Genomic DNA, 110,233 nt, shown 5'->3' with positions numbered 1-110,233 from the left:
GTGGCGGCGGAACCGATCTGGGAGCAGGCGATCGTCCTGATCGTCGTCGCCTTCCTGATCACCGCCGGCGTCTATGGCGTCGTCGGCTTCATCGTGAAGATGGACGATATCGGCCTGCATCTGGCGGAACGGCGTTCGGCCGGCGCACGGGTGCTGGGCCGGGCGATGGTGAAGGCCATGCCGGTGCTGATGCGGATATTGGGCGTCGTCGGCACGGCGGCCATGCTCTGGGTCGGCGGGGGCCTGATCGTCCACGGGCTGCACGAATTTCACTGGGATCTCATCCCCGGCGCCATCCATCATGTCGCGGAAGCGGCGGGCCGGGGGCTGCCCGCCATCGCGCCGGCGGTGGAATGGGTCGTGAACGCGGCGGGCGCGGCTATCGTCGGGCTGGTCGTCGGCGGCATCGTCGTGGCGGTGCTGCACCTCTTTAAAAAGCACTGATCGATGCGTTCACCCTGGCGTCTGGAGGCCGGGGCGCTGACCGCGCTCGCGCTGCCGATGATCGCGGGCAATATCGCCTGGGCCGGCATCGCGGCGACCGACCTGCTGCTGCTGGGCCGGCTCGGCGCGGGCGCGGTGGCTTCGGGGGCGCTGGCGATCAACCTGTTCAACGCGCTGCTGATCTTCGGCATGGGGCTTGTCACTGCCGCCGCGCCGCTGATCGCCACGGAACGGGGGCGTCGGCGGCATTCGGTGCGCGACGTCAGGCGGACGGTGCACCAGACGCTGCGCGCGGCGACCCTGTTCGTACTGCCCGCCTGGGCGCTGCTCTGGGAAAGCGAATCCATCCTGCTGCTTATGGAGCAGGAGGCGGACCTGGCGGCGCAGGCGGGCGAACTGATGCGCGGCCTGCAATGGGCGCTGCTGCCCTTTCTGGGCTTCACCACGCTGCGCAACTTCATTTCCGCGCTGGAACGGCCGGTCTGGGGCCTGATCATCATGGTCTGCGCCATCCCGTTCAACCTGCTGGCGGGCTGGACCCTGATCTTCGGGCATCTGGGTTTTCCCGCGCTGGGGATTTTCGGCGCGGGCATCGCCAGCACGCTGTCCTCCTCCTTCCTGTTCCTCGGGCTGCTGTCGGTCATCCTGATCGACCGGCGGTTCCGTCGCTATCGCCTGCTGGGGCGATTCTGGACCCATGATCGCGAACGGCACCGGGCCGTCTGGGCGCTGGGCCTGCCGATCGCGATCACCCTGGGGCTGGAAACCACCGTGTTCAACGCCTCCGCCTTCCTGATGGGGCTGATCGACCGCGACTCGCTGGCGGCGCACGCCGTCGCGATTCAGATCGCCGCGCTCGTCTTCATGGTGCCGATGGGCATCGGCCAGGCGGCGACCGTGCGCGTGGGTCTCGCCTATGGAAAGGGCGATCTGGCAGCGGTCGGCCGTGCGGGCTGGCTGGCGCTGGCGATCGGGACCGGATTCGCGCTGATCGCCGCGACGATGCTCATCGCCTTTCCGCGCATGCTGATCTCCGCTTTCCTGAACCTTGCCGATCCCGCCAATGCGCGGACCGCGATGCTGGCGGTCGGTTTCCTGGGCGTCGCGGCGCTGTTCCAGTTGGTGGACGCCGCGCAGGCGGTGGGGGCAGGGGTATTGAGGGGCATACAGGATACCCGCGTGCCGATGATCTTCGCCCTGATCGGCTATTGGGTGATCGGCATCGGAATCGGCATCGTCCTGGCCTTTCCGCTGGGGTTGCAGGGCCTTGGCATCTGGCTGGGACTCGCGAGCGGGCTGGGCGTCGTCGCGCTGCTGCTGGTGGCGCGCTGGGCCTTGCGTGAGCGGCTGCATCTTCTATCGCGCAGGCGAAACGCCTGAATCCATTTGTCGCGGGCATGGGCCGGGTTGCGTCGCCGTGCGATGGTGCGACGCACAAAGCAATTGAACCGGCGCGTCAAATCGGTAATGAAAAACGCATTATGAACGCTCCTACCATGTTCTTCGAGGCGATAGCGCTTCAGAAATGTCTGATGGCGACCTACAACAAGATGGTCGTGAAGCTCGCGCCGCACATCCTCTACACGCGCCATGACGAAATGTTCATCGACGCGGTGACGATAGAGCGCGACGGCCGCCCGCCGCGGGAGCTGAAGCTCGGCACCTTCAAGCTGGCGGGACTGAACGACGTCAGCCTGGTCGATGAAAAGTTCGAGGCGATGCACGGCCTCTATGATCAGGGCGACAGCAAATATAAGGGCGTGACCCTGTTCGCGGTCGAGCCGGAGAGCGCGGCAGCCTGAAACCGCATTGACGGTTGAAGAGGAAAAAGGGGCGGTCCTGCGGGGCCGCCCTTTTTCGTTCACGGTGACGCCGTGGAGGTTGCAGCGCCATCTGCTCCTGCAAGGACAGGAACTCGCGTCAACCTGCGCCGTGGAAGCTTCATCGCAAAGGGGCTCTCACCGCCGATGCTTGCCCCGCTTCGATCCGATGTGGCGGATATTGGTCGGCCGCCCGCGCCTGACGCTGCCGGGCCGCACGCGGTCCTTCTTGAAGCTCGGCCGCTGGGGCAGGGCGTCGGGCAGTTCGAAGCGCAACGAGCCGTTGATCGGGTCCGCTTCGGCCAGCCGCAATTGCAGCCGCTGCCCGACCGTATAGCGGTCCCCGCTCTCCACGCCTTCCAGCGCCCGCCCGGCTTCGTCGAAGAAGAAACGCTCGTCGCCCAGCGTCGACACCGGCACCAGCCCGTCGCCGCCCAGCCCCTCGACCGTGGCGAAGAAGCCGAAGCTCTGCACCCCGGTGATCCGCGCCTCCACCAGATCGCCCACATGCGCCGCCAGGAACGCCGCGACATAGCGGTCGATGGTCTCCCGCTCCGCCTCCATGGCGCGGCGCTCATGCTGGCTGATCATCTCGCCCACGCGGCCCATATTCTCCATATCCTCGCCGCTCAGCGATGATCGGTCGGGAATATCCCCCTTGGGCGCCGGCAGTTCCAGCCCATAGGCGCCCACCAGCGCCCGATGCACCAGCAGGTCCGCATAGCGCCGGATCGGCGACGTGAAATGCGCATAGGACCCCAGCGCCAGCCCGAAATGCCCCATATTGGACGGCGCATAATAGGCCTGTGTCTGGCTGCGCAGGATCTGCTCCATGATCTGGGGCTTCTCCTCCGCTTCCCCGATCCGCGCGATCAGCCGGTTGAAGGTGGCGGGCTTCACCACCTGCCCCAGGGCGAATTCGATGTCGAAGGTCGCCAGATAATCCTTCAGCGCCACCAGCTTGTCCCGACTCGGCGGCTCATGGACACGGTACATGACCGGCGCCTTCTTGGCCTCCAGCGCCTTTGCCGCCGCGACATTGGCGGCGATCATATAATCCTCGATCAGCATATGCGCGTCCAGCCGCTCGCGCACCGCCACGCTGACGATCTTGCCATATTCGTCCAGCACCACCCGCCGCTCCGGCAGGTCCAGCGCCAGCGGCTCCCGCTTGTCCCGCGCCTTGCGCAGCAGCGCCCAGCAGGCCCAGAGGGGCTTTAATGCCGGTTCCAACAGGTCGAGGGGCTTTTCGCCGTCGATTGCCGCCTGCGCATCCTCATAGGCCAGCACCGCCGCCACCCGGATCACCGCGCGGGAAAAGCGCCAGCTCTTCACCTTGCCCGCCGCATCCAGCACGAGGTGACAGGCCATGGCCGCACGATCCTCGCCCGCCCGCAGCGAACACATGTCGGAAGAAAGCTGGTGGGGCAGCATCGGCACGACCAGATCGGGGAAATAGACGCTGTTCCCGCGCTTCCTCGCCTCGCGGTCCAGCGCGCTGCCCGGACGCACATAATAGCTGACGTCCGCGATCGCGACGATCGCCTTGTAGCCGCCCTCATTGGCCGGATCATCATCCGGCGCGGCCCAGACCGCATCGTCATGGTCCCGCGCATCGACCGGATCGATGGCGACGATGGGCAGGTGCCGCAAATCCTCCCGCTTCTCCTCATGCAAGGCGAGGCTGGAAGCCGTCACCGCCTCCTCCTCGACCCGCTCGGAAAAGACGTGGGGAATGCCATGCTTGTGGATGGCGATCAGGCTGAAACTGCGCGGCGCGAAGGGATCGCCCAATATGTCCGTCACCCGCGCCGTGATCCGGGGCGGGCGCCCCACCGGCTCGGCCAGCACCAGATCGCCCTTCTTCGCCGTGCCGGCGTCCGAAATCGGGGTGTCCCGCCGGATGCGCTTGTCGACCGGGCGCAGCCACAACTTGCCGCCATCCGCTTCCTCGACCACGCCCAGCAATTCCTCGCTCGCCTTGGCAAGCTTCTTCATCGGATGCGCGACCCAGCCGCGCCCCGCTTCCTCCGTCCGCGCCAATATGCGGTCGCCGATCGTCAGCGCGCCGCGCTTGCCCCGCTCCATGACGCGCAGCCGGGGCGCGGGCTGTCCCTCCGCCTCCCAGCGTTCCGGCGTGGCGATCAGGGTGGTGTCGTCGACATCCACGATCCGCAGCACCGTGACCTTGGGCACGCCGCCCATCTTGTGGAAGGCCCGCGCCGGGCCGATGTCGATCAGCCCTTCGTCCGCCATGTCCTTGAGCAGCGCCTTGAGCGCGATCTTCTCCTGCCCCTTGAGACCGAAGGCCTTCGCGATCTCCCGCTTTCCGGCCGGCTGGTCGGACGTGGCGATGAAATCCATCACCTGCTCGCGCGTCGGGAAACCTGCGGGCCGCACCTTGGTCCGGGCGGAGTCGGATTTCTTCTTCTTTTCGGTGGATGCCATGGACCAGCTATAGGGAGAGGGGCTCCCCCGCGCCAGTGTTCCATGGCGGAGGGTCGATGCGAAAAGATAGCGGCTGCAGGGAAGGGCCTTTGTGGCGTCTGGGCTGGGTGAATAAGCGGACACCCATTTTATCCCTCTCCCTCGAGGGAGAGGGCTGCGCAGACTTGGCAGCTTGCTGCCTAGTCGTAGCTGGGTGAGGGGGTTGCGATCCAACGGATCGCGCGGGCCGCAGGCCCGCCCCTTCCTCATCCAACCCCGCCCACGCTCCTTCGCCGCCAGGGCTTCCCATCCCCCTCCCTCAAGGAAGAAAGGAATGTCCTGCACTGCCCATCAATCCCCATGCCACATCAAGCAGCACCGCACATCACCGCCACAGCCCAAGCAGCAGCGCCACCATCCCCCGGTCATCCGCCGCCGTCGCCACCCGCGGCGCGCCATAGCCCCGGCACTCCAGGCAATCGGCCCGCACGCCCGCGCCGCTCACCAGCGCGCGCACATCGGCGACGGCCTGCAAAGCCCAGTTCCGCTGCACGATCGCCTGCCGCCCGAGCAGGTCGCGCCCGACCATGGCTGACGGGGCCCCGGCATCGTCCTCATCCTCCCGATCCATGACCGACTGGACGAATTCGGCGAACTTGTCCGGTTCCTTGGCAATGCGATAGGGCCTGGCCTTGGCCGGATCGATCTTCGCCAGCCTCGCCGCTTCGGCAATCGCCTCTTCCAGCCCGCCGAAGCGATCCACCAGGCCGATCTGCCGCGCCGTGCCGCCGTCCCAGACGCGGCCCTGCGCAATGGCATCGATCTGCTGGGGGGTCTTGCGGCGCGATTGCGCGACCAGCCCGACGAATCGGCCGTAAATATCCTCGACCCCCATCTGCATGATCCGGTCGAACTCCGGCGTGGTGCCCCCGGCAATGTCCGGCTGGCCCGACAGCGGCGTCGTCTTCACGCCGTCGGTGGTGACGCCCATCTTCGCCAGAGTGCCCTCGAAGCTGGGTATGATGCCGAACACGCCGATCGAACCGGTGATCGTATCCGGCTCCGCGAAGATCACATCGGCCGGCGTCGACACCCAATAGCCGCCGCTGGCCGCCACATTGCCCATGGACACCACCACCGGCAGACCTTCGGACTTCGCTTCCATGATGGCGCTGCGGATCTTCTCCGACGCCATCACCGATCCGCCCGGCGAATCGACCCGGACCACCAGCGCCTTCAGGTCCTTGTCCGCCAACGCCTTGCGCAGCAGCGCCGAAATCGTGTCGCCCGCCGCCGTGCCCGGCCCGGCCTCGCCATCGACGATGTCGCCCGCAATGGTCAGCACGCCGATCTCGCCGTCATTGGCGGGCTTGTGCGCCCTCATATAGTTTTTAAGATCGATGGCGGCGAAATTCCCGGCCCTGTCGTCCGGCGCATCGCCCGCAACCTCTGCCACCCGCGCGCCGAAGGCGGCTTCGTCGCCCACCCGGTCGACCAGCCCGGCGCCCAAGGCCGCCTTCGCCAGATTGCCGCCAGCCGCCTCCGCCAGAGCCGCCGGATTGCCGACATAGGCCGCCAGCCGCGCCCTGGGCCGCGCCTTGGCCACTTCCTGCCGCCAATCCTCCCACAGCGCATCGGCGAGCGCCTGATTGGCCTGCTTCGCTTCCGGCGACTGGCCGGTCCGCGTGAAGGGCTCGACGAAGCTCTTGTAGGTGCCGACGCGATAGACATGGGTGTTGACCCCCAGCTTGTCGATCAGCCCCTTGTAATAAAGCCCCGATCCGCCGCGCCCGGTGATCGCCACGCCGCCCAGCGGGTCCACCCAGCTTTCGCTCGCATGCGCGGCCAGTTGATAGCTGTCGTCGCTATAGATGGCCGCATAGGCGAAGACCGGCTTCTTCGCCGCGCGCACTGCGTCCAGCGCCTTGCCCACCCGCGCCAGCGCCACCTGACCGCCGCCCATGAAACCGTCCAGGTTCAGCACGACGGCCTTCACCTTCCTGTCGTCCCTGGCGGCATCCAGCGCGGCAACGATGTCGGCCAGCCCATATTCCTTCGCCCGGTCGCTCCCGCCCGACAGCAGCGCCATCGGATCGATTTCCGACGGCTGTTCGACGATGGTCCCGTTCAGTTTCAGCAGCAGCGCGCCGCTGCCGACGCTCTGCGCTGGCTTGGGCGACCAGGACAGGGCGGCATAGAGCGCCCCGAAGAACATCAGCAGGAACAACAGCACCAGCCCGTCCTTGATGGCCACCAATATGCGCCACACGCCCTTCACAAATGCCAAGTTGCCGGTTCCTTCCTTCAGCTTCTGCGTGGGCTATCCCATCGACGGACCGACTGCAATGTGGGGGCAGGCCGGGGCCGCGCAAGCTTGCGTCGGATATTTCCCGCGCTATGGGAGGGCGCAATTCTTGGTTTCTCGTGCAGGAGACACGCTTCATGCCCACGCTCGTCCTCATCCGCCACGGCCAGTCGGCCTGGAACCTCGAAAACCGCTTCACCGGCTGGTGGGACGTCGACGTGACCGAAAAGGGCGCGGAGGAAGCCCGCGCCGCCGGCCGCCTGCTCAGGGAAAAGGGGCTGGACTTCGACCAGTGCTACACCTCCGTCCAGACCCGCGCGATCAAGACGCTGAACCTGGTGCTGGAGGAAATGGGCCGCCTGTGGCTGCCGGTCGAAAAGGACTGGCGCCTGAACGAACGCCATTATGGCGGCCTTACCGGCCTCAACAAGGCGGAGACGGCGGCGAAGCATGGCGACGCGCAGGTGAAGATCTGGCGCCGCAGCTTCGATACGCCCCCGCCGCCGCTGGAGGCGGGCAGCGAGTTCGACCTGTCGAAGGACCGCCGCTATGCCGGCATTCCGATCCCCTCGACGGAATCGCTGAAGGACACGATCGCCCGCGTGCTGCCCTATTGGGAAGAGCGGATCGCCCCCGACCTCAAGGCCGGCAAGCGCGTCGTCATCTCCGCCCACGGCAATTCCCTCCGCGCGCTGGTGAAGCATCTCTCGAACATTCCCGACGACGAGATCACCGAACTGGAAATCCCGACCGGTCAGCCCATCGTCTATGAACTCGCCGACGACCTGACCGCCAGGGACCGCTACTACCTGTCGGAACGCTAGAAAGTTCCCTTCCCGCAGGGGGAAGAAAGAAGCATTGCCCCTCCGCGAACCTCCCGCTAAGGGGCTTTGCTTTCCGCATATCAGGGAAAGTGCGAAGCGAAATGACCGGGGCACTCGAAGCCGTGCAAGTCGGCATCATCATGGGCAGCCGATCCGACTGGGAAACGATGCGCCACGCGGCGGACACGCTGGAGGCCCTCGGCGTCGCCCATGAATGCAAGGTCGTCTCCGCCCACCGCACTCCTCAGCGCCTCTACGACTATGCCACCGGCGCGGTCGGCCGGGGCCTGAAAGTCATCATCGCCGGAGCCGGTGGCGCCGCGCACCTTCCCGGCATGGCCGCCTCCATGACGCGCCTGCCAGTGCTGGGCGTGCCTGTGGAGTCCAAGGCGCTGAAGGGCATGGACAGCCTGCTTTCCATCGTCCAGATGCCCGGCGGCGTTCCGGTCGGCACGCTTGCCATCGGCAAGCCCGGCGCGATCAACGCCGCGCTCTTCGCCGCCTCGATCCTCGCCACCACCGACGAAGCGCTGGCGCAGCGCCTCGACGCCTGGCGGGAAAAGCAGACCAACGACGTAGCGGACACCCCCGAATAAGATGACCATCATCCCGCCCGGCTCCACCATCGGCATATTAGGCGGCGGCCAGTTGGGCCGGATGATCGCCATCGCCGCCGCGCAGCTTGGCTATCGCACGCACATCTACGCCCCGGAATCGAGCGGCCCCGCCGCCGACGTCTCTCCCCGCTGGACGCAGGGCGCCTATGAGGATGCCGACGCACTGGCGGCCTTCGCAGACAGCGTCGACGTCGTCACCTATGAGTTCGAGAATATCGACCCCTCGGCGGTCGAAGTCCTCGCCACCCACGGTCTCGTCCGCCCCGGCGCGGAGGCGCTCCGCGTGGCGCAGGACCGCCTCGCGGAAAAGCGCTTCGTCTGCGACCTGGGCGGCCTCACCGCGCCCTTCGCCCCGGTCGAAAGCCTGGACGATCTCGAAGAGGCGCTGGACCAGATCGGCAGCAGGGCGATCCTCAAGACCAACCGCATGGGCTATGACGGAAAGGGGCAGGCGCGCCTCTCCGATCCCGGCGATGCGGTCGGCGCGTGGAACGCCATTGGCCGCCAGAGCGCCATCCTCGAAGGCTTCGTCACCTTTGCGGAGGAATTCTCCGTCATCCTCGTGCGCGGCGCCCATGGCGACATCCGCTTCTGGGACAGCGCCGCCAACGTCCACAGGGACGGCATTCTCGACAGTTCGACGGTTCCCGCCGGCGCGCGGATCGAAGGCCAGCTTGCCGAAGCCCGCGCCCTGGCGTCGAAAGTCGCAGACGCGCTCGACTATGTCGGCGTCCTGACGCTGGAATATTTCGCCAGCGCCGATGGCCCGGTCTTCAACGAAATGGCCCCGCGCGTCCACAATAGCGGCCACTGGACCATCGAAGGAGCGGTGACGAGCCAGTTCGAAAATCATGTCCGCGCGATCTGCGGCCTGCCGCTGGGCGACACCGGCCTCGCCGCGACGAAGGTGGAGATGCGCAACCTGATCGGCGTCGAGGCCAATGACTGGCTGCAGATCCTGTCCGATCCGGCCAATCACCTGCACCTCTACGGCAAGCATGAAGCCCGCCCCGGGCGCAAGATGGGTCATGTCACCCGCCTGACCCTCTAACCTCTCATCGTTCGCCCTGAGCTTGTCGAAGGGCTTCACTTCTCTTTAAAGGGGAGGCGATGGGGGCTTCGAAAGGCTCCGACCGAACGCAGGATGGGTGTCGTGATCGATCAAATATTGGCCCGAACCGCATGACCAGTCCCACCGCCGAAATCCTCCTCATCCTGGCCCGCGCCGACAATGGCGTGATCGGCCGGGACGGCGACCTGCCCTGGCGCCTGCCCGCCGACCTCCGGCATTTCAAGGCGCTTACCCTCGGCCACCCGATGATCATGGGCCGCAAGACCTTCGACAGCCTTCCCGGCCTGCTGCCCGGCCGCCGCCATATCGTCCTGACCCGCGACAGCGCATGGAGGGGGGAGGGCGCCGAAACCGCCCACAGCCCGCGGGACGCCATAGCCACGGCCGCATCGCCCACCGTCACCGTCATCGGCGGCGCGGAAATCTACAGCCTCTTCCTGCCTTTCGCCCATCGCATCGAACTCACAGAGGTCCATGTGGATGCGGAAGGCGACACCCGTATCGCCTATCCCGATCCCGCCGACTGGCGGGAAGTCGCCCGGCAGGACCATCCCGCCGAAAATGGCCGCCCCGCCTACAGCTTCGTCACTTTCCTCCGCGCCGCCGCGCATTGCCAGCGGCCGGACGCATCCCTATAGCGCCCCTCATGGAGCGGCTGCACAGCGGCGCCCCGATGCCCGCGCATCTGCGCGGCAGCATCATGGCGCTGGGGAATTTCGACGGATTTCATGCCGGGCATCAGGCCGTGGCCCGCCGGGCCATAGAGCTTGCCCGCGCGCAGGGCAGGCCCGCTGTCATCGCCACATTCGACCCGCATCCGATGCGGCTCTTTCGCCCGGAAACCCCCTGGTTCCGCCTGACCACCCTCGACCAGCGGGAACGCCTCTTCGCCCGCGCGGGCGCCGACGCGATGCTGGTGTTCGATTTCACCCGCGAACTGGCCGCGCTGGACCCGCTCTCCTTCGTTCGCCTGCTGGTCGACTGGGGCGTAGCCGGAGTCGTGACGGGGGAGGATTTCACCTTCGGCAAGGACCGCGCGGGCTCCACGCGGAGCCTTGCGCAACTGGGCGCGCCGCTCGGCCTTGCCGCCGAAGCCGTACCCCCGGTCACCGGCGCGGATGGGGAGATCATCTCCTCCACCCGCATCCGCAAGGCGCTCCAGTCCGGCGACTGCGCGACCGCCACCCGCCTGCTGACCCGCCCCTTCGCCATTGAAGGCGTGGTCCAGCATGGCGACAAGCTCGGCCGCACCATCGGCTTTCCAACGGCCAATATCGATCTTGGCCATTATCTGCGCCCGGCCTATGGGATCTACGCCGTGCGCGGGCTGCTGGCCGACGGGCGCGTGCTGGACGGTGCGGCCAATCTCGGCATCCGTCCCAGCTTCGATCCGCCCAAGGAATTGTTGGAGCCACATTTCCTCGACTTCGCCGAAAATCTCTACGACCAGCGGATCGAGGTTCAACTGATCCACTATCTTCGTCCTGAAGCGAAATATGACGGCCTCGACGCGTTGATGGCCGCCATCGCGAAGGATTGCGACGATGCGCGGCAAATCCTTGCGGGAACGCCGCACCTCGCCTAATGCACCGGGCATATTTCTCACCCGTTCGGGCTGAGCCTGTCGAAGCCCTTTTCTTTCCTTGAGGAAGAGCGCGATCGTTCGGCAGGCCGGAACGAACGGATTATTTCACCGCCGGACCCAAAATGACCGATCAGCCTCGCCAAGAAACCCAGGATTACAAGAGCACCGTCTTCCTGCCCGTCACCGACTTCCCGATGAAGGCGGGCCTCGCGCAGAAGGAACCGGCGATCCTGGCCCGCTGGGAGGAAATGGACCTCTACGGCAAGCTGCGGGAACGGCGGAAGGGCCGCCGGCGCTTCATCCTCCACGACGGCCCGCCCTATGCCAATGGCGACATTCATATGGGCCATGCGATGAACAAGGTGCTGAAGGACATCATCGTCCGCAGCCAGTCGCTGCTGGGCTATGACGCGCCCTATATCCCCGGCTGGGACTGCCACGGCCTTCCCATCGAATGGAAGATCGAGGAGGAATATCGCAAGAAGAAGCAGAACAAGGACGAGGTTCCGGCCCAGGAATTCCGCGCCGAATGCCGCGCCTATGCCGACAAGTGGGTCGGCGTGCAGAAGGAACAGTTCAAGCGCCTTGGCGTCATGGGCGACTGGGACGATCCCTATCTCACCATGAAGTTCGACGCGGAGGCGACCATCGCCGGCGAACTGCTGAAATTCGCGGAAAGCGGCCAACTCTATCGCGGCGCGAAGCCCGTCATGTGGTCCCCGGTCGAAAAGACCGCGCTGGCCGAGGCGGAAGTGGAATATGAGGACATCGTATCGACCCAGATCGACGTGGCGTTCGAGATCGTCGAAGCGCCGAATGCGCCGGAAATCCAGACCTTAATTGATAACGCCTTCAAGGTTAGTGCTGTTATCTGGACTACCACGCCATGGACCATTCCAGTGAACCAGGCGCTGGCATATGGTGAGGCCATTGAATATGTCTTGGTGCCGGAGGGCGGGAGCAAAAACGTCTATCTGGTAGCAAAGGAACTTGCTGCCATATTCTTAACTCGGTGTGGCGATCAGGGTAACGTTCCTGGCGTTCTCGCTTATCCCGAAGAAGATTGGGCGAGCCTGCGTGGCACCGACCTCGCCGGAGCCATCGCCCGCCACCCGATGCACCATCTCGGTGGCTTTTTCGCCAAGCCCCGCCCGTTCCTCGCGGGCGATTTCGTTACCACCGACGCGGGCACCGGCCTCGTCCACATGGCCCCCGACCATGGCGAGGACGACTTCGCGCTCTGCAAGGCGAACGGCATCAACCCGGTCTTCGCCGTCGAAAATGACGGCAAATATCGCGAAGACTGGCTCTGGCTGGGCGGCCAGGGCAGCGTCATCAACCCGAAATTCGTCGGCAGGGAAGGGCCCATCTGCACCGACCTGCGCGAAGCAGGCGGGCTTCTGGCTGCGTCCGATGACTTCAAACACAGCTATCCCCATAGCTGGCGCTCCAAGGCGAAGATCATCTTCCGCTGCACCCCGCAATGGTTCATCCCCATGGACCAGAATCCCTCTCCCCTTGCGGGAGAGGGAAGGGCCCCCCTCACGCAAGCGAGTGGGAAGGGTGAGGGCGACAACGCCGCTACCCTGCGCGAACTCGCCCTCAACTCCATCGAACACACCCGCTGGGTGCCGGAACGCTCGATCAACCGCATCCGCTCGATGGTGGAGGGCCGCCCGGATTGGGTGATCAGCCGCCAGCGCGCATGGGGCGTCCCGATCGCCCTCTACGTCCATCGCAAGACCGGCGACTATCTGGTTGATAAATCAGTTAATTCCCGCATCCTCAAAGCGTTCAGGGGTGCGGGAGCCGATGCGTGGTTCGGCGCCGACCACCAGGCGCTGCTCGGCCCCGATTACGACCTCAACGACTATGAGGTGGTGAACGACATTCTCGACGTCTGGTTCGACAGCGGCTCGACCCACAGCTTCGTGGTGGAGGGCCGTTACGGCGAAGGCGTCCGCGCCGACCTCTATCTGGAAGGCTCCGACCAGCATCGCGGCTGGTTCCAGTCCTCGCTGCTGGAAAGCAGCGGCACGCGCGGCCGCGCGCCCTATGACGCCGTCCTCACCCACGGCTTCGCGCTGGACGGGCAGGGCCGCAAAATGTCGAAGAGCCTCGGCAATGTCGTCGATCCGCTGAAGGTCATTGCCGAAAGCGGCTCCGACATCCTGCGCGTCTGGGTCGCCAGCACCGACTATTTCGACGACGTCCGCATCGGCAAGGAAGTGCTGGCCGGTTCGTCCGACGCCTATCGCAAACTCCGTAACACTTTCCGTTACTTGCTGGGCGCGCTTTCCGACTTTTCCGAAGAGGAAAGGCTGCCCGTCGCTGAAATGCCGGAACTGGAGCGCTACATGCTCCATCTGCTGGCAAGGCTGGACGCCGATCTCCGCAGCGTGGTCGACAAGGCGGCCGGCAGTGAGAACTGGCTGGAATTCAGCCGCTACACCCGCGCACTGATGGATTTCGCGAACAGCGACCTTTCGGCCTTCTTCTTCGACATCCGCAAGGACTGCCTCTATTGCGATGCGAAGTCGGACCCGAAGCGCCGCGCCTACCGCACCGTGCTCGACACGCTGTTCCACGCGCTGGTCCGCTACGCCGCGCCGATCATCCCCTTCACCGCTGAGGAAGTGTGGCAAAGCCGCTATCCAAATGCCGAAGAAAGCGTGCATTTCCTGGAATGGCCGACCGTCGATGCGGCCTGGCTCGACCAGAGCCTGGACGACAAATGGGCGGAGATCCGCAACCGGCGCGATCAGGTCAACGAAGCCATCGAACCGCTCCGCCGCGAAAAGGTCATCCGCTCCAGCCTGGAAGCCGATGTCACCATGGGTGAACTGGTCCCCAGTGACGGTGTGAACTTCGCTGAAATCGCCATCGTCGCCCGCATCGAAATGGGCAAGGGCGACGGCATCGTCGTCAAGCCCAGCGACTGGCACAAATGCGGCCGCTGCTGGCGCCTGCTGCCGGAGGTCGAGGAAGACGGCGCGCTCTGCAACCGCTGCGACGAGGTTTTGTCGGCATGAGCATGAAGCGCTTGCCAGTGCACGGGGGGACCAAGTTATGCAGGTTGAGCACTAATTGATGCCAAATCCCGTCAACCACCATCGCCCTCTGGGCCTGATTGTCGCGACCGTCACGCTCGTGCTGGATCAGCTCGTCAAATATACCGTCACCTATCCCCTCGCGCTGAAAAGCCGGATGGACGACGGCATTGAAATCCTGCCGATCTTCCGCCTGCGCTGGCTGGAAAATCGCGGCGTTTCCATGGGCTTCTTCCACGCTGACACGAACATGATGCGCTGGATACTGGTCGGCATGACCATGCTGATCGCGGGTTTCGTGGCCGTGTGGATGTGGCGCGAAAAGGCGCGTCAGGACGTCGCGGCGCTCGGCCTCGTCCTGGGTGGCGCCATCGGCAACATCATCGACCGCATGCGCCTGGGCTATGTGGTCGACTATGCCGACCTGCATTTCGGGGAGTGGCGGCCTTTCCTGATTTTCAACCTGGCCGATGCAGCCATCACTTTCGGCGTGCTGATCCTGCTTGCGCGGGCGCTTCTGCTGCGCGAGAAGGGCGCAAAGACGGAGTCAATGAACTGATGCGTAAACTGATCCTCGCCGCTGGCCTGATTTCCATGCTGTCCGCTTGCGGCGGTGGCGGCGGCCTTTTCAACCGGTCGCGTCCCGACGAATTTGCCGTTTCGCGCCAGGCTCCGCTCGTGATCCCGCCTGATTTCGCGCTGGTTCCGCCCGCGCCCGGCACGCCTGCCGCCGCGTCGGTCGATTCGAGCAAGGCTGCAATGGACGCCATGTTCGGCGGCCCCGCTGCCCGCAGCCCGGGCGAAAGCGCCACTCTGAACGCGGCCGGCCGCGCCAATGCCGCCGCGGGCATTCGTTCCTCCGCCGGCGATCCGGCGACCGAAGTGGTCGAAAAGGGCGCAACCACCCGCGACATCATCGCCGCCCCCGAAGGCGACGGTCAGGACGCCCGCGCGGCCACTCCGCAATAATCGGAAAAACCGGAATTCAGGGCTGGCTTTCGACGAAATCCTTGAGCCGGCCCAAAGTCCCATCCCATTGACTGCCGACCTTGGCGAGCCAGTCCCTGGCCTCTGCGACACCCTCGGGCCGCAGGCTGAACAGCGCCTCGCGCCCGGCCCTGGTCCGCGTGACGAGTCCGGCGCCAAGCAGCACATCCAGATGCTTGGCCACCGCCTGGCGGCTGATCGGCAACCCATGGCCCAACTGACCGATCGAACGCTCTCCGCCATCGGCAAGCCGCCCGATCATGCCCAGCCGCGTCGCATCTCCCAAGGCCGCGAAAAGTCGGGCTGGGGCAGCGTCAATGCTCGGCATAGTCGCGAATATTCTTCACCTGCTCCGCCCAGCCGCCTTCATTATCCCGCATGACATTGCTTCGCCGGGGTTCGGGAACCTTGTCGAAGCCGCTTTCCGTGACCGTCAGCCGGGTGCCCAGGGCGGTCGGCTCCAGCATGAATTCGACCAGCGTCCATTCGGATACGGCCACACCGCTTTCCATCAATTCCTTGTCGCCGCCGGTCGCCGGCCATTCATAGGCGAAGCGCGTCATCGGCTCGATCGCCACGACCCGCGCTTCCCAGCGATAATCCTCATATCCCGGATAGGTCATATATCCGGTCGAAGCCGCCCCCACGGCAAAGGGGTGATCGAGAGCGACCCGGAACCAGCTTCCGAACTTCTCATGATCGATCAGCGCGTCCCACACCCTTTCGACAGGGGCGGCGATCTCGATGGTCTTGGCGATGGAATCAGGCATATAGGCAACCTCCGGATTGCCCATATGCACTCATAACTTCCATCATGCAACCTTTTGGTTGCTTATTATGCCCGGACTTCGGTTCCGATCCCGGCGCTGTTATGACGCAGGGCCGTCAGCACCGTGTCGACTATGGCGCTCGCGTCCAGGCGGGCGTCGGCATATTGCTTTTCCGGCTTGTCCTGATCCTGGAAGATGTCGGGCAGGCGCATGGTGCGCAGCTTGAGACCGTTGTCGATCAACCCCTGATCGCTTGCCAATGTCAGCACATGCGCGCCCAGCCCGCCGACCGAGCCTTCCTCTATGGTGACGGCAACCTCATGCGTGGTCAGCAACCTGCGGATCAGCGCTTCGTCCAGCGGCTTGGCGAAGCGCAGGTCGGCCACGGTCGTGGACAGTCCCTTGGCCTCCAGCGTTTCCGCCGCCTTCAGCGCCTCCTCCAGCCGGGTTCCGAGAGACAGGATCGCGACCTGCCGTCCTTCCCGCACGATCCTGCCCTTGCCGATTTCCAGCCTTTCCGGCGTGGCGGGCAGGGCGACGCCCGTGCCGTTGCCGCGCGGGTAGCGCACCGCAATCGGCCCATCGTCGTGCAGGGCGCAGGTGTGGACCATATGGACCAGTTCCGCCTCGTCCGCTGCCGCCATGACGACGAAATTGGGCAGGCTGGCAAGATAGGTCACATCGAAACTGCCCGCATGGGTCGATCCGTCGGCACCGACGAGCCCGGCCCGGTCTATGGCGAAGCGCACCGGCAGATTCTGGATCGCCACGTCATGGACGACCTGATCATAGGCGCGTTGCAGGAAGGTCGAATAGATGGCGCAGAAGGGGCGCATGCCCTGCGCGGCAAGCCCCGCGGCAAAGGTCACGGCATGCTGTTCCGCAATGCCGACGTCGAACGTCCGGTCGGGAAAGGCGGCGCCGAACTTGTCCAGCCCCGTTCCCGACGGCATGGCGGCGGTGATCGCGCATACCGCCGGGTCGCGTTCCGCCTCCGCGATCAGCGCCTGGGCGAAGACGCCGGTATAGCTGGGCGGACCGGGAGGCGCCTTGGCCTGCGCGCCGGTGATGACGTCGAACTTCTGCACGCCATGATATTTGTCCGCCGCCGCCTCCGCCGGGGCATAGCCCTTGCCCTTCTGCGTCACGACATGGACGAGGCATGGCCCCTCCGCCGCATCGCGGACATTCTCCAGCACCGGGATCAACTGGTCGAGATTATGCCCATCGATGGGGCCGACATAATAGAAGCCCAGTTCCTCGAACAGCGTGCCGCCCATCGCCATGCCGCGCGCGAACTCGTCGGTCTTGCGCGCCGCATTGTGAAGGGGGCGGGGCAGCCGCCGGGCCAGCCGCTTGGCAAGGTCGCGCAGGCCAAGGAACTCCCGGCTCGACACCAGCCGCGCCAGATAGGCCGACAGCCCGCCGACCGGCGGCGCGATCGACATGTCGTTGTCGTTCAGGATCACGATCAGCCGGTTTCCGGCCTCCCGCGCATTGTTCATCGCCTCATAGGCCATGCCCGCCGACATGGAGCCGTCGCCAATGACGGCGATCGCCTTGCCGGGCTGACCCTTCATCCTGTTCGCCACGGCAAAGCCGAGAGCCGCGCTGATCGAGGTCGAGCTATGCGCCGCGCCAAAGGGATCGAACTCGCTCTCCGCCCGCTTGGTGAAGCCGCTGAGGCCGCCGCCCTGACGCAGCGTGCGGATGCGGTCGCGCCGTCCGGTCAGGATCTTGTGCGGATAGCATTGATGGCCGACGTCCCAGACCAGCCTGTCGTTCGGCGTATCGAACACATAATGGATGGCGGTCGTCAGTTCCACCACGCCCAGGCCGGAACCCAGATGACCGCCGGTCACGCCGACGGCGGAAATCACCTCCTGCCGCAGCTCGTCGGCCAGTTGCCGAAGCTGGCCCGGTTGCAGCTTGCGCAGGTCCGCCGGCCAGACGACCTGGTCGAGCAGCGGGGTGGAAGGACGATCGTTCATGAAAGACATAGACTCCCGAACGCAGGAAGTTCCCTGCTTGCCGCATTTTCCGAGTCAGCAGATCGCATCCGCTTCGAAAATGCTCTGGGCCGTTCCGGGCGAAAGCGCAACGCCATCACGCGGCGCATTTGGCGCAGATGCCCAATATCTCAATGACGGGGCGATCCGGCTGAAAACCCTCGCCCCGGGCCACTGCGCGGACCTTGTCGGTCACCTTGTCGTCGTCGACATGCGTCGCCTGCCTGCAGCGGGTGCATACCAGGAAGATGCAGTCGTGATGGCAGCCCGGATGCACATTGGCGATATAGGCATTGGCGCTTTCCACCCGCATCGCGATGTTGTTGTTCACGAACAGGTCGAGGATGCGATAGACGCTGTTGGGCGCCACCCGCTTGCCCCGCGCTTTGGATACGCTGTCGGCTATGTCATAGGCGGATGCGGGGGTTTCCTCCGCCGCCAGCGCATCGAAAATGGCCGCGCGCATCGGCGTCCATTGTTCCTGGCTCGCCTCCAGCGTGGCGCGGGCGGCATCCGCGAGACTGTCGCTCGACGGTTCGTGATGGTCGTGATGATGATGGTCGGCCATGGGTTCAATCTAAGCCTGGGTTAATGCGGGGGCAAGTGGCGGGCGCGGTCCGTCAGCCGCGCCAGTAGATCCACGCCGCCCATATCCAGCCGGCGATCATCAGCGTCCCTCCGACGGGCGTGACCGCGCCCAGCCATTTGGGAGCGCCCAGGGCCATGGCGTAGAGGGTGAAGGCGAAGATCGCCGCTCCGCCAAGATGCAGCGCCGCCGGACCCCGCGCCACCCCCATGATGGCGAGCGCGCCCACCGCATGGACGAGCTGATAGAGCCCGCCGGTGCGCAGCCACTCCGCCGCCTGCGGGCTGGCCGCGCCATGCGCGCCGAAGGCACCCGCCGCTATCGCCACGGCCGCCGATAATGCAGCCAGAACCGCGATCATGCCTCTTCCTCCCCATCGCCGCGCGCCAGCAGGCGCATTTGCCTGCCGGGCCGATACATCAGCTCCTTCGCCGCCATCAGATTGCCATGCTCCATCTGGAGCGCCATGCGCTGTTCGTCATTGCGGCGATATTGACGCTCCACTTCCTCGACCTCTTCCGGCGGAACGCCAAGCGCCTGCATCGCCAGAACGCCCATGCAGATGGCGGATTCGAACACTTCGCGCACGACGCCGGCCAGATCCATGTCCTTGAGCGCCAGCAACTGCCGCCGGTCGAAGGCGCGTACCACCAGCGCCGCCTGCGGAAAAGCCTCGGCTATCGGTTCCAGCACCCGCCCGTCGAGCGAAGGATCGTCGATGCAGAAGGCGATCAGCCGCGCCTCTTCCGCGCCAGAACGGCGCAGCAGGTCGATGCGCGTGCCGTCGCCATAATAGACCTTCATGTCGAAGCGGCTGGACACTTCGATCTGCGACGGCTTCTTGTCGATCAGCACGACGCCGAAGCCATGGCCCATCAGCATCTGCGCGACGGTCTGCCCGAAACGGCCATAGCCGACGATGATCGCCGTGCCGCGCGGCGCCTCCTCGGGCGTGGGCAGGTCCGGCTTCGCCTTGGGCCTGGCGAATTCCAGCTTGCGCGCGAACAGCATCAGGAAGGGCGTCGTCGCCATGGAGAAGGTGACGATGGCGCTGAACAGGCTGGCGGCCTGGGGAGCGATCAGCAGGGCGCTCTGCGCCTGCGCGAACAGCACGAAGCCGAATTCGCCCCCCTGGCTCAGCAGCAGGCCGGAGCCGATGGCCTGGTTCCATTCCATACCGAACAATCGGGCAAGGCCGGTGATCAGCGCCGCCTTGGTCAGCACCAATATCGCCGCCATGCCGATGACGAACAGCGGATTGGCGGCCACCGCATGCAGGTCCAGCACCATGCCGACCGCCAGGAAGAACAGGCCGAGCAGGATCGAGCGAAAGGGTTCGACATCCGCCTCTATCTCATGGCGATAGGGCGAATCGGCCAGCATCACGCCCGCCACGAAGGCGCCGAGGGCGGTCGAAAGATGCAGCGCGTGCATCAGCGCGGCCGCCGCCAGCACGGTGAACAGGCCGACGACGACGAACAGCTCCCGCTCCCCCAGCCGCCCGACCAGATGGAGCAGGGGGCGCAGGATGAAGCGGCCCGTCAGGACCAGCCCGGCGATGGCGGCCACCGTATAGCCCGCCATCAGCCATCCCGGCGGACCGGCCGCATCGGCCGGGTTGCGGGACAGCGCGGCGACGATGGTGATCAGCGGGACGATGGAAAGATCCTGGAACAGCAGGATCGAGAACACCCTTTCACCAAAGGGCGAATTGATCCGGCCGCTGCTCTTGAGGCCGGGCAGCACCTGCGCCGTGGAGGAAAGCGCCAGCGGCAGCCCCAGCGCAATGGCCGCCCCCCAGGTGAAGCCGGTCGTGTAGAAGATGATCGCCGTCAGCGCGCATCCGCACAGCACCACCTGCGCCATGCCGAGCGCGAAGATGTCGCGCTTCAGCCGCCAGAGCCGGGCCGGATGCAGTTCGAGGCCCACCAGGAACAGCAGCAGCACGATGCCGATCTCGGCTATGGCGAGCTTCGATTCCGCTCCGCCAACAAGCCTCAGGCCCTGCGGACCCACAAGAGCGCCCGCAACCAGATAGCCCAGCACGGCGCCCAGCCCAAGGCGACGGAACAGCATGACGAACAGCACTGCCGCGCCCAGCAGGATCACGCCTTCCGACAACAATATATCGGTGGCGGAAACAGGTACCGCAGCAGTTGGCCCAGTCTGCCCCTGCATCAGGCGTCGGCCATGCGCGCGGCTTCGGCAATGGCTTCGAAGCCCAGCCGGATGGAGGCGTGGCGGGCCGGATAATCGCGGGCGGGCGCGAGCACGGCCAGCCCCGGCCAGAAATCCAGCTCATCGCTTTCCCCCGCCAGATAGGCGGTCAGCCGGTCCCGCGCCTCCGCCAGTTCGCCGGCGGTGAGGCCGATCGCCTGCGCGGCCATCAGCGCCGCGGAGGCCTGCCCCAGCGCGCAGGCCTTCACGTCCAGCCCCATATCGGCCAGCCGGCCATCTTCCATCCTGACGTCGGCGGTCACGCGCGACCCGCAAGTGGGCGAGCGCTTCTCGACGCTGGCCTGCGCGTCGGGCAGCCGCTTGTGATGGGGTATGTTCGCGGCCAGCCGCAAAATGTCCTTGTTGTAGAGGGGGGCGCTCATTCCGATCCATGTAGGGCAGGATGCGTTCAGGAGAAAGGGCGGAAGGGGTCGTGCATGGCGCTGCCGGGAAAATATTGCATGTGGCGGCGCAGGCAGGCGCGCATCCATTCCGCCGCCATCAGGGCTGTTGATCGGTGGTCCCGGGACCGGCCGGAACGATCACGCGCGGCGGCGGCGCGCCCGGCTGCGGTGCGCCCGGCTGCGGTCCGGGCACGCCGGGCGGCGGCCCCTGCGGCTGGTCGATGGGCAGGCGAAGCTGGCCGCCGCCGATATTCACCGTCACCCCCTCCGTATCCAGGCCCACGCTCATATTGCCGAGCCCGGCCTCCGTCGCGACATTGGCTATGGCGTTGACCAGATCGCTGTCCCTGCTTTCCTCCGGCGCATCCTCGACCGGCTCGTTGATCGCGCCCGCCATGAAGGTCCGCCAGATGCGGGCGGGCACGCCGCCGCCCGCCGCGCCGCCGGGCAGGGGCGTATTATCGTCATTGCCGATCCACACCGCCGTCACCAGCCCGCCCGCATAGCCGACGAAGATCGCGTCGCGGCTGTCCTGCGTCGTCCCCGTCTTGCCGAAGGTGCTGGTGCGAAGCGCGGCCGCGCTGCCGGTGCCGCGATTGGCGGCGGAGGACAGGAGGTCGCGGATCATCTCCAACTGGTCGTCGCTGAAATGCTTCTGGCGGCTCATCAGCCGGTCGAACCAGCCCTGCTCCTCCGGCGGCAGGCCGTGCGCCAGCACCGGATAGGCGCCCGCCGCCACCGCCGCATAAGCCTCCGTCAGTTCGACGAGCGGTATTTCCGACGTGCCGAGCGCCAGGCTCAAATCCTCCGTCAAGGGGGCCGTCACGCCCAGATCGCGCGCCACCTTGATGACATTGTCGACGCCCACCTTCTGCGTCAGCCGTACCGCGGCAACATTGCTGGACGCGGCGAAGGCCTGCCGCAATGTGATCCGCCCGCGATATTTGCCGCCATGATTGGCCGGGCGATAGCTGCCCGTGGTGATCGGCGTGTCCTCGATGAAGTCGTCGGGCGTCATGCCGGCCCGGAAGGCGGCGAGATAGACGAACAGCTTGAAGGTGGAACCCGGTTGCCGCTTCGCCTGGACGGCGCGGTTGAAGGCGCTTTCGCCGTAATTCCTGCCGCCGACCATCGCGACCACGCTGCCATCGGGCTTCATCGCGACCAGGGCGGCCTGCGCCTTGCCCAGCGGGGCGCGGCGGATCGCGGCCTCCGCCAGCCGCTGGATGCGCCAGTCGAGCGTGGTGGCCACATTCTGCGCGCCATAGACCGCGCCGGCCCTGTCCCGCGCCTGCGGCAGCACCCAGTCCGCAAAATAGGTGCCGCTGGTCGGATCGGGCGCTTCATGCACGTTGAGCCGCGCCGGGGGCAGGGCGTCGCGTTCCGCCTTGGTGATGTAGCCTGCCTCGACCATCGCCTGCGTCACCAGGGCGGCGCGGTCGCGCGCGCCCTTCAAATTGGTGGTCGGCGCAAGGCGGGATGGCGCCTTCAGCAACCCCGCCAGCATCGCCGCCTGGGGGATGGTCAACCGTTCCGGCTGGCGGTTGAAATAGTGCAGGGACGCGGCCCTCAGGCCATAGACATTGTCCCCGAAATAGACGTTGGACAGATAGCGCTCCAATATCTGGTCCTTGGTCAGCCATGCCTCCAGCCAGAAGGCGATCAGCGCCTCCCGCGCCTTGCGCCCGAAGGTCCGGTCGCTGGAGAGGAACACGCCCTTGGCAAGCTGCTGCGTGATCGTGCTGCCGCCCTGGGAGGAGCCGCTGGACCAGAGATTGTGCCAGGCCGCCCGCGCTATGCCTCGTGGATCGACGCCCCAATGGTCATAGAATCGCCGGTCCTCGATCGCCATGAAGGCCTGCGGCACATGCTTGGGCAGGGCCGCGACGGTGACGGGCTTGTCGATGATCGCGCCGCGCCGCGCGATCAGATGGCCGTCCGCCGACATCAGGCTGATGCTGGGGGGCGCGATGGGCTTCAGGGATCGGGACATGGGCGCCGTCACCGCGAGCCAGGCGATGAGGATCATCAACAGCGCCAGCAGCGCCGCGACCACCCATCCGGCTATCTGCACCCGGCGCTTCCATGGCCGCGGCGGCGCGAAGGCGCTGGGCGGTCCGGCGCCGAAGGCGCGGGGCAGGGCGTCAGGGTCGGAAAGGGGCAGGGGATCTTTCATCGCTTCGGTCATGCTGTGTTATTTGCCTGACACGGTCAAGCGTGTCCCGTCGCGGGACAATCGGGGGTTAACTTTAAATCGCGATATTCCAAAAGGTAAAGAATCTCTTAACCTGTGCGTCATGAGAAGCAGACCTCTAGTCCTGACGAGCGAGTCGGCGCGCCATCCGTTCCGCCAGCGGTTGCCGCGCCATGTCCTGCGCGTCGTCGAACCGGCCCCCGCCGCGCGCGAACGCCCGCCGGTTTCCGACGACAATGACTGGAAACTGTTTGTGCTGAGCTTCGGTGCCTTCTTCACGGCCTTCTACAGCTTTATCTTTTAATCGCTTCTTATCAGCCACGCACCGTCAATCGCATGCCTTGTGCAGCGTCCAGGCGATCCATGCGCAGGGCAGGCACAGCGCCGCCACCAGCAGCAACTGGTTCACCACGGAAAGGCCCGCGATGCTGAGGCTGATGGTCAGCAGCGATCCCAGCACCATCGCCCCTGAATTGACGATATTGTTCGCCGCGACGGTTCGCGCCGCCTCGCATTTTTCGACCGTCGTGGTGAGGAAGGCGTAGAGCGGCACCACGAACATCCCGCCGAAGGTCGCCACGCAGAGCAGGCAGAGCGACAGCGGGATCGCCAGCGGGTGATAGAGGAATCCCGCCAGCGAGAGCATCTTCCCATCCGATCCCGCCATCCAGAGGTCGCAAACGATGTGGAAGGCGACGATGCTGATCCCCATGCCGATGACGGAGGCGGGCGCATATCGGGCCGACACATGGCCGCTCAGCAACCGGTTGATCGCCACCGACCCGATGGCGATGCCGATGGAAAAAATGCCCAGGAACAGGCTGGCGACGGATTTGTCGGCGCTCAGCACATTCTTGACCAGCGGCGGGAACTGGATGAACAGCACCGTGCCGACCGCCCAGAAAAAGCTGATCGCCATGATGGCGAGGTAGAGCCGCCGGATGTGCATCGTTCCCCGCACCAGCGCGATCGAGGATCGGATGATGTGGAAATCGATCGGTTGCCGCTCCAGCAGCGACGGCGCGGGGGGCACGTTGCGCCCCGCCAGCCAGCCTATCACCGCCGTCAGGATGATGCAGACCGCCGCCGCCTGCACGGGGATAATCCCGGCCAATATGGTCCCGGCAAGGATGGCGATATAGGTTCCGGCCTCGACCAGGCCGGTTCCGCCCAGCACTTCCTCGTCATGCAGGTGCTGGGGTAGGATCGCATATTTGATCGGCCCGAAGAAGGTCGAATGCACCCCCATGGCGAACAGCGCGACCAGCAGCAGCGGAATGGCGAGCAGGTGGACCGCGATCCCGCTCCAGATCAGCGCCAGCCCGGCCGCGCCGACCGCCATGATGACGATTTCGGCGGCCTTGACGATGCGGATGATCGCCGCCTTGTCCCGCTGGTCGGCCAGCTGGCCCGACAGGGCGGACATCAGGAAGAAGGGCAGGATGAAGACGCCGGTCGCCAGCGCGCTGAACCAGGTTTCCGACTTCTCGTCATTATAGACGGTATAGACGACGAACAGCACCATCGCGTTCTTGAACAGGTTGTCGTTGAAGGCGCCAAGGAGCTGAGTGATGAAAAGCGGCAGAAAACGTCGCTTGTTGAGGAGCCTTAGAGAGGCTTGCATGGGCGAGGGGGTCTTCTTCGCTGTGGATGAGCGTGGCGGGGTCTAGCGATAGAAGACGGGTCAGCACAACCCCTCTGCGCGAAACCTTGCCGTCCGTCCTCTCCCATGTTGCGCATCCGCTTGTGCGCCGGCCCCGACTGTGGCAGTCCGCCGCCATGCTGACGCTGCCCAATCTGCTGACGCTTTCGCGCATCCTGACCGTGCCGCTGCTGGTCGCCCTGTTGTGGCCGGCGGAGATCGGCGCGCGCTGGACGACCGGCTATATGCTGGCCTTCGCGCTATATTGCCTGATGGGGATCACCGATTATTTCGACGGCTACCTCGCCCGCGCTCAGGGCGCCGTATCGAAACTGGGCATCTTCCTCGATCCCATAGCGGACAAGATCATGGTGGGGGCGGTGATCCTGATGCTGTCGGCCACGCGCGACATTTCGGGCATCCATATCGCCGCCGCGATGATCATCCTGCTGCGCGAGATCGCGGTTTCGGGCCTGCGCGAATTCCTGGCCGGGCTCCAGGTTTCCGTGCCGGTGTCGCGCCTCGCCAAATGGAAGACGACCTTCCAGCTCATCGCGCTGGGCGCGCTGATTCTCGCCGGCGCCGTACCGCAATTTCCGTTCGTGCAACTGGTCGGCATCGCCACGCTCTGGGCGGCGGCGATACTGACGCTGGTCACGGGCTGGGACTATCTGCGCGTCGGCATCAAGCATATGGATTGAACCATGGCCGACCTCACGCTCGTCTATTTCGCCTGGGTCCGGGAGGCCATCGGCCGGGATGAGGAGCGGGTGGAGCGGCCTGCCGCCGATGCCACCGTCGCCACGTTGATCGCCGCGCTGGCCGCGCGGGGCGGCGGTTATGCCGAGGCGTTCGCCCGGCCGGACAGGCTGCGCGCGGCGCTGGACCAGCATTTCGTGCCGATGGACAGCCCGATCGGGGACGCGAAGGAACTGGCGATCTTCCCGCCGGTCACGGGCGGATGAACCGCGTCTCCATCCAGGCCGAGGATTTCGATCCGGCGGTGGAACTGGCCGCATTGGAGGCCAGCGGCGGCGGCGGCGTAGCCAGCTTCACCGGCATCGTTCGGGGGGAAGGCGGGTTGGTCGCGCTCGAACTGGAACATTATCCGGCGATGACGATGGCGCAGGTCGAACGCATCGTCGCGGAGGCGAGCGACCGCTGGCCCCTGCTGGGGGTTCGGGTGATCCATCGCTTCGGTCGGCTGGAACCGGGCGAGCGCATCGTGTTCGTCGGCACGGCGTCGCGCCACCGCACCGCCGCGCTGGAGGCTTGCGCCTTCCTCATCGACTGGCTGAAATCCCGGGCGCCCTTCTGGAAGAAGGAACATTTCGCGGACCGGACGGAATGGGTCGAAGCCCGCGTCGAGGATGATGCGAAGGCCGAGAGCTGGAAGCGTTGAGCAAAAATCTGCCCTGTTCCCGCTTTTGCGGGAACAGCATGTTTCTCTCCAGCCATCGCCCGCCAATGGGTCCTGAGCCTAGGCCGCCGCGCTGACCTCCGGCAAGTCCGCCGCGTCGCGCAGCAATTCCGCCAGCAGCCGGAATTCCTTGTCGCGCGGGCTGTTCTTGCGCCACACCAGGGCGATGTCGCGATGGGCCCGTTCCGACCGGAGCGGCCGGGCGGTGATCTGCGTATGGTCGAGCAGGCCGCTCGCAATCGCCATTTCCGGCATGATCGTCATGCCCAGGCCATTGTCCACCATCTGCACCAGCGTATGCAACGACGTGCCCATCATCATGGCGCTCGCCCGGATTTCCGGCCGGTTGCACGCGGCCAGCGCGTGATCCTTCAGGCAGTGCCCATCCTCCAGCAGCAGCAGCTTGGTTTCATCGATCATTTCCGGCGCGATCCATTCGGGCGGATCGCGCGGATCGTCCCGGGGAAAGGCGACATAAAGCCGGTCCTGGAACAGAAATTCGCTGTCCAGCTCGCCGGTGGGAAAGGGCAGGGCGAGCAGCACGCAATCCACATTGCCGTGCCGCAGCGATTCGATGGCGGCCTGCGTCGTTTCCTCCCGCAGGTACAGCTTCAGTTCCGGCCGTTCGCCCCGCAACCTGGGCAGCAGGCGAGGGAGCAGGAAGGGCGCGATGGTGGGAATGACGCTCATCCGCAGTTCGCCGGTCAGCGGCTTTCCCGACGCTTCGGCAATGGCGGCCAGTTCTTCGGCTTCGCGCAGCACCCGGTGCGCCTTTTCCACGATGCGGTCGCCCAGGGCGGTGAACCGCACCACCCGGCGCGTCCGCTCGACCAGCGTGATGCCGATCAGCGATTCCAGCTCGCGAATGCCGGCCGACAGCGTCGACTGGGTGACGAAGCAGCTATCCGCCGCCTTGCCGAAATGGCCATGCTCCTTCAGCGCCACCAGATATTGCAGCTGCTTGAGCGTCGGCATGTAACTCGACATTGATCGCCTTCCTCGATTGGAAAGCCCAATATAATTGTCTTAGCCGATATATCCAAGCCATTTGGCCACGCCGAACAAGGATGTGAGGGTCAGGATCGATCCCACGGCGATGAACAGCGTCCGGGGCGAGACGTGCCGGGCCAGCATCGCGCCGAACGGGGCCGCGATCACGCCGCCGATCAGCAGGCCGACCGTGTAGGTGGTGAAGGTTTCCCACCCCAGATGCAGCAGGAATGTGATGCTGATGGAGGTGGTCAGGATGAATTCGACGCTGTTGACCGTGCCGATGGTGTGCCGGGGGCTAGACCCCTGGATCAGCAGGTTCGACGTCACCACGGGCCCCCAGCCGCCGCCGCCGGTGGCGTCCATGAAGCCGCCGACCAGGCCCAGGGGCCCCACCCATTTGGGGTTGCGCGCCTGGGGCGGATAATGAAAGCCCCGCCACACCAGATAGATGCCGATGGCCGTCAGATAGGCCTGGACGAACGGCTTGATCATCGCCCCGTCCACATTGGACAGGAGATAGGCGCCCGCCACCCCGCCGATCACGCCCGGAATGATGAGGCGCGCGAACAGGCGCCAGTCGACATTGCGATGGATGATGTGGCTGATGGCCGACACCCCGGTGGTGAAGGTTTCCGCCGCATGGACGCTGGCCGATGCCCTGCTGGGCGGCACGCCGAGCGCCAGAAGCAGCGTGCTGGAAATGACGCCATAGGCCATGCCCAAAGCGCCGTCGATCATCTGGGCGCCGAAACCGATGAGAATGAAAGGCAGGATTTCGCCGAAATGGGCGATAAAGATGTCGATCATTCATTGGTTCCTGTTATGATTGTCTACCGCCTTGATTGGTATATCACGGGCCGCCAAGAAACTTTCTGTTTTATCGGGCGAAGCCGAAATAGCCCGCCATCTGGAAAATTCATCCTTTTGCGCTTATGTACCGTCTGGTCGGTTTCATCAGGGGCGCTTCATGCTGCGCAATCTTATTGCTTATCTGGACTCGGTCAAATCACGCGACCCTGCCCCGCGCTCGCGCGCTGAAATCCTGCTCTATCCGGGCGTCTGGTCGCTGGCTTTCCACCGCGTGGCGCACCGCCTCTACCGCGCGCGGCTCTATTTCCTGGCCCGTGCGGTGAATCATTTTTCGCGATTCCTGACCGGCAACGACATTCATCCCGGCGCCCGCATCGGCAAGCGCTTCTTCATCGACCATGGCTTCACCGTGATCGGGGAGACGGCGGAGATCGGGAACGACGTCACCCTCTATCAGAACGTGACGCTGGGCGGGACCGATCCCGCCAACGGCATCGCGGGCAAGCGCCATCCGACACTGGAAGACGGCGTGATCGTCGGTTCCGGCGCTCAGGTTCTGGGCCCCGTCCGCGTCGGCGCCCGCGCCCGCATCGGCGCCAATGCCGTGGTGACCAAGGATGTGAAGGAAGGCGCGACCATGGTCGGCATTCCCGCGCGGCCCATGCTGGTCGACGTGACGGCCTATCAGCGCGAATTCCTGCCCTATGGCACGCCATGCTCCGACTGCGTCGATCCGGAAAAGCAGAAGCTGGAACTGCTCCAGCTTGAAATCGACCAGTTGCAGAAGCGCGTGGCCGAACTGCTTGCCGAACGGGGCGGTGCGCCCGTGGATGACGTTCGCCTGGTCAAGGAGCGTGGCCGCGCCTGATGAGCAACGTGACGCCGTTCCCGTCGCAAGCGGCCCAGGGTGCAAGGGGGGCGGCCAGTCAGACCGGTTTCGATCGTCTCGAACTCCAGCGGATCATGGATCTTTACGGCCGCATGGTCGCGGCGGGCCATTGGCGCGACTATGCCATCGACCTGGGGCGCGAAGCCGCGATCTTCTCCGCCTTCCGCCGCTCCGCCGAGCGGCCGGAATTCCGCATCGAAAAACGCCCCTCCCTGCGCAACCGCCAGGGCATGTGGGCGCTGATCGGGGAGGCCGGGCACGTGTTGAAGCGCGGCGCGGAACTGCAGGGGATACTCGCGCCGGTGGAACGGCGGCTGCTCAAGATCGTGGGGGATTGACGCCCCCGCGCCCCGCCAGGGCATGGCGGGTAGGGGGCGGACGTTGGCGGTCCCGCCATGGCTCCTGCCTTCGCGGGAGCATCATGTGCCTGACGTCCCTTATTGATCCTTCCCGCCAAACCCTGCGATTTCCGGTTCGGCAGGACCGTAATCATCAGAAGAGCGATCATCCTTGACCCTACGGCATTGCGGAAGATGCCGCTCTCCCGCCAACCGCGCCAAGATTCCGCCTTTTTAGCCGCCCGTGTAAATGATAGCGCCGTCCTGGAAATCATGAAGGAGAGGCTTCGCCCATGAGCTTGCCGGCATTTTTGGAAGGCCGTTTGTCCCTGCCGTTGATCGGTTCGCCGATGTTCATCATCTCCCAGCCTGCGCTGGTGATCGCCCAGTGCCGTGCCGGGATCGTGGGTTCCTTTCCCTCGCTCAATGCCCGTCCGTCCGGGGTATTCGAACAATGGCTCCAGCAATTGAACGAGGCGCTGACGGACAGGGACGCCCCCTTCGCGGTCAACCTGATCGTGCACAGGACCAACAGCCGGCTGGAGGAGGATCTCGCCCTCTGCGTCAAATATCGCGTGCCCATCGTGATCACGTCGCTGGGCGCGCGGGAGGATGTGAACCGGGCGGTGCACAGCTATGGGGGCATCGTGCTGCACGACGTCATCAACAATGTCTTCGCGCGCAAGGCGATCGAGAAAGGCGCGGATGGCCTGATCGCCGTCGCGGCGGGGGCGGGCGGGCATGCCGGCACCCTGTCGCCCTTCGCGCTGGTGGAGGAAATCCGGGCCTGGTTCGACGGGCCGCTGGCCTTGTCGGGCGCGATCGCCACGGGCCGGTCGATCGCGGCCGCGCGGATGATGGGGGCTGACTTCGCCTATATGGGTTCCCCCTTCATCGCGACGGAGGAGGCCAATGCCGAACCGGCCTATAAGCAGATGATCGTCGACAGCGGCGCGGCGGACATCGTCTATTCGGATTATTTCACCGGCGTGCTCGGCAATTATCTGCGCCCCAGCATCGCCGCGGCAGGTCTGGACGCCGACAAGCTGCCCAAGGCGTCGGAAATGGATTTCTCCAGCGACGCGGGCGGCGACAAGAAGGCGTGGCGCGATGTCTGGGGCGCGGGTCAGGGGATCGGCGCGATCCGCAAGGTTCAGTCCGCCACGACCTTCATCGCGCAACTGAAATCGGAATATCAGGCAGCCGTCGCCGCCTTCGGAGCCTAGGCAGTAGTGACGATTTAATCATTTGAGCCATAGCATGATGCTGGCGAGTTTGACGAAGCCGAGGAAGTTTGCGGCGAGTTTGTCATAGCGTGTTGCGATACGGCGCCACTGCTTGAGCTTGGCGAAGAAGCCCTCGATGCCCCAACGCTGTTTGTAGGCGATGCGATCATAGTGGTGCTGATATTTGCGATGGCGGCGAGGTGGGATGACCGGCTCGCCGCCTTGCTCGTAGATGAGATCGTGCAAACTGTCGGCGTCATAGGCCCGATCAGCCAGAACCTTGCCAGCCGGGATGCCGCGGATCAGATCGCAGGCGGGCGCCATGTCGTTTTGCTGTCCGGGGCCGAGGATGAAGCGGATCGGCAAGCCCAAGGCATCGACTACGGCATGGATCTTGGTGCCGAACCCGCCTCTCGATCGTCCGAGAGCCTGGGCTTGAGCGCCCCCCTTTTTACCCGTGCCCCAGCCGCCTGGGCCTGGGCGCGGATCACCGTCGCATCGATCGCCAGCCATTCGATGTCGGGATCATCCGACACAGCCTCGAAGATCCGGTCGATCACGCCTTGCTCGACCCAGCGATAATAACGCCGCTTGGCGGTCTGATAGGGACCGAACTTCTCCGGTAGATCGCGCCAGCGTCCCCCTGAACGCGCCAGCCAGAGCAAGGCGTCAAGAAACAACCGTCCGTCACTGCGAGGACCGCGCTTGCCCTTGCGCCCGCCCGGAACGAACTCCCGCAGCCGCTCCCACTGATCATCCCGCAGCACTTCGCCTTCCACGCCAGCCTCCAAAAGCCAGCCTTGAATCACAAATCCAAACCGTCGTGAATCCCTAAAATGTCACTACGGCCTAGAGCGTTTTCCAAGCAGATGGAATCATCTGCTGACTCGGAAAACGCGACAAAACAAAAACTTAGAGCAGTCGAGCCGATGCAATCGGATCGGAATCTGCTCTAGAGCCAATCGACATTCAGCCCTGACGGCCTGCAAATGACGCTTTTCCGAGCTTCCAGTGCTCACCTACTTTGAGTAGGCTGCGCTCCGGGTCACGGAAAACCACCATTTTACCTTCGGTGGCCTTCGGCTCGGCTCGTCATCTTCTGAATGTCGATTGGCTCCAGGCGGCGCCCTTCATACCCTCATCCCGGCTTTCGCCGGGGTGAGGGTTGAAATTCCGAATGGCCGGGTCACAGGAAGGCGCGCAGTTCCGCGATGAAGCGGTCGAACTGGTCATGGTGCAGCCAATGACCGGCATCCGCGAATTCGACCAGCCGGGCATCCCGGAAATGCGCGGCGCGCCCATCCTTCACCGGATTGGACGCCCAGCTATCCAGCCCAAGGCACAGCAGCGTCGGGCATGTGATCCGCTTCCAGAATTGCGGCAGGTCCATGTCCGACCAGGCCTGGGGCGCCGCATCGTGAAGATAGGGATCGAATTTCCAGCGATAGCTGCCATCCTCGTTGCGATTGACGCCGTGGATGGTGAGGTGCATCGCCTGTTCGACCGACAGATGGTCGTTGCGTTCCCGCATGCGCGCGACGGCTGCCTCCAGGGTCGGATAATGCCGCCGTGCCTGACGCGCCCGGTTCCGCCGCTTCTCGATCCATTGCAGCCATAGGTCGGGCTCGGCCTTTTGCGACTGTTCCTCGATCCGGCCCGGCGACAGGCCCAGTCCCTCTATGGCGACGATCCTGGCGACCTTTTCCGGGAACAGCCCGGCATAGCGCAGCGCGATCGATCCGCCCAGCGAATGGCCGACCAATATCACCGGCTCCCGGCCCAGTTGCTCGATCAACTGCGCCAGGTCGTAGACATAGTTCGCCATCATGTAGGAACCCTCGGCCGACCAGGCGCTGTCGCCATGGCCGCGCAGGTCGGGCGCGACGACGTGATAATCCTTCGCCAGCGCCCGTGCCGTCCAGTCCCAGCTCCGCGAATGGTCGAAGCCGCCATGCACCAGAACCAGCGTCGGCGCGGCGCTGTTGCCCCAGTCCAGATAGTGCAGGCGCATCCGCAGCGACGTGTAGAAATGGGAAGTCGGCGCGGCTTGCGTGTTCATGCGATCCTGCGAGCGGGTGGACAGGGGAGGGACAAGGTTCATGTCTCTTTGGCGAACTCCCCGGCGCATGCAAGGGGCGAGAACAGGAAAATCCCTGTTTTACGCCTGTTTCGTCAAGCTTTGGTAAAGATCGCCGCTCTACAGATCGTCCGGATGGGCGGCCAGCCTGACGAGCTTCTGGTGGTCCTGCGCCACTGCGGTCACGATGCGCGCCAGTTCCGCCTGCTTGAACGGCTTGTCCAGTCGGGGCCGTTGCGTCATGTTCGGCGGCAGTTCGGCAAAACCCGTGATGATGACCACCGGCAGGCCGGGCAGCCTTTGCTCGATCTCGTCGGCCAGCTGCGTGCCGGTCATGCCCGGCATGGCATAGTCGCTGATCACCAGGTCGACGCTGCCCTGTTCCAATATGCGCAGCGCATCCGGTCCCGACGTCGCCTGGAATACCGTGTGCCCCAGTTCCTCCAGCATGCCCGCGGTGTTGGTCAGCACCAGATCGTCATCGTCGACGGCCAGGATCACCAGCGGCTCCGTCAGCGCCAGGGCAAGGGCATCGGGAATGTCGGCCACGGCCACCTCCGCCGGTTCGGCGGGCGCCATCGGCAGCCACAGCGACACCGTGGTTCCCTGGCCCGGTTCGCTGACGATGGTCAGGGAACCGCCGCATTGTTCGGCAAAGCCGTGCACCATCGACAGGCCAAGGCCCGTGCCCTTGCCGACGCCCTTTGTCGTGAAGAAGGGTTCGCGCGCCCGCTCCAGCGTCGCTGCGTCCATGCCCTCGCCCTCATCGATGACGGACAGGCGCACATAGGGGCCGCCCTCCAGTCCGGGGCGTTGCGCCTTGGGCAGAGTGGCCTCCACCCCTTCTATGATGATCCGTCCGTCGCCGGCCATGGCGTCCCTGGCGTTCACCGCCAGATTGAGCAGCGCCAGTTCAAGCTGGGCCGGATCGGCATGGGCGGCGCTCAGATGCAGGGGAAAGCGGGTTTCGATGGCGATCCCGCTGCCCAGCGTCGTCTTCAGGAGGTCGGCCATGTCCCGCACCAGCGCCACGCAATCGACGCTCCGCAACTTCAGTTCCTGCTTGCGCGCAAAGGCCAGCATGCGCTGCGTCAGCGTCGCCCCGCGTTCCGCCGCCGTCATCGCGTTGTCGATATAGCGGGACACGTCCGCCCCGGTCGCCAGCCGCTGCCGCGCCAGGTCCAGACTACCGACGATCACGGCCAGCAGATTGTTGAAATCATGGGCGACACCGCCCGTCAGCTTGCCGATGGCCTCCATCTTCTGCGCCTGGAACACCGCCTCCCGCGCTTCTTCGAGCGCCAGTTGCGTCTCCCGCCGTTCGGTGAGGTCGCGCGTTATCTTGGCGAAGCCGATCAATTCGCCGGCGGCGCTGCGGATCGTATCGATGATGACATGCGCCCAGAAGCGGGAGCCGTCCTTGCGGATGCGCCATCCCTCCGCCTCGAACCGGCCTTCGCGCGCTGCCGTGTCCAGCGCCCGGGATGGCAGGCCGGCCATGCGGTCCTCTTCCGAATAGAAGCGCGCGAAATTCTGGCCCAATATCTCTTCGGTCGTATAGCCCTTGAAGCGTTCGGCCCCCGGATTCCAGCTCGTGATCGTCCCAATGGGGTCCAGCATGTAGATGGCATAGTCGGTCACGCCCTGCACCAGCAGGCGGAACCGTTCCTCGCTGCGGCGCAATTCCTCCTCCGCCGCGCGGCGTTCGGTCAGGTCGCGGGTGACCTTGGCGAAGCCGATAAGCTGGCCGCCGGGTTCGCGGATGGGATCGATGACCACATGCGCCCAGAAGCGGGAGCCGTCCTTGCGCACGCGCCATCCCTCCGCCTCGAACCGGCCGGCATTTTCGGCGGTGTCCAGCGCAAGCGCGGGCAGGCCGGCCGCCTGATCCTCCGGCGTGTAGAAGCGGGAGAAATGCTCACCGATGATCTCATCGGCCTCATAGCCCTTGAAGCGCCGCGCGCCGGCATTCCAACTGACGACGATGCCGTTGGCGGAGAGCATGTAGATGGCATAGTCGGTGACGTTCTGGACCAGCAGCTCGAAGCGGTTTCCAGATCCTTCCGGTGCCGCCGTGCTCATGAGGGGTTCCCGTCGAATTGACATGTTCGTCGTCCACAACGCGCATGCGTTCCGGACGTTCCGCTTGCGAAAGCGATTGTCCGGCGTGCCGGGCCGGGCGCGGCATTGACTTCGCCGTGCCCTCCGCGCCAAGGAGGCGCCTTCGGCAAGGATGGCCAGGAAGACGGAACGCATATGGGCAAGACAGCAGGAATCACCGTCGTGGGCGAAGCGATGCTGGAACTGAGCCGCGCGTCGGACGGGTTCGGTTCGGGCCAGGTTGGATCGGGCCAGGTTGGATCGGGTGGGGGCTGGAACCTGCGCTATGGCGGCGACGTCATCAACACGGCGATCCATCTCGCCCGTTGTGGCGACCATGTGCGCTTTGCGAGCGCGATCGGCGCCGATCCGATGAGCGCTGAACTGCGCGCAGCCTGGGAAGCAGAGGGCGTCGACACGTCGCTGCTGCTCTCCGCCGAGGGAAAGCTGCCGGGCCTTTACGCGATAGAGACCGATGCGCAGGGCGAACGCAGCTTCCACTATTGGCGGGGAGAGGCGGCCGCCAGGCGCATGTTCGACCTGCCGGAAAGCGCCGCCATGGTGGAAGAAGCGGCTGGATCGGAACTGCTCTATTTTTCCCTGATCACGCTTGCGATATTGTCCGAGGAAGCGCGCGAAAAGCTGTTCGCCCTGTGCGCGGCGGTTCGCGCAAAGGGGGGCAAGGTGGCGTTCGACGGCAATTACCGCGCCCGGCTCTGGCCCGATGCCGCGACCGCGCGCCACTGGCGCGACCGTGCCATCGCGCTCAGCGACATGGGTCTGCCCACTTTGGCCGATGAGGTCGAAATGGGCGAGGCGGACGATGTCGAGGATGCGGCCCGCCGCTGGGGCGCTGGCGAAGGCCGCGAGATCGTGGTGAAACTGGGCGCCGACGGCTGTCTGGTGGATGGGCAGATCGTCGCGCCGCCCGCCAGGCTCTCCGTCGTCGATTCGAGCGGCGCTGGCGATGCGTTCAACGGCGGCTATCTCCATGCCCGCCTCGCCGGTCGTTCGGCGCGCGAGGCGGCGCTTGCGGGTCATCGCCTGGCCGGCTGGAATATCGGCCGCCGGGGCGCGATACCGGCCCGCGATGGCGATGCGCCCTATGCCGACCTCTGAAATTCTCCGCTGCGACCTCGTTGACGGCATTGGGATCAAAGGCTAAGCCGCGTTTCACCCCGGCGGGTGTAGCTCAATGGCAGAGCAGAAGCTTCCCAAGCTTACGACGAGGGTTCGATTCCCTTCACCCGCTCCAGATTCCTGACATCATGACGGCTATGTCGAGTTCGCCCCGGGCGCGTTCCTGATGGGCCAGCCGCGAACCGGCCAGTGGCGACCGGCGAATCGCGAACCGGTCAATGGCGGGCATCAACTCCTGTCGCCAACGGCCGCGCCGACCGCCATCCACCCCATATCCTCTTCAACCCACCTGCCGCTTCGCCAGCTTCCTTGCCAGCGTGCGCCGGTGCATGCCCAATCGCCGTGCCGCTTCGGAGATATTGAAGTCGCTGTCCTTCAGCACTTCATGGATATGTTCCCATTCCAGCGTCTTGATCGACGTCGGGCGGGGCGCGAGGGGGGTGGAAGGGTCGCCGGCGGAACGCGCGAAGGCCGCCTCTATGTCGTCGGTGTTGGACGGCTTGGCGAGATAGTTGGACGCGCCGAGCTTGATCGCCTCCACCGCCGTCGCGATGCTGGCGAAGCCGGTCAGGACGACGATCACCATCGCCGGATCATGGGCATGCAATGTCTGCACGCAGACGAGGCCGGATTCCGCGCCCAGCTTCAGGTCGACCACGGCGAAGCCGGGCCTGCTGCCCGCCAGCACCGTTTCCAGCGCCGCATGGCTGTCGGCCGCCAGCACCGTATAGCCGCGCCGTTCGAAGGAGCGCTTGAGCGTTCTGGCGAACGCCTCGTCATCCTCGACAATCACCAGCAGGCGCTCAGTCATCGGGCCGTCTCCTCTTCCAGCGCCACCGTGCCCAGCGGCAGCCGCAGCAGGATCAGCGCCCCGCCGTCCGCGCCGTTGCTCGCGCTGACGCTGCCGCCCAGCTTGCGCACCACATTGACCACAAGGAACAGGCCCAGGCCATGGCCTTCCTTGCCCTTGCTCGATCGATAGGGCTTGCCGAAATCCTCCAGCATCGCCTCCGAAAAGCCGCTGCCATTGTCGCGCACCGCGATGTTGAGCGAACTGCTGTCGCGCCCCGCCAGCAGGTCGATATAGGTCGCGCCCGCCTCCCGCGCATTGTCGAGCAGATTGCCGATCGCCTGCCGGATCACCGGATCGGCCACGATGCGGGGATAGTCATGCGGCCCGAAATCGCAGCGCAGCGGCATGCCGGGATTCGCCCTGCGCCACTCCATGGCGATGCCCTCTATGAAATCGCGCACATTGGTCACTTCCGGCGCCTCGCCCCGCGCCTCGCCGGAGGACAGGAGGATGCCGGTGACGATCTCCTTGCAGCGCTGGACCGCCGCCTGCATCTCCGCCACTTCCTCGACCAGCGGGGGGTGGGCCGTGATCTCCGGCATGTGCCGCCAGTCGCCCAGCACCACCGCAAGCTGGGAGAGGGGGGTGCCCAGTTCATGCGCCGCGCCCGACGCCAACAGGCCCATGCGGACGATATGCTCCTCCTCCGCCGCCTGCTGACGCAACCGGGCGAGATAGGCGTCCCGCGCCTGGAGGTTGCGCGTCACCGGCAGCACGAACAGCACCAGCAGCACGGCGATCATGGTAAGGCATATCCATGTGCCGACGATATGCAGGTCGAACAAATGGCCTTCCAGCGCGCCGTTCAGGTCCAGCGGCCGGTAATGCAGCGCCAGCAGCCCCGCACAGAGCGCAGAGACGAAGACGATGCCCCAGATGCTCCACCGGTCGAGCAGCACCGCCCCCAGCGCCACCTGCACCAGATAGAGCGAGATGAAGGGATTGGTCGCCCCCCCTGAAAGATAGAGCTGCGCCGTCAGCAGCAGCACGTCGAACAGCAGCGACAGGAACAGTTCGGCATGGGACACGTCGGTCCGCTTGCGCAGCGCGCCGAAGCTGAGGCCGTTCATCAATATCGCCATGCCCGCGATCAGCAGCATCGGGGCGATGGGCAGGCGGATGCCCATGATGAAATGCACGGCGAGGATAGTGATGAGCTGCCCCGCGATCGCCAGCCAGCGCAACTGCACCAGCAGCGCCAGATTCTTGCGGCCCGCGGCGTCGGCAGGCCACTGGCTGGGTTGCCAGAGGGTGCTGATCGGCAGGTTCCGGTTCATCCCCGGCGGTCTTTCCGCTCCTGGCGCATCACGAATATGTACGCGCCCGCGACCATTGCCGCCAGTGCGAACCATGTGATCGCATATTGCAGATGATTGTTCGGAAAGGCGACGATGGTGAGGCCGCCGACAGGCAAGGCGCCGGGATCGGCCGCCGCATCGGCGTCGATGAAATAATCGGCCACCGGCCGCCCGATCCCGCGCGCTGCTGCGATGGCGGCCACATCGCGGGAGAACCAGCGGTCGCCTGCCGGATCGTTGGAGCGCAGGAACCCGCCGCCCGGTTCGCTGAGCCGCAGCAGTCCCGAAATCCGCGCTTCGCCCGGAGGACGCATATAGTCCCGTCGCCTGTTGGGCGGCACGAAGCCGCGATTGACGATGACCGTGAAGCCCCGATCGGTGACGAGCGGCGTCAGCACCCAGAAACCGGCGCCGCGCACCGTGACGGCCTGCACCAGCGCGGCCTTGTCATGGAGGAAACGCCCCGAAATCCTGACGCGCCGATATTCGTCGGCCTTTGCGGCCATGCGGGGAGCGGGGACGGGGGCGGCATGGATTCGCGCATCGACGCGGGCGATCAGGTCGCGCTTCCAGGCGAGGCGCTGGACCTGCCAGGCGCCCAGTGCGCAAAATCCGGCAAAAAAGAAGAGGGCGATCAGCGTCAGGCCGATCGGAAAGGCCGGGGAGCGCCGGGAGCGCTCCCCGTCTTGGCCCGTTGTCACGGCATCTCGCTCATATTGTGCATGACGCGCATTTCCTGGGTCGGACCCATGTCCATCTCCATCTGCGCGTGCGGCATCATATTCGCGTTCAGATGATACATGACCCACAGGGAACCGGACAGGACGATGACGACCAGCACCACCGTCAACATCATCGCCATGAACGACCAGCCGCCTTCGACGCGGGTGTTCATGTGCAGGAAGTAGATCATGTGGACGACGACCTGGACCGCGGCGAAGCCCATGATGACGATGCCCGTCAGTTGCGGGTCGTTCAGCGCGCCGCTCATCACCAGCCAGAAGGGAATGGCCGTCAGGATCACCGACAGGCCGAAACCGATCATGTAGCTGCCGAAGCTGCCGTGCGAATGGGCGTCATGATGATCGTCATGATGGTGGTCGTGGCCACCGTGCGGATGGACGGCATCGCTCACCGGAGCACTCCCATCAGATAGACAAAGGTGAAGACGCCGATCCAGATGACGTCCAGGAAGTGCCAGAACATCGACAGGCACATCAGCCGCCGCTTGTTGGCAGGGATCAGGCCCTTCTTCGCGACCTGCACCATCAGCGTGACCAGCCAGATCGAACCGAAGGTGACGTGCAGCCCGTGCGTTCCGACCAGCGTGAAGAAGGAGGACAGGAACGCCGAACGCCACGGACCCGCGCCCTCATGGATGAGGTGCGCGAATTCGTAGAGTTCGATGAACAGGAACGCCCCGCCGAACAGCAGCGTGACGACCAGCCAGCCCTGCGTGGCGCTGACCCTGTTCTTCTCCATCGCCAGCATGGCGAAGCCATAGGTGATCGAGGAGAAGAGCAGCATCGCGGTGTTGAGCGCGACGAGGGGCAGGTCGAACAGGTCCTTTGGCCCCGGCCCGCCGGCATAGCTGCCGCCCAGCACCGCATAGGTGGCGAAGAGGATGGCGAAGATGAGGCAGTCGCTCATCAGATACATCCAGAAGCCCAGCATGGTGCTGTGGCCTTCGTGGAGGTGCGGCTCCTCGGGCAGGTGATAGGCCCGGGGTTCCCTATGTGCAGTTGCGCTGCTCATGCGTGTCAGACTCCCGCCGCGAGGATTTGCGTGCGCTCTTCCTCGGTGCGCGTCACATCCTCCGCAGGGATGTAGAAGTCGCGCTTGTAGTTGAAGGTGTGGCCGATGGCGACGGCGACGATGCCGATGAAGCTCAGCCCCGCAAGCCACCAGATGTACCAGATGAGCGCAAAGCCGCACAGCGTCGCCAGCCCGGCCAGGATCACGCCCGCGCCCGTGCTGCTCGGCATGTGGATCGGCCTGTAGCCGCTCAGCGGACGCTGATAGCCGTTCTTCTTCATGTCCGCCCAGGTGTCGCCATCGTACACCACGGGGGTGAAGGCGAAATTATACTCCGGCGGGGGCGAGCTGGTCGCCCATTCCAGGGTACGGCCGTCCCAGGGGTCGCCGGTCGGATCGCGAAGCTCGTCGCGCTTCCAGATGGACACCGCGAACTGGATCAGCATGGCGCCGATGCCGATGGCGATGATGGCGGCGCCGATCGCCGCGATGACGAACCAGGGTTGCAGCGACGGATCGTCCAGCACCCGCAGGCGGCGCGTGACGCCCATCAGGCCGAGCACGTAGAGCGGACCGAAAGCCAGCCAGAAGCCGATGTTCCAGCACCAGAAGCTGACCTTGCCCCAAAAGACGTTCAGCCTGAAGCCGAAGGCCTTGGGCCACCAGTAGTTGATCGCCGCGAACAGGCCGAACAGCACGCCGCCGATGATCACATTATGGAAATGGGCGATCAGGAACAGCGAGTTGTGCAGCACGAAGTCCGCGGGCGGAACCGCCAGCAGCACGCCGGTCATGCCTCCCACCGTGAAGGTCAGCATGAAGGCGACGGCCCACATCATCGGCAGCTCGAAACGGATCTTGCCGCGATACATGGTGAACAGCCAGTTGAACAGCTTGGCGCCCGTCGGGATCGAGATGATCATCGTCGTGATGCCGAAGAAGCTGTTGACGCTGGCGCCCGAACCCATGGTGAAGAAGTGGTGCAGCCACACCAGGTAGGACAGCACCATGATGGTGCAGGTCGCATAGACCATGGAGGTGTAGCCGAACAGGCGCTTGCCGCAGAAGGTGGAGACCACTTCGGAGAAGACGCCGAACAGCGGCAGGATGAGGATATAGACCTCCGGATGGCCCCAGATCCAGATGAGGTTGACGTACATCATCGGATTGCCGCCGAAATCATTGGTGAAGAAGGCGGTGCCGGCATAGCGGTCGAGCGACAGCAGGACGAGCGTGGCGGTCAGGATCGGGAAGGAGGCGACGATCAGGACGTTCGCGCAGAGCGAGGTCCAGGTGAACACCGGCATCTTCATGAGCGACATGCCCGGCGCGCGCATCTTCACGATGGTCGCGATCAGGTTGATGCCGGACAATGTCGTGCCGACGCCCGCCACCTGCAACGCCCAGATATAATAATCGACGCCTGTCGCGGGACTGTAGGCAAGCCCTGACAGCGGCGGATAGGCAAGCCAGCCGGTCTGCGCGAACTCGCCCAGGAACAGCGACATCATGACCAGCACGGCGCCGCCTGTCGTCATCCAGAAGGAGAAATTGTTGAGGAAGGGAAAGCTGACGTCGCGCGCCCCGATCTGGAGCGGCACGATGTAGTTCATCAGGCCGGTGATGAACGGCATCGCCACGAAGAAGATCATGATGACCCCGTGCGCGGTGAACACCTGGTCATAATGATGGGCGTTCAGATAGCCTTCGGAACCGTTGAAGGCCCAGGCCTGCTGGATGCGCATCATGATCGCGTCGGCAAATCCGCGCAGGAACATGATGAGGCCCAGCACCATGTACATGATGCCGATCTTCTTGTGATCGACGCTGGTGAACCATTCCTTCCAGAGATAGCCCCAGAGCCGGAACCAGGTGAGCGCCGCGACAAGGGCGGCGCCGCCCAGCACCACCGCGACGAAGGTCGCGACGACGATGGGCTCATGCCATGGGAAGCTGTCCCATGTCAGACGACCGAAGATCATCTGTGCGGTTGTCATTGTGCCAGTCATGGGCCTTACCGATGCTGCGCGTGCGCGTCAGCGCCGCTGTGGGAAGAGTGATCGCCCGGCGCCTGCGCGGCGCCCTTCGCGCCGTCCGCGGCCGGTGCGTCGGGAGCAGTCTCCTGCCCCCTGTTCCGGTCCGACTGTTCGATCACATGGCTGTCGGGGAAGTCGTAGCGCAGACCTTTGGTGTCGCGCGCCGATTCCTTGCCCGCGCCGCCCATCATGTTGACGTGCATCAGCTCGCCCATGCAGCGCTGGCCGGGCCGGGGGCACAGATTGACCACGGCATCGAACAGCTTGGGATCGACGGCGGAGAAATAGGCGACCGGCGCCTTTTCGCTGGGCTTGGCCAGGGTCAGATAGACGTCGCGATCGAGATGGGCGCGGCTGGCCTTCACCCCGGCTGCCCAGGCATCGAACCCGGCCCTGTCCAGCGCCCGGTAGGCGAAGCGCATGTGGGTGAAGCCCGCGCCCGAATAGTTGGCGGAAATGCCGGTGCCCGCCACCGGCCGGTTGGCGACGGCGTGCAACTGGGTCTTCATGCCGGGCATGGCATAGATCTGGCCGGCGAGTTCAGGCACGTAGAAGCTGTTCATCACGGTAGAGGCGGTGATGTCGAACCGCACCGGCACATTGACCGGTAGCGCCAGCTCGTTGACCGTCGCGATGCCCAGTTCGGGATAGATGAACAGCCATTTCCAGTCGAGCGCCACGACCTCGACCGTCAGCGGCTTCACCCTGGGATCGATCGCCGTCCTGGCGTCGATGCGGTCGAGCGGCCGATAGGGATCGAGCTTGTGCGTGCTGACCCAGGTCAGCGCGCCAAGGCAGATGATGATCAGCAGCGGCGCGGACCAGATCAGCAGTTCCAGCTTGGTGGAATGGTCCCAGTCCGGGTCATAATCCTTGTCCGCGGCCTTGTTCGCCGCGCGGTAGCGCCAGGCGAAGAAGACGACGAGCGCCATGACGGGAACGACGATGAGGAGCATCAGCGCGGTCGAGATCAGGATCAGGTCGCGCTGCTGCACCGCAATATCGCCCGACGGGTTCATCACGACCCAGTCGCAGGCCGTCAGCGGCAGCGCCAGAATCGGAGCGGACCAGCGGAAAATCCGGGTCCGGTCGAGGGGGATGGGGTGTGGCATGGGGGCCGCCTACCGCTTCCGCAGGGAGTCGAACAGTGGGCAATTTGTCCCATTGTGCGCAGATGCAAAAAATGCTTCAGCGGTGGGATACTGCTTAGACTCTGCGGGTTTTCTGCTATGTTGCCTATCCGTGGCCGCCGGCAGAACAGAAGAGGGTTCCGGTGGCTTAGCCAAGGAGCGGATGCCTATGAGTTCACAGGCCATGACCTTCACCTCCCGATCGCTGGAGGATGATGCGCGCCTGATCAATGCGCGGGACCACAAGATCGCGCCGGGTGATATTTCCATTGGTGTGATCATTGGTCGCACCTCCGAATTCTTCGATTTCTTCGTTTACGCCATCGCCTCGGTCATCGTGTTCCCGAGCCTTGTGTTCCCCTATGTGGATGCCCTGACCGGCACGCTCTATTCCTTCGCGGTCTTCGCCGTCGCCTTCATCACGCGGCCCATCGGTTCGCTGATCTTCATGGCCATCGATCGCCGCTACGGGCGCGGAACGAAGCTGACCGTCGCGCTGTTCCTGCTCGGCGGCTCGACCGCGTCCATCGCCTTCATGCCCGGTTATGCGACGATTGGCCATTATGCTGCGTTAGTCCTGATCATCTTGCGCGCGGCGCAGGGCATGGCGCTGGGCGGCACATGGGACGGGCTGGCGTCGCTGCTGTCGCTCAACGCGCCGCAGCATCAGCGCGGCTGGTACGCCATGGTGCCGCAACTCGGCGCGCCGCTGGCCCTGCTGGTGGCGAGCGGGCTGTTCGCCTTCTTCCTGCTGACGCTGTCGCGTGCGGACTTCCTCGACTGGGGCTGGCGCTATCCCTTCTTCGTGGCCTTCGCGATCAACGTCGTCGCGCTGTTCGCCCGGCTGCGCATCGTGGTGACGCATGAATTCGAACGCCTGTTCGAGCAGAAGGACCTTCAGCCGTCCGAAATCCTGCCGACGGTCAAGGCGGAAGGGCGCAACATCATCATCGGCGCCTTCGCTCCGCTGGCGAGCTTCGCGCTGTTCCACATGGTCACCGTGTTCCCGCTGAGCTGGGTCGCGCTGTTCACCAACCAGCCGCTGGAACGCTTCCTGATCATCGAGATGATCGGCGCGTCCGTGGGCCTGCTGGCCATCGTCGTTTCCGGCTTCATCGCGGACCAGATCGGCCGCCGCTCCCTGTTGGCATGGTCGGCGCTCGGCATCGCGATCTTCAGCATCATGGCGCCGCTGCTGCTGAACGGCGGCGATCTGGGAGAGGTCGCCTTCATGATCCTGGGCTTCATGCTGCTGGGGCTGGCTTTCGGCCAGTCGTCCGGCGTCGTCGCGTCGAATTTCGCGACCGAGGCGCGCTATACCGGGTCGGCCCTGACGTCGGACCTGGCCTGGCTGGTCGGCGCCGGCTTCGCGCCGCTGGTGGCCCTGTTGCTGTCCGTGAAATTCGGCCTGGCCGCCTCGGGCATCTACCTGCTGTCGGGTGCGGTGGCGACGATGGTGGCGCTCTACATCAACAAGGAACTGGCGGCCCGCGACCGTTAAGGGGGCATCCGCCATCTTCGAAAAGGGGCCGGAGGGGGGTGTCCTCTCCGGCCCTTTTCTGTCCCCGACGTGCCCACAGGAGCACGTTAAGCCAAGCTCGGAGCGACGCTCTACTTCCCCCGCGCAAAATCCCGCATGCGCGCCAACGCCTTCCGGTCGAACCATCCCACGGGCAGCGCGCGCGGCGCAAAGCGCGGCAACCATTCCCCATAAACCGCATCCATCCGCACCGGCAGCCCGTCCACGCCATCCCGGCCCATGATGTCGGAAATGATCCGGTTCTGGAAAAAGCGCACCGAATAATTGATCATCCGCCGATATTGCATGCGCAGGGTGGTGGGCCGCAACAGGCTGACCGCCTCACAGCGAAAGCCGGCATCCTCGCAGGCCAGGACCCGCTCCCGCCGCCAGTCGGCATCGCGCCCCAGGTCGGTATGCGCCCATGCCGCCACCAAACCGTCGTCTCCGATCAGGTCCTCGGGCAGCCGCAAGCCCCTGAGCCGGATATCTCCCACGAAGCGCCCCGACAGGGCGTAGAGATCGCCGAACAATCCCCGTTCCTCCCGCAGGGTCCGGCGATAGGGGTCCGCGGACCGCCCGTTCATCGGCATCCCCGCCGCCGCGTTCGCCTCCGGCCGCGCCGCGAGGTCCGATACCAGCGCATCGATCGACCCGGCAAGGATCTCCGCATCGCCATCCATGAAGATCACGGCATCTTCTCCGCCGGTCAGCAGGCGGTGGACGAAATGGTTCCAGGTGCGCGCCTTGCCCCCGGCGGCCAGATCGTGGACGATGACATTCGTCCGTCCTCCGGCCGCTTCGCGCGCCCGTCCTGCCGTGGCATCGGTCGATCCGTTCACCAGCACATGGAAGACGGTGTCGGCCCGGTCTAGCGGCAGCGATGAAAGGCAACGCCCGATCCGCCGTTCCTCCTGATGCGCGAATATGCCGACCGCGACGCCCATGCCTAGCGGAAATCCCAGCCCTGCTGTCCATGGCGGGCGATGTCCAGCCCCTCCGCTTCTTCCCGCGCGCCGATCCGGGCGGGCGTCACGACCGACAGCATCAGCGCGATGATCGCCGCTCCCGCCATCGCCCAGAGCGCCACCGCCGCGATGCCGATGCACTGCGCCAAGAAGGCGCCGGCAAGGCTGATCCCCGCCGCGAAGCCGACGCCGCCCAGCGCGGGCAGCACGAAGGGAAGCAGCAACAGCGCGCCCGTCAGCCCGCCCAGTCCGTGGATCACGAAAATATCCGCCGCGTCGTCGATGCGGTCGCCCAATAATCCCTTTGCCAGTCGGCAGATGACGGCGGCGATCAGCCCGATGGCCATCGCGCCGCCCGGCCCCACCAGAGCGCCGGAGGCGGAGATCGCCACCAGTCCGGCCAATGCGCCCGAAACCAGCCCATTGGCGGTGACATGCCCCTTGTCGATCCGTTCCACCAGCATCCATCCGAAGAGGCCTGCGCAGGCGGCGAAATGGCCGTTCAGAATGGCGGTCGTGGCATTGTCCGTCGCGCCGAAGGACCATCCGCCCACTATGCCTGCCCAGCCGATCCACAGCAGCAGCCCGCCTGATACGCCCAGCACCGGCGCATGTCCGGCAGAAACGCTGCGCCGCCTGCCCACGACCAGCACCAGCGCGAGCGCGGAAAATCCCGCGCTCAAATGAACGACCAGCGCGCCCGCGAAATCCATGACGCCCAGATTGGCGAGCCATCCGCCGCCCCAGACCCAATGGACGACCGGCGCATAGACCAGCAGCAGCCAGAGCAACGCAAACACCGCCATCCACCCCAGGCGCACCCTTTCCGCCACAGCGCCCGGCAGCAGGCCGGCGGCAAGGATCGCAAGGGCCATCTGGAACAGCACGAAGGTGGATTCCGGCACGGTCAGCCCGTCACGCAGCGCGCCCAGATCGGCCAGCAACAGATGCGCCCGGCCGCCCAGCCACCCGCTCCCCGGCGCATAGGCCAGGCTGTAGCCGACAAGGGCCCAGAGCAGCGAAACCCCGGCGGCCACCACCAGCCCCTGCACGCCGATCGACAGGGCGTTGCGCACATGGACCAGACCGGCATGACGCAGCGCGAGTCCCGGCAGCGCCGCCAGCAACACCAGCAGACCGCACAGCATCATCCATGCCGTATCGCCGCTGTCGGCCACGGCCACCTGCGCCGCCGCGGGTTGCGGGGCCACCGACAGGAAAAGAAGGAGAATGGCAAGGAGGCGAGGCATCAGTTAATCCGGCAGTCCATATCCGGGCCGTCGTAACGCATGCGAAGTAAAGACTTGCCTAACCCTGATCGTTTCCCGCCACGCAGCCGATGCATTGGGCAGCGCGGACAAATTCGGGACTCCCCGGACCAGTTGATTTGGGCGGGAAGCGTACACTCGCTTCATCCCTCTCCCTTGAGGGAGAGGGCTGCGCAGACTTGGCAGCTTGCTGCCTAGTCGTAGCTGGATGAGGGGGTGCGATCCAACGGATCGCGCGGACCGCAGGCCCGCTCCCCCTCATCCAGATCAGCCTTAGGTTCCTCCGCCGCCAGGGCTTCCCATCCTTCTCCCTCAAGGGAGAAGGATGGTCTTACACTGGCCACCCCCCGGCATCCCGAACTCATCCACATCGCCTAATAGGCTTCCCCACCGCAACTGATCCGCCCCGTCCCCCGATTGTCGACGCTGCAGGCGGCCTTCCCCGCCACCGTCACATCGCCCGATCCGGATGCGGAAACCCGGGCCGAAACCTCTGCCGTCACCGCCACATTTCCCGGACCGTCATTCGCCACCGCGGCCTGCCGCACCCGCAGGCCTTCCGCCATCACCGCTCCGGGGCCGGTGACGCGGATGGTCGCGACGCCCGCCCGGCCGGACAGGTTCGCCCGTCCGGCTCCGGCCACTCCCAGGCTCAGCTGGTCCAGATCCACCGCCGCCACGCTGACATCGCCATTGCCGCCCAGCACGATCTCACCGCGCAGACCCTTCATCCGGCTGACCGACACCGATCCGCCGCCGGTCAGCACCACGCGGCTGAGGTCGCCGGTCGACAGCCGCAGCACCGCCCGCCCGCCCGATTTCTCGCCGGGCCGCGCCCGCTCCACCGTCACCGCAAGCAGGCGGCCGGATACGTCCACCTTCAGCCGGTCCAGCACCGCCTGATCGCCATCCGCCCGCGCCGAAGCACCCGCGCCGGTGGTGATCGTCACCTCCACCGGCGCATCCACGCGAATGGCGTCGAAACTGGTGATGGTGAACCCGCGCGTCGCCGCCGCCGCCGGGGCGGCCCATAGCATGATGGCGACCGGCAGGGCGAGCGAACGGGGCAGCGGCATGACGATCTCCCAGTCTTTTGCCGATCCTGATAGGGATGGGCCGTAGCGGTTCCAAGCCCCCTTGTTCGTCGCACCGGATCAGGCAAGATCGTCAGGTTTTCAAAAGGGGCATGTGGCTGATGCGCAAATGGATTTCCGGACTCCTCCTGGCTTCGATCAGCATCGCGGCCCCGGCTGCGCCCGACGACCGGGGCGAAGCCTGGTGGAAGCATGTCCGCACCCTTGCCGACGATGGCTATGAAGGGCGGGGAACGGGCAAGCCGGGCTATGACAGGGCGGCTGATTATGTGATCGGACAGCTTCGGGCGCTTGGGCTGAAGCCGGCCGGGACCGACGGCTATAAACAGCCCGTCGCCTTCGTCGAGCAGGTGATCCTGTCGCAGCAGAGCAGCGCTTCGCTGACGGGGCCGGGCGGCCATGCCGCGCTGGCGGCGCCCGCCGACATCATCTTCTCAGGGGGCGGCGGCCCCGCTCCGGAAACCGTCGGCGCCCCGCTGGTCTTCGCCGGCTACGGCCTGCACCTGCCGGAGGCGGGGCATGACGATTTCGCCGGGCTGGACCTCAAGGGCAGGATCGTGGTGGTCGTCTCGGGCGGACCGGCGACCCTCTCCGGCGCGCTGAAGTCCCATGCCCGATCGGAGCGGGCGGCGTGGCTGGCGAAGCAGGGCGCGCTTGGACTGATCCAGCTCGTGACGCCGAAACAGGTTGAAATTCCGTGGGACCGGCGCATGGCGCTGGCCAGCCAGCCGGCCCTGTTCTTCCGCGACCCCGCCCTGCGGGATACGGCGACCCCCTTCCTCAACGCCCAGTTCGACCCGGCCAAATCCGCGCTGCTCTTTGCCGGATCGGGCCATGATTTCGCGCAGATCGCCGCCGCCGCCGACAGTTCCGGCCCGGTGCCGTCCTTCCCGCTCGCCCAGCGGCTGGACGCGAAGGTGGCGGCGAGGCGCGCCGATTTGACCTCGCCCAACATCATCGCGCTCATGCCCGGGACGGACCCGCAGCTCAGCAGGGAATATGTCGTCCTGTCCGCGCATCTCGACGGCTATGGGGTGGGCACGCCGATCGACGGGGACGCGATCTACAATGGGGCGCTCGATAATGCATCGGGCGTGGCGAGCCTGCTGGAAATCGCCCGGACCCTGCGCAACGGGAAGGTGAAGCCCCGGCGGTCGATCCTCTTCGCCATCGTCACGGCGGAGGAGAAGGGGCTGCTCGGGTCCAGCTATTTCGCGCGCCGTCCGACCGTGCCGCAAAGGGCGATGGTGGCCGACCTCAATTTCGACATGGCCCTGCCGATCTTCCCGCTGACCAGCGTGACGCCGATCGGCTATGACCAGAGCAGCCTTGGCAAGGATGCTGAAGCGGTGAGCGCGGCGATGAACCTGCCGATCACGCCCGATCCCTTCCCGGACCGCAACGTCTTCATCCGGTCGGACCAGTACAGCTTCATCCGGGCGGGCATCCCCGCGCTGTTCTTCAAATATGGCTTCAAGGCGGGCACGCCGGAGGCGACGGTCGAAAGGGCCTGGCGCGCCAACATCTACCATTCGCCCAGGGACGACGCGAACCAGCCGGTGATGCCGGCCGAATCGGTGAAGCTCAACGACTATGTCGCCGCCGTCACGCTGCGCGTCGCCAATGCGCCGCAGCGCCCGGCCTGGAACGAGGACAGCTTCTTCCGCCGCTTCGCCAAATAGCGTCCCCTCCTGCTTGATCCGGCGAGGGCAGGGGCCTAAACCCCCGGCCATGACCCATGCCTCCTATCCGGCGCTTCGTCTGCGCCGCACCCGCGCCTCGGCCTGGAGCCGGGCGTTGCACGCCGAAACCCGCCTCACGCCCAGCGACTTCATCTGGCCGCTGTTCGTCACGGAGGGCAGGCAAGTGGAGGAACCGATCGGCTCCCTTCCCGGCGTGTCGCGCTGGTCGGTGGACCTGATGGTGGAGCGTGCGAGGGAAGCGCAGGCGGCGGGCATTCCCTGCCTCGCGCTTTTCCCCAATACGCAGGCCGACCGCCGCAGCGATGACGGTGCTGAGGCGCTCAATCCCGATAACCTGATGTGCCGCGCCATCCGCGCCATCAAGGATGCGGTGCCCGACATCGGCATCCTGACCGACGTGGCGCTCGATCCCTATACGGCGCACGGCCAGGACGGCCTGCTGGACGAGGCGGGCTATGTCGTCAACGACGCGACCATCGACGTGCTGATCGGCCAGTCCCTGAACCAGGCGGCGGCGGGCGCGGACATCATCGCCCCCAGCGACATGATGGATGGCCGCGTCGGCGCCATCCGCGAGGCGCTGGAGCAGGAAGGCCATGCCAATGTGCAGATCATGGCCTATGCCGCCAAATATGCGAGCGCCTTCTACGGCCCGTTCCGCGATGCGGTCGGATCGAGCGGGCTGCTGAAGGGCAACAAGAAGACCTATCAGATGGACCCCGCCAACAGCGAGGAAGCGCTGCGCGAAGTCGCGCTGGACATTGCCGAAGGCGCCGACAGCGTGATGGTGAAGCCGGGCCTGCCCTATCTCGACATCATCGCCCGGGTGAAGGACCGGTTCGAAGTGCCCGTCTTCGCCTATCAGGTGTCGGGCGAATATGCGATGCTGGAGGCCGCCGCCGCCGCGGGGGCGGGGGAGCGCGACGCGCTGGTGCTGGAAACGCTGCTGGCGTTCAAGCGGGCAGGCTGCTCGGGCGTCCTCACCTATCATGCGCTCCATGCGGCGCGGCTGCTGGGAGCCTGAACATGACCGATCATCCCGAAGTCTCCATCATCCCCTTCAACGGCAAGACGCCGAAGATCCACCCCAGCGCCTTCATCGCGCCGGGATGCCGCATCATCGGGGATGTGGAGATCGGCCCGGACGTCAGCATCTGGTATAATTGCGTGATCCGGGCGGACGTGAACTTCATCCATATCGGCGCCCGCACCAATATCCAGGACGGCTCGATCGTGCATTGCGACAGCCCCGGCGACCATATCGACGGTCGCCCGTCCGAAGGCTGGCCCACGATCATCGGGGAAGACGTGCTGATCGGACATCTTGCGATGGTCCATGGCTGCATATTGAAGGACCGCGCCTTCGTGGGGCTGGGCGCCATCGTCATGAGCGGCGGGACGGTGGAAAGCGACGCCATGCTCGCGGCCGGGGCCCTGCTTTCTCCGGGGAAGACGGTGCCTCACAGGCAGCTTTGGGCCGGCCGCCCCGCCAAATATATGCGCGACCTGTCGGACGAAGTGCTGATCGACATGCGGGAGGGCGTCGACCATTATGTCCATAATGGAAAGGCGCACAAGGGCGCGGTGAAGGCGGCGCTTTCGCCCGATTGAATCGGCAGGGCTGCAGGCGGATCAGGGCTGCGCCAGACGCCCCTTGAGCACGTCCAGCCGGTCGTTCTGCCCATCGACAATCGCCAGCGCGGAAGCCCGCGCCGCATCGATCGCCTCGATCCCGCCGCTGGCCTTCCCCTCGGCCGCCGCGTTGCTGCGCTCGACAAAGAGCACGTCCAGGCTCGCCAGCGCCGATACGCTGTCGTTGCGCGCCGATTCCAATGCGCTGAGCGCCGTCTGCGCCGCCACCCAGGCCTCGCTGGAGACCGCCGCGCCGGATGCTGCCCGCGTCGCCCTGTCCGCCGCCGGCCAGGCCTTGTCGAATGCCGTGCCGCCCGCCTGAGCCTGCGCCGTCAGCCGGTCGACATTCTGGACCAGCTCCGGTTCGGGCGCGACGGGGGAGGGCGCGGGCGCCGCCTCCGCGATGGGGGCGTCCTCGATCGCCCGCTTGGCGAGGGACGGATAGCCCTGAAAGGTGCTGGCGCAACCGGACAGGAACAGGGCCAGGGAAGGAAGCAGCCGACGCGGATTCATGCTTCGCATCTAGGATGAGCCGCGCCGGGAGGCAAGTTCAGCGTGGCAGCGCGGCGGCTTCCCGTGCAAGCGCCTCTATCTTCGCCGGATCGACCGGCCCCTTGGGCACGACCCAGCTTCCGCCGACGCATTTGACGACGGGTTCCGCCAGCCATCTGGGCGCGCTTTCCGCCGTGATCCCGCCGGTCGGGCAGAAGCGCGCCATGTGCAGCGGCGCGGCCAGGGCCTTCAGCGCGGGCAGCCCGCCCGAAGTCTCCGCCGGGAAGAATTTGAAGTGCGACAGCCCCATGTCCAGCCCGCGCATGATGTCGCCCGCCGTCGCCGTGCCCGGCAGGAAGGGAATGCCCGCGGCGATCGCGGCCCTGCCCAGCGGCTCGGTCAGGCCGGGGCTGACGATGAAGCGCGCCCCCGCCTCCATCGCGGCGTCCAGTTGCGCCGGGTTCAGCACCGTGCCCGCTCCGACGACGGCGCCCTCGACCTTCGCCATCTCCCTGATCACGTCCAGCGCCGCCGGCGTCCGAAGCGTCACTTCCAATGCAGGAAGCCCGCCCTTCACCAGCGCCCGCGCGATCGGCAGCGCATCCTCGACCCGGTCCACCACCAGTACCGGGATCACCGGGGCCAGTTCCACCACCTGTTCAACGCTCAACGCCATCATTTCTTCTCCCGAAAGGCCGCGGCGGCGCCGTACAGCCCGATTTCGTCATGCAGGGCCAGCCGGATCGGCACCGACTTCATCAGGCTTTCGAACCGTCCCTTGGCGGTGAAGCGCTGGTGGAAACCGCATTGCGGCAATATGTCCTTCATCCGCTGGGTCAGGCCGCCCGCCAGCACCACCGTATGCGGTCCCTGCGCCAGCGCCAGGTCGCCCGCGACCGAACCGTAGGACATGCAGAACCGCGCCAGCGCCCTGCGCGCAAATTCGTCGGTCCCGTCGATGGCGGCCTGCCAAAGCTCGGCATCCTCCATCAGCACGACCCGATCATGGCCGATGGTCGCCATCGCCTTGTAGATGTTGTTGAGCCCCGGTCCCGATACGATGCGCTCGGTCGACACGCGCAGGAATTTGTCGCGCAGATAGGCGAGGATCTTCTCTTCCAGCGGGTCCAGCGGCGCGAAGTCCAGATGCCCCCCCTCCGTCGCGATCACATGCGGCTCGCCATCGTCGAAGGCGATCATCGCCACGCCCAGCCCGGTGCCCGGTCCCAATATCGTCACCCCGCCGTCGCGCGGAAAGGGCCTGTCCTCCCCGAACAGCAGCGGCAGATTCTCCTTCGGCAGGCGCGCCACGGCATGGGCGACCGCCTCGAAATCATTGACCAGCCGCAGATGCCTGAGGCCCAGTTCCTCGTCCAGCGTATCGGGCCGGATGACCCATGCGCTGTTGGTGAGCTTGATGACTTCGCGCCCGATCGCGGTGGCAAAGGCGATGGAGGCGGATGTGGGCAGATGGCCGCCCTCATCCTTGACGAAGGCCGCCCAGCAGGCCTGGAGGGTCGGATAATCGGCCACCTTATATTTGCGCACCTTGCCCAGCGTGGGCACATTGCGCGCATTCAGTCTGGCACGGGCGAAGCGGGCGTTTGTGCCGCCAATGTCGGCTGCGATGATCTCGGTCATGCTACTCTCCTCCCGTCCGGGCCGAGCCTGTCGAAGTCCTTCACTCTTCCTCAGGAAAAGCGCTCCTCCGAAAATCTTGGGCGGACGGGAATGTTTCGGTTCTAAACTTCGGTTTCCATGGCCGCCAGAATGGGCGATGCGCCGCTTTCCGCCAGATCGCTATGATGGCGGAACAGCGCGAACAGCTCGCGGCCCGTATCATAGGGGGCGGGGGGCGGCGCGGGCGTGTCGCGGCCGTCCCATTCCGCCGCGTCGACCAGCGCTTCGATCAGGCCCGTCTCCGCGCAGACCCGCACCATGTCGCCGTCGCGCAGCTTGGCGATGGGGCCGCCTCCCAACGCTTCCGGCGACAGGTGGATCGCCGCGGGCACCTTGCCCGATGCGCCGGACATGCGCCCGTCCGTCACCAGCGCGACGCGGAAGCCGCGATCCTGCAACACGCCCAGCGCCGGGGTCAGCTTGTGCAGTTCGGGCATGCCGTTCGCCCTTGGTCCCTGGAACCGCACCACGACCACGACATCGCGCTCCAGTTCGCCGGCCTTGAAGGCGCGCAGCACATCGTCCTGATCGTGGAAGACCGCCGCGGGCGCTTCGATGGTCCAGCGCTCCCGGTCGACCGCGCTCACCTTCATGACGCAGCGGCCAAGATTGCCGGCCAGCAATCGCATCCCGCCGTCGGGATTGAAGGCGTCGGACACCGGCCGGAGGATCGACAGGTCCCGCGATTCGGGCACATCCTTCCAGGCCAGCGCGTCATTCTCCAGCACCGGTTCCTTGCCATAATCGGCCAGTCCCTGCCGCGCGACGGTGAGGATGTCGCCATGCAGCAGCCCGTTGCCGAGCAGTTCGCGGATCACATAGCTGATGCCGCCTGCCGCATGGAAATTGTTCACATCGCCCGATCCATTGGGATAGACCCGCGCCAGCAGCGGCACGACATCGGAAATTTCCGCGAAATCGGTCCAGTCGACGACGATCCCCGCCGCCCGGGCGATGGCCGGCAGATGGATCGCATGGTTGGTCGATCCGCCGGTCGCCATCAGGCCGATGATGGCGTTGACGATCGCCTTTTCATCCACGCAATGCCCCAGCGGCCGATAATCGTCATTGGGTTGTCCGTCCCTGTCCCAGCCGATGCGCGACAATTGATGCACCGCCGCCCGCGTCAGTTCCTGCCGAAGCCTCGTGCCCGGATGCACGAAGGAGGCGGCGGGCATGTGGAGCCCCATCATCTCCATCATCATCTGGTTCGAATTGGCCGTGCCATAGAAGGTGCAGGTCCCTGCGCCGTGATAGCTGGCGCTTTCGGACTCCAGCAGTTCCTCCCGGCCGACCTTGCCTTCGGCATAGAGCTGGCGGATGCGCACCTTTTCCTTGTTGGCGAGGCCGGACGGCATCGGCCCGGCGGGGATCAATATGGTCGGCAGATGCCCGAAACGCAGCGCCCCGATCAGCAGCCCCGGCACGATCTTGTCGCAGATGCCCAGCAGCAGCGCGCCCTCGAACATGGCGTGGGACAGGGCGATGGCGGTGCCCAGCGCGATGGTGTCGCGGGAAAAGAGCGACAGGTCCATGCCCGCCTGCCCCTGGGTCACGCCGTCGCACATCGCCGGAACGCCGCCCGCGACCTGAGCGGTGCAGCCCACCTCCCGCGCCGCCAGCTTGATCTGCTCGGGATAGCGGCCATAGGGCTGATGCGCCGACAGCATGTCGTTATAGGCGGTGACGATGCCGAAATTCATTGCCGCGCCGGTGCGGATGACAGCCTTGTCTTCGCCGCTCGCGGCAAAGCCATGGGCCAGGTTCCCGCATGAAAGCTGGGCGCGGTTGGTGCCCGCGTCCCGCCCGCGCTCGATCAGGCTCAGATATTTGAGGCGCGAAGCCGCGCTGCGCTTCACGATGCGTTCGGTGACCTTTTCGATCACCGGATGAAGGTCAGTCATTCCAGCTCGCTCCGTCTCGTTCGATAAGGGCAATGGCTGAGGATGGCCCCCAGTTCCCGGAAGAATAGGAGGATGGCTTCACCCCGGCCTCCTTCCACCCGTCGATGATCGAATCGATCCAGGTCCATTGCGCCTCGACCTCGTCCCGGCGCACGAACAGGGTGGCGTCGCCCGCCAGCAGGTCCAGGATCAGCCGTTCATAGGCGATCCGGCGGCGCTGCCCGGCGAAGGCGGCGGTCAGCGACACGTCCAGCGTCACCTCCTCCAGATGCACCTCGCGCTCCAGCCCCGGCCTTTTGCTCATGATGAGCAGGCGGATATATTCCTCCGGCTGCAACCGGATGATGAGCGTATTCGGCTCCAGACCCGACCCGCCATTGCGTCCGAAGATCGAATGGCGCACCGGCTTGAACTGGATCAGGATTTCCGACTGGCGCGTCGGCATGCGCTTGCCGGTGCGCAGGTAGAAGGGCACGCCCTGCCAGCGCCAGTTGTCGATATGGGCCTTCAGCGCCACGAAGGTCTCGGTGTCGGACGGCCTGCCCAGTTCGTCGGCATAGCCGGTGACGATCTGCCCGCCGACCGCGCCGGGCGTATATTGCCCGCGCACGCTATGCGTCTTCACCGTCTCGGCCGTCATCGGGCGCAGCGAACGGAGCGCCTTCACCTTCTCGTCGCGCACGGCGGTCGGGTCCATCCGCGCGGGCGGCTCCATGGCGATGATCGACAGGATCTGGAGGACGTGGTTCTGCACCATGTCGCGCAGCGCGCCGACGCCGTCATAATAGGAAACCCGGCCTTCCAGGCCCACCGTCTCGGCCACGGTGATCTGCACATGATCGATGGCGGTGGCGTTCCACAGCGGTTCGAACATCACATTGCCGAAGCGCAGGGCGAGCAGGTTCTGGACCGTTTCCTTGCCCAGATAATGGTCGACGCGGAAAATCTGCTCCTCCGCGAACAGCGCGCCGATGCCGTCATTGACCTCTTTGGAAGAGGCCAGATCCTTGCCGATCGGCTTTTCCATCGCGATTCGCGTCTTCGGCGTGATCAGCCCCGCCTCGGCCAGCCCCTGGGCGGTCGGCGCGAAGAGGGAAGGGGGCGTGGAGAGATAGACGGACACGCCCTTGTCGAGTCGCCCGTCCAGCCGTTCCGCCAGCGCCCTGAACTGGGCGGCGTTGCCCGCCTCCACCGGCTGATAGACGATGATGTCGCGCAGCCGCTCCGCGATGTCCGCGTCATAACGGTCTGCGGCCAGGAATTTCCGCAGCGCCTTGTCGATGTCCGCGCGAAACTGCTCGTCGGTGAATTCGGAACGCCCTGACGCGATGATCAGGAAATCCTCCGGCAGCAGGCCATCGGCCAGCAGATTGTAGAGCGAGGGAAAGATCATCCTGTGCGCCAGGTCGCCGGTGGCGCCGAACAACAGGAACGTGGCAGACGGTTCGGTCAAAGGTTGTCCCTTTTCCGTTAGTGTTATCAGGTCTGCACGAAGCCGCCCTTATACCCAGCGGCACTCGTTACGCAAGCAGGCTATCCCTGTGGGGCCCATCCCGCAACCGCGAGAGGATGAAAGCGTCGATTTTTGGCTGGACGCTGGCCGCCGATTTTGCCATTGGCGCTCCACCCTGGCGTTTTTGGCGGAAGATGGAATCATCCTCCGTCCGGAACGCGGCTGAAGGGCATGCGGGCGTGGTGAAACTGGTAGACGCGCCGGACTCAAAATCCGGTTCCGAAAGGAGTGTCGGTTCGATTCCGACCGCCCGCACCATCTTATTTTGCCTCAAGCGCCGGGCGGCCGCATCCGCGGCCTTGGCTATCCTCGCATAAGCTCGGGCAGCCGTTCGGTTCGCCCTTGCGAACCCCGCCGGGTTCGATGCCCTCTTTCCAGACATGGCCATGCACTAAAAAGCCCGGCAGCATGGCTGCCGGGCAGGCGAGCTTTTACAGGGTAAAAGCTTCGGGTCGCACCCCAGCGATTAACCGCAAATATTTAAGATACCAGAGGAATTTGCCGATCCAGCCGGAATGGATCAATCCCTTGCCCCGCCGCCCTGCGCGTTGAACCAGGGGATCATCCGGGCGATGGCATCCTCCACCCGATCGGTGGAAACCGCGAAACTGAAGCGGATATGCCGGTGCCCGTCGACCGGATCGAAATCGATCCCCGGCGCCGTCGCCACACCCGTTTCGCGGAGCAGCCTCTGACAGAAGGACAGGCTGTCATTGGTCAGATGCCCCACATCCGCATAGATGTAGAAGGCCCCGTCCGGCGGCGCGATCTCCTTCAACCCCAGCGCGGGCAGGGCGGCCAGCAGCAACTCCCGGTTGCGCCGATAGGTGGCGACATGCCCCTCCAGCTCATCGATGCAGTCGAACGCCTTCAACCCCGCATGCTGCGCCAGGGAAGGCGGCGTCAGGAACAGATTGCCCATCCGCGCCCGAGCGGTTTCGATCAGGCCGGGCGGAAACACCACCCAGCCCAGCCGCCACCCGGCCATGGAAAAATATTTGGAGAAGCTGTTCACGACGATGGCGTCCGGCGCGAATTCCAGCATCGACCGCGCCGGTTCGCCATAGCTGAGCCCGTGGTAAATCTCGTCGGAGACGATGCGAATGCCCCGCACCCGGCAAACCTCCGCGATGCGCGCCATCTCCTCGGCGGGAATGATGGTCCCTGTGGGATTGGCCGGGCTGGCGATGATCGCCCCATCCGGCGCGGGTTCCAGGGCCTTCAGCGCCGCCGCGCCGATCTGGTAACGCTCCGCCGGCCCGCAATCGACCTCCAGCGGCTCCAGATAGAGCGCCTTCAACGTATTGCGATAGGCGACATAGCCCGGCCGCGCCGTCGCCACCCGCGCTCCGGGCGCGAACAGGCTGGTCAGCGCCAGCACCAGCCCCGGCGAAGCGCCGCAGGTGAGCAATATCTGCTCCGCTTCCACGGCCACGCCATAGCGCTCCCGATAATGGAGCGCGATCCGCTCCTTCAGCGCCGGACTTTCCCAATAGCCCATGGGGTCGCGATCCAGCACGGCATGCGCTTCCATAATCGCAGCAGAGGGCGCCCCCGTGGACGGTTGCCCGAATTCCATATGCAGGATGGATCGCCCCTCGGCCTCCAGCCTGTGGGCTTCCCGGCTGATGGCGATGGCGTGAAAAGGATCGATATTGGCAACCATGCGTCGCCTCTTACCCGCGCCGCAACCTTGTCACAATTGCCGCGTTGGCGATGGATGAACGAAACCATGCTCGACGCGCTGCAATATTATGGCGCAGGCGCCGCCACCATCGCCGCTTTCATCGTCTCCCTCAATCTCGGCCGCCGCATCACGGGCTGGGCTTTCGTCCTCTTCGTGACATCCTCCATCGCCCTGATCGGCTGGGGTTTTCTGTCGGAAGACAGCGAAGGCATAGGCTTCCAGAATATCGCGCTGCTCCTGATCAATCTCGTCGGCGTCTGGCGCTATCTCATCTCCAGGCACAAGCCGCGCGACTGAACCTATTCCGAAATCCAAACCTCCACCGAAACCGCATGCTGGCACAGCGCCACCCGGACGGGCAGTTCCTCCACCGGCCCCCCCGCCAAGGCCCGGTCATAGACCGCCTTCTTCGCCGCCCCGCCGATCTGGAGGAAGATATGCCGGCTCGCAAGGATCGCCCGGGCGCTCATCGACATGCGCTGATGCGGCGCAGCGGGCGGCGTGACCGCGATCGTCAGGGCATGGGTGGAAAGCCCCTCCGCCAGTTCCTTCGCCCCCGGAAACAGCGAAGCGGTATGCCCATCCTCCCCCATCCCCAACAGCACGATGTCGAGCGGCCAGGGCAGGGCCGCGAACGCCGCCTCGCACTCTGCCTGCCCGGCATAGGCGTCCGCCGCCTCATTCTTCATCGGCACGAACCGCGCCGCCCCGGCCTTCCCCTGCAACAAAGTCTCGCGCACCAGCCGCTCATTGCTGTCCGCATGGTCCGGCGCCACCCAGCGCTCGTCGACCAGCGTCACGATCACCTTGCTCCAGTCGAGCGCCATCCCCGACAAAGCCTCCAGCACGGGCCTTGGCGACCGCCCGCCCGACAGCGCGATCGTCGCCACCCCCCGCGCCGCGATGGCATCCCCCAGCACCGTGGCGATCCGCCGCGCCATGTCCGCCGCCGCCAGCGCGCCATCGACGAAAAGATGTTCGGTAGGCATGTCGTTCAATTCTCTTCGGCCAGATTGTCTTCAGGGATCGTGCAGATGTCGATCCATCGCGCGGCGGTCAGCTCGGCCAGCCGCTCCGGCGTCAACTCCACCGAAGTCGTCCGCGATCCCGCCGCCGGAAACACCGTCTCGAAATCCCGCAGCGAAATATCGCAATAAACGGGCAGGGGAGAGGTCAGCCCAAAGGGACATACGCCCCCCACCGGATGCCCGGTCAGTCCCTCCACCTCCTCCAGCCCCAGCATGCGCGGCCTGGCGCCCAGCGCCGCCTTCGCCTTCCCGTTGTTCAGCCGCGCATCGCCCCGCGCCACCACCAGCGCGACCTCGTTCCCGACCCGCAACGACAGCGTCTTGGCGATCCGCGCCGGAACCACGCCCAGGGCCTCCGCCGCCTCATTGACCGTGGCGGTGCTCACCCCCTGGTCGATGATGGCGACATCCGGCGCATGGGCGGAGAAGAAGGCCCGGACCGACTCCGCGCTCATTCCCCTCCATTCCCCCTTTGCTGTATCTCGGTCAGCTTGCGCTCCCAGGCGAGGGCATGGGTGACGATCTGATCCAGATCGGCATAAAGCGGCTTCCATGGGAATTCCCCCATGATCGCCCGATTGTCGGAAATGAGCGCATCCGGATCGCCCGCGCGCCGCCCCTCCATCCGCCGGTCGATCTTCAGGTTCGTCACCCGGTCGACCGCGTCCAGCACCTCCAGCACGGAAAAGCCCCGGCCATAGCCGCAGTTGAGCAGATAATTCTGCTCCGGCCTGGCCATCAGCGCCTCCAGCGCCAGCACATGCGCCGCCGCCAGATCGGTGACATGGATATAGTCGCGCACCCCGGTCCCGTCCGGCGTGTCGAAATCGGTCCCGAACACCGAAACATGGCTCCGCTTGCCCAGGGCCGCCTCGACCGCGACCTTGATCAGATGCGTCGCCCCCGCCGTCGACTGCCCCGTCCGCCCGGCCGGATCGGCGCCCGCCACGTTGAAATAGCGCAGCGCGCAGAAGTTCATCGCATGCGCCGCGCTGACGTCGCGCAGCATATATTCGGTCATCAGCTTCGACATGCCATAGGGATTGATCGGCCGCTGCGGCGTCGTCTCCCTGACCGGGCTTTCCTCCGGAATGCCGTAGGTCGCCGCCGTCGAGGAGAAGATGAAATGCGGCACGCCGACCGTGACGACGCTCTCGATCAGGTCGCGGGTCTTGGCGCTGTTGTTATGATAATATTTGAGCGGGTTCTCGACCGATTCCGGCACCACCACCGATCCGGCAAAGTGCATCACCGCCTTCACGCCATGATCGCGCAGGGCCTTCTGCACCAGCGGCTGATCGGAAATATCGCCCTCGACGAACGCCACATCGTCCGGCACCGCCCAACGGAACCCCGTCACCAGATTGTCGATCACCACGACGCCATAGCCCGCGTCGTGCAACGCCAATACGGCATGGCTGCCAATATAGCCGGCCCCGCCCGTGACCAGAACCGTCGGCTTTTCGCTCATAAGATGAAGGTCTCCCGATAGATCAGGGCCGCCGCCATTCTCCCCCGTCATGCTGAACCTGTTTCAGCATCCATCGCGCCTCCGGACTCAGGTCTTGCCGAGGGCGAAACGGATGCTGAAACAAGTCCAGCATGACGAATGAGAAGGTTACAGCCCTTTGCCTGTCAGGACTAGATCAGCTTCGTGACGATTCCCACCCCATTCATGCCGCGGCGCGGGACGAAACGGGGCGATAGAAAGTCGCGCCGCTTGCCGCCATGTCCTGCAACTGGACCGTGGGCGCGAAGCGATCGCCATGCGTCGCCGCCAGCCGCTCCAGCACCGCGACGACATGGCCGATGCCGACCGTGTCCATATGGCTGAACGGTCCGCCGGTATAGGGCGCGAAGCCCCAGCCGAATATCGCCCCGATGTCGCCATCCTCCGGCGTCTCCAGCACGCCTTCCTCGAAGCAGCGCGCGCATTCGATCAACTGGCGGTAGAGCAGCCGCTCCTTCACTTCCTCGACATCGGGCTGCACGGCGGCGCGCGGGAACATCTCCTCCAGACCGGCCCAGAGATGCTTCTTCCCGCCCTCGGGATAGTCATACCAGCCCTTGGCGCTTTTCCGCCCCAGCCGCCCCAGTTCGACCATCCGCGCCATCACCGCGTCGGACGGCTGCGCGACATAGGCGTCGCCCAGCTCCTTCTGCGCGGCGACGACGATCTTGTGGCCCAGCTCGATGGAAACCTCGTCGCCCACCGCCAGCGGCCCCACCGGCATGCCCAGTTGCCGCCCGGCATTTTCGATCAGCGCGGGATTGATCCCCTCCGCGACCATCTCCACGCCCTCCTGCACATAGGTGCCGAAGCAGCGCGAGGTATAGAAGCCGCGCGAGTCATTGACGACGATCGGCGTCTTCCTGATCTGGGCCACGAAATCCAGCGCCTTGGCGATGGCGGCCGGCCCGGTTTCCTTGCCCAGGATGATCTCCACCAGCGGCATCTTCTCGACCGGCGAGAAGAAGTGGATGCCGATGAAATTCTCCGGCTTGCTCCACGCCTTCGCCAGCTTGGTGATCGGCAAAGTGGAGGTGTTCGACCCGAAGATCGTATCCGCGCCCAGCACCTCCTCGACCTTCTTGGTCACTTCGGCCTTGATCGCGACATCCTCGAACACCGCCTCGATCACGAAGTCCGCTCCGGCCAGCGCGGCATAATCCGTCGTCGGCGTCACGCGGGCCAGCGTCTCCGCCATCTTCTCCGGCGTCATGCCCCGGCCCAGCCGCTTCTTCAGCACCTCCTCGACATGCGCCTTGCCCTTTTCGGCATAGGCCTGATCGCGGTCGAACAGCACCACCTCGATCCCCGCCTGCGCGGCCACGGTGGCTATCCCTGCGCCCATCATGCCCGCGCCCAGCATGGCCAGCTTCTTCGTCGGCGCCTTGGGCTGGTCCTTGGGCCGCCTTGCGCCGCGCTCGGCCGCCTGCTTGTTGACGAACAGGCTGCGGATCATGTTCGCCGCCTGCGGGTCGGCCGCGACCTTGGCGAAATATTTGCTCTCCACCCGGATCGCCCGGTCGATGGGCAGGAAAGCCCCCTCATAGACCGCCGAAAGCAGCGCGATCGGCGCGTTCATGTTGCGCTGGGTCTGCTTGAGCGTCATCGGCAGGGCGCCCGCCATGGTCTGGACGAAGGCCGGATTGAAGCCGCCCGCGCCGCCGGGGAATTTGAAGCCCTTGACGTCCCAGGGCTGCACGAAGGCGTTGGGATTGGCCTTCACCCATTCGCGCGCGGCTTCGACCGCCGTGCCCTGCGGCACGACCTGATCGACCACCTTCATCATCGCCGCGTCGGCGGGACGGAACAGCTTGCCCTGCAACATATACATCAGCGACGCCTGCACCCCCATGATGCGCGGCAGGCGCTGCGACCCGCCGCCGCCGGGGAACAGGCCGATCAGGATTTCGGGCAGGCCCAACTGCGTCTTCGGGCTGTCCCCGACGATCCGGCGATGACAGGCCAGCGCCAGTTCGAACCCGCCGCCGACGCAGGTGCCCTCGATGGCGCAGGCGACCGGCTTGCCGCAGGTCTCCAGCCGCCGGAACAACTGGTTCAGCACGAAAACCTTGTCGAAGATCGCGGCGGGGGAGGGGCGTTTCCCATTCTCGCTGACCAGCATCGACCCGAAATATTTGAGGTCCATGCCCGCCATGAAGCCGCTGCTCTTGCCCGACGCGATGACCGCGCCCTTGATCGCCTCCTCGGAGGAAATGCGCGTGATCGCCGCGTCCAGATCGGCCAGGAAATCCGGGCCGATGACGTTCATCGACTGATCGGGAACATCAATGGTGAGGGTGGCGATGCCGTCGGCGTCGATGTCGAAATTGATGGTCTGCATTTTGGGCAACCTTTCCTACCTCCGTTCGTGCTGAGTAGGGGCTGAGCTTGTCGAAGACCCGTATCGAAGCATTGATCCTTCGATACGCCATTTCGACGGGCTCAATGGCTACTCAGGACGAACGGGTCCACTGTTCAAACGCGCTCGATGATGATGCCCGTGCCCATGCCCGCGCCGACGCACAGGTTGATGAGCGCGGTGCCCTTGCCGGTCCGTTCCAGCTCGTCCAGCGCCGTGCCCAGCACCATCGCCCCGGTCGCGCCCAGCGGATGGCCCATGGCGATCGCGCCGCCATTGACGTTGATCTGCCCATGGTCGAGGTCCATCGCCTGCATGTAGCGCAGGACGACGCTGGCAAAGGCCTCGTTCAGTTCCCACAGGTCGATGTCGGCCTTGCTCATCCCCGCCCGATTGAGCAGCTTGCCCGCCACGAACTCAGGCCCTGTCAACATGATCAGCGGCTCCGACCCGATGGACGCCATCGCCTTGATCCGGGCGCGGGGCTTCAACCCATATTTCTCGCCCATCTCCCTGTTGCCGACCAGCACCGCGGCGGCGCCGTCGACGATGCCGCTGCTGTTGCCGGCATGGTGGACATGGTTGACCTTCTCCAGTTCGGGATAGCGGAGCAGGGCAATGGCGTCGAAGCCCGGCATCTCCTCGCCCAGCGCGGCGAAGCTCGGCTTCAGGCTGGCGAGCGACTGCATCGTCGCGTCGGGCCGCATATGCTCGTCATGGTCCAGGACGACCGATCCGATGACGTCCTTCACCGGCACGATGGATTTGGCGAAGCGCTTCTCGTCCCAGGCGGCCTTGGCGCGCCGCTGGCTTTCGACGGCATAAGCGTCGACATCGTCGCGGCTGATCCCGAACTTGGTCGCGATCACATCGGCGCCGATGCCCTGCGGCGCGAAATAGGTCTTGTAGGCGACCGCCGGGTCCATCGCCCACGCGCCGCCGTCCGAAGCCATGGGCACGCGGCTCATCGACTCGACGCCGCCGCCGATGGCAAGGCCCGCTTCGCCGGAATAGACCTTGGCGGCGGCCATGTTCACGGCCTCCAGCCCCGAAGCGCAGAAACGGTTGATCTGCACGCCGGGCACGGTCTGGGCGTAATCGGCGTTCAGCACCGCCACGCGGGCGATGTCCGCGCCCTGTTCGCCCACCGGGCTGACGCAGCCCAGTATGACGTCATCGACATCGGCGGTGTCGATCTCCGTCCGGTCCCGCACCGCCTGCAGCATCTGCGTCGCCAGCTGGATCGGGGTGATTTCGTGCAGTGACCCGTCGGCCTTGCCCCGGCCCCGGGGCGTCCTGACGGCATCGTAAATAAAGGCTTCCATTGCTTTCCATTCCTCTCCGCTGGGCGCCGGATGTTCGCTGCGAATGTATTTACGTTTACGTAAAGTGCAAGCCTCAATCGTCAGCCCGCCCGACCGTAACGTCATCCCGCCAAAGGGGCCCCGCCTCGTCCTCCGGCGGACGTTTCAACCCTTTTCAATTCTTTTAATGATTCGCGGATTTGACCCGCCCGCCTTATTCCGCTTCATGGAAAGCGTGTCAGAGTCGGACCCCTCCCAAGCGCCGTCGCCCTTGTCGATCCCGATCTTCCGCGCGATCTGGTGGGCCAGCCTCGCCTCCAACTTCGGCGGGCTGATCCAGTCCGTCGGCGCGCAGTGGATGATGACCTCGCTCTCCGCCTCGCCCCAGATGATCGCGCTGGTTCCGGCGGCGACGACCCTGCCGATCATGCTGCTGTCGCTCTGGGCAGGCGCGGTGGCGGACAATAGCGACAGGCGGGTGGTCATGCTGATCTGCCAGCTGTTCATGCTCATCGTCTCCGCCCTGCTGGCGCTGTTCGCCTGGATGGGTTGGGTGACGCCCTGGGCCCTGCTGGGCTTCACCTTCCTGGTCGGCTGCGCCACCGCGATCAACGGGCCGGCCTGGCAGGCGTCGGTCGGGGACATGGTGCCGCGCGCCGCCTTGCCCCATGCCGTCTCGCTCAATTCCATGGGCTTCAACATGGCGCGCAGCATCGGCCCGGCGCTGGGCGGCGTCATCGTCGCGGCCGCCGGTGCGGCGACGGCCTTTCTGGTCAACGCCATCAGCTATGTGGGGCTGGTCGCCGTGCTTGCCCGCTGGCGTCCCGAACGGCCGCCTCAACTCCTCCCGCGCGAACGCATAGGCCTCGCGATGCGCGCTGGGGTTCGTTACGTCGCCATGTCGCCCAACATCCAGGTCGTGCTGCTCCGAAGCGCGGCATTCGGCATCGGGGCAAGCGCCGTTTCAGCGATGATGCCGCTGGTGGCGCGCGACCTGCTGGGCGGCGGCGCGCTGACATTCGGCGCGCTCAGCGGCGCCTTCGGCATCGGCGCGGTGCTGGGGGCGCTGTCGACGGGGCAATTGCGCCGCCGCTTTTCGGTCGAGACCATCGTGCGCTCAGCCGCCATGGCGCTTGCGGCCGGGACGGTGCTGATGGCGGTCAGCGACTGGCTGGTCGTTGCGTTGCTGGGGCTGCTGATGGCGGGCGCGGGCTGGGTGATCGCCCTCTCGACCTTCAACGTTTCGGTCCAGATGTCGGCGCCTCGCTGGGTCGTGGCGCGGGCCGTTGCCCTGTATCAGATGGTCGCCTTCGGCGGCATGGCCGGGGGTGCATGGCTGTTCGGCACCATGGCGGAGGATCATGGCGTCGTCATCGCCCTCTATGGCGCGGCAGCCGTCCAGTTCGCCTCGGCCCTGATCGGCTATGCGCGTCCGCTGGCGCAGACGGGCGAGGAGAATCTCGACCTCCAGAACCTGTGGCGCGAGCCGCAGACCGCCGTTCCGATCGAGCCCCGCAGCGGCCCGGTGGTCGTCACCATAGAATATCGCATAGCCGCCGGATCTGTCGTCCCCTTCCTGGCGGCGATGAGCGAACGCCGCCGCATCCGTCGCCGCGACGGCGCCCATGGCTGGTCGCTGCTGCGCGATCTGGGCGATCCGGAATTGTGGGTGGAGCGCTATCATGTGTCGACCTGGCTGGACTATGTCCGCCACAACAGCCGCCGGACCGTTGCCGACATGGCGAACAGCGAAGCCATCCACGCGCTGCACAGCGGCCCCAATCCGCCGGTCGTGCATCGCATGCTGGAGCGGCAGACGGGTTCTCTGCCGCTGGGCCGCTCGGCCGACCCGCGCGAGATGGGCGATCCCATGACCGATCCCACCCGGTCGAGCTGATGCGCTATTCGGGCCGCCGTTCGGCAAGATCCTCTGGCGTGTCGATGTCGCGCAGGCTGGCGCCCATGGTTTCGATCTGCACGCCATGGCTGAGCAGCGCCCGCGCCCCCTGGTCTCCCCGCAGCGCCAGCAGTTCGGGGAAATGCTTCCGCCCGATGAAGGCGGGCGGCGAAGAGGAAAATCCGTCGGTGCTGGCGACGACGGAGCGGATGTCCTCCGCCGCCATGCAGATGCGGTTGTAATGCGTCTGCGGCACGTCGGGCATGTCGGCCAGGCAGATCAATATGCCGCGGCATTTCCGCATCGGCATGACATGCTCCACGGCGCGGATGATGCTGCCCGATATGCCGTCTTCCGGACGATCGTTGACCAGGATCGAATAGCCGCGCCGTTCCAGCCGGCGATGCAGGACCGGCGCCTGGCCGACAGGACGCACCACCGCAACCAGTTCCGCAAAGATCATGGAGGCGATGGTTTCCAGCGCATGCACCGCGACGGGCTTGCCCCGCCAATCGGCCATCAGCTTGTCTTCTTCCCCGAATCGTGAGGATGTGCCCGCTGCAAGGAGGACGGCGGCGATCTGTTCGGTCCGCATGGTTCCGCTGTGATGATTTGAGGCGACCCGGTTGACCCGGTTTCCCCTGCATGTGCCACCGCCAGCATGTCCTGTCCAGCAGGGCGAAGGGGCTGGCGTTCCTGTAAATCAGTCGCCATATGCCCGGAAGCAACAAAGGAGTGGTGCCGTCCATGGAATATGATCCCGATGCCGAAACTGCGGGCGAGTCGATCAAGATTCCGGTTCCGGCGGACGTGGCCGACGCGATCCGTACGCTGATCCGCTGGTCGGGCGACGATCCGGAACGGGAAGGGCTGGTGGAAACGCCCCAGCGCGTGGCGCGGGCGTGGAAGGAATATTGCCGCGGCTATGACGACGATCCGGCCTATCATCTTTCGCGCATCTTCCATGAAGTCGGCGGCTATGACGACATCGTGCTGTTGAAGGACATACCGTTCCAGTCGCACTGCGAGCACCATATGGCGCCCATCGTGGGCGTCGCGCACATCGCCTATCTGCCCGGCCAATATGTCGTCGGCATATCGAAGCTGGCGCGCGTGCTGCACGCCTTCGCCCACCGGCTTCAGGTGCAGGAACGGCTGACTTCGGAAGTCGCCAACTGCATCTGGGAACATCTGAAGCCCCAGGGCGTCGCGGTCGTGGTCGAGGCGACCCATGGCTGCATGACGGGCCGTGGCGTGCGCACGCCCAATGTCGTCATGAAGACCAGCCGCATGCTCGGCGTCTTCCGCGACGATGAGAAGAGCCGTGAAGAAGTGCTGAAGCTGATCGGATCGTGAGCGAAGAGGAAGCTCCCGCCTATCGGCCCCTCGGGGGCACTGGGAAGCGCGCCGAACAGGCGGGCGCACGGCCGCTGGCGCAAAAGCGGCTGGCGCTGGTGACGGGCGGTCATCGGCGGCTGGGCGGCATCATCGCCGCTGCCTTCGCGCGGGCAGGCTATTCGCTGGCGATCCATGGCAGCCACGATACCCGGCTCGATTCCCATCTGGCGCTGACGCTGGAGGAGAATGGGACCGAATGGGACGGCTTCACCGTCGATTTCAGCGATCCGGAAGGGGCGGAGGAACTGGTGGCGCTGGTCGCAGAGCGTTTCGGCCGTCCGCCCGATGTCCTGGTCAACAGCGCGGCGATCTTCGGCCAGGATCGGCTCGACAGCGTCAATGCCGACGACCTGATGCGCCATTATGCGGTCAATTGCGCCGCGCCCACCTTGCTCACCAAGTCCTTTGCCACCATTCCGGCCGGCACAGGCGACCGGTGCATCGTCAATATACTGGATCAGCGGATCGACCATCCGCATGGCGACCAATTGGCCTATACCTTGTCGAAGATGGCGCTGGCGGGGCTGACGCGGCTGTCCGCATCCACCCTGGCGCCGCAGATCAGGGTCAATGCGGTCGCCCCCGGACTCACCATCGCGACGCCCGATTATGACGAAGGCCAAATGGAAAGGCTGTCCGCGATGATGCCGCTGGCGCGTCTGCCGCAGGCGGAGCAGATTGCCGAAGCCGTGCTGTATCTGGCGGGCGCCAGTGCGGTGACGGGTCAGACGCTCTATATCGATGGCGGCGCGCATCTGCGCAGCTATGACCGGGACTTCATGCATCTGTGCCGATAGCGGCTGCGAAGATGCGGCTTGCCGGGGCTGGCCAAGGGCCGTCGCGCTGCATAGAGCGGATCGCAATGGGTCAATGAAGGGAGACGGCAATGGCATATGAAACGATCCTGGTGGAACAGCGCGATGCGGTGACGCTGGTCACGCTCAACCGCCCGCAGGCGTTGAATGCGCTGAACAGCCAGGTGCTGAGGGATCTGGGCGAGGTCTTTGCTGCCTATGATGCCGATCCGTCGCAGCGTTGCCTGGTCCTGACCGGCAGCGAGAAGGCCTTTGCCGCCGGCGCCGACATCAAGGAAATGGTGGAGAAGGATTCGGCGGACTTCTTCCTGGAGGATTTCTTCTCCGGCTGGCAGAGCAAGGTCGTCGCCACCCGCAAGCCGTGGATTGCGGCGGTCGCCGGCTTCGCGCTGGGCGGCGGATGCGAGCTGGCGATGATGGCGGATTTCATCCTGGCCGCCGACACCGCGAAATTCGGCCAGCCCGAAATAAAGCTGGGCGTCGCGCCGGGCATGGGCGGATCGCAACGCCTGACCCGCGCCGTCGGCAAGGCGAAGGCGATGGAAATGTGCCTGACCGGCCGCATGATGGGCGCCGAAGAAGCGGAAAGCGCCGGTCTGGTCGCGCGGATCGTTCCGGCGGCTGATCTGCTGGAGGACGCGCTCAAGACGGCCGCGACCATAGCGGGGATGCCGCCCATGGCCGCGATGGTGAACAAGGAAATGGTCAATCTGGCTTTCGAGACCGGGCTGGCTCAGGGCATCCTGACCGAACGCCGCCTGTTCCAGATCCTGACCGCGACCGAGGACAAGAAGGAAGGCATGGAAGCCTTCGTCGCCAAGCGTCCGGGGGTTTGGAAAGGCCGCTGATTGGTAAGCGGGTGGAGGCTGATGATAGCCGATTCAGGACATTCCCCTCCCGTAAACGGGAGGGGTTAGGGGTGGGCGCGAGCGTAGCGAGCTTCTGACTTAGCCGTTGCAAAACAGCGCAGATGCCGCGCCAGCCCACCCCCTAACCCCCTCCCGCCTGCGGGAGGGGGAATGTCCGCAATCCACCCATTTACGAGACGCTTGGAGATGGAAACCCCTTACTTCCCCTCCAACATCTCGATCATCAGCGAAAAGTCGCGCCCCGCTTCACCCTGATTGGCGAGCAGCTGGTAAAGCGACTCCGCCGCATTTCCCATCGGCACGCTCGCTCCGACCGAAGCGGCGGCTTCCGTCGCCAGCTTCAAATCCTTCAGCATCAGCCCCACGGCGAAACCGCCCTGATAGCCATTGTCCGACGGGCTTTGCGGCCCGACGCCCGGCACCGGGCAATAGCTGGTCATGGACCAGCTTTGCCCCGACGATACGCTGGAAATATCGTAGAAGGTCTGCGGGTCGAGGCCCAGCTTCTTCGCCATGGCGAAGGTCTCGCAGGTCGCCACCATGGTCGCGCCCAGCAGCATGTTGTTGCAGATCTTGGCGGCCTGACCATTGCCCGCGCCGCCGGCATGGATCACCGCCTTGCCCATGGCCGACAGGATCGGCCTGGCCCGGCCGAAAGCCTGGTCCGAGCCGCCGACCATGAAGGTCAGCGTACCGCCATTGGCCGCCGCGATGCCGCCTGAAACGGGTGCATCGACCATCTCGAAGCCCTTGCCCGCAGCGGCTTCCTCCACCCGGCGCGCCGTCGCGACGTCAATGGTCGAACAGTCGAGGAACAGCGCATCCGCCTTGGCCGCTCCGAAGACCTCGCCTGTATAGACGGCTTCCACATGCTTTCCCGCTGGCAGCATCGTGACCACCGCATCGGCGCCTGAGACCGCCTCCGCCGCGCTGGCGCAGCGCACGGCGCCCGCTTCGGCCGCCTTGGCCAGCGCCTCTTCCGAAAGGTCGAAGGCCCGCACGGCAAAGCCGTTCTTCAGCAGATTTGCGGCCATCCCACCGCCCATATTGCCCAGGCCGATGAAGGCGATGGTCTGGCTCATTTCAGGCACTCCTCTAGAGCGATTTCATGTCAGATAGGCCATCTGACGGCTTGGAAATCACGGAAAACAAAGCATGTTCAGCCGCGCAGTTCGGGCAGCGGCGTCCATTCCCTTTCCGGCGGCAAGGGCGCGAACAGGCTGTCCACCAGCTCGTCCGTCACATCCTCCGGCCGCGCGGGATTCCATCGCGGCGCATTGTCCTTGTCGAAGATCACCGCGCGCACGCCCTCCACGAAATCGGGACGGCGGATGACATGATGGCCGATGCGATATTCGTTGCGCATATTGTCGGCAAAATCGGTGAAGGCAGCGCCCTCGACCATCTGGCGCAGCGCCACCTTGATCGTCTGCGGCGATTTGGTGGCGAGCGTCGCCAGTTGCTCGCGCGCCCAGTCCGATCCGTCGGCTTCCAATGCAGCCAGAATATCCTCGAAGCGGTCCGAAGCGAACAGCCGGTCGATCTCCTCCCGATGCGCTTGCCAGGCCGATGGCGGCGGCGCATCGGCCATTTCGTCCAGTATTTCCGCCAATCCGTCGGGATCGGCAATGATCCGCGCCTTGACGGCATCCAGCTTGTCCGACGCCATATAATGGGTTGCGATGCCGATGGCGGCGCAATCCGCGCCCTTGATCCGCGCGCCCGTCGTTGCCAGCCATGCTCCGGTTCGCCCCGGCATGCGCGGCAGGAACCAGCCGCCGCCCACATCGGGAAACAGCCCAATGCCCGTCTCCGGCATGGCATAGGTGGTCCGCTCTGTCGCCACGCGATAGCGCGCCGGATCGGAAATCCCCACGCCCCCGCCCATGACGATGCCATCGATGAAGGCAATAATCGGCTTTTCATAGACGAACAGCAGATGGTTCATCCGATATTCGGTGAAGAAGAATTGCTCCGCCTCCGAACAGTCGCCCCTGGCGCTGTCGGCGATCATGGCGATGTCCCCGCCCGCGCAGAAACCGCGCCCTTCGGCATGATCCAGCATCACCGCAACGACGCTCTCATCCTCCCGCCAGGCCAGCAGCGCATCAATGATCGCGCCGCACATTTCGGTGGTCAGCGCATGGATCGCCTTGGGCCGGTTCAGCCTTATCCGCCCCACGCCATTGTCGACGGAAATCAGCACCTGATCGGTCATAAAATCTCCTGCGCATTCTCTCTCGGGCTTAGGGCCGCAGCATGTCGCGGGCGATGATCATGCGCATCACCTGATTGGTGCCTTCCAGGATCGAATGCACGCGCAGATCGCGCCAGAAGCGCTCGATCGGATAGTCCATCAGATAGCCATAGCCGCCATGCAGTTGCAGCGCCCGGTCGACCACCGACGATCCGGTGTCGGTCGCCAGCCGCTTGGCCATGGCGGCGAAGCGCGTCTTGTCCGGCGCATTCTCCGTCACCTTGACCGCCGCCGCATAGAGCAGCGTACGGGCGGCCTGAAGCTCTGTCTCCATATCCGCCAGCGTGAACTGCGTGTTCTGGAAATCCGCGATGCTCTGCCCGAACTGCTTGCGATCCTTGGTGTAAGTGAGCGCTTCGTCGATGCAGCGCTGCGCTCCGCCCAGCGAGCAGGCGCCGATGTTGAGCCGCCCGCCGTCCAGCCCCATCATCGCGATGCGAAAGCCTTCGCCTTCGCCGCCGACCAGATTCTCGACCGGAACCTGCACGCCGTCGAAATTGACCTGAGCCGTCGGCTGCGAATGCCAGCCGAGCTTGCGTTCCTGCGCGCCGAAGCTGACGCCGGGCATGTCCTTCTCGATGACGAGGCAGGATATGCCCTTCGGCCCGTCGTCGCCGGTACGGACCATGACGACATAGATTTCATTCTCCCCGCCGCCGGAGATGAACTGCTTGGAGCCGGTGACGACATAATGATCGCCTTGCCTGATCGCCCGCGTCTTGAGCGCCGCCGCGTCGGACCCCGATCCCGCTTCGGTCAGGCAATAGCTGCCGATCCGCTCCATCGGCACCATGGAGGGCAGATATTTGTCCTTCACGGCCTGCGATCCGAACCGGTCGATCATCCAGGCGGCCATATTGTGGATCGAGATGAACGCGCTGGTCGACGGACAGCCATAGGCCATCGCCTCCATGACCAGCGCCGCCTCCAGCCGCCCAAGGCCGATGCCGCCCGATTCCTCCGACACATAGATGCCGCCGAAGCCCAGTTCCGCCGCGGCGCGGATGGTGTCGCGGGGGAAGATATGCTTTTCGTCCCACTCCGCCGCAAAAGGGGTGATCGCATCGGCGGTGAACCGGCGCGCCATCTCCTGAATGGCCAACTGGTCCTCGGTGAGATCGAACTGGCTCACAAACTCTCCTGACGTTCGCTTTGGGTTGCTTCTAGATACGATGCGGAATTGCACGCAACAACGCAGTTCTGCATAGCATTGCAGCGATTTTGCAGATTTGGCGAGTGATGAATGTTCGATTGGGACGATCTCAGGGTCTTTCTGGCGGTGGCGCGCACGCGAAAGATCGCGCCCGCCGCGCGAGCCCTGGGGATCGATGCGACGACCATAGCGCGGCGGCTTGCCCGGCTGGAGAAGGCGCTGGGGCCCGAACTGTTCGAAGTGGGGGCGGGGGAGCGCACGCTGACCGCCCATGGCCAGGCGTTGCTGAGCCATGCCGAAAGCATCGAGAGCGCAGCGCTCGCCGCGATGGAGGAGGCCACCGGGCGGGAGCATCATCTGAACGGCCAGGTGCGCCTTTCGGTGGCCGAGGGTTTTGGCACCTGGGTGCTGGCGCCGGGGCTTGCCGACTTCGCCAGGCGCCATCCCGCCATCAGGCTGGACCTCATCACCGCATCCGGTTTCCTCAATCCGTCCAAGAGGGAGGCCGACATGGCGGTCATGCTGGCCCGGCCGCAGCGGGGGCGGCTGTCGGTTCGCCGGATGGGCGATTACCGGCTGCACCTTTATGCCGCGCCCCACTATCTGGCGGAGGCGGGCGTGCCCGAAGGCACCGCTGACCTGCGCGATCATGTGCTGATCGGCTATGTGCCGGAATTCATCTTCTCGCCCGAACTCGACTATCTGGACGAGGTGGAGGCGGGGCTGGAAGCCAGTCTGCGCGCCACCAGCATCAATATGCAGCATCGCATGATCGCGGAAGGGGCGGGGATCGGCGTGCTGCCTGATTTCATCGCGGGCGGCGATCCTTCGCTGGTGCCGGTGATGGCCGGCGAGGTGGAGATCATGCGCAGTTTCTGGCTGGTGACGCATGGCGACCTTAAGAAGCTGCCCCGCATCGCGGCCGTGGCGCTATGGTTGCAGGAGCGTATCGAAACCCTGAAAAGCGCCGCCGAGGTCGACCAGACGACGGGAAATCGCCTCTAGGCCATATCGACGCGGCCCGTCGGGGCCGCTAAGGGAGTCGGCATGACAGTGAAATGGTCGCAGTTCGCTCATGCAGCATAAGTCCAAGCGCAGCCGGGCGATGGCCCTGCCCAACAGCGAGTTTCGTACCCGGGCGACCGAATATCTGGATTTCCTGGCCGCCTGGGTGAAGAAACCGCGCCAGACCGCATCCGTGGTGCCCAGCAGCCGTTATCTCGCGCGGTTGATGGTCGCGCATATCGATCCGGAGGATGGCCGGGTAATCGAACTGGGCGGCGGCACGGGCGTCTTCACGCGAGCGATCCTGGGCACCGGCCTTCCCCCGGACAAGCTGGAGGTGGTGGAGATCAACCCAGCCTTTGCGCGCGGGCTGCGGCGTCATTTTCCCCATGTTTCGGTGCTGGAGACTCCGGCGCAGATCGTTTCCACCGCAACCGCCGGAGAGGCCGGGGAATATCAGACGGTCATCAGCGGCTTGCCCCTGCTGGCGATGGATCGGCAGATGCATGCCGACATTCTTTCCGAAAGCTTCCGCATGCTGCGGCCGGGCGGCGCCTTCATCCAGTTCACTTATTCCATGCGTCCGCCCGTGAGCCGGGAGATTCTCGACGCGCTCGGCCTGGAGGTCGTCAGGGCTGGCCAGACCGTCCGCAACTTCCCGCCCGCCACGGTCTTCCGCTTTTTCCGCAAGGGCGAATAGACTGCGGTTGCGCCGCGCGGGCGGCACCCTATCTTTGCGCTTCAGAAAAAAGGGGGCACTGCCGCGCATGGCGTCCATCATCACCGTTTCGGGCCTGACCAAAAGCTATGCTTCGGGTTTCCAGGCGCTCAGGGGCGTCGACCTGGAGATCGAGGAGGGCGAGATATTCGCGCTGCTTGGGCCGAATGGCGCCGGCAAGACCACCATGATCTCCATCATTTGCGGCAATGTCCGGCCGACGGGCGGCAGCGTCACCGTCGCCGGGCATGACATCGTCCGCGACTATCGCGGATCGCGTTCCGCCATCGGCCTGGTGCCGCAGGAACTGCATACCGATGCGTTCGAAAGGGTGATCGACACGGTCACCTTCTCTCGCGGATTGTTCGGCAAGCCGCGCAACGACGCCTATATCGAGAAGATCCTGCGCGACCTGTCGCTCTGGGACAAGCGCCACAGCAAGATATTGGAGCTGTCGGGTGGCATGAAGCGCCGTGTGATGATCGCCAAGGCGCTGTCGCACGAACCGCGGGTGCTGTTCCTGGACGAGCCGACCGCCGGGGTGGACGTCGAACTGCGCCGGGACATGTGGAAGCTGATCGGGGAACTGCGCCAGACCGGCGTCACCATCATCCTCACCACCCATTATATCGAGGAAGCGGAGGAAATGGCCGACCGGGTCGGCGTCATCAACAGGGGCGAACTGGTGCTGGTGGAGGAAAAGACCGCCCTCATGAAGAAGCTCGGCAAGAAGACGCTGACCATCGTGCTGGCGGAACCGCTGTCCGCCGTGCCGCCGGAGCTTGGCGAATGGCAGGTCGCGCTGAAGGCGGACGGCCATGAGATCGAATATGTGTTCGACACCCAGGCGGAACGGACCGGCGTATCGTCGCTGCTGCGCAAGCTGGGCGATCTTGGCATCGGCTATAAGGACCTCAATACCGAGCAGAGCAGCCTGGAGGATATTTTCGTCTCCCTGGTCCATCGGGAGAAGGTGGCATGAGCGGGTTCAATTATCGGGCCATATGGGCGATCTATAAGTTCGAACTGCATCGCTTCCGCCGCACGCTGCTGACCGGGCTGCTGGTGCCGGTGATCACCACCTCGCTCTATTTCGTGGTGTTCGGCGGCGCGATCGGTTCGCGCATGACGCAGATCGACGGGATACCCTATGCGGCCTTCATCGTGCCCGGCCTGATCATGATGTCGATGTTCACCGAAAGCATCTTCAACGCCAGCTTCGGCATCTATATGCCCAAATTCACCGGCACCATCTATGAACTGCTGTCGGCGCCGGTATCGGCGGTGGAGACGATCATCGCCTATGTCGGCGCGGCGGCGACCAAATCCCTGATCGTCGGCACCATCATCTTCGTGACCGCGCATCTGTTCGTGGACATCCGGGTCGCCCATCCGCTCGCGATGGTCGCCTTCATGGTGCTGATCGCGGTCAGCTTCTGCCTGTTCGGCTTCATATTGGGGATATGGGCGCAGAGTTTCGAGCAGTTGCAGGTGATCCCGCTACTGCTGATCATGCCGATGACCTTTCTGGGCGGCGCCTTCTATTCGATCCACATGCTGGCGGAGCCGTGGCGGACGATCACGCTGTTCAACCCGATCGTCTATCTGATCTCCGGTTTCCGCTGGACCTTCTTCGGGCGGGGCGATGTGGGCATCGAGTTCAGCCTGCTGTTCGTTGCGGCCATGCTGGCGCTTTGCCTTGCCATCATCGGCTGGATGTTCCGGACGGGCTATCGCCTCAAGAAATAAGGCGCAAGGCGTCCGGGTCCGGCTACAAACCTTGCTCCTGTGTAGGCAGGGGCCCGGTCCTGCCGTTCGAACCGGATTCCTTTCCGCGCAGGATGCCCCTAGAGCAGATTCCGATCCGATTGCATCGGCTCGACTGCTCTAGGTCTTTGTTTTGTCGCGCTTTCCGAGTCAGCAGCTGATTTCATCTGCTTGGAAAAGCGCTAGCTCAACCGGTCGATGGCCTCGGCATCCAGGCCGCCGGGGATGACCATGATAGGGCAGGGCAGCTTGCCCGCGTCGGCGCCCGCGAAGTGCGAGACGAGGACGCCGGGGTGCCCGCTGGCGGCGGCCCCCAGCACCAATGCCGCGACATCGTCCATCTCCTCCAGCGTGTGGCGCACGACCGTCACCGGATCGCCCTGCCGGACGGTGATGCTGGGGCGGATGCCGGACTCGTCGGTCAGCGTGCCCGCCGCGCTCGTCACCAGCGCTTCGGCCCGTTGCAGGGCTTCATCCTCCATCGTCGCCTGCACGCCGCCCCATTGGACGAACTCGGCGGGAGGGATGAGGGCCAGGATGCGGATCGCGCCCGCCGTCTTGGCGGCGCGCCGCGCAGCGAAACGAAGCGCCGTCTCCGCCTCCGGCGATTCGTCCACGACAACCAGATATGTCCGCATCTGCCGCGTCCTTACAGGGTAACGACCTTTTGGTCTTCATCGTCACAGGCGCCGGCTGAACCCATATGGTTAGCCGTGAACCAGAGTGGTGAAATGTGGCCGATTATCGGCGGGTGCGCAAGGCTTGGCCTTGACCGTTCCGGCCAAAGCGCCGAAACGAACTTCATTGCCCCATGCCCGATAAAGATGAGAGGCCTTCCACCCATGAGCAAGACGATCCAGATGCCGGCCCTTTCCCCGACCATGGAAGAAGGGACGCTGGCAAAGTGGCTGGTGAAGGAGGGCGATGCCGTCTCCTCCGGCGACCTGCTCGCAGAGATCGAGACCGACAAGGCGACGATGGAATTCGAAGCCGTCGATGAAGGCATAGTGGCCAAGATACTGGTGGCCGAAGGGGCGGAGGGCGTGAAGGTGGGCACGGTCATCGCCATCATCGCGGAGGAGGGCGAGGATGTATCGCAGGCCGCTGCTGGAAATGCCGCGCCCAAGGCGGCTGCTCCCGCAGAGAGTGCAGAGAGTCCTGCGCCCAAGGCCGACCCCGTTCCCGCCAAAGCGCCCGCACCTGCCGCCAAGGCTGATCCCGCGCCGGCCCAGGGGACCGATGGCAGGGTGAAGGCCAGCCCGCTCGCTCGCCGTCTGGCCGAGGCCAAGGGGCTCGATCTTGCCGCCGTCACCGGTTCCGGCCCCAATGGCCGCATCGTGAAAGCGGACCTCGACGGTGCTGCGCCGGCCGCCAAGGCCGCTGCTCCGGCGCCTGCCTCCGCGCCTGCGGCCGCACCCGCCGCCGCTCCGGCTGCGGCGCAGGACTTCGGCATCCCGCATGAGGTCATCAAGCTCAGCGGCATGCGCAAGACGATCGCGCGCCGCCTGACCGAATCCAAGCAGCAGGTGCCCCATATCTACCTGACCGTGGACGTTCGGCTCGACAAGCTGTTGAAGCTGCGCGGAGAACTCAATGCCGGCCTTGGTTCGCGAGGCGTCAAGCTGTCGGTGAATGACCTGCTGATCAAGGCGCTGGGCGTCGCGCTGGTCCAGGTGCCGGAATGCAATGTGCAGTTCGCCGGCGACCAGATGCTGAAATTCCAGCGCGCCGACATTTCGGTCGCCGTGTCGATTCCCGGCGGGCTCATCACGCCGATCGTGACCGAAGCGGACAGCAAGGGCGTCGCCGCCATCTCGACCGCGATGAAGGATCTCGCCAGCCGCGCCAAGGACGGCAAGCTGAAGCCGGAGGAGTATCAGGGCGGCACGGCCTCGCTCTCCAACATGGGCATGTTCGGCATCAAGCAGTTCGAGGCCGTCATCAACCCGCCGCAGGGCATGATCATGGCCATCGGCGCGGGCGAGAAGCGGCCCTATGTCATCGACGACGCCCTCCAGATCGCGACGGTCATGTCGGCCACCGGCAGCTTCGACCATCGCGCCATTGACGGCGCCGACGGCGCCCGCTTGATGCAGGTCTTCAGGGAGCTGGTCGAAAATCCGATCGGCCTGCTGGCCTGATGAGCCGGATGGACGAGCAGCCGCCGGCAGACCACCCGGCGGTGCGCGTCATCGCGATGCCCGCCGACACCAATCCCTATGGGGATATTTTCGGCGGCTGGTTGATGAGCCTGATGGATTCCGCGGCGGGTTCCGTCGCCGCCAGACACAGCCATGGCCGTGCCGTGACCATCGCGGTGGAGGGCATGACTTTCCTGCGCCCGGTCGTTGTGGGCGATGAGGTGTCGGTGTTTGCGACGCTGAAATCGGTCGGGCGCACGTCCATGAAGATCGACGTGGAAGCATGGCGCCGTGCCCGGCACGACGACCGCAGCTATCGCGTCACCCGCGCGACCTTCACATTCGTGGCGATCGGTGAGGATCGCCAGCCCCGTTCCGTGCCGCCCTTGGCGGACCAAGACTAGAGAGACCGATATGGCTGAGAATTACGACCTCATCGTTCTGGGCTCCGGCCCCGGCGGCTATGTGGCCGCGATCCGCGCCGCCCAACTGGGCCTGAAGACCGCCATTGTCGAGCGGGAGAATCTGGGCGGCATCTGCCTCAACTGGGGCTGCATTCCGACCAAGGCGTTGCTGCGTTCCGCGGAAATCTACCATTATATGCAGCATGCCGGGGACTATGGACTGGCGGCCGATAAGATCAGCGCCGACATCGCGGCGGTGGTGAAGCGTTCGCGCGGCGTCGCCAAGCAACTGAACCAGGGCGTCACGCACCTGATGAAGAAGAACAAGATCGCCGTTCATATGGGCGAGGGCAAGCTGACCGGGAAGGGCAGGCTCAGCGTCACCAGGGACGGCAAGACGGAGGAACTGACGGCGAAGAACATCATCGTCGCCACCGGTGCGCGGGCGCGCGACCTGCCGGGCAGCCCGGCCGACGGCAAGCGCGTCTGGACCTATCGCCACGCCATGACCCCGCCGGAAATGCCGGGCAAGCTGCTGGTCATCGGATCGGGCGCGATCGGCATCGAGTTCGCCAGCTTCTACAATGACATGGGCGCCGACGTGACCGTGGTCGAGATGATGGACCGCATCGTGCCGGTCGAGGATGCGGATGTTTCCGCCTTTCTCGAAAAGGCGCTGAAGAAGCAGGGCATGACCATCCTGACCGGTGCCGGCGTCAGCGACATCCAGGTCGGCGCCAATGGCGTCAAGGCGAAGCTGAAGGACAAGGCGGGCAAGGAGAGCGTCGCCGAATTCAGCCACATGATCGTCGCCATCGGCATCGTCCCCAATACGGAGAATATCGGCCTCAAGGAACTGGGCGTCGCCATGGACGAGCGCGGTTTCCTGAAGACCGACGCGATGTGCCGCACCAATGTCGACGGCCTCTGGGCGATCGGTGACATCACTGCCCCGCCGTGGCTGGCGCACAAGGCGAGCCATGAGGGCGTGATCGCGGCGGAAGCCATTGCCGGCAAGCATCCCCATGCCATGGACCCGCGCAATATTCCGGGCTGCACCTATTGCCATCCGCAGATCGCCTCCGTTGGCCTGACTGAAGCCAAGGCGAAGGAAGCCGGCTATGAGGTGAAGGTCGGCATGTTCCCCTTCATCGGCAATGGCAAGGCCATCGCGCTGGGCGAGGCGGAAGGCTTCACCAAGACGGTGTTCGATGCCAAGACCGGCGAGTTGCTTGGCGCGCATATGGTCGGTGCGGAAGTGACCGAGATGATCCAGGGCTATACCATCGGCAAGACGCTGGAGACGACCGAGGCGGAACTGATGCACACCGTCTTCCCGCATCCGACCATCTCGGAATCGATGCATGAAAGCGTGCTCGCCGCTTATGGGCGCGCACTCCATATCTGATCGGCGCAAAGCCGTGGCTAAAGGCGCGGGGGCGTTTGTCCTCGCGCTTTTTTGCGTCCTGGGGATTGCGCTGGTCCAGCGGCAGGGATGGCTGGATGGGCTGAATGCCGGGTTGATGGGAATGGCGGGGCGCGCGCGGGACAGCGGCGCCGGAACCATCGTCACCTGGATCATGCAACTGGCGTCGGCCGTGGGCGGTACGGCCGGGCGCTTCGCTCTGCTGGGCGCCTGCTTCGTCGCGCTTTGGCGGATGGCGCGTGCGCGTGCCCTCTGGCTGTTCTGGGTGGCGTTCGGCGGGACATTGCTCAACCTGGCGCTCAAGCAGATATTTGCCGCGCCCCGGCCCGATCTGTTGCCGCATCTTGACCTGGTGAACAGCTATAGTTTTCCAAGCGGCCATGCGGCGGGAAACATGGTCTTCTTCGGGGCACTGGCCATGCTGGGCGGGGGGCGCTCCGCCTATGTCGCCATGGGACTGGCGATTGCGCTGATCGGGATCAGCCGGGTCTGGCTGGGCGTGCATTGGCCGAGCGACGTGCTGGCGGGTTGGATCGAAGGACTGGGCTGGCTGGCGCTGTGCGGTGCCTGGCTACCAGCGCGGAGAGGGCAGGAAGAGTCGGCGGATAGGGTCATGGTGCGGGGGCATGCCGTCGGCGGTGACGAAGCCATGAACCCAGAAGCTGTCGAAAACCGTGGCGGCGGCAATGGCGAGTAGCAGCAGGGCCGATCCGGCGAACAAGGGCCGGGCGCCGCGCAGCGGGGCCGCCGGCATAAGGGCGAGCAATGCGAGTGGCAGAACGGGCAGGAAATAGCGACCCTGCGTCCCCTGGATATAGTCGGCGCCAAGCGGCGTGCCCGTCAGATACATGGCGGTTTCGATCAGCAGCGCCACCCCGGCCGCGATGGCGAGCCACCAGAGCCTTTGCCCCCATGAGACGCGCATGGCCGATCCGCTGCCAATCGCCGCGCCGAGCATTGCCAGCGCCAGCGGATAGGCGAGAAGAGGCAGCAAAATCGCATTCCAGCCGAAACGGCCGACGATCTGGAGCGCATAGACCGGCGTGCGTTCGGTGACGCTGGTGACAAGGATATGGAGATAGGCAAGCGGATCGTGCAGGATAACCGCCAATTGCTGACCGAGAGGCGCGGTCATGACCGTCTCGCCCGTCTTGCGCGACACGATATGGTAGAGCGCCTGGGTGCCGCCGGAGAGCTTCATCCACAGAAGAAAGGCGAAAGCGCCGATGACCATTGCGGCAAGGAGCGGCAGGGGTCGAAGATCGCGGCGGCTTTCCGGCCAGCGCAATCCGGCCGCCATCAACGGCAGATAGACGCCCTTGGCAAGCGCCAGCACGGGAGCGATCAGGTAGAGCGCCAGGCCGCGTTTCGCCGTCCACCCCATGAAGCCGACCCGCAGCGCCAAGGCAAGGCCGAGAAAGCCCGTGCCGTTGATGACCGCATCGGGGGAGAGCGAAGCATTTTGATAGCAGAAGGTCGGCAGCAGCGCCGTGGCGAGCAGGGCATTGCGGCCGAACGGAACAAGGCCGAGCGCCGCGGCCAGCATGGCCAGTGCGAACAGGGCGTTGACGATCCGGCCACTGTAGAAAGCTCCCAGATGCGGCAGGCCCAGGCTCTTGCCGATCGCCAGACCGGCCGCTCCGGGCAAATAGAGGGTGGGCGCATAGTTCGCCACATTGGGGAAATCGGCAAAGCGCCGCTCATCGGCACGGGATTTCCCGGCATCCCACGCGGTCATCAGCATGGACGGCCGGAACAGGCGGGCATCGGGTGATGCGCGCGTCGGGAAATGGGCGTCGTGCAGGTCGATGGCGGCGCGGGGAAGCTCCGCGCCGATCATCGCGCCCTGCTGCTTGGTCAGCATGCCGCCTTCGGAAAGGAGGAGCGCCTTCATAAAATGCTGATTCTCGTCGGGAGCCTGAAAGGGCGGCGTGACGCAGGCAAAGAAGAGGGTTGCGATGCAGATCAGGGCGTAGAGCCGCTTTTCCAGGCTGGTCCATGGCATATGGCCCGCCGTCGGCGGATTCGCCCGGCCGGATGTCCGTCTTTCCTGTCGCATCGATCGCCCCCTGTCTGGGCATGATGACCTAGCGGCAAGCTCTTAATATTTCGCGCCTATTTCTGATCTGCATCAACATATCGGGTGGGGATCGCGTAAGTCTTCCGTAATATTTCCGCGCCAGTGTCGTCAGGCTCGGGACCCAATGCTGGCTGGTTCGAGGTTTGAGGCAAAATGGCTCAGGGCCAGAAGGCAAGTCGCAGGAATATGTTGATATTTCCAGCCTTGCCGACGCAGCACTGGGGTCATTTTGGTCAAATTTCTGCGGGACGCCGAAATGGCTTCCATCTCGAACCGAAATGCGCTGACAAAGGCAATGAGCCTTCGCGGCGCGCATTTCGATGCCTCGACCCCTCCAGTAACGGGTCCTGAGCCTAGCGGAGAACCCCATGTATATCATTGATTTCCGGCATGATCTGAACCTGCTCGACATCCGATGGCGCGGCATCTTCACCGATGGGGCGATTGCGGAATATGCGCGCATATTGAAGCGCCAGTTCGTTGAGCAGGGGTTCCAGCCGGGCTATCTGCTGCGCATGGACATGACCGACAGCGCTGTCCAGACACAGGATGCGGTCGCATCCTTCGGTCGCCATCTCGGCGATTTTCCCAAGGCGAGGCGGATCGCCATCGTCACCCCCAGCGCCATTGCAAGCATGCAGGTGCGCCGGGTGATGACCCAATCCTATCTGCGGATATTTCCATGGGCTGAGCCGGCACTGGAGTGGCTGCTGGAGGATGAAGCAGCGGTGGCTGGGCTATAGCGGGCCATCCTGAGACCTTCGCATCACCTGCTCAGGTCAGATTCCTACGCTTCAACCCAGCTCAAAGCAAAATCAGCCCTCTTCCTCGATTTCCCGTTCCGCCGGAGGGTGAAGGCGCAGACGGCTGACGCGGCGTCCGTCGCTGTCCAGGATTTCCAGTTTCCAGCCGCTTTGCGCATGTTCGACGATCTCGCCGGGCTCGGGAACGCGGCCCGCGATCACGAAGGCCAGGCCGCCCAGCGTGTCGACATCTTCCTCTATGTCCGCCAGCTTTTCGTCGATTTCCTTCGCCACATCCTCCAGTTCGGCGCGGGCGTCGGCTTCCCAAAGGCCGCCATCCAGCGGAACCAGCATCGCTTCCGGTTCCTCGTCATGCTCGTCCTCCACCTCTCCGACGATTTCCTCGACCAGATCCTCGAAGGTGAGCAGCCCTTCCGTACCCGAATATTCGTCGAGCACGATGGCGAGATGGGTGCGCTTGGCGCGCATTTCCGCGAGCAGGTCCAGCGCCCCCATGCTTTCGGGAACATAGAGCGGCTGGCGGATCAGCGGTTCCAGCGTATCGGGCGCCGGCGCCTTGCCCGCTAATATGGCGAAGGCGTCGCGGATGTGGATCATGCCGACGATAGTGTCCAGATTTTCGCGATAGACGGGGATGCGGCTGTGTCCCGCCTCCGCGAACAGGGCGGCCAGATCGGCAAAGCTGGCCTTTTCCTCTATGGCGATGATGTCCGCGCGAGGGACCGCCACGTCATCGACCGTATGTTCGGAAAAGTGCAGCAGGTTGCGGACCATCTGGCGTTCGATGGCAGACAGGTCGCCCTTGGCAGGGGGCGCCGCGCCTTCCTCCTGCTCCTCCTCATCATATTCGTCGAGCGCATCCTCCAGCTCGCGCCGAAGGCTGTGGCTTTCCTCATCTCCGAAGAGCAGCGATTTCAGGCCGCTCCATAAACCGCCCTCATGGCTGCTACTGTCCGATTCCTTCGAACCGTTGCCGTCCTTGGGACTGCCTTCCGCCATCGTAGTTCCCGTTTCCCTGTTCACGGCATCGCCCGAGAAAGCCTGTCCTGAACCCGTTTGACGGTGGGCGCCGGCTTTCCGCTAAAAGCGATGCCACAAAATATTATCGATCCCCATAGGGATCGGAAATGCCCAGGCTGATCAGCGACTGCGTCTCCAGCGCTTCCATCGCTTCGGCCTCGGCGTCCTCCATATGATCATATCCCAGCAAATGAAAAGTCCCATGGACGATCAGATGCGTGGCATGATCGGCTATGGAGATGCCCTTTTCCGCGGCCTCGCTGGCGCAGACCCCTTCCGCCAGTACGATGTCGCCCAACAGCACCTCGCCATCGTCGGTGTTGGCGGTGGTTTCCAGCAAGTCCGACTGCACCATCGGGAAGGACAGGACGTTGGTCGGCCTGTCCTTGTCCCGATAGGCGCGGTTGAGCTGGTGGACCTCCTCGTCGGTGGTGAGTTTGACCGCGACCTCGTACAAGGCTTCGTCCGCGGCGAACGCGGCATAGGGGCTGTGCATGATGGCCGCGACGACGGCCCGCTGGGCCAGTAATTCCCAGTCGGTATCGGGCCAGCCCTGTTCGTGGAGAACGGCGACTTCAATCATTATGACGGTTTCCGTTCGCGCCGGGGGTAGTCGAGACATGGTGAAGGTCGAAATGTCGTTCCTCGACCCTGGGCTGTCCCGGACGCCTGCCTTGGCAGGCGGTCGAAGGGCTCGAAACGACCGGGTGCCGGGCGTGCATCTCAGGCATCCGGGCCCTCATAAGCCTGGACGATGCGGCCCACGACCGGGTGACGCACCACGTCGCTGATGCCGAAGGGCACGACGGAGATGCCCTCCACCCCCTCCAGCCGCGCGACGGCGTCCGCCAGACCGGAAATGCCCGGTTGCGGCAGATCCACCTGACGCGGGTCGCCACAGATGACCATGCGGCTGCCTTCACCGAAGCGGGTCAGGAACATCTTCATCTGGGCGACGGTGGTGTTCTGCGCTTCGTCCAGCACGATGAACGCGTTGGACAGGGTGCGGCCGCGCATGAAGGCGAGGGGGGCGATCTCGATCTCCCCCGACGCGATGCGGCGTTCGACCTGCTCTGCGGGGAGCGTGTCGTAGAGCGCGTCGTAGATCGGGCGGAGATAGGGGTCGACCTTCTCCTTCATGTCGCCGGGCAGGAAGCCAAGGCGCTCGCCCGCTTCCACGGCGGGGCGGGAGAGGATCAGGCGGTCGACGCTGCCGGTGATGAGCTGGCTCACGGCCTGCGCGACGGCGAGGTAGGTCTTGCCGGTGCCCGCCGGGCCCAGCGCGAAGATGATGTCGTTGCGGGTGAGCGCCTCCATATAGGTCACCTGCGTTGCGGAACGCGGGACGATGGTCTTCTTGCGCGTGCGGATCATGACCTTGGGCGGTTCGGCCACGTCATGGCGGATGATGCCGTCCAGCGTGGGCTCCGCGGACATGGCGATCACCGCCTCCACCGCGCCGGCATCGATTTCCTGGCCGGCGACGATACGGTTGTAGAGGCCTGTCATGACATCGCGCGCGCGGGCGGCCGCCTCGGCGTCTCCCTCGATCTGGAGCTTGTTGCCGCGCGCCGCGATATAGACGCCCAGGCGGTTTTCGATGGCCACCAGATTCTGGTCATATTGGCCGAACAGCGCGCCCAGCAGGTGCGGACGGTCGAAAGTGACTTCCAGCCGGGCGCGTTCTGCGACCTCGGTGCGGTGGTTATGATTGGGTTTCTTGGACATTCAGCAGCCTCCCTGTTCGTCAGTCACACTCGCGCGGGCGAGTATCCATCTCCTGTCGTTTGAGCCTGGTGGACAGGGCTGGAGATGGGTTCCCGTTGCCACGGGAACGACTGTGATTAGGTTCAAGCGGCCTTCCTCCTGCTGGGTTGTCCGGCCAGACTGTTCGGGCCGGCGCTGATGATATCGACTTCTACCATGTCCCCGATGGAAAGTTCCGGCGCGGTGACGTGGACGGACTGAAGCCAGGGCGTCTTGCCGATGAGCTGGCCGGGATGGCGGCCCTTGCGCTCCAGCAGGATGCCGGTGCGGCGGCCGACGGTGGCCGCGTTGAATTCCACCTGATGGCGGTTGATCAGCGCCTGCAGGCGGGCGAGCCGTTCGTCCATGACCTCCGCGGGGATCTGTCCGTCCATGTCGGCGGCGGGCGTGCCGGGGCGCGAACTATATTTGAAGCTGTAGCATTGGGCGTAGCGGACCTGCTCCACGATCTTCAGCGTATCCTCGAACTCGGCGTCGGTCTCACCGGGGAAGCCCACGATGAAGTCGCCGGAGAGCGCGATGTCCGGTCGGGCTTCGCGCACGCGTTCGATGATGCGCAGATAGCTGTCGGCGTCATGGCTTCGGTTCATCGCCTTCAGCACGCGGTCGTTCCCCGACTGCACCGGCAGGTGGAGGAAGGGCATCAGCTTGGGTTCGTCGCCATGGGCCGCGATCAGCCCGTCGCTCATGTCGTTGGGATGGCTGGTGGTGTAGCGGATGCGCTTGAGGGCGTCGATCTTCGCCAGTTCGCGGACCAGCCCGTCCATGCCCTGCGTCCGGCCCCTGTCGTCCTCGCCGGTCCAGGCATTGACGTTCTGGCCGAGCAGGGTGATCTCCCGCACGCCGCCGTCGACCAGCGCCTTCGCCTCGTCCAGGATCGCGGACCAACTGCGGCTGATTTCCGCGCCGCGTGTATAGGGGACCACGCAATAGGTGCAGAATTTGTCGCAGCCTTCCATGATCGTCAGGAAGGCGGTGGGGCGCGCCTGCTTCGTGCGCGCGGGAAGCGCGCCGAACTTCGACGCCAGCGGCATGTCCGTGTCGACGGCCTGTTCGCCACGGCCCGCCTTGTCGATCAGGTCGGGCAGGCGGTGATAGGCCTGTGGGCCGACGACGATGTCGACATTGCGGGCGCGCCGCTGGATTTCGCCGCCCTCCGCCTGAGCCACGCAGCCGGCGACCGCGATCATCGGGCGGCTGCCGTCCTCGCGGGTCATGCGGCCGATGTCGGAATAGACCTTGTCCACCGCCTTTTCGCGGATGTGGCAGGTGTTGAGGATGACCAGATCCGCCTCGGCGCCGTCGGCCGCGGCGGTCATGCCGCGCTCGCCCAGCATTTCGGCCATGCGCTCGCCATCATAGACGTTCATCTGGCAGCCGAAGGATTTGACGTGGAAGGTCGCTGGAGTCTTTTGGGCGTCGTACCGATTCATGCGGTCCAGCTATACAAGGGGTGCGCCGCAAGTAAAAGGCGGCAGGTGCGCGACGATGCTCGCGGCTATTCTTTCGCGGGCCGTCGCGGCCAAGGCCTTGCGATCAGGGCAGATTGCCGGATCGAACGGTTCCAGAAAGCGCAGGGTGACCTCCAGCCTGCCCTTGCGTTCCAGCAACCTCCTGACGTTCGCACCCGCCGGCTCGGCACTGTGCCAGCTGATTTCGGCGGTGGCCGGACCATAGTCGATATGGACAGGCTGAATCCGCACCGAGCGCGGAGGAGGCAGCAGGACCGAGAGCAGGGATGGCTTGAACGGCAGGAGGCCGGTGCCGTCGCTGGTGGTGCCCTCCGGGAAAAGCGCCACCGGCTGATGCCCCGCCAGCGCGGCGCGCAAGGCGTCGAGTTGCGAAGAGAGCGCGCCGCGGCGCTCGCGGGCGACGAAGAGCGTATTGTTCTGCGCGGCCAGCCAGCCGATGACGGGCCAGCGCGCGATGCCGTCATGCGCGACGAAGGCCGCACCCGTCGCACCGCCCAGCGCCAATATGTCCACCCAACTGACATGATTGGCGATGATGAAGCTGTCCCCTTGAAAGGGATGGCCGTCGATCCGCACCCGGGCGCCGACGGAACGCGCCGCCAGCGCCAGAAAACGCGGCGGCCAGGGCGACCGGCGCCGGGCCGCGCGCCAGAGCAGATGCGGGATGAGGCAGAGCAGCAGGCTGGCGGCCAAAGCCGTCAGGCGCATGAAGCGTCGAAGTGCGGCCAAGCTGTCTCAGCTCTTGCGGTCGAGCGCGACGCCGTAAAGTTCCATCCGGTGGTCGACCAGGCGGAAGCCAAGCTTTTCCGCGATCTGCTTCTGAAGCTGCTCCAGTTCGGGATCGACGAATTCGATGACATTGCCCGTCTCGACATCGATCAGATGGTCGTGATGGGATTCGGGCGCCGCCTCATATCGGGCGCGGCCGTCACCGAAATCGTGACGATCCAATATGCCCGCCTCCTCGAAGAGGCGGACCGTGCGGTACACGGTGGCGATGGAAATGCCCGGATCGATGGCAGCGGAGCGCCTGTGCAGTTCCTCCACATCCGGGTGATCCGTGGCGTCGCTCAGCACCTGGGCGATGACGCGGCGCTGTTCGGTGATGCGCAGGCCCTTTTCATGGCAAAGGGCTTCGACGTCGATCTTGCGGTTCATGCAGGCTCACTTGGCTGGAATGTGCGTAAGTTCGGAAAAGAGCCTAGCGGCTTTCGTCCTAGTATAAAAGGGGCGCGCGATACGCGCACCCCTTGCATGGGCGTTTGCCTGCGGTTTGCGCTGTTATTTGGGAGCGCGGACGCGACGGCGCTTGGTGCCGAGGCCGATCTTCTTGGCCAGGCTGCGGCGCTGTTCGGCATAGTTGGGCGCGACCATCGGATAATCGGCCGGCAGGCCCCATTTGGCGCGATAATCTTCGGGCGTCATCTGATAATGAGTCATCAGGTGGCGCTTCAGCATCTTCAGCTTCTTGCCGTCTTCCAGGCAGATGATGTAGTCGGGCTTGATCGACGAGCGGACCGAGACGGCGGGTTCGGGCTTCACCTCCGGCGCGGCGGCGGGAGTGGCCAGACCGGAAAGCGCGGCGTGCACATTCTGGATCAGGGTAGATACGTCAGAGACGGCAACGCTGTTGTTCGAGACATGGGCCGCGACAATATCCGACGTCAAAGTAATGAGCAGTTCGCTCTGCGCTGATTCAGTTTCCATTTCTTTTCCCTGCGAAGGCTATTGGTTGCGCGACCCGCCCGAGGAAAATCATTTCAGGAGCGGTATGGGTCAGCTATACCGATGGTTTCTGTTTTGCAAGGGCGGATTTAAATCATCTAAGCATGTCGATACGAAAGCTTAGCGCGTCGTGAAGTTGTCCATCGTTGCCGCGATAGTAACCGGGACGGCGGTGTACATATTCGAACCCGGCTTTTTCATATAGCCTTATTGCCGTATTCGACGCACGAACTTCCAGATTCATCGACGTAATGCCCCGCTTGCGCGCCGTCCTGAGGCTGTCGAGCAGCAGGTCCTCGCCAATGCCCCTCCCGCGCCAGAGCGGGCTGACGGCCAACAGCAGCAATTCGCATTCGTCAAGCACGGAACGGACCAGCGCGAAGCCGACCGGCGCGGCGTCGATCCGGGCGATGGTGAGCCAGGTTCCCGGCATGGTCATCACCCCGGCGAGCTGCGGCAATGTCCATGCTTCGCCAAAGGCCGGGTCGAAGGCGCGCACCATGACGTCCATGGCATCGCTCATCGCGTTGCGTTCGCCATCCTCATAGGTCTGGAGCGTCAGGCCCGGCGTCATGACGCTGCCCGTTCCGCCATCGGACGCGCATCCGCGCCACGGCAATAAAGGGGGGAGGGGGGGAGCGGCGGGAGCCCGGCGACCAGCGGATAGTCCGCGGCATCGGGATACAGGCTCACCGCCGTGCCATGGCCGCGCGCCGTCACCAGCGCTTCGGCGCCGGTGCCGTAGAGCGTGGGCTGCGTCAATTGCTTCGCCAGTTCGGCAATCGGCGTGGAGGCGGGCGGGCCGAGGGGCGCAAGCCCGTCAGTGGAGAAGGCCTGCCAGAACAACTCGCCATGACCGCCGGTAATGGTGACGGCCAGGGTCTCGTCCTTATGATCCCCTGCCGCCGCCCTGGCCGCGATCATGGCGAGCGCGCCATAGCCATGCAGCGGAATGTTCCAGGCCAGCGCCAGCGCCCGCGCGGCGGCGATCCCGATGCGCACGCCGGTGAAGCTGCCGGGGCCGACATCGACGGCGATCGCATCGGCCCGGCCGCCGTCGGGCAGGGCAGCGATGGCGGGCAGCAGCGCTTCGGCATGGCCACGCCCGACGATTTCATGAAAATGGCCCAGGGGCGCTCCGTCATCGAGCAGCGCCACGGACAGCGCCTGTGTCGCGGTGTCGATGACCAATATGCGCAAAGAAAACCCCTGTTGACCGCTCGCCCGATGCGATGCCCGGCTCTGCGGTTAATCGATCGGCACGGGTTTGCCAATTGTTCCCGGCCAACTGTTTCGCCGCTCAGACGGCGCGGACCTCCGTCACTTCGGGCACATAATGTTTGAGCAGTTGTTCGATCCCGTTCTTCAGCGTCGCCGTGGAGGAGGGGCAGCCGGAACAGGCGCCCTGCATGCGCAGATAGACGGTTCCCTTGTCGAAGCCGCGATAGATGATGTCGCCGCCGTCATTGGCCACGGCCGGCCGGACACGGGTGTCGATCAGCTCGCGAATCTGGGCGATGATCTCCTCATCTTCCGGATCGTCCGCAAATTCCTCCTCCTCGGGAACAAAGATTTCGCCTGCCGAGCCGGGCGCGAACAGCGGCATGTTGGCGGAAAAATGTTCGAGCAGGATCGAAAGGATGTCCGGCTTCACATCGCTCCACTGTGCGCCGGGCGCGATGGTGACGGAAATGAAGTCCCCGCCGAAAAAGACCCCCGTCACGTCGCCCAGGCCGAACAGCGCATCGGCCAGCGGCGAAGCCTCCGCTTCTTCCGGTGTGGCGAAATCGCGGGTGCCCATGCCCATGACCACGCGGCCGGGAATGAACTTGACGGTTGCCGGATTGGGCGTCGCTTCGGTCTCGATCAACATGCGCGCTATGTGGAGAGAAGACTGCGCAAGATCAAGCTTTCGTGCTAAATTGACTCCCGCAAATCGCTTGGCGCCGTCGATTGAGTCCCGCCTGAGATCGAAGGGAGAGAGAAGATGAGCAATGAGGCCGACATCCGCCATCGCTTCTGGACGGAATTGTCGCAAAGCCCGTTCCTGATGGTCGGGTTGAGAGGGTCGCCCGATCACAGTATGCCCATGACGGCGCAGCTCGATCCCGGCGCGAACCATTGCTTCTGGTTCTATACGACGCGGGAGAACCGGCTGGCCAGGGGCGGACCGGCCATGGCCCAGTTCGCAGGCAAGGGACATTTCCTGTTCGCCTGCATCGACGGCACCCTGGTCGAGGAGACGGACCCGGCGGTGATCGACCGGTACTGGACCCATGATGTGGCGAGCTGGTATCCCGGCGGACGGCAGGACCCGCATCTGACGATGCTCCGTTTCGATCTTGGCCGCGCGGAAATCTGGCGTGCCGACATGTCGCTTGGCGGCATGTTTCGGCAAATGTTCGGCGGAGACGTGCGCGAAGAGATGCGGAGCAAGCATGTGGAGGTGACGTTGTAGGGGGAGGCGAACGCCGCCACTTGCTTTTTCCCGCCATTCCCGCCATATGCGCTGCAACGCAGCAGCGGGCTTCACGCCCCTTCCAGCGATTGGCAGCGTGATCGCTTCGGCCCGAACGGGCATCGGGGCCGGCCAATGAAAGTCTGCGCCAAGCTTTGAGGCTTCCCTTTTCACGCGGGTCGTTTCGTAACCCGCCTTGCGTCCCGGCCCTGCCGGAAGACGCCGGGGCCCATTCGTGAGTTATCATCCATGCAATTTACCGACCTTGGCCTTGCCGAGCCGATCCTGAAGGCGCTGGCCGCCAAGAAATATGCCTCGCCGACGCCGATCCAGGCGCAGGCCATTCCCGTGCTGCTGAAGGGCAAGGACCTGTGCGGCATCGCGCAGACCGGCACCGGCAAGACCGCTGCCTTCGCGCTGCCCAGCCTTGACCATTTCGCCCGCAATCCCAAGCCGACGCCGCTCCAGGGCTGCCGCATGCTGGTGCTGTCGCCGACGCGCGAACTCGCCGCGCAGATCGCGCAGAGCTTCCGCGACTATGGCCGCTTCCTGAAGCTGTCCGTGGAGGTGGTGTTCGGCGGCGTGCCGATCAACCGGCAGATCCGGGCGCTGGGGCGCGGCGTCGACATCGTCGTGGCGACGCCGGGCCGTCTGCTCGACCTGATCGACCAGCGCGCCTTCACCATCAAGGACACCGAGATATTCGTCCTCGACGAAGCCGACCAGATGATGGACATGGGCTTCATCCACCCGTTGAAGCGCATCGCCAAGCTGCTGCCGAAGGAGCGGCAGAACCTCTTCTTCTCCGCCACCATGCCGGGCGAGATCGAGGCGCTGGCCAGCCAGTTCCTGCACGATCCGGTCAAGGTGAGCGTCGCGCCGCAGTCGACCACGGCGGAGCGGGTCCGGCAGCAGGCGACCTTCGTCAACCAGATGGAGAAGCAGGCGCTGCTCAACCTGACGATCCAGAAGGAAGACATCGACCGCGCGCTGATCTTCACCCGGACCAAGCATGGCGCCGACCGGGTCGTGCGCTTTCTGGAGGGCGCGGGCATCCAGGCCGTGGCGATCCATGGCAACAAGAGCCAGGCGCAGCGGACCACCGCGCTCCAGGCCTTCCGCCATGGCCATGTGAAGCTGCTGGTGGCGACCGACATCGCCGCGCGCGGCATCGACGTGTCGGGCGTCAGCCATGTCATCAATTTCGAACTGCCCAATGTGCCGGAACAATATGTCCACCGCATCGGCCGCACGGCGCGGGCAGGGGCGGAGGGCGTTGCGATCAGCTTCGTGGCGGACGACGAGCGGCCTTATCTGAAGGCCATCGAGCGGACGACCAAGGTGAAGCTGGACGTCGTCCCGCTGCCGGAGAATTTCGTCGAGGTGGTGCGCAATCTTCCCAAGGCCGCGCCGCAGCGCAAGGGTCGGGAGCAGACCCCGGAGCAGAAGACGCGGCGCGCCGACGGGCAACGCCGCTATCAGGACCAGCAGAAGCAGCAGCGCGGCAATACCGAACGGGCGCATCGGCCGGATGGCGAAGCTGCGAAGCCGGCAAAGAAGAATTTCCGGCGCCGTCGCGGCGGCAGCAATGTCGGCGCGCATAAGGGCGCGGTGCAGAAGACCGGCGGGCGGTAATCCTGGATATGATGGACTCCTGCGAAGGCAGGAGCCCAGTCCTGCCGTTTGACCGGATTCCCGTCTTCGCGGGAAGATGAGGTTCCTTCCTCTTTGTCAGTGGCCATTCAGGAAAATCTCTTTAGGCTGCGCGGCCATGAGCTTTTCCTTCCGGCGTTCCGCCGCTTCGCTGTCCGTCCTTGCCCTGCTGCTTTCGGGAACGCCCGCGCCTCTGTGGGCGAAGACGGACCCGACTGCCACGTCCACGGCGCCGGGCTCTACCAAGGCGCAGGTCAGGCCATGGCTCTACGAGAACAGCGATGTTCCGATCGATCCGGCCTGGCGCTTCGGCACCCTGTCCAATGGCGTGCGCTATGCCGTCCGCCGCAATGGCGTGCCGCCGGGTCAGGTGTCGGTCCGGCTGCGGATCGACGCCGGCTCGCTGATGGAGCAGTCCGATGAGCTGGGATATGCCCATTTCATGGAGCATCTGACCTTCCGCGGCTCCCGCCATGTGCCCGACGGGGAATCCAAGCGCATCTGGCAGCGGCTGGGCGTCACCTTCGGCAGCGACAGCAATGCGCAGACGACGCCGACCGGGACCACCTATGCGCTCGACCTGCCGCAGGCGACGCAGGCCAGCCTGGGCGAAAGCATGAAGATACTCGCCGGCATGATGGCCGACCCCAATATCGTCGAGAGCGCCGTGAATGCCGAGCGGGCCGTGGTCCTTGCGGAAAAGCGGGAGAGCGACGGGCCGCAGATGCGGATTTCCGATGCGACCAGACGGCATTTCTTCGCTGGCCAGCCGCTGGCCGATCATAGCCCCATCGGCACGGTGGCAACGTTGAATGCCGTCACGGCGGCGAAGATGGAAGCTTTTCACCAGCGCTGGTACCGCCCGGAAAATGCCGTGATCTCGATTGCGGGCGACATCGACCCGGCCATGGCCGAGCAATTGATCAAGGATAATTTCGGCTCCTGGACCGTCCCCGGAAAGGGCGCGCCGCTACCCGATTTCGGGGAGCCCGACCCCAGGGCCCCTGCCACCAGGGTGACGGTGGAGCCCGGCGCGCCCACCGGCCTTACCATGGCCTGGCTGCGCCCGTGGAAGCCGCATGCCGACACCATCGTCTACAATCAGGACAAGCTGACCGACATGCTGGCCCTGCAGATCATCAGCCGCCGTCTGGAACAGGCTGCGCGCAGCGGCGGCAGCTTCCTGCAGGCAAGCGTGGATCAGCAGGATGTCAGCCGGTCCGCCGATGGCACCTTCGTCACCATCGTGCCCACGGGCGAGAATTGGGAAAAGGCGTTGGGCGACGTGCGCGCAATCATAGAGGATGCCAAGGCCGCGCCGCCAAGCCAGATAGAGATCGACCGCGAATATGCGCAGATGGACACCGCACTCGCGATTCAGGTCGAGAATGCCGATACGGAGGCGGGCGCCAAGCAGGCGAGCGACCTGGTGAGCGCGGTCGACATTCGCGAAACCACGGTCAGCCCGCAGGCGGCGCTGGACATCTTCCGCTCCGGCAAGACGGGCATGACGCCGCAGAAGATATTGGATTCGACCCGGCGGCTCTTCTCCGCCGGCGTCTTCCGCGCGCACCTGATCACTGGCAAGGTCCAGCCCGGCGTCGACGCGAAGCTGGCCGCCGCTGTCGCCGCGCCGGTCAAGGCGGCGACCAACGCGCGGCTGGCGGACAAGGTTGTGACCATGGCCGACCTGCCGAAGCTCGGCGCGCCGGGGAAGGTCGTTTCGCGTACGCCCATCGGCCTGCCGGGGATGGAAAGCATTGTCTTCTCCAACGGCGTCAAGCTGACCCTGTTCGCCAATGATGCGGAAACGGAGAAGGTGCGGATCAACGTCCGCTTCGGTCATGGCCAGCAGGCCTTTTCCCCGACCCGGCCCGTGCCGGGCTGGGCGGCGGATTATGCGCTGGTGGCGAGTGGAATAGGGAAGCTGGGCCAGCGGGAACTCGATGACCTGACCAATGGCCGCCGCATGGGGATGGATTTCGCCATCGACGACGACGCCTTTGAAATGCAGGCCGTAACGCGTCCGGCGGATTATAAGGACCAATTGCTGCTGTTCGCGACCAAGCTGTTTGCGCCGGGATGGGACCCCGCGCCGATCGCGCGCGTGAAGACGGGGGCAGGGGTCGCCTATGACGCGATGGAGCGGGCGCCGGATTCCGTGCTGGCGCGGGACCTCAACTGGTTGCTGCACGACAGGGATGTGCGGTTCCGCACGCCTTCGCGGGCGGAGATCGACGCGCTGACTCCGCAAGCCTTTCGCGCCACATGGGAACCGCTGCTGGCATCCGGGCCCGTCGAGATACAGATTTTCGGACAGGTGAAGGCGGACGATGCCATTGCAGCCGTGGCGGCGACCTTCGGTGCGCTGCCGCAGCGGGCGGATGTCCCGGTTCCCGCCGCCAACAAGCTGATGCGCTTTCCCGCCCATGTCGAAAGCCCGGTGATCCTGCGGCACAAGGGCGACAAGGAGCAAGCGGCGGCGGTCATGGCATGGCCCACGGCAGGCGGGTTCGCACTGACGAAGGAAGCGCGGCAGCTTGAGATCCTGACGCAGATTTTCAACGATCGGCTGTTCGACAAGCTGCGTTCGACCGAAGGCGCGGCTTATTCGCCCAGCGTCCAGAACAACTGGCCATTTTCCTATGAAAGCGGCGGTTACATATTGGTGACGAGCCAGGTGCGCCCGGATCGCGTCCGTTATTTCTACGGCGTGGTGAAGGACACGGCGGCGGACCTCGTCAAAAATCTAGTGAGCGAGGACGAATTGCAGCGCGCCGTCGCGCCGATGCGGCAATTGCTGATGCGGGCAGGGACAGGCAATGCCTTCTGGATGAACCAGATGGAGGGCGCTACCCACGACCCGCGCTATGTACAGGCGATGCAGACCATGGCGCAGGACATGCTGACCGTCACGCCAACCGATATTCGGGCGCTGGCGGCCAAATATCTGGTGCTCGGCAAGAGCTGGTCTGCGGTGGTGCTGCCCGATGGCGTCGCCGCCAAATAGGCGGACCGGCGGCTCAGGCCGGGACGCGCTCCGTCTGTTCCAGCAATTGGCTGTAGAGCCGCACATATTCCATGTGGATCGCGCGGATTTCCGGATTGCGGGAGCGGGCGGCCAGCCTGCGATTGCGGTCCAGCCGCGCCTCGAAATAGCTGCGGTCGAACGACATGTTGATACCCATTTCTTGCCTCCCGGGGGAACGATTTGGGGGCAGGAATGTTTCCGGCGGCCGAAAGTTGCGGCTGATTTCAGGCATTTCTGCTGCAACGCGGCAGACTGACCGGAAGCCGAGCCGGACCGAAGCCCGCGCCTTCAGTCCATGGCGCGAAGCGCGGCGACGATCATGAAGGCCGCGCATTTGGCGGTACGCTCAGCGCTGATGGTCGGTGCCGACAGGCTGCGATGGCCCAACCCGAACAAACAGGCCAGGATCATTTCTTCGGCGCTTTTCAGCGCTTCGCCTGACAATCCGGGGTTTGCGACGCAGGCGAAATCCCCCAGGGATTTCCGCAGGCCGTTGCACATGTCGGCAATCGTGCCCGCGACCCGCGCGTTGCGGAATCCCTCGGCCAGAATATCGAAGGACAGGGCCTCGTGCGGGTTGTCCATCACCTCCAGCAGCAGCAGTTCGAAGGTCCGCTCTATGCTGATCTCCCCTGCCTCGAGACGGTTCTGCAAGCTCAGGATCGTCGCTTCGCGTTCGCGCGTATCGCTATTCACGATCGCTTCGATAATGTCTTCCTTGCCCTTGAACAGCCGGTAGATCTGGCCGACGGACACATGCGCCGCGGCAGCCAGTTCGGCCATCGCGCTCTGATGAAAACCGTTGGCGGCGAACAGATCGCGGGCCGCATCCAATATGCGGTCCCTGGCATTCCGTTCATGTTGCAATGCAGCCAAAAATCTTCGTCCCGTCTTTTTTACTCTTGAACAAATTGTGGCATGTTCCTACCTGCCGCGCAAGCGGAATGAACGTTCATTCCAATTGAAGCCACCAGTGGAAACGGAGCATCGACCGATGCAAAAGGGGATTTTTGTCGGACTGTTCGCCTGCGCGTCGGCCCTTGCGCTGGGCGCCTGTGGCCAGCAGCAGCAGCCTGCGCCGCCGCCGCCCGCGGTCGGTGTGGTGAAATTGACGGTGGAAAACGCTCCGTTGACGACCGAGCTTCCCGGCCGCATCGCCGCAGTGGAAACGGCAGAGGTCCGGCCCCAGATCAGCGGCGTCATCCGCCGCCGGCTGTTCACCGAAGGCGCCGTGGTGCGTGCGGGCCAATTGCTCTACGAGATCGAGGATGCGCCCTATCGCGCCGCCCTGGGGCAGGCGCAGGGCGCGCTCTCTCGGGCGCAGGCATCGATCCGGGCGACGGGACTGCAGGCGCAGCGTTACAAGGAACTGGTCGGCATCAACGCCGTCAGCCGGCAGGAGGCCGACAATGCCGCCGCCTCGGCGCAGCAGGCGCGCGCCGATGTCGCCGCGCAGCGGGCGGCGGTGCAGGCCGCGCAGGTGAACCAGGATTTCACCCGCATAAGGGCCCCCATTTCCGGGCGGATCGGCCGTTCCCTGTTCACGCCGGGCGCGTTGGTGCAGGCAGGACAGGCCGACCCGCTGGCGACGATCCAGCGGACCGACGTCGTCTATGTCGACGTGACCCAGTCGGCCGCGCAGATCATCGACCTCAAACAGGCGATGAAGGCAGGCGGCGTAAGTGCCGCTAACGGCGCGCGGGTCCAGTTGCTGCTGCCCAATGGCAGCGTCTATCCGATCGAGGGGCGTCTGCAATTTTCCGAGGTGACGGTGGATCCCAGTTCGGGCGCGGTGACGCTGCGTGCGACCTTCGCCAATCCGGACGGCCTGTTGCTGCCCGGCATGTATGTGCGGGCCAGGCTGGTCGAGGGCCAACGCAGCCAGGCGATCCTTGCGCCGCAGCAGGGCATCACCCGTGATGCGCGGGGCCGGGCCACCGCCATGGTGGTGGGTGCGGACAACAAGGTCGAACTGCGTCAGGTCGAAACGGACCGGGCCATTGGCGACAAGTGGATCGTCACCAAGGGGCTGAAGGCGGGAGACAGGCTGGTCGTGGAGGGCCTGGTGAACCTGCGGCCCGGAACGGTCGTGAAGCCGGGCGCGCCGCAGCAGGTGACGGCGGGCAGGCAGGCGAATGCCGGCGGGGCGAACTAAGTCATGGCCCGCTATTTCATCGACAGGCCCATCTTCGCATGGGTCATCGCCATCGTCATCATGCTGGCCGGCATTCTGGCCCTGCGCTCGCTGGCCGTGGCGCAGTTTCCGGAGATCGCGCCGCCCGCGGTGACGATCGCCACCACCTATCCGGGCGCGAATGCGGAAACGCTGGAAAGCACGACGACGCAGATCATAGAGCAGCAGCTCAAGGGCATCGACAATCTCCGCTACTTCTCGTCCAGCAGCGATTCGGCGGGCAACCTCACCATCACCCTGACCTTCGAGCAGGGAACGGATGCCGACATCGCGCAGGTCCAGGTTCAGAACAAGCTGGCCCAGGCCACCCCCCTGTTGCCGCAGGAAGTGCAGCAACAGGGGCTGCGCGTCACCAAATCCACCTCGACCTTCCTGATGATCATGGCCGTCTATGCCGATGACGGCATTCATGATCAGCAGGATGCGGGCGATTTCGTCGCTTCCGCCCTGCAGGATCCGATCAGCCGCGTCGACGGCGTGGGGGATACCCAGTTGCTGGGCGCGCAATATGCGATGCGCATCTGGCTCGATCCCTATAAGATGGCCAATCTGGGCGTCACCACCGGCGACGTCAAATCCGCCATACGCGCCCAGAATGCGCAGGTTTCCGCAGGCCAGATCGGCGGCACGCCGTCGCCCCGCGGCCAGGCGCTGAACGCAACCGTGACGGCGCAGTCGCGCCTCAGGACCCCCGAAGAGTTCCGGCAGATCCGGCTGCGCAGCAACAGCAACGGATCGGTCGTCTATCTGGCGGATGTCGCCAGGGTCGAGTTGGGTGCGGAAAGCTACAGCTTCGGCGCGAGGTTCAATGGCCATCCGGCCGCCGGCTTCGGCGTAAGGCTGGCGCCGGGCGCCAATGCGCTCGATACGGTGGAAGGCGTGAAGAACCGGGTCAACGAACTGTCGAAAACCTTCCCGAGCTGGGTCAAATACGACTTCCCGGTAGACAATTCGACCTTCGTGAAACTGTCGGTGGAGCAGGTCATCCACACGCTGTTCGAAGCGACGCTGCTCGTCTTCGTGGTGATGTTCCTGTTCCTTCAGAACTGGCGCGCCACGCTGATCCCCACCATTGCGGTGCCGGTGGTGCTGTTGGGATCGCTGGCGATCCTCTATGCGGCGGGATTCACCATCAACACGCTGACGCTGTTCGGCATGGTGCTGGCGATCGGCCTGCTGGTCGACGACGCCATCGTCGTGGTCGAGAATGTCGAGCGCATCATACAGGAAGAAGGGCTTAGCCCAAAGGAAGCCGCGAAGAAGTCGATGGACGAGATCAGCGGCGCGTTGATCGGCATCGGCCTGGTGCTGTCGGCGGTGTTCCTGCCCATGGCGTTCTTCGGCGGGTCGACGGGCGTGATCTTCCGCCAGTTCTCCATCACCATCGTGTCCGCCATGGTGTTGTCGGTGCTGGTCGCGTTGATCCTGACGCCCGCGCTCTGCGCGACGATCCTGCGTCCCCGGGGGCACAGCCATGTCTGGACCGGCCCGCTGGGGTCGCGCTTCGGCCGCTTCTTCGACTGGTTCAACCGGACCTTCGACCGCAATGTCGTGCGATACGGCGCGACCGTGGAGAAGGTCGAGCGGCGCTGGGGCCGCACGATGCTGGTCTATGCATTGATCGTCGCGGGGATGGCGCTGGTCTTCCTGCGCCTGCCTGGCGGTTTCCTGCCCGATGAAGATCAGGGCATCATCATCAACCAGGTGTCGCTCCCGACCGGGTCGACGCTGGAGGAGACCGAACGGACGCTGGCGAAGGTGCGCGATCACTATATGACGGACGAGAAGCGGAATGTTGCCGCCGTCTTCACCATCTCCGGCTTCGGTTTCGTGGGCCAGGGCCAGAATGTCGGCCTCGCCTTTGTCAGGATGAAGGACTGGTCGCAGCGCGAGGGCGCCGACAACAAGGTGTCCGCCATCGCTTTGCGCGCCAATGGCGCGTTCCAGCGGATTTCCGCAGGCATGGCGATCGCCTTCGTGCCGCCCGCCGTGCAGGAACTGGGCAATGCCACCGGCTTCGACTTTCAGCTCGTGGACCGCGCCGGGCTGGGCCATGACAGGATGCTGGAGGCGCGCAACCAGTTGCTGGGCATGGCCATGGCCGACAAGCGGCTGGCGCAGGTGCGCCCCAACGGGCTGGAGGATACGCCGCAGCTCAAGCTCAACGTCGATCAGGCGGCAGCGGGCGCGCTGGGCATCGCCCAGTCCGACGTCAACGATACGATCAGCACGGCGATGGGCAGCAGCTACGTCAACGACTTCATCGACCGCGACCGGGTGAAGCGCGTCTATGTGCAGGCCGATGCGCCGTTCCGGACCACGCCGGATTCGATCGGCGTGCTGCATGTGCGGGGAAGCGGCGGCGCGATGGCGCCGATCTCTTCCTTTGCGACGACCGAATGGACCCATGGCCCGGCGAAGCTGGAGCGGTTCAACGGCGTGCCGTCGATGCAGATCATGGGTGCGCCCGCGCCGGGCGTTTCGACCGGCGAGGCGATGAAGGCGATGGAGGAAATGGCGGCCAAGCTGCCGGCAGGCGTCGGTTATGAATGGAACGGCATTTCCTATGAGGAGAAGACCTCCGGCGGGCAGGCGCCGGCGCTTTATGCGTTGTCGATGCTGATCGTGTTCCTGTGCCTCGCCGCGCTTTATGAAAGCTGGTCCGTGCCCATCGCCGTGATGCTGGTGGTGCCGCTGGGCGTGTTCGGCGCGGTGGTCGCCGCGATGCTGGTCGGCCTCAACAACGACATCTACCTTCAGGTCGGCCTGATCACGACCATCGGCGTGTCGGCCAAGAACGCCATCCTGATCGTCGAATTCGCCGAGGAGAAGATGCGCGAGGGGCTGCCACCTGCGCGGGCGGCGTTGGAGGCGGGCAAGCTGCGCCTGCGGCCGATCCTGATGACCAGCTTCGCCTTCGTCTTCGGCGTGCTGCCGCTGGCGGTGGCGAAGGGCGCGGGCGCAGGCGGCCAGAACGCCATAGGCTGGGCCGTGGTCGGCGGCATGCTGTCCGCGACGGTGCTCGCCATCTTCTTCGTGCCGGTCTTCTTCACCGTCGTGAAGCGGCTGTTCCGCGAACATCATGGCAAGGATCAAGGCGGGCATGAGGGCGGCGCCCGGCTGGGTCCGCAGGAGGCATGAGGATAATGAACAAGATGAAGCCGTTCTCGGCGGCTGCTCTGGCGCTGACGCTCGCGGCCTGCGACATGGCGCCCAAATATGTGCGCCCTGCCTTGCCGGTGCCGGGGGGGAGCCCGCAGGGGCCGGCCTATCCGGCTGGGCAAGGGCCGGCGATCGTTCCGGCGGATACGGCCTGGAAGGATTTCTTCGTCGATCCCCGCCTGGCGCGGGTGATCGAGACGTCGCTGGCCAATAATCGCGACCTGCGTGTCGCCCTTGCCAATGTCGAGCAGGCGCGGGCGCAATATCGCGTGCGGCGGGCGGACATATTTCCCACTGTGAACGCCAGCGGCAGCGCCACCTATCAGGACACGCCCTTCTCGCAGGTCGGGACGGGCCGGATGGACATCTATTCGGCGTCCGTGGGCGTGTCGGCCTGGGAAATCGACCTGTTCGGCCGGGTGCGCAACCTCAGCAGGGCGGCGCAGGAACAATATTTCGCATCGGTCGAGAACCGGAATGCGGCGCAGACCGCGCTGGTCGCAGAGGTCGCTAACGCCTGGCTCGCCATGGCGGCGGATCAGGAGCGGTTGAGGATTGCGCGCGATCTGGAAAAAGCCTTCGGCCAGACGCTGGACCTCACCAAGGCCCGCTTCGCCAAGGGGATCGCGTCGGAACTGGAAGTGCGGCAGGCGCAGACCAGCCATGACCGGGCGCGGTCCGACATTGCCGAGGCGACGACCCTGGTGGCGCAGGACCAGAATGCGCTGAACCTGCTTACCGGTATGACGGTGGCGGCGGAGGACTTGCCGGCGGCGATGCCGGATGGCGACGTCACCCTCTCCAACCTGCCGGCCGACCTGCCTTCCACGGCTTTGCTGCGACGCCCGGACATCATGGCGGCCGAACATCAGTTGCTGGCGGCCAATGCCAATATCGGCGCGGCGCGAGCGGCCTTCTTCCCGAATATCTCCCTGACTGCGGCGTTCGGGACGTTGAGCCTTGGCCTGTCCAATCTGTTCAAGTCGGGCAGCGACACATGGTCGGTGGTGCCGTCCGCCAGCCTGCCGATCTTCGATTTCGGCCGGAACAGGGGCAATCTGCGCTATGCGCGGGCCACCTATGACGCGATGGTCGCCACCTATGAGAAGAGCGTGCAGGCGGGTTTCCGCGAAGTCGCCGATGCGCTTGCCCGGCGCGGCACGATGACGGAGCAAATGGAGGCGCAGACATCCCTGCGGGATGCGGCGCGGGTAAGCTATCGCCTGTCGGAAGCGCGGTTCCGCGCCGGCGTCGATCCCTTCCTGACCACGCTGGATGCGCAGCGGACGCTCTATAATGCCGAACAGAGCCTGCTGGCGACACGGCTGGCGCGCGCCGCGAACATGGTCGAACTGTATCGCGCGATGGGTGGCGGCCTGAAATGATCTTTGACCGCAAGCGGCGGGAAGGCGGCCATGCATGTCATGCCCCATGCTGGCGTCGGCAAAGGGTTGAAAGGACAGGGCATGACTTATGCATATCGGACGCTGGCATCGCCCGTCGGTGAACTGACGCTGGTCGCGTGCGAGGCGGGGCTGGCGGCGGTCCTGTGGCAGGATGACGATCCCCGGCGGGTGCCCATGGGGCAGCGGACCGAAAGGGGCGATCATCCGGTGCTGGAGGAAGCGGGACGGCAACTGAATGAATATTTCGCCGGGCAGCGGGAGACGTTCGACCTGCCGCTGCATTTCAACGGCACGGATTTTCAGAAAAGCGTCTGGACCGCGCTGCTGACCATCCCCTTTGGACAAACGCGCAGCTATGCCGATATTGCCCGTCAGATCGGGAGACCGTCCGCTTGCCGCGCAGTGGGTGCCGCCAATGGGCGCAACCCGATTTCCATCATTGCGCCCTGCCACCGGGTAGTGGGCGCCAACGGCGCACTGACGGGCTTTGCAGGCGGCTTGAAGGCCAAAAGCTATCTGCTTGGTCTGGAGAGAAAATTTCTCTGACATCCATTCGAAAATGGCGCACCCAAGAGGATTCGAACCTCTGGCCTTTGCCTTCGGAGGGCAACGCTCTATCCAGCTGAGCTATGGGTGCGTGTCGCTGGTGCGAAGGGCCGCTTAGCAAAGCCCAATCGCTCGCGCCAGCATCAAAATCGCCTCAGGCCAAAGTTATTTCGCCATTTTCTGCATCGGCTGGAATTTCCCGAGGCCGCAGCTCGGTCCACGCTGCAATCCGCCAGTCTGATAGAGCACCGTGATGATGTCCACCGAGCAGAGCTGGGACAGGCTGGTCTTGTAGAGGAAGCGCCGCTCGAAACCCAGGCTGGGGCAACTCATCGGCAGGATATTCCGATAGACCTTGTTACCGTTCATGATGAAATCGATGGTCCTGTCGTCGCGGACCTCGGTGGAGCGGATCGCATTCAGTTGAACGCAATCGACCGGCTTGCCGGCGGGGACCAGATTGTCCGGAGCCTTCCCGGCGAGGGCGGGGGCAGCCGTGCAGGCGAGTGCCGCGGACAGGGCGAATTGGCGGATAAGGGGGGCAGACATATCGTCTCTCCTGTTGACTGTCCGGATGACGTCGCGGGAGCCTGTCATCCGTCCTGTCGATCCTTCTACCGCGCGGCGGCTGAACCGCGCAATAATCAGGGGCTGGTGCCGGGCGCGGGAGTCTTGGGCTTGAAGCGGCAGAGGTCGGCCACGATGCAGCGCCAGCATTCGGGCTTGCGCGCCTTGCAGACATAGCGGCCATGCAGGATCAGCCAGTGATGGGCATCGCGGCGGAAGGGGCCGGGAACGTTTTTCTCGAGCTTCAGTTCGACGGCAAGCGGCGTCTTGCCCGGCGCTAGGCCGGTACGGTTGCCGACACGGAAGATGTGGGTGTCGACCGCGAACGTTTCCTGCCCGAACGCGGTGTTGACCACGACATTGGCGGTCTTTCGCCCGACGCCGGGCAGGGTGGTCAGGACATCGCGATCCTGCGGCACCTCTCCGCCGAAATCGCGCAGGAGGATTTCGGACAGGGCGATGACGTTCTTCGCCTTGGCGTTGAAGAGGCCGATGGTCTTGATATGCTGTTTCAGGCCTTCTTCGCCCAGTTCCACCATCTGCTGTGGCGTGTGGACATCGCGGAAGAGCGCGCGGGTCGCCTTGTTGACGCCCACGTCCGTCGCCTGCGCGGAAAGCACCACCGCGACCAGCAACTGATAGACATTGCCATATTCCAGCTCCGTTCGGGGCGCCGGATTGGCTTCAGCGAGGCGGCTGAAGAAATCGAAGATCTGGTCCTTCTTCATCGGCGTTTACAGGCCCAGCACGCCCTTCATGTCGTAGCGGCCGACGGGTTGGCCGATCAGCCATTGGGCCCCCTTCACCGCGCCCCGCGCGAAGATGACGCGGTTTTCGGCGCGATGGCCGATTTCGATTCGCTCGCCCTCGGCCGCGAGGATCACCTGATGGTCGCCCGCCACCGATCCGCCGCGCAATGCCGCAAAGCCGATCGCACCCCTGGCCCGTGCGCCGGTGATGCCGTCGCGCCCGCGTTCGCTATGGTCGGCAAGAGCGATACCGCGCCCGCGCGCGGCGGCTTCGCCCAGCAACAGCGCAGTGCCGGAAGGCGCATCGACCTTATGACGATGGTGCATTTCGACGATCTCTATGTCCCAATCGTCGTTGAGGCGCGCCGCAGCCTGTTCCACCAGCGCCGCCAGCAGGTTGACGCCCAGAGAGGTATTGCCGGTCTGGAGGATCGGGACTTGCCTTGACGCTTCGTCGATCAGCGCATGGTGCGCGGATTCCAGTCCGGTGGTGCCGATGAGGATCGGCTTCTTTGCCGCAATGCAGGCGTCCAGATGGGCCGACAGGGCGGCGGGCACGGAAAAGTCGATCAGCACGTCGCTTTGCTCGGCCAGGGCAAGCGGATCGGCAGTGATGGCGATGCCGGGGGCAAGCTCTCCCGCGCCACCGCGGTCGGTGCCTCCGGCGATTTCCAGCCCAGCCTCCTGAGCGACCTGCGCGATGGCGCGTCCCATGCGGCCAGCCGCTCCGAAAATCCCGATCCTTGTCATCAGCCTCATTCCCTGGAAGGTCGGATGGCCGATGCCAGAACGGGCCGGGCTTGTCATCCCCGCGGTACGGAAATGGACGATAAATGGCTGGTTGGGCCAAGCCAATGATCCGTTCTGCAAAAACGATGTCCGGATGATCCCGAATGCGGCATAGCCATGACATGCAACCATGGCGCCGGAAGAAGAGATGGACGACATTCGCAATATCGTGATCCTGACCGGTGCGGGAATTTCGGCGGAAAGCGGCCTTGCCACCTTTCGCGGGCCCGATGGCCTGTGGGAGGGGCATCGGGTCGAGGATGTGTGCACGCCCGAAGCTCTGGCGCGGAATGCCGCGCTGGTGCATCGCTTCTATGACGAGCGGCGGGCCAGGCTGGATGAGGTGAAGCCCAATGCCGCGCATGAGGCGCTGGCGGCGCTGGATGCGGCATGGCCGGGCGAGCTGCTGATCGTCACGCAGAATGTGGACGATCTGCACGAGCGGGCCGGGGCGAAGCGGCTGGTTCACATGCATGGCGAGTTGCGGTCGGCGCTCTGTGCGGCTTGCGGCAAGGCGGTGCCATGGACGCCGGCTCTGCCCCCCGGCTCGGCCTGCGACGGGTGCGGGCGTCCGGCCCTGCGCCCCGACATCGTTTTCTTCGGGGAGATGCCCTATCGGATGAATCTGATCGACGATGCCTTGCGGCGGTCCGACCTGTTCGTTTCGGTGGGCACTTCCGGGGCGGTGTATCCGGCGGCGGGATTCGTGCAGACCGCGCGCCATGTGGGCGCCCGGACGCTGGAGTTGAATCTGGAGCCATCGGCGGGCAGCTTCTATTTCGAGGAAAGCCGTATTGGGGCGGCGAGTATCCTGGTGCCGGAATTGGTGCGCGAATTATTGGGGTAGTCCGGAACGGGCCGTTTCGCATGGCCATCGGACCGAAAGCGGATTCTTCTACGGTCCGTTCGTGCCATCTCGCCTGAGATCCCGGCGTTCGCCCGGATGACGGGGTGAGAGGTCGGGGACCATGGCGATAATGCCTGGGGATGAGGGGGAGTGTTTTGCTTCCCGCTCCTATTCGCCGGCGGCGTTGTCCGCTGGCTCCGGTTCATCCTGATAGAGCAGCATGACCGAGCCGTCCTGTCCGGCGACCACCCGGATGGGCAGGCTGAGTTGCAGGGCGGAGAGGAATTCCTTGCTGTCGGTGATACGGAAGCGGCCGCCGATGCGGAGCGATGAGACCCGGGTGTCCCCGATCAGGATCGGCGCCGCACGGTAGCGGTTGAACTCGCTCGCGGCCTGTTCGATGGTCTCTCCGTCCAGTTCCACCATCTGTTCGCGCCAGGCGGTCCGCTGGCCGATGAGGCGCGAGTCGAGATGGGTGAGCGACACGCTGCGCGGCTGGATGACGGCGCCGCTGCCGGCGCTGATCTGCTGGGCCAGATCGTTGCCGGAATGCACCGTGACGGTGCCCTGCGTGACGGTCAGTTCGACCAATGAAGGGCGCAACCGCACGTTGAAGGCGGTGCCGACGGCGCGGATGACGGCGGAGCGGGCCTCTACGTCGAAGGGGCGGGAGCGGTCGTGGGCGACGTCGAAAGAGGCTTCGCCCTTCAGGATGCGGACCTTGCGGCCATGATCGGTGAAGCGGACCTCGGCGGCGCTGTCGCTGTTGAGATGCAGGGTCGAGCCGTCGTCCAGCGCGATGTCGCTGATCTGGCCGATCCGCGTTTCATAATGGTCGACGCCGCTGAAGGTGCGGACCGTGACGATGGCAGCGACGATGAACAGCATCACCGCAACGGCGGCGGCGATCATGATGTTGCGCGACAGGCGGCGCTGCTGCTCCTCGCTGACGATGGCTTCCAGCGGGGGCAGGTTGACTTCGGCGGCCGCGCTCTTCAGCCGTTCGGCCGCTTCCCAAGCGGCTTCGGCCCGCGCGAACGCTACGGCATGACGGGGATCGGCTTCGACCCAGCGACAGATTTCCGCTTCGACCTCGGGACGAGGATCGCCATTAAGCCTTGCCAGCAGGCGCGCGGCTTCCGCCTCGATCTTGTCCCTGCTTTCGTAGCCCGAATCTGGTCCCGACGCCTGCACGTTCGAAATCCGTTTCCTCACGTTCCGCCCAGGCCCGCATAACTATTGCGATCGCTTTGGCCAGATGTTTTTCAACTGTAGAAACGGACAGGGACATTTCCTCCGCTATTTCCAGCATGGATTTTTCATGGATACGGCGGAGAATGAAGACCCGGCGGCATTGTGTCGGAAGCGAATCGACGATCGTCTCGACCTGTCGCAGGGCCTCGCGGGCGTGAAGCTGAGCCTCCACATTATTTTCGCCCTGCAGCAGTTCCAGGTCGGCAATGGTTTCGAAACTCACCACCTTGTTACGGCGTGCGGTGTCGATCACCAGATTGCGGGCTATGGTGAAGAGATAAGCCCGACCGGTCGTCACATTTTCCCAATTTTCAGTGGCATAGGCGCGGGCGAGTACCTCCGCGACCATGTCTTCCAGTTCCTGATTGGCAGGCAGGATCCTCCGGAGGCGCCCTCTGAGAGCAGCTTCCTGTGGTAGGATCACTGTCTTGAACCATTCCAGCTTAGCGCGAACCCTGTGCACGATGACCCCCTTGCTGTCAGCCGCGCCTCTCCCGAATTCATCTGTTTGTCATAGTTCAATCATGGATGCAGGGGCCTGTCCAGCGATTGCGCAGGCATTATTTCCCGTTTCTGTGGAAAACCCACGGTCTGTGACCAAAATGTCGATCAGACGGGAGGGAGTTCGGGCGGCGCGCTGTCCGGCTGGTCGAAATCGGGACCATTGGGCACGATTTCCGGCGGCTCGCCGGCGGGGGTTTCGTCGGGCGTGAGGGGTGCAGGGGTTTCCGGCGGCGATTGAGGGTCGATCCTGTCGGGGGGCGGCACGCCGTCGGGCGCCGGGTCGGGGTGGGTGGCCATGGCTGTCTCTCCTTGATATGAGGGGTTACGCCCGGCCGGGCGGATGGGTTCCGTTCGGACTTATCCACCGGTTATCCACAGGCTGGACCTCTGGGCCTTGCTTCATGGGTCGCTTTTCTCTATGCCGCGCCGACCGGCGACCGATGCGGGCGTGGCGAAATTGGTAGACGCGCCAGATTTAGGTTCTGGTATCGCAAGATGTGGGGGTTCGAGTCCCTTCGCCCGCACCAGTGCGCCAGACTCTATAGGATGCGCAGGCGCCAACGAAATTCAGCTTTAGAAAGCGTTTGAGAGAAGAGATGCAGACTGTCGAGACGTTGAACGAGGGCCTGAAGCGCGCCTACACCGTGACCATCACGTCGAAGGACATCGACGCCCGCGTGGAAAAGGAAGTGGCCGCCATCGCGCCGCAGGTCCGCATGCCCGGCTTCCGCCCCGGCAAGGTGCCCGCCAACCTCGTCAAGAAGATGCATGGCGAATCGCTGCAGCGCGATGCGCTCAACAGCTCGATCCAGGACAGCATCCAGAAGCTGATCGCTGACCAGAAGCTGCGCCCCGCGATGCAGCCTTCGGTCGAGCTGGACGAGGCCTTCGAATTCGGCAAGGACGCCGAGGTGAAGGTCGAGCTGGAAGTGCTGCCCGAGATCGCGGCGCCGAGCATCGAAGGGCTGAAGCTGGAGCGTCTGACCGTCGAGGTGGCTGATGCGCAGGTGGATGAAGCCGCCGGCCGCATCGCGACCCAGCAGGGCGCGCTGGAAGAGCATGCCGCCAGCCACAAGGCGAAGGACGGCGATACGCTGACCATCGATTTCGTCGGCAAGATCGACGGCGAGGCCTTTGAGGGCGGTTCGGCCGAGGACGTGAAGCTCAAGATCGGCTCGGGCCAGTTCATCCCGGGCTTCGAGGAGCAGCTTGCCGGCGTCAAGAAGGGTGACGAGAAGACCATCACCGTGACCTTCCCGGAAGATTATGGCGCGGCGCACCTCGCCGGCAAGGAAGCGACCTTCGACATCACCGTCAAGGCGATCCTGAATGCCGACAAGCCCAAGCTGGACGATGATTTCGCCAAGTCGCTGGGCCTGGAGGGTCTGGACAAGCTCAAGGAACTGCTGAAGGGCCAGATCGAGCAGGAACATAATGGCCTGACCCGCACCCATATGAAGCGCAAGCTGCTCGACCAGCTCGCCGCTGCCCACGATTTCGACGTGCCGCCGAGCATGGTCGAGGCCGAGTTCAACCAGATCTGGGCGCAGCTCCAGCACGAAGCCAGCCATGAGGAAGACCCCGAAGCGGCCCTCAAGGAGATGGAAGCGGAGAAGGAAGACTATCGCGCCATCGCCGTGCGCCGCGTCCGCCTGGGCCTGCTGCTTTCGGAAATCGGCCAGGCCAATGGCGTTGTCGTCAGCGATCAGGAAATGA

General features: G+C 65.0%; 107 protein-coding genes, 4 tRNA genes and 1 pseudogene (2 of these 112 running past the window's edge). 49 read left to right on the top strand and 63 right to left on the bottom strand.

Annotated features, from left to right (window positions below; translation table 11 throughout):
* The 3 genes from TZ53_RS20265 to TZ53_RS20255 all read left to right on the top strand — a co-directional run.
* Window positions 1–444 carry the final stretch of a DUF808 domain-containing protein gene (locus TZ53_RS20265; protein WP_025551398.1) on the top strand. It extends 486 nt beyond the left edge of the window, so only the last 444 of its 930 coding nucleotides appear in the window; its start codon lies off the left edge, out of view; the stop codon is at window positions 442–444.
* 3 nt (window positions 445–447) lie between these two features.
* On the top strand, window positions 448–1,824 hold the full coding sequence (locus tag TZ53_RS20260) for an MATE family efflux transporter (protein WP_044662508.1): 1,377 nt from the start codon (window positions 448–450) through the stop codon (window positions 1,822–1,824).
* Between the two features lie 101 nt (window positions 1,825–1,925).
* Window positions 1,926–2,246, top strand: coding sequence for a hypothetical protein (locus TZ53_RS20255; protein WP_025551395.1), 321 nt, complete (start codon window positions 1,926–1,928; stop codon window positions 2,244–2,246).
* Window positions 2,247–2,402: 156 nt separating this feature from the next.
* On the opposite strand, the gene rnr is transcribed toward TZ53_RS20255, so the two are convergent.
* Complete coding sequence (gene rnr / locus TZ53_RS20250) at window positions 2,403–4,712, bottom strand: ribonuclease R (protein WP_025551393.1); 2,310 nt, start codon at window positions 4,710–4,712, stop codon at window positions 2,403–2,405.
* Between the two features lie 364 nt (window positions 4,713–5,076).
* The gene (sppA, locus tag TZ53_RS20245; protein WP_044662507.1) at window positions 5,077–6,978 is read right to left on the bottom strand and encodes a signal peptide peptidase SppA; all 1,902 of its coding nucleotides are present in this window, start codon (window positions 6,976–6,978) and stop codon (window positions 5,077–5,079) included.
* Window positions 6,979–7,133: 155 nt separating this feature from the next.
* Here sppA and gpmA point away from each other — a divergent pair, with 155 nt between their 5' ends.
* The 8 genes from gpmA (at window position 7,134) to TZ53_RS20205 (ending at window position 15,113) form a co-directional block, all read left to right on the top strand.
* Window positions 7,134–7,820, top strand: coding sequence for a 2,3-diphosphoglycerate-dependent phosphoglycerate mutase (gene gpmA, locus TZ53_RS20240; protein ID WP_044662506.1), 687 nt, complete (start codon window positions 7,134–7,136; stop codon window positions 7,818–7,820).
* Between the two features lie 101 nt (window positions 7,821–7,921).
* Window positions 7,922–8,416 carry a 5-(carboxyamino)imidazole ribonucleotide mutase gene (gene purE, locus TZ53_RS20235; RefSeq protein ID WP_044662505.1) on the top strand — a complete coding sequence of 165 codons (495 nt, stop codon included), beginning with the start codon at window positions 7,922–7,924 and terminating at the stop codon, window positions 8,414–8,416.
* Window position 8,417: 1 nt separating this feature from the next.
* Window positions 8,418–9,488, top strand: coding sequence for a 5-(carboxyamino)imidazole ribonucleotide synthase (locus TZ53_RS20230; RefSeq protein ID WP_044662504.1), 1,071 nt, complete (start codon window positions 8,418–8,420; stop codon window positions 9,486–9,488).
* Window positions 9,489–9,619: 131 nt separating this feature from the next.
* Window positions 9,620–10,147 (top strand): dihydrofolate reductase, encoded by a 528-nt coding sequence (locus tag TZ53_RS20225; RefSeq protein WP_044662503.1) that lies wholly within the window; start codon window positions 9,620–9,622, stop codon window positions 10,145–10,147.
* An 8-nt stretch (window positions 10,148–10,155) separates the two neighbouring features.
* A complete protein-coding gene (locus tag TZ53_RS20220) occupies window positions 10,156–11,094 on the top strand; it encodes a bifunctional riboflavin kinase/FAD synthetase (protein WP_044662502.1) in 939 nt (312 codons plus the stop codon).
* 122 nt (window positions 11,095–11,216) lie between these two features.
* Window positions 11,217–14,126 carry an isoleucine--tRNA ligase gene (gene ileS, locus TZ53_RS20215; RefSeq protein ID WP_044662501.1) on the top strand — a complete coding sequence of 970 codons (2,910 nt, stop codon included), beginning with the start codon at window positions 11,217–11,219 and terminating at the stop codon, window positions 14,124–14,126.
* A gap of 58 nt (window positions 14,127–14,184) precedes the next feature.
* The gene (gene lspA / locus TZ53_RS20210) at window positions 14,185–14,703 is read left to right on the top strand and encodes a signal peptidase II (RefSeq protein ID WP_044662500.1); all 519 of its coding nucleotides are present in this window, start codon (window positions 14,185–14,187) and stop codon (window positions 14,701–14,703) included.
* On the top strand, window positions 14,703–15,113 hold the full coding sequence (locus tag TZ53_RS20205) for a DUF3035 domain-containing protein (RefSeq protein ID WP_025550052.1): 411 nt from the start codon (window positions 14,703–14,705) through the stop codon (window positions 15,111–15,113). The genes lspA and TZ53_RS20205 overlap by 1 nt, the downstream gene beginning before the upstream one ends.
* A 16-nt stretch (window positions 15,114–15,129) precedes the next feature.
* Here TZ53_RS20205 and TZ53_RS20200 read toward each other — a convergent pair whose 3' ends face one another.
* From TZ53_RS20200 to TZ53_RS20165, 8 genes are all read right to left on the bottom strand, one after another.
* On the bottom strand, window positions 15,130–15,459 hold the full coding sequence (locus TZ53_RS20200; RefSeq protein ID WP_044662499.1) for an ArsR/SmtB family transcription factor: 330 nt from the start codon (window positions 15,457–15,459) through the stop codon (window positions 15,130–15,132).
* A complete protein-coding gene (locus TZ53_RS20195; RefSeq protein WP_044663173.1) occupies window positions 15,446–15,901 on the bottom strand; it encodes an SRPBCC family protein in 456 nt (151 codons plus the stop codon). The genes TZ53_RS20200 and TZ53_RS20195 overlap by 14 nt, the downstream gene beginning before the upstream one ends.
* A 65-nt stretch (window positions 15,902–15,966) precedes the next feature.
* A complete protein-coding gene (gene dxs / locus TZ53_RS20190) occupies window positions 15,967–17,901 on the bottom strand; it encodes a 1-deoxy-D-xylulose-5-phosphate synthase (RefSeq protein ID WP_170825588.1) in 1,935 nt (644 codons plus the stop codon).
* Window positions 17,902–18,007: 106 nt separating this feature from the next.
* Window positions 18,008–18,478, bottom strand: coding sequence for a Fur family transcriptional regulator (locus TZ53_RS20185; RefSeq protein ID WP_025550048.1), 471 nt, complete (start codon window positions 18,476–18,478; stop codon window positions 18,008–18,010).
* Between the two features lie 52 nt (window positions 18,479–18,530).
* The gene (locus TZ53_RS20180; RefSeq protein WP_025550047.1) at window positions 18,531–18,857 is read right to left on the bottom strand and encodes a DUF423 domain-containing protein; all 327 of its coding nucleotides are present in this window, start codon (window positions 18,855–18,857) and stop codon (window positions 18,531–18,533) included.
* Window positions 18,854–20,674, bottom strand: coding sequence for a monovalent cation:proton antiporter-2 (CPA2) family protein (locus TZ53_RS20175; RefSeq protein ID WP_044662498.1), 1,821 nt, complete (start codon window positions 20,672–20,674; stop codon window positions 18,854–18,856). Before TZ53_RS20175 ends, TZ53_RS20180 begins: the two co-directional genes overlap by 4 nt.
* Window positions 20,674–21,096: an iron-sulfur cluster assembly scaffold protein gene (locus TZ53_RS20170; protein WP_025550045.1), complete on the bottom strand. Its 423-nt coding sequence runs from the start codon at window positions 21,094–21,096 to the stop codon at window positions 20,674–20,676. The genes TZ53_RS20175 and TZ53_RS20170 overlap by 1 nt, the downstream gene beginning before the upstream one ends.
* A gap of 118 nt (window positions 21,097–21,214) precedes the next feature.
* A complete protein-coding gene (locus TZ53_RS20165; protein ID WP_044662497.1) occupies window positions 21,215–23,305 on the bottom strand; it encodes a transglycosylase domain-containing protein in 2,091 nt (696 codons plus the stop codon).
* Between the two features lie 109 nt (window positions 23,306–23,414).
* Between TZ53_RS20165 and TZ53_RS20160 the strand changes: the two genes are divergently transcribed.
* Window positions 23,415–23,615, top strand: coding sequence for a hypothetical protein (locus TZ53_RS20160; protein WP_025550043.1), 201 nt, complete (start codon window positions 23,415–23,417; stop codon window positions 23,613–23,615).
* 24 nt (window positions 23,616–23,639) lie between these two features.
* Here TZ53_RS20160 and TZ53_RS20155 read toward each other — a convergent pair whose 3' ends face one another.
* A complete protein-coding gene (locus TZ53_RS20155) occupies window positions 23,640–24,935 on the bottom strand; it encodes an MFS transporter (RefSeq protein ID WP_044662496.1) in 1,296 nt (431 codons plus the stop codon).
* A 155-nt stretch (window positions 24,936–25,090) separates the two neighbouring features.
* Between TZ53_RS20155 and pgsA the strand changes: the two genes are divergently transcribed.
* Genes pgsA through TZ53_RS20140 form a run of 3 tightly spaced genes read left to right on the top strand, consistent with a single transcriptional unit; the run spans window position 25,091 to window position 26,355 of the window.
* Window positions 25,091–25,654 carry a CDP-diacylglycerol--glycerol-3-phosphate 3-phosphatidyltransferase gene (pgsA, locus tag TZ53_RS20150; protein WP_025550041.1) on the top strand — a complete coding sequence of 188 codons (564 nt, stop codon included), beginning with the start codon at window positions 25,091–25,093 and terminating at the stop codon, window positions 25,652–25,654.
* A 3-nt stretch (window positions 25,655–25,657) separates the two neighbouring features.
* Window positions 25,658–25,918, top strand: a complete 261-nt coding sequence (gene moaD / locus TZ53_RS20145) for a molybdopterin converting factor subunit 1 (protein WP_044662495.1) — start codon at window positions 25,658–25,660, stop codon at window positions 25,916–25,918.
* Window positions 25,915–26,355, top strand: a complete 441-nt coding sequence (locus TZ53_RS20140; RefSeq protein ID WP_044662494.1) for a molybdenum cofactor biosynthesis protein MoaE — start codon at window positions 25,915–25,917, stop codon at window positions 26,353–26,355. The genes moaD and TZ53_RS20140 overlap by 4 nt, the downstream gene beginning before the upstream one ends.
* 78 nt (window positions 26,356–26,433) lie before the next feature.
* Here TZ53_RS20140 and TZ53_RS20135 read toward each other — a convergent pair whose 3' ends face one another.
* Both TZ53_RS20135 and TZ53_RS20130 read right to left on the bottom strand, forming a co-directional pair.
* The gene (locus tag TZ53_RS20135) at window positions 26,434–27,360 is read right to left on the bottom strand and encodes a hydrogen peroxide-inducible genes activator (protein ID WP_025550038.1); all 927 of its coding nucleotides are present in this window, start codon (window positions 27,358–27,360) and stop codon (window positions 26,434–26,436) included.
* Window positions 27,361–27,399: 39 nt separating this feature from the next.
* The gene (locus tag TZ53_RS20130; RefSeq protein ID WP_044662493.1) at window positions 27,400–28,173 is read right to left on the bottom strand and encodes a sulfite exporter TauE/SafE family protein; all 774 of its coding nucleotides are present in this window, start codon (window positions 28,171–28,173) and stop codon (window positions 27,400–27,402) included.
* Window positions 28,174–28,333: 160 nt separating this feature from the next.
* Between TZ53_RS20130 and epsC the strand changes: the two genes are divergently transcribed.
* The 3 genes from epsC (at window position 28,334) to TZ53_RS20115 (ending at window position 30,629) form a co-directional block, all read left to right on the top strand.
* Window positions 28,334–29,044 carry a serine O-acetyltransferase EpsC gene (epsC, locus tag TZ53_RS20125; protein WP_044662492.1) on the top strand — a complete coding sequence of 237 codons (711 nt, stop codon included), beginning with the start codon at window positions 28,334–28,336 and terminating at the stop codon, window positions 29,042–29,044.
* Window positions 29,044–29,403, top strand: a complete 360-nt coding sequence (locus TZ53_RS20120; protein ID WP_044662491.1) for a DUF2794 domain-containing protein — start codon at window positions 29,044–29,046, stop codon at window positions 29,401–29,403. Before epsC ends, TZ53_RS20120 begins: the two co-directional genes overlap by 1 nt.
* Before the next feature lie 293 nt (window positions 29,404–29,696).
* Window positions 29,697–30,629, top strand: coding sequence for an NAD(P)H-dependent flavin oxidoreductase (locus tag TZ53_RS20115; protein WP_044662490.1), 933 nt, complete (start codon window positions 29,697–29,699; stop codon window positions 30,627–30,629).
* Between the two features lie 18 nt (window positions 30,630–30,647).
* On the opposite strand, the gene TZ53_RS20110 is transcribed toward TZ53_RS20115, so the two are convergent.
* The 3 genes from TZ53_RS20110 to TZ53_RS20100 all read right to left on the bottom strand — a co-directional run bounded on the left by TZ53_RS20110 (window position 30,648) and on the right by TZ53_RS20100 (window position 34,788).
* A protein-coding gene (locus TZ53_RS20110) for an IS5 family transposase (RefSeq protein ID WP_099185988.1) occupies window positions 30,648–31,408 on the bottom strand; the annotation gives its coding sequence in 2 pieces (ribosomal slippage) (window positions 30,648–31,084 and window positions 31,084–31,408; 762 coding nt in all).
* A 407-nt stretch (window positions 31,409–31,815) separates the two neighbouring features.
* Entirely contained in the window at window positions 31,816–32,688 is an 873-nt protein-coding gene (locus TZ53_RS20105) for an alpha/beta fold hydrolase (RefSeq protein WP_044662489.1), read from the bottom strand.
* 138 nt (window positions 32,689–32,826) lie between these two features.
* Window positions 32,827–34,788, bottom strand: a complete 1,962-nt coding sequence (locus TZ53_RS20100) for a hybrid sensor histidine kinase/response regulator (RefSeq protein WP_044662488.1) — start codon at window positions 34,786–34,788, stop codon at window positions 32,827–32,829.
* A gap of 174 nt (window positions 34,789–34,962) precedes the next feature.
* Here TZ53_RS20100 and TZ53_RS20095 point away from each other — a divergent pair, with 174 nt between their 5' ends.
* Window positions 34,963–35,925 (top strand): sugar kinase, encoded by a 963-nt coding sequence (locus TZ53_RS20095; RefSeq protein WP_044662487.1) that lies wholly within the window; start codon window positions 34,963–34,965, stop codon window positions 35,923–35,925.
* Between the two features lie 62 nt (window positions 35,926–35,987).
* Window positions 35,988–36,061, top strand: a tRNA-Gly gene (locus TZ53_RS20090).
* On the opposite strand, the gene TZ53_RS27800 is transcribed toward TZ53_RS20090, so the two are convergent.
* Genes TZ53_RS27800 through cyoA form a run of 8 tightly spaced genes read right to left on the bottom strand, consistent with a single transcriptional unit; the run spans window position 36,050 to window position 43,000 of the window.
* Window positions 36,050–36,175 (bottom strand): hypothetical protein, encoded by a 126-nt coding sequence (locus TZ53_RS27800; protein WP_262857361.1) that lies wholly within the window; start codon window positions 36,173–36,175, stop codon window positions 36,050–36,052. The two genes, TZ53_RS20090 and TZ53_RS27800, sit on opposite strands and share 12 nt — an antisense overlap.
* Before the next feature lie 51 nt (window positions 36,176–36,226).
* Complete coding sequence (locus TZ53_RS20085; RefSeq protein ID WP_044662486.1) at window positions 36,227–36,757, bottom strand: response regulator transcription factor; 531 nt, start codon at window positions 36,755–36,757, stop codon at window positions 36,227–36,229.
* Entirely contained in the window at window positions 36,754–38,076 is a 1,323-nt protein-coding gene (locus TZ53_RS20080) for an ATP-binding protein (RefSeq protein ID WP_044662485.1), read from the bottom strand. Before TZ53_RS20080 ends, TZ53_RS20085 begins: the two co-directional genes overlap by 4 nt.
* A complete protein-coding gene (locus TZ53_RS20075; RefSeq protein WP_044662484.1) occupies window positions 38,073–38,798 on the bottom strand; it encodes an SURF1 family protein in 726 nt (241 codons plus the stop codon). Before TZ53_RS20075 ends, TZ53_RS20080 begins: the two co-directional genes overlap by 4 nt.
* Window positions 38,795–39,232 (bottom strand): cytochrome o ubiquinol oxidase subunit IV, encoded by a 438-nt coding sequence (gene cyoD / locus TZ53_RS20070; protein ID WP_025551292.1) that lies wholly within the window; start codon window positions 39,230–39,232, stop codon window positions 38,795–38,797. The genes TZ53_RS20075 and cyoD overlap by 4 nt, the downstream gene beginning before the upstream one ends.
* The gene (gene cyoC / locus TZ53_RS20065) at window positions 39,229–39,852 is read right to left on the bottom strand and encodes a cytochrome o ubiquinol oxidase subunit III (RefSeq protein WP_025551291.1); all 624 of its coding nucleotides are present in this window, start codon (window positions 39,850–39,852) and stop codon (window positions 39,229–39,231) included. The genes cyoD and cyoC overlap by 4 nt, the downstream gene beginning before the upstream one ends.
* Window positions 39,853–39,857: 5 nt before the next feature.
* On the bottom strand, window positions 39,858–41,861 hold the full coding sequence (cyoB, locus tag TZ53_RS20060) for a cytochrome o ubiquinol oxidase subunit I (RefSeq protein ID WP_044662483.1): 2,004 nt from the start codon (window positions 41,859–41,861) through the stop codon (window positions 39,858–39,860).
* 5 nt (window positions 41,862–41,866) lie between these two features.
* The gene (cyoA, locus tag TZ53_RS20055) at window positions 41,867–43,000 is read right to left on the bottom strand and encodes a ubiquinol oxidase subunit II (protein WP_044662482.1); all 1,134 of its coding nucleotides are present in this window, start codon (window positions 42,998–43,000) and stop codon (window positions 41,867–41,869) included.
* Window positions 43,001–43,187: 187 nt separating this feature from the next.
* On the opposite strand from cyoA, the gene TZ53_RS20050 reads away from it, so the two are divergent.
* Complete coding sequence (locus TZ53_RS20050; protein WP_044662481.1) at window positions 43,188–44,519, top strand: MFS transporter; 1,332 nt, start codon at window positions 43,188–43,190, stop codon at window positions 44,517–44,519.
* A 110-nt stretch (window positions 44,520–44,629) separates the two neighbouring features.
* On the opposite strand, the gene TZ53_RS20045 is transcribed toward TZ53_RS20050, so the two are convergent.
* The 3 genes from TZ53_RS20045 to TZ53_RS20035 all read right to left on the bottom strand — a co-directional run bounded on the left by TZ53_RS20045 (window position 44,630) and on the right by TZ53_RS20035 (window position 47,849).
* Window positions 44,630–45,484 (bottom strand): glycosyltransferase, encoded by an 855-nt coding sequence (locus TZ53_RS20045; protein WP_044662480.1) that lies wholly within the window; start codon window positions 45,482–45,484, stop codon window positions 44,630–44,632.
* Between the two features lie 2 nt (window positions 45,485–45,486).
* Window positions 45,487–46,755: an ammonium transporter gene (locus tag TZ53_RS20040; protein WP_044662479.1), complete on the bottom strand. Its 1,269-nt coding sequence runs from the start codon at window positions 46,753–46,755 to the stop codon at window positions 45,487–45,489.
* A 392-nt stretch (window positions 46,756–47,147) separates the two neighbouring features.
* Window positions 47,148–47,849 (bottom strand): GIN domain-containing protein, encoded by a 702-nt coding sequence (locus tag TZ53_RS20035; protein ID WP_044662478.1) that lies wholly within the window; start codon window positions 47,847–47,849, stop codon window positions 47,148–47,150.
* A 119-nt stretch (window positions 47,850–47,968) separates the two neighbouring features.
* Between TZ53_RS20035 and TZ53_RS20030 the strand changes: the two genes are divergently transcribed.
* The 3 genes from TZ53_RS20030 to TZ53_RS20020 are packed head-to-tail and all read left to right on the top strand — an operon-like array spanning window position 47,969 to window position 51,181.
* Entirely contained in the window at window positions 47,969–49,549 is a 1,581-nt protein-coding gene (locus tag TZ53_RS20030) for a M28 family metallopeptidase (protein ID WP_044663171.1), read from the top strand.
* A 49-nt stretch (window positions 49,550–49,598) separates the two neighbouring features.
* Window positions 49,599–50,594 carry a porphobilinogen synthase gene (gene hemB / locus TZ53_RS20025; RefSeq protein WP_025551386.1) on the top strand — a complete coding sequence of 332 codons (996 nt, stop codon included), beginning with the start codon at window positions 49,599–49,601 and terminating at the stop codon, window positions 50,592–50,594.
* Between the two features lie 2 nt (window positions 50,595–50,596).
* Window positions 50,597–51,181 carry a gamma carbonic anhydrase family protein gene (locus tag TZ53_RS20020; RefSeq protein WP_025551384.1) on the top strand — a complete coding sequence of 195 codons (585 nt, stop codon included), beginning with the start codon at window positions 50,597–50,599 and terminating at the stop codon, window positions 51,179–51,181.
* Window positions 51,182–51,202: 21 nt separating this feature from the next.
* Here TZ53_RS20020 and TZ53_RS20015 read toward each other — a convergent pair whose 3' ends face one another.
* From TZ53_RS20015 to zwf, 5 genes are all read right to left on the bottom strand, one after another.
* Entirely contained in the window at window positions 51,203–51,715 is a 513-nt protein-coding gene (locus TZ53_RS20015) for a hypothetical protein (RefSeq protein WP_025551382.1), read from the bottom strand.
* A gap of 37 nt (window positions 51,716–51,752) precedes the next feature.
* Window positions 51,753–52,370, bottom strand: a complete 618-nt coding sequence (eda, locus tag TZ53_RS20010; protein WP_044662477.1) for a bifunctional 4-hydroxy-2-oxoglutarate aldolase/2-dehydro-3-deoxy-phosphogluconate aldolase — start codon at window positions 52,368–52,370, stop codon at window positions 51,753–51,755.
* On the bottom strand, window positions 52,370–53,335 hold the full coding sequence (gene glk / locus TZ53_RS20005; RefSeq protein ID WP_044662476.1) for a glucokinase: 966 nt from the start codon (window positions 53,333–53,335) through the stop codon (window positions 52,370–52,372). The genes eda and glk overlap by 1 nt, the downstream gene beginning before the upstream one ends.
* A gap of 101 nt (window positions 53,336–53,436) precedes the next feature.
* The gene (gene edd, locus TZ53_RS20000; protein ID WP_044662475.1) at window positions 53,437–55,278 is read right to left on the bottom strand and encodes a phosphogluconate dehydratase; all 1,842 of its coding nucleotides are present in this window, start codon (window positions 55,276–55,278) and stop codon (window positions 53,437–53,439) included.
* Window positions 55,271–56,731, bottom strand: a complete 1,461-nt coding sequence (gene zwf, locus TZ53_RS19995) for a glucose-6-phosphate dehydrogenase (protein WP_044662474.1) — start codon at window positions 56,729–56,731, stop codon at window positions 55,271–55,273. The genes edd and zwf overlap by 8 nt, the downstream gene beginning before the upstream one ends.
* Window positions 56,732–56,964: 233 nt before the next feature.
* Between zwf and TZ53_RS19990 the strand changes: the two genes are divergently transcribed.
* Window positions 56,965–57,049 (top strand) — tRNA-Leu (locus TZ53_RS19990).
* Between the two features lie 262 nt (window positions 57,050–57,311).
* Here TZ53_RS19990 and TZ53_RS19985 read toward each other — a convergent pair.
* Window positions 57,312–58,457, bottom strand: coding sequence for an aminotransferase class I/II-fold pyridoxal phosphate-dependent enzyme (locus TZ53_RS19985; RefSeq protein WP_044662473.1), 1,146 nt, complete (start codon window positions 58,455–58,457; stop codon window positions 57,312–57,314).
* Window positions 58,458–58,511: 54 nt separating this feature from the next.
* Here TZ53_RS19985 and TZ53_RS19980 point away from each other — a divergent pair, with 54 nt between their 5' ends.
* On the top strand, window positions 58,512–58,775 hold the full coding sequence (locus TZ53_RS19980) for a hypothetical protein (RefSeq protein ID WP_025550982.1): 264 nt from the start codon (window positions 58,512–58,514) through the stop codon (window positions 58,773–58,775).
* A 2-nt stretch (window positions 58,776–58,777) separates the two neighbouring features.
* Here TZ53_RS19980 and pgl read toward each other — a convergent pair whose 3' ends face one another.
* The 5 genes from pgl to TZ53_RS19955 form a co-directional block, all read right to left on the bottom strand.
* Complete coding sequence (pgl, locus tag TZ53_RS19975) at window positions 58,778–59,467, bottom strand: 6-phosphogluconolactonase (RefSeq protein ID WP_044662472.1); 690 nt, start codon at window positions 59,465–59,467, stop codon at window positions 58,778–58,780.
* Between the two features lie 5 nt (window positions 59,468–59,472).
* Window positions 59,473–59,961, bottom strand: coding sequence for a YbaK/EbsC family protein (locus TZ53_RS19970; protein WP_044662471.1), 489 nt, complete (start codon window positions 59,959–59,961; stop codon window positions 59,473–59,475).
* Complete coding sequence (galE, locus tag TZ53_RS19965; RefSeq protein ID WP_044662470.1) at window positions 59,958–60,977, bottom strand: UDP-glucose 4-epimerase GalE; 1,020 nt, start codon at window positions 60,975–60,977, stop codon at window positions 59,958–59,960. Before galE ends, TZ53_RS19970 begins: the two co-directional genes overlap by 4 nt.
* A 202-nt stretch (window positions 60,978–61,179) precedes the next feature.
* Window positions 61,180–63,357, bottom strand: coding sequence for a 3-hydroxyacyl-CoA dehydrogenase NAD-binding domain-containing protein (locus tag TZ53_RS19960; protein WP_044662469.1), 2,178 nt, complete (start codon window positions 63,355–63,357; stop codon window positions 61,180–61,182).
* A gap of 134 nt (window positions 63,358–63,491) precedes the next feature.
* Entirely contained in the window at window positions 63,492–64,700 is a 1,209-nt protein-coding gene (locus tag TZ53_RS19955) for an acetyl-CoA C-acetyltransferase (protein ID WP_044662468.1), read from the bottom strand.
* Window positions 64,701–64,905: 205 nt separating this feature from the next.
* On the opposite strand from TZ53_RS19955, the gene TZ53_RS19950 reads away from it, so the two are divergent.
* Complete coding sequence (locus tag TZ53_RS19950) at window positions 64,906–66,576, top strand: MFS transporter (RefSeq protein WP_044663170.1); 1,671 nt, start codon at window positions 64,906–64,908, stop codon at window positions 66,574–66,576.
* 4 nt (window positions 66,577–66,580) lie between these two features.
* Here the strand turns inward: TZ53_RS19950 and TZ53_RS19945 are convergent, their stop codons facing one another.
* Window positions 66,581–67,171 (bottom strand): nucleotidyltransferase family protein, encoded by a 591-nt coding sequence (locus TZ53_RS19945; RefSeq protein ID WP_025550993.1) that lies wholly within the window; start codon window positions 67,169–67,171, stop codon window positions 66,581–66,583.
* Between the two features lie 152 nt (window positions 67,172–67,323).
* Here TZ53_RS19945 and folE point away from each other — a divergent pair, with 152 nt between their 5' ends.
* The 3 genes from folE to TZ53_RS19930 all read left to right on the top strand — a co-directional run bounded on the left by folE (window position 67,324) and on the right by TZ53_RS19930 (window position 69,637).
* Window positions 67,324–67,932, top strand: coding sequence for a GTP cyclohydrolase I FolE (folE, locus tag TZ53_RS19940; protein ID WP_025550994.1), 609 nt, complete (start codon window positions 67,324–67,326; stop codon window positions 67,930–67,932).
* Window positions 67,929–68,771: an SDR family oxidoreductase gene (locus TZ53_RS19935; protein ID WP_025550996.1), complete on the top strand. Its 843-nt coding sequence runs from the start codon at window positions 67,929–67,931 to the stop codon at window positions 68,769–68,771. The genes folE and TZ53_RS19935 overlap by 4 nt, the downstream gene beginning before the upstream one ends.
* A gap of 89 nt (window positions 68,772–68,860) precedes the next feature.
* Complete coding sequence (locus tag TZ53_RS19930) at window positions 68,861–69,637, top strand: enoyl-CoA hydratase-related protein (RefSeq protein WP_044662467.1); 777 nt, start codon at window positions 68,861–68,863, stop codon at window positions 69,635–69,637.
* A 218-nt stretch (window positions 69,638–69,855) separates the two neighbouring features.
* Here the strand turns inward: TZ53_RS19930 and mmsB are convergent, their stop codons facing one another.
* The 3 genes from mmsB to TZ53_RS19915 all read right to left on the bottom strand — a co-directional run bounded on the left by mmsB (window position 69,856) and on the right by TZ53_RS19915 (window position 73,047).
* Window positions 69,856–70,740, bottom strand: a complete 885-nt coding sequence (gene mmsB / locus TZ53_RS19925) for a 3-hydroxyisobutyrate dehydrogenase (protein ID WP_044662466.1) — start codon at window positions 70,738–70,740, stop codon at window positions 69,856–69,858.
* 77 nt (window positions 70,741–70,817) lie between these two features.
* Window positions 70,818–71,876 carry an enoyl-CoA hydratase/isomerase family protein gene (locus TZ53_RS19920; RefSeq protein WP_044662465.1) on the bottom strand — a complete coding sequence of 353 codons (1,059 nt, stop codon included), beginning with the start codon at window positions 71,874–71,876 and terminating at the stop codon, window positions 70,818–70,820.
* 28 nt (window positions 71,877–71,904) lie between these two features.
* On the bottom strand, window positions 71,905–73,047 hold the full coding sequence (locus TZ53_RS19915; RefSeq protein WP_076605705.1) for an acyl-CoA dehydrogenase family protein: 1,143 nt from the start codon (window positions 73,045–73,047) through the stop codon (window positions 71,905–71,907).
* Window positions 73,048–73,158: 111 nt separating this feature from the next.
* Between TZ53_RS19915 and TZ53_RS19910 the strand changes: the two genes are divergently transcribed.
* From TZ53_RS19910 to TZ53_RS19895, 4 genes are all read left to right on the top strand, one after another.
* Window positions 73,159–74,073 (top strand): LysR family transcriptional regulator, encoded by a 915-nt coding sequence (locus TZ53_RS19910; protein ID WP_044662464.1) that lies wholly within the window; start codon window positions 73,159–73,161, stop codon window positions 74,071–74,073.
* 70 nt (window positions 74,074–74,143) lie between these two features.
* Entirely contained in the window at window positions 74,144–74,773 is a 630-nt protein-coding gene (locus TZ53_RS19905; RefSeq protein WP_044662463.1) for a class I SAM-dependent methyltransferase, read from the top strand.
* A gap of 67 nt (window positions 74,774–74,840) precedes the next feature.
* Window positions 74,841–75,773 carry an ABC transporter ATP-binding protein gene (locus TZ53_RS19900; RefSeq protein WP_044662462.1) on the top strand — a complete coding sequence of 311 codons (933 nt, stop codon included), beginning with the start codon at window positions 74,841–74,843 and terminating at the stop codon, window positions 75,771–75,773.
* Window positions 75,770–76,540, top strand: coding sequence for an ABC transporter permease (locus tag TZ53_RS19895; protein ID WP_044662461.1), 771 nt, complete (start codon window positions 75,770–75,772; stop codon window positions 76,538–76,540). The genes TZ53_RS19900 and TZ53_RS19895 overlap by 4 nt, the downstream gene beginning before the upstream one ends.
* Before the next feature lie 200 nt (window positions 76,541–76,740).
* Here TZ53_RS19895 and TZ53_RS19890 read toward each other — a convergent pair whose 3' ends face one another.
* Window positions 76,741–77,196 carry a universal stress protein gene (locus TZ53_RS19890; protein ID WP_025549169.1) on the bottom strand — a complete coding sequence of 152 codons (456 nt, stop codon included), beginning with the start codon at window positions 77,194–77,196 and terminating at the stop codon, window positions 76,741–76,743.
* Between the two features lie 204 nt (window positions 77,197–77,400).
* Between TZ53_RS19890 and TZ53_RS19885 the strand changes: the two genes are divergently transcribed.
* From TZ53_RS19885 to TZ53_RS26270, 4 genes and pseudogenes are all read left to right on the top strand, one after another.
* On the top strand, window positions 77,401–78,699 hold the full coding sequence (locus tag TZ53_RS19885) for a pyruvate dehydrogenase complex dihydrolipoamide acetyltransferase (RefSeq protein WP_044662460.1): 1,299 nt from the start codon (window positions 77,401–77,403) through the stop codon (window positions 78,697–78,699).
* Entirely contained in the window at window positions 78,699–79,103 is a 405-nt protein-coding gene (locus tag TZ53_RS19880; RefSeq protein ID WP_025549171.1) for an acyl-CoA thioesterase, read from the top strand. Before TZ53_RS19885 ends, TZ53_RS19880 begins: the two co-directional genes overlap by 1 nt.
* A 10-nt stretch (window positions 79,104–79,113) precedes the next feature.
* On the top strand, window positions 79,114–80,511 hold the full coding sequence (gene lpdA / locus TZ53_RS19875) for a dihydrolipoyl dehydrogenase (protein ID WP_044662459.1): 1,398 nt from the start codon (window positions 79,114–79,116) through the stop codon (window positions 80,509–80,511).
* A pseudogene (locus TZ53_RS26270) lies at window positions 80,468–81,049 on the top strand (phosphatase PAP2 family protein); the annotation flags it as partial. The gene lpdA and the pseudogene TZ53_RS26270, both read left to right, overlap by 44 nt.
* 51 nt (window positions 81,050–81,100) lie before the next feature.
* On the opposite strand, the gene TZ53_RS27620 reads toward TZ53_RS26270, so the two are convergent.
* The gene (locus TZ53_RS27620; protein ID WP_130029978.1) at window positions 81,101–82,534 is read right to left on the bottom strand and encodes a DUF2142 domain-containing protein; all 1,434 of its coding nucleotides are present in this window, start codon (window positions 82,532–82,534) and stop codon (window positions 81,101–81,103) included.
* Between the two features lie 443 nt (window positions 82,535–82,977).
* Here TZ53_RS27620 and TZ53_RS19865 point away from each other — a divergent pair, with 443 nt between their 5' ends.
* Window positions 82,978–83,352 (top strand): hypothetical protein, encoded by a 375-nt coding sequence (locus TZ53_RS19865; RefSeq protein ID WP_025549176.1) that lies wholly within the window; start codon window positions 82,978–82,980, stop codon window positions 83,350–83,352.
* A 72-nt stretch (window positions 83,353–83,424) separates the two neighbouring features.
* Here the strand turns inward: TZ53_RS19865 and TZ53_RS19860 are convergent, their stop codons facing one another.
* The 10 genes from TZ53_RS19860 to TZ53_RS19815 all read right to left on the bottom strand — a co-directional run bounded on the left by TZ53_RS19860 (window position 83,425) and on the right by TZ53_RS19815 (window position 91,230).
* Window positions 83,425–84,372: a hemolysin family protein gene (locus TZ53_RS19860; protein WP_044662457.1), complete on the bottom strand. Its 948-nt coding sequence runs from the start codon at window positions 84,370–84,372 to the stop codon at window positions 83,425–83,427.
* 103 nt (window positions 84,373–84,475) lie between these two features.
* Window positions 84,476–84,976, bottom strand: a complete 501-nt coding sequence (ybeY, locus tag TZ53_RS19855) for an rRNA maturation RNase YbeY (RefSeq protein ID WP_044662456.1) — start codon at window positions 84,974–84,976, stop codon at window positions 84,476–84,478.
* Between the two features lie 140 nt (window positions 84,977–85,116).
* On the bottom strand, window positions 85,117–86,121 hold the full coding sequence (locus TZ53_RS19850) for a PhoH family protein (RefSeq protein WP_025549180.1): 1,005 nt from the start codon (window positions 86,119–86,121) through the stop codon (window positions 85,117–85,119).
* Between the two features lie 122 nt (window positions 86,122–86,243).
* Window positions 86,244–87,593 (bottom strand): tRNA (N6-isopentenyl adenosine(37)-C2)-methylthiotransferase MiaB, encoded by a 1,350-nt coding sequence (gene miaB, locus TZ53_RS19845; protein WP_025549182.1) that lies wholly within the window; start codon window positions 87,591–87,593, stop codon window positions 86,244–86,246.
* Window positions 87,594–87,602: 9 nt separating this feature from the next.
* Window positions 87,603–88,361: a lysophospholipid acyltransferase family protein gene (locus TZ53_RS19840; protein ID WP_044662455.1), complete on the bottom strand. Its 759-nt coding sequence runs from the start codon at window positions 88,359–88,361 to the stop codon at window positions 87,603–87,605.
* A 6-nt stretch (window positions 88,362–88,367) separates the two neighbouring features.
* A complete protein-coding gene (locus tag TZ53_RS19835; RefSeq protein ID WP_025549184.1) occupies window positions 88,368–88,790 on the bottom strand; it encodes a Fur family transcriptional regulator in 423 nt (140 codons plus the stop codon).
* Window positions 88,791–88,913: 123 nt separating this feature from the next.
* Window positions 88,914–89,339, bottom strand: a complete 426-nt coding sequence (locus TZ53_RS19830; RefSeq protein WP_025549185.1) for a MucR family transcriptional regulator — start codon at window positions 89,337–89,339, stop codon at window positions 88,914–88,916.
* Window positions 89,340–89,451: 112 nt separating this feature from the next.
* Window positions 89,452–89,931, bottom strand: a complete 480-nt coding sequence (locus TZ53_RS19825; protein WP_025549186.1) for a GNAT family N-acetyltransferase — start codon at window positions 89,929–89,931, stop codon at window positions 89,452–89,454.
* Window positions 89,928–90,557, bottom strand: a complete 630-nt coding sequence (gene tsaB / locus TZ53_RS19820; protein WP_044662454.1) for a tRNA (adenosine(37)-N6)-threonylcarbamoyltransferase complex dimerization subunit type 1 TsaB — start codon at window positions 90,555–90,557, stop codon at window positions 89,928–89,930. The genes TZ53_RS19825 and tsaB overlap by 4 nt, the downstream gene beginning before the upstream one ends.
* 100 nt (window positions 90,558–90,657) lie before the next feature.
* Entirely contained in the window at window positions 90,658–91,230 is a 573-nt protein-coding gene (locus tag TZ53_RS19815; protein WP_025549188.1) for a NifU family protein, read from the bottom strand.
* 114 nt (window positions 91,231–91,344) lie between these two features.
* Between TZ53_RS19815 and TZ53_RS19810 the strand changes: the two genes are divergently transcribed.
* The 3 genes from TZ53_RS19810 (at window position 91,345) to TZ53_RS19800 (ending at window position 96,478) form a co-directional block, all read left to right on the top strand.
* Entirely contained in the window at window positions 91,345–91,815 is a 471-nt protein-coding gene (locus tag TZ53_RS19810; protein ID WP_025549190.1) for a pyridoxamine 5'-phosphate oxidase family protein, read from the top strand.
* 249 nt (window positions 91,816–92,064) lie between these two features.
* Complete coding sequence (locus TZ53_RS19805) at window positions 92,065–93,450, top strand: DEAD/DEAH box helicase (RefSeq protein WP_025549191.1); 1,386 nt, start codon at window positions 92,065–92,067, stop codon at window positions 93,448–93,450.
* A 136-nt stretch (window positions 93,451–93,586) separates the two neighbouring features.
* Entirely contained in the window at window positions 93,587–96,478 is a 2,892-nt protein-coding gene (locus TZ53_RS19800; RefSeq protein ID WP_044662453.1) for a M16 family metallopeptidase, read from the top strand.
* A gap of 13 nt (window positions 96,479–96,491) precedes the next feature.
* On the opposite strand, the gene TZ53_RS27225 is transcribed toward TZ53_RS19800, so the two are convergent.
* Both TZ53_RS27225 and TZ53_RS19795 read right to left on the bottom strand, forming a co-directional pair.
* A complete protein-coding gene (locus TZ53_RS27225; RefSeq protein ID WP_165363355.1) occupies window positions 96,492–96,656 on the bottom strand; it encodes a hypothetical protein in 165 nt (54 codons plus the stop codon).
* 131 nt (window positions 96,657–96,787) lie between these two features.
* Window positions 96,788–97,375, bottom strand: coding sequence for a TetR/AcrR family transcriptional regulator (locus TZ53_RS19795; protein ID WP_025549192.1), 588 nt, complete (start codon window positions 97,373–97,375; stop codon window positions 96,788–96,790).
* A 118-nt stretch (window positions 97,376–97,493) separates the two neighbouring features.
* Between TZ53_RS19795 and TZ53_RS19790 the strand changes: the two genes are divergently transcribed.
* The 4 genes from TZ53_RS19790 (at window position 97,494) to TZ53_RS19775 (ending at window position 103,807) form a co-directional block, all read left to right on the top strand.
* The gene (locus TZ53_RS19790) at window positions 97,494–98,654 is read left to right on the top strand and encodes an efflux RND transporter periplasmic adaptor subunit (protein WP_044662452.1); all 1,161 of its coding nucleotides are present in this window, start codon (window positions 97,494–97,496) and stop codon (window positions 98,652–98,654) included.
* A 3-nt stretch (window positions 98,655–98,657) separates the two neighbouring features.
* A complete protein-coding gene (locus TZ53_RS19785; protein ID WP_044662451.1) occupies window positions 98,658–101,834 on the top strand; it encodes an efflux RND transporter permease subunit in 3,177 nt (1,058 codons plus the stop codon).
* 5 nt (window positions 101,835–101,839) lie between these two features.
* Entirely contained in the window at window positions 101,840–103,240 is a 1,401-nt protein-coding gene (locus TZ53_RS19780; RefSeq protein WP_044662450.1) for an efflux transporter outer membrane subunit, read from the top strand.
* An 81-nt stretch (window positions 103,241–103,321) separates the two neighbouring features.
* Window positions 103,322–103,807: a methylated-DNA--[protein]-cysteine S-methyltransferase gene (locus TZ53_RS19775; RefSeq protein ID WP_044663168.1), complete on the top strand. Its 486-nt coding sequence runs from the start codon at window positions 103,322–103,324 to the stop codon at window positions 103,805–103,807.
* A gap of 14 nt (window positions 103,808–103,821) precedes the next feature.
* On the opposite strand, the gene TZ53_RS19770 is transcribed toward TZ53_RS19775, so the two are convergent.
* From TZ53_RS19770 to dapB, 4 genes are all read right to left on the bottom strand, one after another.
* Window positions 103,822–103,898: transfer RNA gene (locus TZ53_RS19770), tRNA-Arg, on the bottom strand.
* Window positions 103,899–103,972: 74 nt separating this feature from the next.
* The gene (locus tag TZ53_RS19765; RefSeq protein ID WP_371873082.1) at window positions 103,973–104,356 is read right to left on the bottom strand and encodes a hypothetical protein; all 384 of its coding nucleotides are present in this window, start codon (window positions 104,354–104,356) and stop codon (window positions 103,973–103,975) included.
* Window positions 104,357–104,451: 95 nt separating this feature from the next.
* Window positions 104,452–105,102 carry an endonuclease III gene (gene nth, locus TZ53_RS19760; RefSeq protein ID WP_044662448.1) on the bottom strand — a complete coding sequence of 217 codons (651 nt, stop codon included), beginning with the start codon at window positions 105,100–105,102 and terminating at the stop codon, window positions 104,452–104,454.
* A gap of 6 nt (window positions 105,103–105,108) precedes the next feature.
* Entirely contained in the window at window positions 105,109–105,873 is a 765-nt protein-coding gene (gene dapB, locus TZ53_RS19755; protein WP_044662447.1) for a 4-hydroxy-tetrahydrodipicolinate reductase, read from the bottom strand.
* Window positions 105,874–106,060: 187 nt separating this feature from the next.
* Here dapB and TZ53_RS19750 point away from each other — a divergent pair, with 187 nt between their 5' ends.
* Window positions 106,061–106,759: an NAD-dependent deacylase gene (locus tag TZ53_RS19750; RefSeq protein ID WP_044663167.1), complete on the top strand. Its 699-nt coding sequence runs from the start codon at window positions 106,061–106,063 to the stop codon at window positions 106,757–106,759.
* 168 nt (window positions 106,760–106,927) lie between these two features.
* Here the strand turns inward: TZ53_RS19750 and TZ53_RS19745 are convergent, their stop codons facing one another.
* The 3 genes from TZ53_RS19745 to TZ53_RS19735 all read right to left on the bottom strand — a co-directional run bounded on the left by TZ53_RS19745 (window position 106,928) and on the right by TZ53_RS19735 (window position 108,814).
* Window positions 106,928–107,953 carry a FecR family protein gene (locus tag TZ53_RS19745; RefSeq protein WP_044662446.1) on the bottom strand — a complete coding sequence of 342 codons (1,026 nt, stop codon included), beginning with the start codon at window positions 107,951–107,953 and terminating at the stop codon, window positions 106,928–106,930.
* Window positions 107,871–108,476 (bottom strand): sigma-70 family RNA polymerase sigma factor, encoded by a 606-nt coding sequence (locus TZ53_RS26265; RefSeq protein ID WP_048575718.1) that lies wholly within the window; start codon window positions 108,474–108,476, stop codon window positions 107,871–107,873. The genes TZ53_RS19745 and TZ53_RS26265 overlap by 83 nt, the downstream gene beginning before the upstream one ends.
* Before the next feature lie 146 nt (window positions 108,477–108,622).
* Window positions 108,623–108,814, bottom strand: coding sequence for a hypothetical protein (locus TZ53_RS19735; RefSeq protein ID WP_044662444.1), 192 nt, complete (start codon window positions 108,812–108,814; stop codon window positions 108,623–108,625).
* A 145-nt stretch (window positions 108,815–108,959) separates the two neighbouring features.
* On the opposite strand from TZ53_RS19735, the gene TZ53_RS19730 reads away from it, so the two are divergent.
* Window positions 108,960–109,044 (top strand) — tRNA-Leu (locus TZ53_RS19730).
* Window positions 109,045–109,113: 69 nt separating this feature from the next.
* Window positions 109,114–110,233, top strand: the 5' portion of a protein-coding gene (gene tig, locus TZ53_RS19725; protein WP_044662443.1) for a trigger factor. 494 nt of this gene lie beyond the right edge of the window; the window shows 1,120 of its 1,614 coding nt (coding positions 1–1,120); its start codon is at window positions 109,114–109,116; its stop codon lies beyond the right edge, outside the window.

Origin of the sequence: Sphingobium sp. YBL2 (assembly GCF_000943805.1) — a bacterium.
Taxonomy (GTDB): domain Bacteria; phylum Pseudomonadota; class Alphaproteobacteria; order Sphingomonadales; family Sphingomonadaceae; genus Sphingobium; species Sphingobium fuliginis.
This window is presented reverse-complemented; position numbering and strand designations above follow the sequence as displayed.

Excerpts from the sequence above, each read along its gene's own strand:
- TZ53_RS20260 (WP_044662508.1), top strand. The coding sequence starts at position 448 with ATGCGTTCACCCTGGCGTCTGGAGGCCGGGGCGCTGACCGCGCTCGCG.
- TZ53_RS20255 (WP_025551395.1), top strand. The coding sequence starts at position 1,926 with ATGAACGCTCCTACCATGTTCTTCGAGGCGATAGCGCTTCAGAAATGT.
- rnr (WP_025551393.1), bottom strand. The coding sequence starts at position 4,712 with ATGGCATCCACCGAAAAGAAGAAGAAATCCGACTCCGCCCGGACCAAG.
- gpmA (WP_044662506.1), top strand. The coding sequence starts at position 7,134 with ATGCCCACGCTCGTCCTCATCCGCCACGGCCAGTCGGCCTGGAACCTC.
- purE (WP_044662505.1), top strand. The coding sequence starts at position 7,922 with ATGACCGGGGCACTCGAAGCCGTGCAAGTCGGCATCATCATGGGCAGC.
- TZ53_RS20230 (WP_044662504.1), top strand. The coding sequence starts at position 8,418 with ATGACCATCATCCCGCCCGGCTCCACCATCGGCATATTAGGCGGCGGC.
- TZ53_RS20225 (WP_044662503.1), top strand. The coding sequence starts at position 9,620 with ATGACCAGTCCCACCGCCGAAATCCTCCTCATCCTGGCCCGCGCCGAC.
- TZ53_RS20220 (WP_044662502.1), top strand. The coding sequence starts at position 10,156 with ATGGAGCGGCTGCACAGCGGCGCCCCGATGCCCGCGCATCTGCGCGGC.
- ileS (WP_044662501.1), top strand. The coding sequence starts at position 11,217 with ATGACCGATCAGCCTCGCCAAGAAACCCAGGATTACAAGAGCACCGTC.
- lspA (WP_044662500.1), top strand. The coding sequence starts at position 14,185 with ATGCCAAATCCCGTCAACCACCATCGCCCTCTGGGCCTGATTGTCGCG.
- TZ53_RS20205 (WP_025550052.1), top strand. The coding sequence starts at position 14,703 with ATGCGTAAACTGATCCTCGCCGCTGGCCTGATTTCCATGCTGTCCGCT.
- TZ53_RS20200 (WP_044662499.1), bottom strand. The coding sequence starts at position 15,459 with ATGCCGAGCATTGACGCTGCCCCAGCCCGACTTTTCGCGGCCTTGGGA.
- TZ53_RS20195 (WP_044663173.1), bottom strand. The coding sequence starts at position 15,901 with ATGCCTGATTCCATCGCCAAGACCATCGAGATCGCCGCCCCTGTCGAA.
- dxs (WP_170825588.1), bottom strand. The coding sequence starts at position 17,901 with ATGTCTTTCATGAACGATCGTCCTTCCACCCCGCTGCTCGACCAGGTC.
- TZ53_RS20185 (WP_025550048.1), bottom strand. The coding sequence starts at position 18,478 with ATGGCCGACCATCATCATCACGACCATCACGAACCGTCGAGCGACAGT.
- TZ53_RS20180 (WP_025550047.1), bottom strand. The coding sequence starts at position 18,857 with ATGATCGCGGTTCTGGCTGCATTATCGGCGGCCGTGGCGATAGCGGCG.
- TZ53_RS20175 (WP_044662498.1), bottom strand. The coding sequence starts at position 20,674 with ATGCAGGGGCAGACTGGGCCAACTGCTGCGGTACCTGTTTCCGCCACC.
- TZ53_RS20170 (WP_025550045.1), bottom strand. The coding sequence starts at position 21,096 with ATGAGCGCCCCCCTCTACAACAAGGACATTTTGCGGCTGGCCGCGAAC.
- TZ53_RS20165 (WP_044662497.1), bottom strand. The coding sequence starts at position 23,305 with ATGACCGAAGCGATGAAAGATCCCCTGCCCCTTTCCGACCCTGACGCC.
- TZ53_RS20160 (WP_025550043.1), top strand. The coding sequence starts at position 23,415 with ATGAGAAGCAGACCTCTAGTCCTGACGAGCGAGTCGGCGCGCCATCCG.
- TZ53_RS20155 (WP_044662496.1), bottom strand. The coding sequence starts at position 24,935 with ATGCAAGCCTCTCTAAGGCTCCTCAACAAGCGACGTTTTCTGCCGCTT.
- pgsA (WP_025550041.1), top strand. The coding sequence starts at position 25,091 with ATGCTGACGCTGCCCAATCTGCTGACGCTTTCGCGCATCCTGACCGTG.
- moaD (WP_044662495.1), top strand. The coding sequence starts at position 25,658 with ATGGCCGACCTCACGCTCGTCTATTTCGCCTGGGTCCGGGAGGCCATC.
- TZ53_RS20140 (WP_044662494.1), top strand. The coding sequence starts at position 25,915 with ATGAACCGCGTCTCCATCCAGGCCGAGGATTTCGATCCGGCGGTGGAA.
- TZ53_RS20135 (WP_025550038.1), bottom strand. The coding sequence starts at position 27,360 with ATGTCGAGTTACATGCCGACGCTCAAGCAGCTGCAATATCTGGTGGCG.
- TZ53_RS20130 (WP_044662493.1), bottom strand. The coding sequence starts at position 28,173 with ATGATCGACATCTTTATCGCCCATTTCGGCGAAATCCTGCCTTTCATT.
- epsC (WP_044662492.1), top strand. The coding sequence starts at position 28,334 with ATGCTGCGCAATCTTATTGCTTATCTGGACTCGGTCAAATCACGCGAC.
- TZ53_RS20120 (WP_044662491.1), top strand. The coding sequence starts at position 29,044 with ATGAGCAACGTGACGCCGTTCCCGTCGCAAGCGGCCCAGGGTGCAAGG.
- TZ53_RS20115 (WP_044662490.1), top strand. The coding sequence starts at position 29,697 with ATGAGCTTGCCGGCATTTTTGGAAGGCCGTTTGTCCCTGCCGTTGATC.
- TZ53_RS20105 (WP_044662489.1), bottom strand. The coding sequence starts at position 32,688 with ATGAACACGCAAGCCGCGCCGACTTCCCATTTCTACACGTCGCTGCGG.
- TZ53_RS20100 (WP_044662488.1), bottom strand. The coding sequence starts at position 34,788 with ATGAGCACGGCGGCACCGGAAGGATCTGGAAACCGCTTCGAGCTGCTG.
- TZ53_RS20095 (WP_044662487.1), top strand. The coding sequence starts at position 34,963 with ATGGGCAAGACAGCAGGAATCACCGTCGTGGGCGAAGCGATGCTGGAA.
- TZ53_RS27800 (WP_262857361.1), bottom strand. The coding sequence starts at position 36,175 with ATGCCCGCCATTGACCGGTTCGCGATTCGCCGGTCGCCACTGGCCGGT.
- TZ53_RS20085 (WP_044662486.1), bottom strand. The coding sequence starts at position 36,757 with ATGACTGAGCGCCTGCTGGTGATTGTCGAGGATGACGAGGCGTTCGCC.
- TZ53_RS20080 (WP_044662485.1), bottom strand. The coding sequence starts at position 38,076 with ATGAACCGGAACCTGCCGATCAGCACCCTCTGGCAACCCAGCCAGTGG.
- cyoC (WP_025551291.1), bottom strand. The coding sequence starts at position 39,852 with ATGAGCAGCGCAACTGCACATAGGGAACCCCGGGCCTATCACCTGCCC.
- cyoB (WP_044662483.1), bottom strand. The coding sequence starts at position 41,861 with ATGACTGGCACAATGACAACCGCACAGATGATCTTCGGTCGTCTGACA.
- cyoA (WP_044662482.1), bottom strand. The coding sequence starts at position 43,000 with ATGCCACACCCCATCCCCCTCGACCGGACCCGGATTTTCCGCTGGTCC.
- TZ53_RS20050 (WP_044662481.1), top strand. The coding sequence starts at position 43,188 with ATGAGTTCACAGGCCATGACCTTCACCTCCCGATCGCTGGAGGATGAT.
- TZ53_RS20045 (WP_044662480.1), bottom strand. The coding sequence starts at position 45,484 with ATGGGCGTCGCGGTCGGCATATTCGCGCATCAGGAGGAACGGCGGATC.
- TZ53_RS20040 (WP_044662479.1), bottom strand. The coding sequence starts at position 46,755 with ATGCCTCGCCTCCTTGCCATTCTCCTTCTTTTCCTGTCGGTGGCCCCG.
- TZ53_RS20035 (WP_044662478.1), bottom strand. The coding sequence starts at position 47,849 with ATGCCGCTGCCCCGTTCGCTCGCCCTGCCGGTCGCCATCATGCTATGG.
- TZ53_RS20030 (WP_044663171.1), top strand. The coding sequence starts at position 47,969 with ATGCGCAAATGGATTTCCGGACTCCTCCTGGCTTCGATCAGCATCGCG.
- hemB (WP_025551386.1), top strand. The coding sequence starts at position 49,599 with ATGACCCATGCCTCCTATCCGGCGCTTCGTCTGCGCCGCACCCGCGCC.
- TZ53_RS20020 (WP_025551384.1), top strand. The coding sequence starts at position 50,597 with ATGACCGATCATCCCGAAGTCTCCATCATCCCCTTCAACGGCAAGACG.
- TZ53_RS20015 (WP_025551382.1), bottom strand. The coding sequence starts at position 51,715 with ATGAATCCGCGTCGGCTGCTTCCTTCCCTGGCCCTGTTCCTGTCCGGT.
- eda (WP_044662477.1), bottom strand. The coding sequence starts at position 52,370 with ATGGCGTTGAGCGTTGAACAGGTGGTGGAACTGGCCCCGGTGATCCCG.
- glk (WP_044662476.1), bottom strand. The coding sequence starts at position 53,335 with ATGACCGAGATCATCGCAGCCGACATTGGCGGCACAAACGCCCGCTTC.
- edd (WP_044662475.1), bottom strand. The coding sequence starts at position 55,278 with ATGACTGACCTTCATCCGGTGATCGAAAAGGTCACCGAACGCATCGTG.
- TZ53_RS19985 (WP_044662473.1), bottom strand. The coding sequence starts at position 58,457 with ATGGTTGCCAATATCGATCCTTTTCACGCCATCGCCATCAGCCGGGAA.
- TZ53_RS19980 (WP_025550982.1), top strand. The coding sequence starts at position 58,512 with ATGAACGAAACCATGCTCGACGCGCTGCAATATTATGGCGCAGGCGCC.
- pgl (WP_044662472.1), bottom strand. The coding sequence starts at position 59,467 with ATGCCTACCGAACATCTTTTCGTCGATGGCGCGCTGGCGGCGGCGGAC.
- TZ53_RS19970 (WP_044662471.1), bottom strand. The coding sequence starts at position 59,961 with ATGAGCGCGGAGTCGGTCCGGGCCTTCTTCTCCGCCCATGCGCCGGAT.
- galE (WP_044662470.1), bottom strand. The coding sequence starts at position 60,977 with ATGAGCGAAAAGCCGACGGTTCTGGTCACGGGCGGGGCCGGCTATATT.
- TZ53_RS19960 (WP_044662469.1), bottom strand. The coding sequence starts at position 63,357 with ATGCAGACCATCAATTTCGACATCGACGCCGACGGCATCGCCACCCTC.
- TZ53_RS19955 (WP_044662468.1), bottom strand. The coding sequence starts at position 64,700 with ATGGAAGCCTTTATTTACGATGCCGTCAGGACGCCCCGGGGCCGGGGC.
- TZ53_RS19950 (WP_044663170.1), top strand. The coding sequence starts at position 64,906 with ATGGAAAGCGTGTCAGAGTCGGACCCCTCCCAAGCGCCGTCGCCCTTG.
- TZ53_RS19945 (WP_025550993.1), bottom strand. The coding sequence starts at position 67,171 with ATGCGGACCGAACAGATCGCCGCCGTCCTCCTTGCAGCGGGCACATCC.
- folE (WP_025550994.1), top strand. The coding sequence starts at position 67,324 with ATGGAATATGATCCCGATGCCGAAACTGCGGGCGAGTCGATCAAGATT.
- TZ53_RS19930 (WP_044662467.1), top strand. The coding sequence starts at position 68,861 with ATGGCATATGAAACGATCCTGGTGGAACAGCGCGATGCGGTGACGCTG.
- mmsB (WP_044662466.1), bottom strand. The coding sequence starts at position 70,740 with ATGAGCCAGACCATCGCCTTCATCGGCCTGGGCAATATGGGCGGTGGG.
- TZ53_RS19920 (WP_044662465.1), bottom strand. The coding sequence starts at position 71,876 with ATGACCGATCAGGTGCTGATTTCCGTCGACAATGGCGTGGGGCGGATA.
- TZ53_RS19910 (WP_044662464.1), top strand. The coding sequence starts at position 73,159 with ATGTTCGATTGGGACGATCTCAGGGTCTTTCTGGCGGTGGCGCGCACG.
- TZ53_RS19905 (WP_044662463.1), top strand. The coding sequence starts at position 74,144 with ATGCAGCATAAGTCCAAGCGCAGCCGGGCGATGGCCCTGCCCAACAGC.
- TZ53_RS19900 (WP_044662462.1), top strand. The coding sequence starts at position 74,841 with ATGGCGTCCATCATCACCGTTTCGGGCCTGACCAAAAGCTATGCTTCG.
- TZ53_RS19895 (WP_044662461.1), top strand. The coding sequence starts at position 75,770 with ATGAGCGGGTTCAATTATCGGGCCATATGGGCGATCTATAAGTTCGAA.
- TZ53_RS19890 (WP_025549169.1), bottom strand. The coding sequence starts at position 77,196 with ATGCGGACATATCTGGTTGTCGTGGACGAATCGCCGGAGGCGGAGACG.
- TZ53_RS19885 (WP_044662460.1), top strand. The coding sequence starts at position 77,401 with ATGAGCAAGACGATCCAGATGCCGGCCCTTTCCCCGACCATGGAAGAA.
- TZ53_RS19880 (WP_025549171.1), top strand. The coding sequence starts at position 78,699 with ATGAGCCGGATGGACGAGCAGCCGCCGGCAGACCACCCGGCGGTGCGC.
- lpdA (WP_044662459.1), top strand. The coding sequence starts at position 79,114 with ATGGCTGAGAATTACGACCTCATCGTTCTGGGCTCCGGCCCCGGCGGC.
- TZ53_RS27620 (WP_130029978.1), bottom strand. The coding sequence starts at position 82,534 with ATGCCATGGACCAGCCTGGAAAAGCGGCTCTACGCCCTGATCTGCATC.
- TZ53_RS19865 (WP_025549176.1), top strand. The coding sequence starts at position 82,978 with ATGTATATCATTGATTTCCGGCATGATCTGAACCTGCTCGACATCCGA.
- TZ53_RS19860 (WP_044662457.1), bottom strand. The coding sequence starts at position 84,372 with ATGGCGGAAGGCAGTCCCAAGGACGGCAACGGTTCGAAGGAATCGGAC.
- ybeY (WP_044662456.1), bottom strand. The coding sequence starts at position 84,976 with ATGATTGAAGTCGCCGTTCTCCACGAACAGGGCTGGCCCGATACCGAC.
- TZ53_RS19850 (WP_025549180.1), bottom strand. The coding sequence starts at position 86,121 with ATGTCCAAGAAACCCAATCATAACCACCGCACCGAGGTCGCAGAACGC.
- miaB (WP_025549182.1), bottom strand. The coding sequence starts at position 87,593 with ATGAATCGGTACGACGCCCAAAAGACTCCAGCGACCTTCCACGTCAAA.
- TZ53_RS19835 (WP_025549184.1), bottom strand. The coding sequence starts at position 88,790 with ATGAACCGCAAGATCGACGTCGAAGCCCTTTGCCATGAAAAGGGCCTG.
- TZ53_RS19830 (WP_025549185.1), bottom strand. The coding sequence starts at position 89,339 with ATGGAAACTGAATCAGCGCAGAGCGAACTGCTCATTACTTTGACGTCG.
- TZ53_RS19825 (WP_025549186.1), bottom strand. The coding sequence starts at position 89,931 with ATGACGCCGGGCCTGACGCTCCAGACCTATGAGGATGGCGAACGCAAC.
- TZ53_RS19815 (WP_025549188.1), bottom strand. The coding sequence starts at position 91,230 with ATGTTGATCGAGACCGAAGCGACGCCCAATCCGGCAACCGTCAAGTTC.
- TZ53_RS19810 (WP_025549190.1), top strand. The coding sequence starts at position 91,345 with ATGAGCAATGAGGCCGACATCCGCCATCGCTTCTGGACGGAATTGTCG.
- TZ53_RS19805 (WP_025549191.1), top strand. The coding sequence starts at position 92,065 with ATGCAATTTACCGACCTTGGCCTTGCCGAGCCGATCCTGAAGGCGCTG.
- TZ53_RS19800 (WP_044662453.1), top strand. The coding sequence starts at position 93,587 with ATGAGCTTTTCCTTCCGGCGTTCCGCCGCTTCGCTGTCCGTCCTTGCC.
- TZ53_RS27225 (WP_165363355.1), bottom strand. The coding sequence starts at position 96,656 with ATGGGTATCAACATGTCGTTCGACCGCAGCTATTTCGAGGCGCGGCTG.
- TZ53_RS19790 (WP_044662452.1), top strand. The coding sequence starts at position 97,494 with ATGCAAAAGGGGATTTTTGTCGGACTGTTCGCCTGCGCGTCGGCCCTT.
- TZ53_RS19785 (WP_044662451.1), top strand. The coding sequence starts at position 98,658 with ATGGCCCGCTATTTCATCGACAGGCCCATCTTCGCATGGGTCATCGCC.
- TZ53_RS19780 (WP_044662450.1), top strand. The coding sequence starts at position 101,840 with ATGAACAAGATGAAGCCGTTCTCGGCGGCTGCTCTGGCGCTGACGCTC.
- TZ53_RS19775 (WP_044663168.1), top strand. The coding sequence starts at position 103,322 with ATGACTTATGCATATCGGACGCTGGCATCGCCCGTCGGTGAACTGACG.
- TZ53_RS19765 (WP_371873082.1), bottom strand. The coding sequence starts at position 104,356 with ATGTCTGCCCCCCTTATCCGCCAATTCGCCCTGTCCGCGGCACTCGCC.
- nth (WP_044662448.1), bottom strand. The coding sequence starts at position 105,102 with ATGAAGAAGGACCAGATCTTCGATTTCTTCAGCCGCCTCGCTGAAGCC.
- dapB (WP_044662447.1), bottom strand. The coding sequence starts at position 105,873 with ATGACAAGGATCGGGATTTTCGGAGCGGCTGGCCGCATGGGACGCGCC.
- TZ53_RS19750 (WP_044663167.1), top strand. The coding sequence starts at position 106,061 with ATGGACGACATTCGCAATATCGTGATCCTGACCGGTGCGGGAATTTCG.
- TZ53_RS19735 (WP_044662444.1), bottom strand. The coding sequence starts at position 108,814 with ATGGCCACCCACCCCGACCCGGCGCCCGACGGCGTGCCGCCCCCCGAC.